The sequence below is a fragment of the Pseudomonas sp. B14(2017) genome (assembly GCF_002113255.1).
Lineage (GTDB): Bacteria > Pseudomonadota > Gammaproteobacteria > Pseudomonadales > Pseudomonadaceae > Aquipseudomonas > Aquipseudomonas putida_Z.
The window spans coordinates 229198-331068 of record NZ_NEJY01000002.1; the positions used below are offsets into that span (position 1 = coordinate 229198).

Below are 101871 nucleotides of genomic sequence, written 5' to 3' on the forward strand. Positions count from 1 at the left end.
ACGCCGCCAAGATCGAAACCGTGGATGTGACGGTCGAGCAAGGCATGCGTGAGCAGGCCGAGCGGTTCCGCCAGGAAGGCAGCCAGCTGTATCACAAAGTCTAAGACCGCTGGGGCCGCTTTGCGGCCCTTTCGCGACGCAAGGCCGCTCCCACAGGGACCGCGCAAGGCTTGAGGCCAGCGCGGTTTTTGTGGGAGCGGCCTTGTGTCGCGATACGAGGACGAAGTCCTCGCCAGGAACACCAACAACATTGCCGGCGAGCGCCAACCATGACATCACCCAGCCAATTCTCCCCCGACCACCCGGTCCCCACCGCCCAGCGCATCTTCGGCGCCCGCGACCTGTTCTCGCTATGGTTCTCCCTCGGCATCGGCCTGATGGTGCTGCAGGTCGGCGCCATGCTGGCCCCTGGCCTGGGCCTTGCCGGCGCGGTGCTGGCTATCGCCCTGGGCACCGGTGTGGGTGTGCTGCTGCTGGGGGCTGCCGGTGTCATCGGCAGCGATACCGGCCTGTCGGCCATGGGCACACTGAAACTGAGCCTGGGCGGCCACGGCGCGCGCTTGCCGGCGCTGCTCAACCTGCTGCAACTGGTGGGCTGGGGCGCGTTCGAGATCATCGTCATGCGCGATGCCGCCAGCCTGCTGGGCGCGCGGGCGTTCGGCGAAGCCAGCGCCTGGAACAGTCCTGTGCTCTGGACCCTGTGCTTCGGCGCGCTGGCCACCCTGCTCGCGGTCGGTGGGCCGCTGGCGTTCGTACGCAAGGTGCTGCGCACCTGGGGCATCTGGCTGCTGCTGGGCGCTTGCCTGTGGCTGACCTGGAACCTGTTCGCCAAGGCCGACCTGGCGGCACTGTGGGACCGTGCCGGTGACGGTTCGATGTCGCTGGCCGTGGGCTTCGACATCGCCATCGCCATGCCGCTGTCGTGGTTGCCGCTGATCGCCGACTACTCGCGTTTTGCCCGTAACGGCAAACATGTATTCGGCGGTACGGTGCTGGGCTACTTCATCGGCAACACCTGGCTGATGAGCCTGGGCGTGGGCTACACCTTGGCCTTCGCCGGCAGTGGCGAAGCCAACGCCCTGCTGCTGGCCCTCGCGGGCGCCGGCATGGGCATCCCACTGCTGCTGATTCTGCTGGACGAGTCGGAAAAGGCTTTTGCCGACATTCACTCGGCGGCCGTTTCCACCGGCGTGCTGGTGCGCCTGAAGGTCGAGCACCTGGCTCTGGCCATTGGCGTGCTGTGCACGCTGATCGCCTTGCTGGCGCCACTGGCACAGTACGAGAACTTCCTGCTGCTGATCGGCTCGGTGTTTGCGCCGCTGTTCGGTGTGGTATTGATGGACCATTACGTGATCCGTCGCCGCCGCTTGCCGGCACAGGTGCATGGCTTGCACTGGCAGGCACTGCTGGCCTGGGGGGTGGGTGTTGCCGCGTACCATCTGATCGCCGCGCAAGCGCCGGACCTGGGTGCGACCCTGCCGGCATTGCTGCTGGCAGGGCTACTGCACGGGCTGCTGAGCTTCAGCCGCGGCCGGGAAACAGTTCGGGCTTGAGCACGCCATTCAGGCGCGGATACGGGATCTTCAATTCCACGTGGCCCATGGAGTAGGGCGCGATGGAATAGACCTCGTACTTGACCACCACCGCGCCGTACGTCAGGGCGACGTGCGGCGACTGCTTGAACGGCCAGGTCTTGATGAACTCGGCGTCCTTGTCCATGCCTACGCTGATCAGCCAGGCGCGGTGCGACTCCTCGACGGTTTTCCAGAAGGTGTCTTCCTGGCCAGGCACCAGCATGTCCTGCAGGGTCAGCACCTTGTCCAGCTTGCGCGAATAGTTGATGAAACCACGCCCGGGCATGCCATGGGCGCCGCCGCTGTCCAGGTAGCTGGACAGTTCGATGATCACCAGTCCGTCATGCTGCTCGCGTACCTTGGCCTGCAGGTAGCTGCTGTTGCGCTTGTCGGCACTGGCCAGGTACTGCTGCTCGTAGGCTTGCAGGGTGGTCGGTGCGTTACCGCGCTGGTTGTCTTCGGTCAGTTGCAGCAGGCGTTTCTCGACGATGCCATCGAGCTTGGGCAAGGCCGGGAAGTGGATCATGTCGATGTTCACCAGCGGGCAGTCGCTTTCGCTGCAGCCGGGTTTGACATGCTCCCAGGCATCACGCTTGACCTCGAGCGGCGCCCGGTAGTTGGGCGTGAACAGGCTTTGGCAGGCACCCAGGGCCAGGGCCAGCACAGCCACGGAAGTCAGTTTGACAAGTGTCATGAGGATCCTTGCAGAACAGGGAAAAGTCGGCCTTTGACCGTCTGCGCGGCCTTCAGTTCGCCACTAAGCTAACAGAGAGAAGGCGCGCTGTCCCGAGTGCGCGAACGGTTGACGGAAAGGGATGAAACCGGCAGGCGTGCAGAGTAGGATGGCGCGATGCGGTATTCGAGGTAATGAGGATTTCCATGTCAGACGCGTTGAACTCAGTGCCCAAGGGCTTCGAAATCATCGAGCGGGCCAACTGCTTCCAGGGCTTTTACAAGCTTGACAAGCTACGCCTGCGCCACGAGTTGTTTGCCGGGGGCATGGGCCGCGAGATCAGTCGCGAACTGTTTGTGCGCCATGATGCGGTGTGCGTGCTGCCGTACGACCCGTTGCGCGATGAAGTGGTGCTGATCGAGCAGTTCCGCGTCGGTGCACTGGACAAGGTCGACAACCCTTGGCTGATCGAGATGGTGGCCGGGCTGATCGACAAAGACGAGCAACCCGAGGAAGTCGCCCACCGCGAAGCCGAAGAAGAAGCCGGCCTGGCCTTCAGCGCCCTGTGGCCGATGACCCGTTACTTCCCGTCGCCCGGCGGCAGTGACGAATACGTTCACCTGTTCCTCGGCCGTTGCAGCAGCGAAGGGGCGGGCGGCCTGCATGGCCTGGAAGAAGAGGGTGAGGACATTCGCGTGCGCGTGTGGTCGTTCGAGGATGCCCTGCAGGCGGTGCGCGACGGGCGCATCTGCAACGCGGCGACCATCATCGGCCTGCAATGGCTGGCGCTGAACCGTGATGAAGTACGAGGTATGTGGAAGTGAACCTGCTGCGCGAGCGTTATCGGGTCGACCTGGTCGGGCTGCAGGCAGCCTGCGAGGCCAACTACGCCCGGCTGATGCGCCTGTTGCCCGACATGCGCACCACCCAGAGCTCGCGCCGCATCGGCATGACCCAGGGCGACCAGATGCTTGGCGTGCTGGTGCTCGACGTGGTGCTGGCCTGCCCGTACACCACCACCCTGCACGTGCGCCAGGAGCACAGCCTGCCGTGGTTGCCGGTGCCGCACCTGGAAGTGCAGGTGTACCACGATGCGCGCATGGCCGAAGTGGTCAGTGCCGAACACACCCGGCGCCTGCGCAGCATCTACCCGTATCCGAACGAGGCCATGCACCAGCCGGACGAAAAGGCCCAGCTCAACCTGTTCCTCGGTGAATGGCTGAGCCACTGCCTGGCTTGTGGTCACGAACTGGCGAGCGTTCGCTGAAGTGTGACGCAGGTCGTTCGTGGGTGTTTGCTCGCACCCGTTGTGCAGCCATAATTCGCGCTGAATCCGTTCGAGGAGACGGCCGTTGCCGCAGCCAGACCAATCGCGCCCCGTGCATGTGGTGCAACTGACCGATGCCCACCTGTTCGCCGACCCAGCCGGCAGCATGCTGGGCCTCAATACCCGTGACAGCCTGCGCCATGTAGTGGCCCAGGTGCGACGGGAGCAACCGCTTGTCGACCTGCTGCTGTGCACTGGCGACCTGTCCCAGGACGCCAGCGTGGCGTCCTATGAAGCATTCCGTGAGCTGACCGCACCGTTTGCCGTGCCCACCCGCTGGTTGCCTGGCAACCATGACGAGGCCCGAGTCATGGCGCAAGTGGCGCCGGAGCTGGTACAGGCGGTGACCGATATCGGTGCGTGGCGCATCGTCATGCTCAACACGGCCGTCCCCGGGGCGACGCATGGGCTGCTGGAGGGTGATCAGCTGGCAGTGCTGGAAACGGCCTTGCGAGAGGCGGGTGAACGGCATTGCCTGGTGTGCTTCCACCATCAGCCGGTGGATATCGGCTGTGCCTGGATTGCGCCGATCGGCTTGCGCAATGCCCAGGCGCTGTTCGATATCGTCGAGGGTTATCCACAGGTGCGGGCGCTGCTGTGGGGGCATGTGCACCAGGAATGGGATGAAGTGCGCGACGGCCGTCGCCTGCTGGCCACTCCGTCGACCTGTATCCAGTTCGCGGCGCGCAGCGAGGATTTCAAGGTGAGCGAGGAGCAGCCTGGATACCGCTGGCTGCGCCTGCACGCCGACGGGCGGTTGGAGACCGGGGTGGAGCGGGCGCTGGACTTCGAAGTGAAGCTCGACTTCGATAGCCCTGGTTATTGAGGATTTTGGGGCCGCTGCGCAGCCCTATCGCGACACAAGGCCGCACAGGGGTACGCGATCTCCTGTGGGAGCGGCCTTGTGTCGCGATAGGGGCGCAAAGCGCCCCCGGCACTCTCAAAGCTGTTGAAGAATTTGTTGCTAAAACCCCTGTGCGGCGCCAAAACCCGGCGAACGCGCTACACTGCGCGTCCCTGCGCCCATATCACCGGGCGCGAAGCCACAGATTCCGGGGGCAGCATGTCGGGTTCCATCCTCTATATCCATGGCTTCAACAGCTCGCCACTTTCGACCAAGGCGCGCCAACTCGAGGCCATGATGCAGCAACTGGGCCTGTCGGCCCAACTGCGGGTGCCCGCCTTGCACCACCACCCACGGCAGGCCATCGCCCAGCTCGAAGCGGCCATCGCCGAGCTGGGCGCGCCACTGCTGGTGGGCAGTTCGCTCGGCGGCTACTATGCCACCTGTCTGGCTGAGCGCCACGGCCTCAAGGCCTTGCTGGTGAACCCGGCGGTAACACCGCACAAGCATTTCGACGGCTACCTGGGCACCCAGCACAATCACTACACCGGTGAAGCCTGGGAGCTGACCCACGATCACGTGCAGGCCCTGGCCGAGCTGGAAGTACCAGCCCCGGTGGACGCCAGCCGCTATCAAGTGTGGCTGCAGACCGCCGATGAAACCCTGGACTATCGCCACGCCGAGCGCTATTACCGTGCTTGTGCCCTGCGCATCCAGGCCGGTGGCGACCACAGCTTCCAGGGCTTCGCCGAGCGCCTGCCGGCACTGCTGGCCTTTGCCGGCATTGCCCCTGGGCAGTACGCAGCGCTCGATTTTTCTGTATTTTGACTTTTTTGCATTCACCAGACTGACGACGAGACCCTATGGCCACTCCCAGCGCTAGCGCCTATAACGCAGACGCCATCGAAGTCCTCTCGGGCCTTGACCCGGTCCGCAAGCGGCCGGGCATGTACACCGATACCAGCCGCCCCAACCACCTGGCCCAGGAAGTCATCGACAACAGTGTCGACGAAGCCCTGGCCGGTCACGCCCGTTCGGTGCAGGTCATCCTCCATGCCGACCACTCGCTGGAAGTCAGCGACGATGGCCGTGGCATGCCGGTGGACATCCACCCGGAAGAGGGCGTGTCCGGGGTCGAGCTGATCCTCACCAAGCTGCACGCCGGCGGCAAGTTCTCCAACAAGAACTACCAGTTCTCCGGTGGCCTTCACGGCGTGGGCATCTCGGTAGTAAACGCCCTGTCGACCCAGGTGCGCGTGCGCGTCAAACGTGACGGCAACGAATACCAGATGACCTTCGCCGATGGCTTCAAGGCCAGCGAGCTGGAAGTGGTCGGCTCGGTCGGCAAGCGCAACACCGGTACCAGCGTGTACTTCAGCCCCGACCCCAAGTACTTCGATTCGCCGAAGTTCTCCATCAGCCGCCTCAAGCACGTGCTCAAGGCCAAGGCCGTGCTGTGCCCGGGCCTGCTGGTCAGCTTCGAGGACAAGGCCAGCGGCGAGAAGGTCGAATGGCACTACGAGGACGGCCTGCGCTCCTACCTGGTCGATTCGGTCAACGAGTTCCAACGCCTGCCCGACGAGCCGTTCTGCGGCAGCCTGGCCGGTAACAAGGAGGCGGTGGACTGGGCCTTGCTGTGGCTGCCAGAAGGCGGCGACAGCATCCAGGAAAGCTACGTCAACCTGATCCCTACCGCCCAGGGCGGCACCCACGTCAATGGCCTGCGCCAGGGCCTGCTGGATGCCATGCGCGAATTCTGCGAGTTCCGCAACCTGCTGCCGCGCGGTGTGAAGCTGGCGCCGGAAGATGTCTGGGAACGCATCACCTTCGTGCTGTCGATGAAGATGCAGGACCCGCAGTTCTCCGGGCAGACCAAGGAGCGCCTGTCGTCCCGCGAGGCGGCGGCCTTCGTTTCCGGCGTGGTCAAGGACGCCTTCAGCCTGTGGCTCAACGCCCACCCCGAGCTGGGCATGCAACTGGCGGAGCTGGCCATCAGCAACGCCGGGCGCCGCCTGAAGGCCAGCAAGAAGGTCGAGCGCAAGCGCATCACCCAGGGCCCGGCACTTCCCGGCAAACTGGCCGATTGCGCCGGCCAGGATCCGATGCGCGCCGAACTGTTCCTGGTCGAGGGTGATTCGGCCGGTGGCTCGGCCAAGCAGGCACGCGACAAGGAATTCCAGGCGATCCTGCCGCTGCGCGGCAAGATCCTCAACACCTGGGAAGTGGACGGTGGCGAAGTCCTGGCCAGCCAGGAAGTACACAACATCGCCGTGGCCATTGGCGTCGACCCGGGGGCCACTGACCTTGCGCAACTGCGCTACGGCAAGATCTGCATCCTCGCCGACGCCGACTCCGACGGCCTGCACATCGCCACGCTGCTGTGCGCGCTGTTCGTCCAGCACTTCCGCGCGCTGGTCGAGGCCGGGCATGTGTACGTGGCCATGCCGCCGCTGTACCGCATCGACCTGGGCAAGGAAATCTACTACGCCCTCGACGAGGCCGAGCGCGACGGTATCCTCGATCGCCTGGTGGCCGAGAAGAAACGCGGCAAGCCACAGGTCACCCGCTTCAAGGGCCTGGGCGAGATGAACCCGCCACAGCTGCGCGAGACCACCATGGACCCGAACACCCGGCGCCTGGTGCAGCTGACCCTGGACGATGTGCAGGCCACCTGCGAGCTGATGGACAAACTGCTGGCCAAGAAGCGCGCGGGTGACCGCAAGAGCTGGCTGGAAACCAAGGGTAACCTGGCCGAGGTCATGGTTTGATTCGGCGGCTTCTGGCTGCCTGTCTGGCGCTGGTTGCCCTGCCGAGCCTGGCGGGCAACTGGCCAGAGTTGAAGCTGAGCGCCGAGCACCCGATCGAAGGCATGCGCGGTGGCAACCTGTCTGGCCTGGTGGAATGCCGGGGCGGGCTGTGGGGCGTGTCCGACCGCGACGACGACCGTATCTACCGCTTCGACCAGCAAAACCCGACCTGGCGCGCGCAGCCGCTCACCTTCGCCCCGCCAGCGGTGCCTGAAAGTGGCCTGCCGTGGGGGCTGAAGTCGCGCAACTGGGCGGCGTCGTATATTCGTGGTGGCGAGCTGGATTTCGAAGGCATCAGCTGTGACCAGGCGGGTAACCTGTACCTGGTCAGCGAGGCGCATGCCGCGGTGCTGCAACTGCCGCTGGAAGGCGAAGCGGACTGGTTGAAGATCGACCCGGCCATGGTTCGTCAGGCCCGTGCCAGCGGCATGCTGCTGAACTTCAACGCCTTGTTCGAAGGCCTGGCGATCAACCCTGCGGGTGACCGCCTATGGCTGGCCGCCGAGCGCGAGCGGCGGGGCCTGGTGGCCATCGAGCGCCAGCAATCGGTGTGGACCTGCGGCCGCAGCTGCGTGCTGCTGAGCGAGGCTGGCGTCGAAATGCAGCCGGCGCAGATGCCCAATGCCCAGGCGCTGTCGCGTGACTTCGCTGACCTTGCCTGGTTCGAAGGCAAGCTGTTCACCCTCGAACGCAACGCCTACCGGGTCTGCCGTCGGGATACCGACAGTGGCAAGGTCGAGCGCTGCTGGTCGTTCGCTGCCGATGCCCTGGTCGAGTCGCGCCGCTATCAACAGCCGTTCGGCCTGGCCGAGGCCTTGGTGATCGATGCCAAGGGCGCCTGGATCGGTGTGGACAACAACAACGGCGCCCGCGCTGATGGCGAGGCACGCCCGATCGTCTGGCGCTTCGATGCGCCGGAAGGCGGATGGAGCGCCAAGCCATGAGTCAGGCGCCGGGCAAGCGGGCTGGCAAGGTATTGATGATCGTCGCCTGGGCGGCGGCGCTGTTCCTTGCCACGCGTTTCTTCGGCCAATGGGAAGACAGCCAGCGCAACCCCAATGCCCAGGTGCAGTCGTCGCATGGCGAAGGCTTTATCGAGGTGCGCCTGCTGGGCAACGGCCAGGGCCACTTCGTGATGGATGGCGCGATCAACGGCCAGGTGGTGCACTTCATGCTCGACACCGGTGCCACCGACGTGGCCATCCCCGAGGCGCTGGGCCGCGAGCTGGGCCTGGAGCGTGGCAGCCCGGTGCAGCTCAGTACCGCCAACGGCCGTACCGAAGGCTACCGCACGCGCCTGGCCAGCCTGCAGCTGGGGGATATCCGCCTGCAGGACGTACGCGCCATCGTGGTGCCGGGCCTGGATGGGCAGACCGTATTGCTGGGCATGAGTGCCCTGAAACAACTTGAATTTACCCAGCGCGGCGGCACCATGCTGCTGCGCCAGAACCTGAAATGACGAGGCCCGCATGAGCGACTCACTGGAACTCAGCCTGGACGGCGTGGAACGCCGCTCGCTGGCTGACTTCACCGAACAGGCCTACCTCAACTACTCCATGTACGTGATCATGGACCGCGCCCTGCCGCACATCGGCGATGGCCTGAAGCCGGTGCAGCGACGCATCGTCTACGCCATGAGCGAGTTGGGGCTCGATGCCGATGCCAAGCACAAGAAGTCGGCGCGTACCGTCGGTGACGTGCTCGGCAAGTTCCACCCCCATGGCGACTCGGCCTGCTACGAGGCCATGGTGCTGATGGCGCAGCCGTTCAGCTACCGCTATACCCTGGTCGACGGCCAGGGCAACTGGGGTGCGCCGGACGATCCGAAGTCGTTCGCCGCCATGCGTTATACCGAAGCGCGTCTTTCGCGCTACGCCGAAGTGCTGCTCAGCGAAGTCGGCCAGGGCACCGTGGACTGGGTGCCCAACTTCGACGGCACCCTGCAGGAGCCGGCCGTGCTGCCGGCGCGCCTGCCCAACATCCTGCTCAACGGCACCACTGGTATCGCCGTGGGCATGGCCACCGACGTGCCGCCGCACAACCTGCGTGAAGTGGCCACGGCCTGCGTGCGCCTGCTCGACGAGCCCAAGGCCACCATCGAGCAGCTGTGCGAGCACATCCAGGGGCCGGACTACCCGACCGAGGCCGAGATCGTCACGCCGCGGGCAGAAATCCTCAAGATGTACGAAAGCGGCCGCGGCTCCATCCGCATGCGCGCCGTGTACCGCGTCGAGGATGGCGACATCGTCGTCACCGCGCTGCCGCACCAGGTCTCCGGGGCCAAGGTGCTGGAGCAGATCGCCGCGCAGATGCAGGCCAAGAAGCTGCCGATGGTCGCCGACCTGCGTGACGAGTCGGACCACGAGAACCCGTGCCGCATCGTCATCATTCCGCGCTCCAACCGCGTGGATGCCGATGAACTGATGCAGCACCTGTTCGCCACCACCGACCTGGAAAGCAGCTACCGGGTCAACGTCAACATCATCGGCCTGGACGGCCGGCCACAGCTGAAGAACCTGCGAGCGCTGCTGCTGGAGTGGCTGGAGTTCCGTACCACTACCGTCCGTCGCCGCCTGCAGCACCGCCTGGACAAGGTGGAGAAGCGCCTGCACCTGTTGGAAGGTTTGCTGACCGCGTTCCTCAACCTGGATGAAGTTATCCACATCATCCGTACCGAGGACCAGCCCAAGCAAGCCCTGATCGCCCGTTTCGACCTGACCGAAATCCAGGCCGACTACATCCTCGAGACCCGCCTGCGGCAGCTGGCGCGCCTGGAAGAGATGAAGATCCGTGGCGAGCAGGATGAATTGCTGAAAGAGCAGGCCAAACTGCTCGCCCTGCTGGGCAGCGATGCCAAGCTGCGCAAACTGGTACGCAGCGAGCTGATCAAGGATGCCGAAACCTATGGCGACGACCGCCGCTCGCCGATCGTCGAGCGTGCCGAGGCCAAGGCGCTGTCGGAAAACGAACTGATGCCGACCGAGCCGGTCACCGTGGTGCTGTCGGAGAAGGGCTGGGTGCGCTGCGCCAAGGGCCACGACATCGATGCTACCGGCCTGTCGTACAAGGCCGGCGATGGCTTCAAGGCCGCCGCCGCCGGGCGCTCCAACCAGTTCGCCGTGCTCATCGACTCCACTGGCCGCAGCTACTCGCTGGCCGCTCACAGCCTGCCGTCGGCGCGTGGTCAGGGCGAACCGCTGACCGGTCGCCTGACGCCACCACCGGGGGCCACCTTCGAGTGCGTGCTGTTGCCGGACGACGATGCGCTGTACGTGGTGGCTTCGGACGCCGGCTATGGCTTCGTGGTCAAGGGTGAAGACCTGCAGGCCAAGAACAAGGCCGGCAAGGGCTTGCTCAGCCTGCCCAACGGTGCCAAGGTCATGACCCCGCGCCCGGTGGCGAACCGCGAGCAGGACTGGCTGGCGGCGGTGACTACCGAAGGCCGTCTGCTGGTGTTCAAGGTCAGCGACCTGCCTCAGCTGGGCAAAGGCAAGGGCAACAAGATCATCGGGGTGCCGGGCGACCGGGTAGCCAGCCGTGAAGAATTTGTTACCGATCTGGCTGTGATTGCCGATGGCGCGACACTTGTATTGCAAGCCGGCAAGCGTACCCTATCTCTGAAAGCGGACGACCTGGAGCATTACAAGGGTGAGCGCGGACGGCGCGGCAGCAAGCTGCCACGCGGGTTCCAGCGGGTCGATGGGTTGCAGGTGGAAGTGCCGGCGTAACCGGTTGAAATGTCTGGAACGGCAATTTCAGCGTCGTTCCGGGCAGAAATGCTGGAGTCGGACGGTTATTTCGCGGATGATATGGCCCTTGCGGTGCCGGCGTGGCCGTGTGCCCGTTTGAATCTATGTGTATCACTGCGGTTGGCCTTTTGGCGACCGCCTGGATGGGATGATGAAATTTCTGCGCCTTCCATTTGCGCTGTTGATGACTGGCCTGCTGGGCCTTGGCGGGTGCACCATGCACCAGCCGGTTGCCCTGTACCAGCTCGACAGTGGTGATCCTGGCCAGCCTTCGCAGAGTGCGGGCATGGCCGTGGTGCTCGGCCCGGTATCGGTTGCCGATTACCTGCAACGTGAAACCTTCCTGCAACGTCAGGCCGATGGCAGTCTGAGTTCGGCGACCGACGGTCGTTGGGCCGGTAGCCTTTCGTCGGATATCGACCAGCTGCTGGTGCGCCAGCTCGCCTGGCGCCTGGACAGCCAGCGCGTGGTGCTGGCCCCGGCGGCGACCGGTTTCAACCCGGATGTACAAGTACTGCTGTCGATCACTCGCCTGGACTCGGGCAAGGACCAGCCGGCCGTCCTGGATGCCCAGTGGCGCTTGTTGGACCGCCGTGGCCATGTGCGTGACAACCGCATCGTTCACCTCGAACAGCCACACGCGGGCAGCGAGGCGTCGCAGGTACAGGCCCAGGGCCAGTTGCTGCAGAAGCTGGCCGAACAGCTGAGCACTGCGGTCAAGCCGCTGGCCAACCAGCCGGCGATTGCCGAAGAGACGCCAAAAAAGCCGGCTGCTCCGGTGCAGGTGAAAAAGACGCCGGAGAAATCCAAGATCCCGATGGCTGCGCCGATTCGTACCGATATGGAAGTCTACCGGTTCTGATCCAACTGCCAGATACGAAAAAGCCCGCAACGATGCGGGCTTTTTCGTATCTGCTGTAAACCATACCCCACTGATTTTGCCGGGGCCTGTGGGAGCAGGCATGCCCTAATGTCGGCCAGTTAAGCAAATTGGGGCCGCTTTGCGGCCCTTCGCGGGCATGCCCGCGAACACCGGCTAGCCGGTGCCATACACCGCGGCGCTTGATTCATGGGCACGCCCGCTCCCACAGGGGCTGTATCAGACCCGGCGTTCGTGCATCCGCGCCAACTGCCGCTCCAGCATCGACGGGTAGGGCTCCATCAGGCGCTCCACGCAGCAGGCGCCCTCGGGGCTGGCAATCGGGCGAATGCGGGCGCGCTGGCGAATCAGCGTGTCATCGCTGATCTGCCGCTCCACCAGCAACAGGTTGCGGCTGTGCTGCGACAGCGCCAGGGCGTCCTGGGCCTTCTCGGCCATCAGCAGGTCTACCAGCTCCAGCCCTTGCAGGTCGTTGCCCAGGGCCAGGCCCAGTTGCAGCTGCAGGGTAATGCCGCTGTCCGCAACTTCGATCTGCAGGGCATGGCCCAGGGCGCGCAACAGCTCGCCGCAGCAGATGGCATTGGTCAGGTAGTCCTCGCCGCAGTCGCGGCTGTGGAACAGCACCAGGGTGCTGCCGTCGTTGAGCGTGTGGGTTTCGCCGTCGTAGAGCGAGGCGGCGTGCTCCAGGCAATCGCGGTAGCGCTCGGTCAGCTCGGTCAGGCGCGTGCGCGGCAGGCGACGCAGCTGCTCCTGCGAACCCAGTTGCACGGCGAGCACGGCGCTGTACTGCGGCTCGTCGGATTCGACCACAGCGGCCTTGGGCGCGCTTTCGTCGTCCAGCAGGCCGGCGAAGGCTTCATCGTCATCCTCGTCCGCCTGGGCGGCAAGCTTGGTGCGCGGCGCAGCCTTGGCTGCCGGGGCGGCGTCGTGCAGGTCGTCGAACTGCTCGTCGTCTTCTTCTTCGGGCTCCGGCTCAGGTGGCGGCGGCGGGGCCAGGCGCGCGTGCAGCTGGCGGGCGATGTCGCCGATCTCGTCCTGGCGGTCGGTGGCCGGGGTATAGGGTTGCGGGTCGCGCAGCCACACCCGCAGCTGCAGCAGCGGCAGGGTGATGAAGCGGCCCTGGCGCAGGCTCAGGGTCAGTGCCAGCACCAGCAGGATGGCGGCAAGGATGCCCATGCTCTGCAGGCTGATCAGCATCGGCTGCTGGAACTGGCTCATGTCCAGGCTGATGCGCAGTTGCCCGGCGGTCACGTCCTGGAAGGTGATCTTGGTCTGGTACAGGCCTTCGGCCTCGCCCAGCAGGCTGTTGCGCGGGCGCTGGCCGGCCTCGGCGAGGATACGGTTGTCCACGCTGTAGATTGCCGCATGGGCCACCAGCGGGTTTTTCACCAGGTTGCCGAGCAGCACGTTGAGGCTGAGGATGTCGTTGGCCACCAGCAGCTCGGTCGCCGAGGTGGCGGTCTGGGTGGTCAGGCTCTGGCCCAGGGCATCGGCCTGCTCGTGCATGGCCTGCTTGAACTGCAGGCCCATCACGCAGGCGTAGATCACCAACGCCAGCGCCACCAGGAAAATGTTGGTGCAGGCGATGCGCAGTGCCAGCGGCACGCGACGTTGACTCAGGGCGCGATAGATCATCAGGAAGAAGTTGTCTGCTTTGACGGGCGTGGGCCGGTTCACTGAGCTCGGCTCTTAATGGCATGAAAGTGTGGGGCAGTATAGCGAGCCGGGTTTTGTCGGCAAAGTATCGTTGGCGCCCGACGGTCACGGAAAATCGGTAGAATGCGCATTTTTCATCGAAGTCGGAGCCAGGTTGTGCGCGAAATCGTCCTGATCAACATCACCGGTGAGGACCGTCCCGGTCTCACTGCGGCTATCACCGGCGTCCTGCTGCAGGGCGGTGTGAGCATCCTCGACATTGGCCTGGCAGTCATGCACGGTACCTTGTCGTTCGGCATCCTGGTCGATATCCCGGACAACGAAGTGGCCACCTCCCTGCTGCAGAGCGTGCAGGCCAAGGCCCACGAACTGAACCTGCAGGCCCGCTACACGCCGATTTCCGAGGCGGACTACCAGCACTGGGCCGATGGCCACGGCGAGGCGCGCCACATCGTCACCTTGCTCAGCCGCAAGATCACCCCCGAGCAGCTGCAGCGGGTGAGTGCGGTGATCAGCCAGTACGGCCTGACCATCGAGCGCATCGAGCGCCTGTCGGCCCGTGTGGCGCTGGATGCCGAGACCGACAAGGGCAAGGCGGCCATCGAGATTTCCGTACGCGGCGTGCCGAGCGATGCCCAGGCCCTGCGTGCCGACTTCTTCGCCTTGGCTGAAGAGCTGAGCATCGACATCGCCTTCCAGAAGGACGACCTGTTCCGCCGCAACCGCCGCCTGGCGGTGTTCGACATGGACTCGACGCTGATCGAAGCCGAAGTCATCGACGAACTGGCCAAGGCCGCTGGCGTGGGTGAGCAGGTAGCCGCGATCACCGAGCGCGCGATGCGTGGCGAGCTGGACTTCCGCGCCAGCTTCAAGGAGCGCATGGCGCTGCTCAAGGGCCTGGATGTGGGCGTGCTGGACGAGATCGGTGCGTCGCTGCGCCTGACCGAGGGTGCCGAGAATCTATTCGCAGAGCTCAAGCGCCTGGGTTACAAGACGGCGATCCTGTCCGGTGGCTTCACTTACTTTGCCCGCCAGGTGCAGGCGCGCCTGGGCATCGACTATGTGTTCGCCAACGAGCTGGAAGTGGTTGATGGCAAGGTTACCGGCGTGGCTGTGGAACCGATCGTCGATGCCCAGCGCAAGGCCGAGCTGCTGCAGAAGCTGGCTAGCGAAGAAGGCTTGCAGCTGGAGCAGACCATTGCCGTGGGTGACGGTGCCAACGACCTGCCGATGCTGTCGCTGGCCGGCCTGGGCGTGGCGTTCCGCGCCAAGCCGCTGGTGCGCCAGTCGGCCAAGCAGGCGATTTCTACCCTGGGGCTGGATGGGGTGTTGTATCTGCTGGGCCTGCGGGACCGCGACGCGCGCGGCTGATCTGCAAATTTGGGGCTGCTTCGCAGCCCTTTCGCGACACAAGGCCGCTCCTACAGGGATCGCATATCTCCTGTAGGAGCGGCCTTGTGTCGCGAAAGGGCCGCAAAGCGGCCCCAGGTTCCATCAGGCAATCAAGCCTGCACAGGCACCGCCAACTGCTGGCCCATGCGCACCGCGGAACCAGCACCCAGGTTCTCCGCCCACTTCACCTGCTCCGGCCCGAACAGCACGATAGCAGTCGACCCCAGCTTGAAGCGGCCCAGTTCGGCACCTTTCTCCAGGTGGATCGGCGCGCGGCTGGCTTCGTCGTAGCGGAAGGTCTTCAGTTCACGCTTGGGTGGCGTCACCAGCCCGGCCCACACGGTTTCGATCGAAGCGACGATCATCGCGCCAACCAGCACCACGGCCATCGGCCCGCGCTCGGTATCGAACAAGCAGACCACGCGCTCGTTGCGGGCGAACAGCTCGGGGACGTTCTCTGCGGTGGTCTGGTTGACCGAGAACAGGCGGCCCGGCACGTAGACCATTTCACGCAGGGTACCGGCCAGCGGCATGTGCACGCGGTGGTAATCCTTGGGCGACAGGTAGATGGTGGCGAACTCGCCGCCCATGAACGGCGCGGCCATGGCCGGGTCACCGCCCAGCAGCTCCTGCGCGCTGAAACCGTGGCCCTTGGCCTGGAAAATGCGGCCGTGCTCGATCGGGCCAAGCTGGCTGACGGCACCGTCGGCCGGGCACAGGATGGCGCCCGGGGTCTCGTCCAGCGGGCGGGCACCCGGCTTCAGGGCGCGGGTGAAGAATGCATTGAAGTGCTCGTAGGCGCTCAGGTCCTCGACCAGCGCTTCGCTCATGTTGACCTGGTAACGCTTGGCGAACCAGGCGGTGAAGGCGTTCTTGAACCAGCGCACGCGGCACTCGGCGATGCAGCCGGCCAGCCGCGACAGCAGGTGGTGCGGCAGCAGGTACTGGCTGATGATGAACAAACGGGATTTCATGCAGGTTCCTTAGACTTCTACAGGCGTGTCCGGGTGGTTGCCCCATTCGCTCCACGAGCCGGCGTAGGCCTTGACGCGCGGGTAGCCGAGGGCCTTGGCCACCAGGTAGGTGAAACCGGAGCGGCGGTGGGTCTGGCAGTGGGTGATCACTTCCTTGTCGGGGGTGATGCCCAGGTTCTGCAGGACTTCGGCGATGTCCTGGCGAATGCGCAGGTGGTCGTTGAGGTCCATGCCGGCGGTCCACTCGAAGTTGATCGCGCCGGGGATGTGGCCGCCCTTGGCTGCCAGCACTTTCTCGCCGCTGAATTCCTGCGGGCCACGGGCGTCCCAGATGACCAGGTCGTCGGCGCCCAGGCGGCTTTGCAGGTACTCGCGGGTGGCGGTGGGCGAACTGTCGATGCGCAGGCGCACCGGCGTGTTGCCGCTGGCGGGCACTTCTGTGAAGAGCTTGTCGGCAGGCCAGGCCTGGATGCCGCCATTGAGGTAGTGGTAACGCTTGTGGCCGATCACGTCGAGCAGCCAGATGAAGCGCCCGGCCCAGCCGCCGCCCTCATCGTCATACACCACATACACGGCATCGTCGCGGTGGCCGAGTTCGCTGAACAGTTTTTCCAGCTCGCCCAGGGCCGGCAGCAGGCCGGGCGCTGGGGGCTGGCCAAGCTGGGTACGCTTGCCTTCGACAAAGCGTGCGCCGGGGATATGCCCGCTGACATAGCGGTTGGCGCTGCTCAGGTCGACCAGGATCAGCTGTGGCGAATCCAGGCGCGGCAGCAGGTCCGCGGCTTCGATCACCAGGGGCAGGCCGGAAAAGTCAGTCATCCACGGTCTCCAGTGTGGAAAGAGGGGCGATTGTAGCGCAAGGCTCAGGCCTTGCGGTTGGCAAACACCGACAGCGCCCGTTCGGTGCACTGTGCGGTCTTGCCGAAGGCTTGCACGCTGATGTCGGCCAGCGGCCGGCAGCCCTGGTCAGCCACCATCAGCATCAGCACCTGGTCCGCCACCGCCAGCGAGCGCAGCAGCACGTGTTCGCTGCGGAACAAGGCACGCAGCGGGGCCGGCAGCAGGGCCGAGAACTGGCTGTGGTTTTCCGGGGTGATACGCAATTGCCCGGCCTTGGCCAGCAGCTTTTGCAGCAGTTTGTTCTGCGCCACCGGCAGTACCAGCGCCCCGGCTTCCTTGGGCAGGCCGGCCATCTGTTGCACGCGCAGCTGGTCGTTGGCCTTGTCCAGGCTCAGCAGCAGGATCCGCTGCATGCCAGAGGCCAGAAGGGCCTCGATAACCTGCGTGGCCAGGTGCACGCTGTTGGTGAACGGGCTGGGCTGGGCCAGAAGGTCCTGGCACAGCTTGCGCCAGCGCGCCAGTTCGTCGCTGGTGGGCGGTGGCGGAGCCAGCATGTCTGGGTGCGGGCGGCGCTGGTGCCAGGGCCAGATCAGCGCTTCGGCCGGGTGGAACAGGGCATGCTGGGCATGGCGGCGGGCGCTGGCCGCAGCCTGCTGGTGCACCTGCTGCTGCACGTCTTCCAGCGAGGTCTGCAGGTACAGTGCGGTCAACAGTTGCCAGCGCAGCAGGTGCGGGTTGTCCCAGCCCACCTGTGCCGCCAGGGCCAGGTTGTTGGCCAGCAGCACGGTGTTGGCCGGCTGGTTGAACCAGCGGCGCAGGCCAGGCTCGGCGTCCAGGCGGTGTTGCTGGCTGAGCAGGTCCGGGTCGCGGGCGATACTGAGCACCTGGGCCAGTTGCTCGCGTTCTTCCAGCAACAGGCGGTAACCCTGGGTCACCCATTGTGGCAGGCGCCAGTACTCCGCCATGGTCTGGCAAAGCTCCATGATGCGCACGCCAAACAGTTCTTCCTCGACATGGGCGGCGTCTTCGCCCTTGTGGATAACCCGCAGCTCCCAGGTATCGAGCAGCTTGGGGTAGGCCAGCGCCAGCGGCCAGAGTGGCGACAGGAACAACAGGCTGCCCCAGTGGATTTCCTGCCACAGCCGTGCCAGGCGGCTGGCGAACAGGCCGCTGGCTTGCTGCGAGGCGTGCTGGCTGATCAGCTGGAACTGGCACAGTACCGGTGGGATTTCTTCGACGGGCACAGCTGGCAGGCGTTTGAGCAGCTGTTCGCTGCGCTCCAGGCCCAGGCGGTTGAGGGCGACTTCCAGGCTTTCGGCGGGCTCTGCCAGGCTGGCATTGGTGGGGTGATTGGCTTCGCGCATCACCGAAAGCACCAGTGCCGGGCTATCCTGCATCAGTTCGGCGATATCGCGCAGCGAGCGGCGGCTATCGTGGATGGCGGCCATGACCCGGTCGTAGCTGTGCTTCGGCACGGGGATGCGAACACTCTCGAGCAGCTTTACCCAGGCCTCTAGCGTACGTGGAGCCTGAGCGGGCACCTTGGTTTCAATTGGCATTTTGACATCAGTCCGAACTGGCTTTTCGCATTGAGTGGCTATAGTCTGGCGCAGTTCTGCCGATAAGTAGAAGAAGAGTTTTAAAGCTCCCGTCTCTTCCCCTGACCACGACAGCAAGTGCTTTGAACCTATGGCTAAAATTATCGGCATCATCGTCGTATTCGCGAGCGTGCTCGGCGGATACGTGCTTTCCCACGGCAAGATCGCGGCGCTGATCCAGCCGTTCGAAGTACTGATCATCGGCGGTGCGGCCTTTGGTGCATTCCTGCAGGCCAACCCTGGCCACATGACCATGCACGTCATCAAGAAGTCGATGAAGATGTTCGGCTCGCGCTTCACTCATGCCTTCTACCTGGAAGTGCTGGGCCTGGTGTACGAGATCCTCAACAAGAGCCGGCGCGAAGGCATGATGGCCATCGAGGCCGACATCGAGGATGCCGCCGCCAGCCCGATCTTCGCCAAGTACCCGACGGTGCTGGCCGATGAGCGCATGACCGCGTTCGTCTGCGACTACCTGCGCATCATGTCCACCGGCAATATGGCCCCGCACGAGCTCGAGGGCCTGTTCGACATGGAACTGCTGAGCATGAAGGAAGAACTGGAGCACCCGTCCCATGCGGTGACCGGCATCGCCGACGGCATGCCCGGCTTCGGTATCGTTGCGGCGGTACTGGGTATCGTGGTGACCATGGCCTCGCTCGGCGACGGTGACCAGGCCTCCATCGGCCTCCATGTGGGTGCGGCACTGGTGGGTACCTTCTTCGGTATTCTGGCGGCCTACGGCTTCTTCGGCCCATTGGCCAAGTGCCTGGAGCACGATGCCAAGGAAGAGCTGAACCTCTACGAATCGATCAAGGCTTCGCTGGTGGCCTCGGCCTCGGGCATGCCGCCTTCGCTGGCGGTCGAGTTCGGGCGCAAGGTGCTGTACCCCAAGCACCGCCCAAGCTTCGCCGAACTGGAACAAGCGGTTCGCGGTCGCTGAGTCATGGAGAACAATCAGCCCATCATCGTCAAGCGCGTCAAGCGCTTTGGCGGCGGCCACCACGGCGGCGCCTGGAAAATCGCCTTCGCCGACTTCGCCACGGCGATGATGGCGTTCTTCCTGGTGCTGTGGCTGTTGTCCACGGCCACACCAGAACAGAAGATCGCCATTGCCGGCTACTTCAAGGACCCGATCGGCTTCTCGGAAAGCGGAACGCCCTACGTCATCGACCTGGGCGGCTCGCCTCAGCTGGCGCCGGAAAAGACCATCAACCCCGAAGCCAAGTCGGAGCCGACGCCTGATACCAGCATCCAGCTGGACAAGGACCAGGTGGAGACCATGGCCGAGCAGGTCGAGCGTGAGCGCCTGGAGTTGCTGCTGCAGGAACTGCAGAACAAGGTGGAAGAGAACCCGCAGCTGCAGAAGTTCAAGGACCAGATCCTGTTCGAGATCACCCAGGACGGTCTGCGCATCCAGATCATGGACGCCGAGAACCGGCCGATGTTCGACATTGGCAGCGCGCGCCTGCAGCCGTACTTCGAGGACATCCTGCTGGCCATGGCCGACACCATCAAGGCGGTGCCGAACAAGATCAGTATCAGTGGCCACACCGACGCCAAGCCTTATGCCGGCAGTGGCGAGTTCGGCAACTGGGAACTGTCGGCCAACCGCGCCAACGCCGCGCGCCGTGCACTCGTGGCCGGCGGCTACCCGGATGACCAGGTGGCGCGGGTGGTGGGTTATGCCTCGTCGTCGCTGTTCGATCGCAAGGACCCGTTCAACCCGGTCAACCGCCGCATCGACATCATCGTGCTGACCAAAAAGGCCCAGCGCAATATCGAAGGCGAACAGGGCGCGCCGGAAGCACCGGCTGCCGAGCCTGCGCCGCCCGCCGCTGCGGCACCGGCGGCGCCAGGGGAGGCCGGGCAGGCCCCCATGCAGCCGCGTGAACTGCGCCAGAAGCTGAACATCTTCGAAGAGGGGACGCTGAAGATGGATGAGGCCAAGGACCAGTAAACCGTTTTTCGTCCGGCGCGGTCCCTTGTGGGAGCGGCCTTGTGTCGCGAAAGGGCCGCAACGCGGCCCCGGCAATATTTGTATTAATGCTGATATCTGGGGCCGCTGCGCGCCCCTTTCGCGACGCAAGGCCGCTCCCACAGGATCGCGCCGTAGCTGAAACCGGCGCAGAACCTGAGGGGGGCAAGCGGTCAGTAAGCGTCTTCCGGCAAACTGGCAATGATCGAGCGGTAGCTGTTCATCCGTTGCTGCTTGATACGCCCCTCGTCCAGCGCCTTGAGCAGCGCGCAGCCCGGTTCGCGATCATGCTTGCAGTCGCGGAAGCGGCAGGTGCCGAACAGGTCGCGGAACTCGATGAAACCATCCTCCACATCACTGCGGCTGACGTGACCCAGGCCGAACTCGCGGATGCCCGGCGAGTCGATCAGGTCGCCACCGTTGGGGAAGTGGTACAACCGCGCGGTGGTGGTGGTGTGGGTGCCCTGGCCAGACCACTCCGACAGGTCGCCGACACGGGTGCCGGCGTCCGGCAGCAAGCTGTTGACCAACGACGACTTGCCCACCCCCGACTGGCCGACGAACACGCTGATGTGGCCGTCGAGCATCTGTTGCAGGCGTTGCATGCCGTCACCGTGGTGGGCCGAGACCTCCAGCAGCGGGTAGCCCAGCTCGCGGTAAACCTCCAGCAGCGCATGCAGGCCCGGGCCGTTCTCGTCGTTGATCAGGTCGGCCTTGTTCAGCAGCAGCAGCGGGCGGATGCCGGCGTGCTCCGCCGCCACCAGATAACGGTCGATGAGGTTGGGGTGCGGTTCGGGCGCGGGGGCGAAGACGATCACGATCAGGTCGACGTTGGCCGCCACCGGCTTCAGCTGGCCGTGGTTGTTCGGCCGGCACAGCTCGGTACTGCGCGGCATCTGCGCGACGATCACGCCAATGCCCTGGTTGCCCGAGCGCCATACCACGCGGTCGCCGGTAACCAGCGCCGGCAGGTTGGCGCGCAAGTGGCAGCGGAACTCCTGGCCTGCGGCTTCGCCGTCCTGGGCTTCCACTTCTACCTGCACACCGAAGTGCGCAATCACCAGGCCCAGCTGCTCCGGCCCCAGGTCGCCACCCTCCAGTTCCTGCAGCACGTGCTGTTCGCGTTTGGCCGCACGCGCGGCGCGCTCGTTCTGGATTTTTTCGATGCGCCAGTTCTGGCGGCGATTGAGCTGGCGTTTGGCCATGAAGATTCCGTGCGTGGGGGCAGGTTGAAAACGGCAGGTAGTTTAGCACGCCAGGCGCCGGACCATTTGGCTTACCTTCGCGCCGTGAATGGGCGTGCCTTGGCCACTACGCTACTATGACGGCCAATACGAGGAGCCCCCGCATGCAAAACCCACAGAACCTGATCTGGATCGACCTGGAAATGACCGGCCTGGATCCGGACAGCGACGTCATCATCGAGATGGCCACCATCGTCACCGACAGCGAACTGAACACCCTGGCCGAAGGGCCGGTGATCGCCATCCACCACAGTGACGAAGTGCTGGCGCGCATGGACGAGTGGAACACCCGCACCCATGGCGCTTCGGGCCTGACCCAGCGCGTACGCGAGAGCAAGGTCGACATGGCCGCAGCCGAGGCGCAGACCATTGCCTTCCTCGAGCAGTGGGTACCGAAAGGCAAGTCGCCGATCTGCGGCAACAGCATCTGCCAGGACCGCCGCTTCCTCTACCGGCACATGCGCAACCTGGAAAACTACTTCCACTACCGCAACCTGGATGTCTCGACCCTGAAGGAGCTGGCTGCACGCTGGGCGCCTGATGTGCGTGACAGCTTCAAGAAGGGCAACACCCACCTGGCGCTGGACGACATCCGCGAATCGATCGCCGAACTGCGCCACTATCGCGAGCACTTCATCAAGGTGTGAGCCGAAAAGGCGCAGATATTGTATCTGCGCCCTCTTTTGGTGCCATGGGCAACTGGTTAGACTGCGCGCCTTTCCCGCACGCCCGCACGGACCCCGCACCATGTTGTTGATGCTCTACCTCATCGCCATCACCGCCGAAGCCATGACCGGCGCGTTGTCTGCCGGCCGTCGCGGCATGGACTGGTTCGGCGTGGTGCTGATTGCCTGCGTCACCGCCCTGGGTGGCGGCTCGGTGCGTGATGTGCTGCTCGGGCATTACCCGCTGACCTGGGTGAAGCACCCGGAGTACCTGGTGCTGACCAGTTGTGCGGCGCTGCTGACCATTTTCATCGCGCCGATGATGCGCCGCCTGCGCTCGCTGTTCCTGGTGCTCGACGCCCTGGGGCTGGTGGCCTTTACCCTGATCGGCTGCATGACCGCACTGGAGATGGGGCAGGGCATGCTGGTGGCGTCGATCAGCGGGGTGATCACCGGGGTATTTGGCGGGATCTTGCGGGATATCTTCTGCAACGACATTCCCCTGGTGTTCCGCCGCGAGCTGTACGCCAGCGTGTCGTTTGCCGCGGCTTGGTTCTACCTGGGCTGCGTGTATTTCAAGGTGCCGGCGGAGCAGGCGATGTTGCTGACCTTGTTTGGCGGGTTCCTGGTGCGGTTGCTGGCGATTCGGTTCCATTGGGAAATGCCCAAGTTCCACTACAACGACCAGCAGTAACGCAGTTCCGGCACAACATGGCCCTTGTGGGAGATTGCCCAGCCCTTGGGGCTGCGCTGTCGCACAGGGAACAATATTCGAGAGTGTGTCACCTTCCTTGTGGGAGCGGGCGTGCCCGCGAAGCGGCCAACGCGGTGTATGGCACCGGCTCCGCCGGTGTTCGCGGGCACGCCCGCTCCTACAAGGATTGCGCAGGCTCTGGGGCTACCGCTATTGAACGCCGTGCTGCGCCAGCGCCCACTCCACATGCTCCCTCACCAGCTCCGAGGCATCCTCGCGCCGCGCCTTCAGCGCTTCGATCACCGGGATCGTCGATGGCGCATTGCCAAGCCCCACCGCCAGGTTGCGCAACCAGCGCTCATACCCGGCCCGGCGCAATGGCCCGCCTTCGGTCTTGCGCAGGAAGGTCCTTTCATCCCACAGGAACATCTCCGCCAGCTCGGCATTCTCCAGCCCGTGCCGTGGCTGGAAGTCCTGTTCCTGGCTATGCCTGGTAAAGCGGTTCCATGGGCAGACGATCTGGCAGTCATCGCAACCGAACACCCGGTTGCCCATCTTCGAGCGCAACTCGACGGGGATCGGCCCCCGCAATTCGATGGTCAGGTAGGAGATGCAGCGCCGTGCATCCAGCACATACGGCCCGACGAAGGCCTGGGTCGGGCAGATGTCCAGGCAGGCCTGGCAGCGCCCGCAGTGTTCGCTGGTGGTGGCTTCGTCCACCGGCAGCGGCAGGTCGACGAACAGCTCGGCGAGGAAGAAGTAGCTGCCCGCCTTGCGGTTGAGCAGCAGAGTGTTCTTGCCGATCCAGCCCAGCCCGGCCTGCTCGGCCAGGGCCTTTTCCAGCACCGGAGCGCTGTCGACGAAGGCGCGGTAGCCGAACGGGCCGATGGCTTCCTGAATGCGATCGGCCAGGAACTGCACGCGCTTGCGCACCAGCTTGTGGTAATCCCGGCCCAGGGCGTAGCGCGATACGTAGGCTTTTTCCGGCTGCGCCAGGCGCTGCGCCATCTGCGTGTCGCCGGGCAGGTAGTCCATGCGCAGCGATACCACGCGTACCGTGCCGGGGATCAGTTGCTCCGGGTGCGCGCGTTTGCTGCCGTGGGCGCCCAGGTAATCCATCTCGCCCTGGTAGCCGGCGTCGAGCCAGCGCTGCAGGTGGTGTTCGTGTTCGCCAAGGTCGACCCCGGCGATGCCGACATGGGCAAAACCGAGTTCTTGGCCCCAAATCTTGATCGATTGGGCCAGTTGGGCGAGGTCAGGCGTACAGGCGGACATGGATGGGCAAGGCAATACGGGCTCAGGTGCGTATAATTCTGCCAGACATTGGAGCCTTTGACCCCATGCCGCAGACCAAACACCCCAGCCATACCCCTCAATTGCTCAGCAGCGTGACTGTCGCGCACCTGCCGGCACGGCATGCGCACGCCCATAAAGGCGACTTCGGCCATGTACTGGTGGTCGGTGGCGACCTCGGTACCGGCGGCGCCGCGCTGCTCAGTGCCGAGGCCGCCCTGCGCTGTGGCGCGGGGCTGGTCAGCGTGGCGACCCGGCCTGAACACGTGACTGCCAGCCTGGCGCGCCTGCCCGAGGTCATGTGCCTGGGCGCCACTTCGGCCAACCAGTTGATGGGCGTGCTGGAGCGCGCTTCGGTGCTGGTGGTCGGCCCAGGCCTGGGCCAGGCAGCCTGGGGCCGCAGCCTGCTGTCGGCGGTGGCCAATGCCGAGCGCCCGCAGGTGTGGGACGCCGATGCCCTGAATTTGCTGGCGCGCACCCCGCTGGCCCTGCCCAGTGGCAGTATCCTTACCCCGCACCCCGGGGAGGCGGCGCGGCTGCTGGGCATTTCCACCGAGGCTGTGCAGGCGGACCGCGCGGGCGCCGCACGCAAGCTGGCGCGCCGTTACAACAGCGTCTGCGTGCTCAAGGGGGCTGGCACTCTGGTGGCCGACCCGGCCGGGCAGCTGCTGCTGTGCGAACGTGGCCACCCGGCCATGGCCGGTGCCGGCCTGGGCGATGTGCTGACCGGTGTATTGGCGGCGCTGCTGGCCCAGGGCCTGGATGCCTGGCATGCCGCGGGGCTGGGGGTATGGCTGCACGCCTGTGCCGGCGAGCGTCTGGGCGTTAAAGGTAGAGGCCTGGCTGCCAGCGATCTGGCGCCGGTCATTCGTGAGTTGTTGGAGGAGCATTCTGCGTGTCTGGCTTAAACCTGTTTCTGGCCGATGAAGCGGCCACGGTCGAATTCGGCGCACAACTGGCCGGGGTGACCGGCGGTCACGGCGTGATTTTTCTGGAAGGTGACCTGGGCGCGGGCAAAACCACGCTGTCGCGTGGCCTGATTCGTGGCCTGGGCCATACTGGTGCAGTGAAAAGCCCGACCTTCACCGTGGTCGAACCTTACGAGATCGGTGAGGTGCGGGCGTTCCATTTCGACCTGTATCGCCTGGTCGATCCGGAAGAGCTGGAGTTCATGGGCATTCGTGACTATTTCGAGGGCGACCCGCTGTGCCTGTTCGAGTGGCCACAAAAGGGTGCGGGCGTTTTGCCAAAGCCCGACCTGACCATTACCATAAGCCCCCAAGCGGGCGGACGCTCGCTGATCCTTTCGCCGCAGGGGGCTCGCGGCGAGGCCTGGTGCGTTGCACTGGCCGAACACTATAAACAGTAAGTGGGGTAGGTATGCGCATACGCGCACTGGTCGCCATCGTTGGGCTGCTGCTGACAACGGTGACCGTTGACGCTCTGGCCGTCACTCAAGTCAAGAGCATGCGCCTGTGGCGCGCGCCGGACAACACGCGGCTGGTCTTCGACCTGTCTGGCCCCGTGCAGCACAGCGTCTTCACCCTGAGCGCACCTGATCGCCTGGTTATCGACATCAATGGCGCGACCTTGGCCGCGCCACTGAATGTGGCTACCTCCAATACGCCGATCAGCAGCGTGCGTTCGGCTCAGCGCACCCCGACCGACCTGCGCGTGGTGGTCGACCTGAAAAAGTCGGTCACCCCAAAAAGCTTCACCCTGGCGCCCAATGCCCAGTACGGCAACCGCCTGGTAGTCGACCTGTACGACCAGGAAGCCGACGCCATCGCGGCCAGCGCGCCGGCTCCGGCCCCGACTCCGGCACCAACGCCTGCAACCACGCCAGCAGTACCGGTGACCCCGGCCCAGCCTGCCATCAAGCTGCCGCCGGTTCCCAACGGCAAGCGTGACATCGTGGTTGCCATCGACGCCGGTCACGGCGGCGAAGACCCGGGTGCGTCCGGCTCGCGTGGCCAGCATGAAAAAGACATCGTGCTGCAGATCGCCAAGGAACTGCAGCGCCAGATCAACAGCGAAAAAGGCTTCCGGGCCGAGCTGACCCGTACCGGCGACTACTTCATCCCACTGCGCAAGCGCACGGAAATCGCCCGCAAGAAGGGCGCCGACCTGTTCATCTCGATCCACGCCGACGCTGCGCCGTCCCGCGCCGCCTTTGGCGCCTCGGTGTTTGCCCTGTCCGACCGCGGCGCTACCTCCGAGACCGCGCGCTGGCTGGCCGACACGGAAAACCGTTCCGACCTGATCGGTGGTGCCGGTAACGTCAGCCTCGACGACAAGGACCGCATGCTGGCCGGCGTGCTGCTCGACCTGTCGATGACCGCCACGCTCAGCTCCAGCCTCAATGTCGGGCAGAAGGTGCTGGGCAACATGGGCCGCATTACCTCGCTGCACAAGCAGCGGGTGGAACAGGCCGGCTTCATGGTGCTGAAGTCGCCGGATATTCCGTCGATCCTCGTTGAAACCGGGTTCATCTCGAACAACAACGAAGCCGCCAAACTGGCCACCGCCAGCCATCAGCAGGCCCTGGCCCGTTCGATCCACACCGGTGTGCGCCAGTACTTCCAGCAGAACCCGCCGCCTGGCACCTACATCGCCTGGCTGCGCGACACCGGCAAGATCGCCGCTGGCCCGCGTGAGCACACGGTACGCCCTGGCGAGACCCTGGCGATGCTTGCCGTGCGCTACCAGGTCAGCGTGACCAGCCTGCGCAGCACCAACAGCCTCAAGACCGATGAACTGAAGGTCGGCCAGCGCCTCGATATCCCCGCTACCACGTTGGCCTCGCAATGAGTGGCGGTTCGCGCATCCAGCTGCTCAGCCCGCGGCTGGCCAACCAGATTGCCGCGGGTGAGGTTGTCGAGCGGCCGGCCTCTGTCGCCAAGGAGTTGCTTGAGAACAGCCTGGACTCCGGCGCCCGGCGTATCGACGTGGAAGTGGAGCAGGGCGGCGTCAAGCTGCTGCGGGTGCGTGACGATGGCAGCGGCATTTCCGCCGACGACCTGCCGCTGGCCCTGGCCCGTCACGCCACCAGCAAGATCCGCGAGCTGGAAGACCTGGAAGGGGTATTGAGCCTGGGCTTCCGTGGTGAGGCCCTGGCCTCGATCAGCTCGGTGGCGCGCCTGACCCTGACCTCGCGTACCGCCAGCGCTACCGAGGCCTGGCAGGTGGAAACCGAAGGCCGCGACATGACCCCGCGGGTGCAACCGGCGGCGCACCCGGTGGGTACTTCGGTGGAAGTGCGCGACCTGTTCTTCAATACCCCGGCCCGGCGCAAGTTCCTCAAGGCCGAGAAAACCGAATTTGATCACCTGCAGGAAGTGATACGGCGCCTGGCGCTGGCGCGCTTCGATGTCGGCTTCCACCTGCGCCACAACGGCAAGAGCATCCTCAGCCTGCACGAGGCCCACGATGAAACCGCCCGTGCGCGGCGGGTGGGCGCCATCTGCGGCCCGGGCTTCATGGAGCAGGCGCTGCCGATCGACGTGGAGCGCAATGGCCTGCGCCTGTGGGGCTGGGTCGGCCTGCCAACTTTCTCGCGCAGCCAGGCAGACCTGCAGTATTTCTTCGTCAACGGCCGTGCGGTGCGCGACAAGCTGGTCGCCCACGCCGTGCGCCAGGCCTACCGCGACGTGCTGTTCAATGGTCGGCACCCGACCTTCGTGCTGTTCCTGGAGCTGGAGCCCAACGGCGTCGACGTCAACGTGCACCCGACCAAGCACGAAGTGCGTTTCCGCGAGGGGCGCTCGGTGCACGACTTCCTGTATGGCACCCTGCATCGCGCCCTGGCCGATGTACGCCCGGAAGACCAGTTGGCGGCGCCTGCTGCCGTGCCCGAAGTGCTCCGCCCCACGGGCCAGCAGGCCGGTGAGTTCGGCCCCCAGGGCGAAATGCGCCTGGCCTCGCCGGTGCTCGAGCAGCCGCGAGCCCCGCAGCAGTCGTTTTCCAGTGGCGGCAGTGGCGCGGGTTACCAGTACCAGTACACCCCGCGCCCCTCGCAGCCGCTGCCAGCCGCCGAGGCACAGGCGGTGTATCGCGAGTTTTACAAGCCGCTGGATGAAGGCGCGGCGCCAACGGCGTTGCCCGAAAGCCAAGGTGACATTCCCCCGCTGGGCTACGCGCTGGCGCAGCTCAAGGGCATCTATATCCTGGCCGAAAACGCCATCGGCCTGGTGCTGGTAGACATGCATGCGGCCCATGAACGCATCATGTACGAGCGCCTGAAGGTAGCCATGGCCAGCGAAGGCCTCAGCGGCCAGCCGCTGCTGGTGCCCGAGACCCTTGCCTTGAGCCAGCGCGAAGCAGACTGCGCCGAAGAGCACGCGCAGTGGTTCCAGCGGCTGGGCTTCGAACTGCAGCGGCTGGGCCCCGAGACCCTGGCCATTCGCCAGATCCCGGCTTTGCTCAAGCAGGCCGAGGCCAACCGACTGGTGCAGGATGTACTCGCCGACCTGATGGAATACGGCACCAGCGACCGTATCCAGGCGCACCTCAACGAGCTGCTCGGCACCATGGCCTGCCACGGCGCCGTGCGCGCCAACCGGCGCCTGGCGATCCCCGAGATGAACGCGCTGCTGCGTGACATGGAAAACACCGAGCGCAGCGGCCAGTGCAACCATGGTCGCCCCACCTGGACCCAAATGGGCCTGGACGACCTGGACAAACTCTTCCTGCGCGGTCGATGAAATGAGCGGCAAGCCCCCTGCAATATTCCTGATGGGCCCGACGGCGGCCGGCAAGACCGACCTGGCCATCGAGTTGACCAAAGTACTGCCGTGCGAGCTGATCAGCGTCGATTCGGCGCTGGTCTACCGCGGCATGGACATCGGTTCGGCCAAGCCGTCGAAAGAAATCCTCGCCGCTCACCCGCACCGGCTGATCGACATTCGCGACCCGGCCGAGAGCTATTCGGCTGCGCAGTTCCGTGCCGATGCCCTGGAGGCCATGGCCGAGATCACCGCGCGCGGCAAGATCCCGCTGCTGGTGGGCGGCACCATGCTCTATTACAAGGCGTTGATCGATGGCCTGGCCGACATGCCGGCGGCCGATGCCGCGGTGCGTGCCGAGCTGGAAGCCCAGGCCGAAGCGCTGGGCCTGGCCGAGTTGCACCGCCAGTTGGCCGAGGTTGACCCTGAGTCGGCGGCGCGTATCCACCCCAACGACCCGCAGCGGTTGATCCGGGCGTTGGAGGTGTACCGGGTGAGCGGCGAGAGCATGACGGCACATCGACAGCGTCAATTCGCGGAAAGTCGCGGCGCAGACGCAGGCGCTGGCGGACATTTGCCCTATACTGTCGCGAGTTTGGCGATTGCTCCTACAGATCGTCACATTTTGCATCAGCGAATTGCGTTACGATTTTCACAGATGCTGGAACAGGGCTTCGTCGACGAGGTCCGATCGCTGCGAGCCAGAAGTGACTTGCACGCCGGGCTGCCGTCTATACGGGCAGTGGGGTATCGGCAGGTCTGGGATTACCTGGACGGCAAGCTGACTGAGAATGAGATGCGTGAACGCGGTATCATTGCCACCAGGCAGCTGGCCAAGCGGCAGTTCACCTGGTTGCGTGGCTGGCCCGAAGTACACTGGCTTGACAGCCTGGCCTGCGACAATCTGTCCCGCACCTTGAAATACCTTGGGGCCATCTCCATATTGAGCTGAGTCCCTGCTGATTGCCGTCTATTCTTGCGAAGGGGCGGCCTAATTTATCGATTTTCTTGATTTTCTATTATTTATCCTTACAGGAGTGCGGCATATGTCAAAAGGGCATTCGCTACAAGACCCTTACTTGAACACCTTGAGAAAAGAAAAGGTCCCGGTATCCATCTACCTGGTCAACGGCATCAAACTGCAGGGTTCGATCGAGTCCTTCGACCAGTTCGTGGTACTGCTGAAGAACACCGTCAGCCAGATGGTCTACAAGCACGCCATCTCGACCGTGGTTCCTGCCCGTCCGGTTCGTCTGCCAAGCCCGTCCGATTCCGAACACGGCGACAGCGAGCCAGGCAACGCCTGATAGGAGCCTGCATTGTTCTTTGAGCGCCACGGTGGTGGTGAGCGGGCGTTGCTCGTTCACTTGGAAGGTCAGAACCCTGAGGCGCGCGAAGACCCGCAGGAGTTCCAGGAGCTGGCATTGTCGGCCGGTGCCGACATCGTCTCGCTGGTCACGGTGGCAAGGCATCAGCCTTCCGCCAAATACCTGATTGGCAGTGGCAAGGTCGAAGAGTTGCACGACCTGGTCCATGCCGAACAGGTAGACCTGGTGATTTTCAATCACACCCTCACGCCCAGTCAGGAGCGCAACCTCGAACGTGTGTTCGAGTGTCGTGTGCTCGACCGTACCGGGCTGATCCTCGATATCTTCGCCCAACGGGCGCGTACCCATGAAGGCAAGCTGCAGGTCGAACTGGCCCAGCTCGAGCACATGAGCACGCGGCTGGTGCGCGGCTGGACCCACCTTGAGCGACAGAAGGGTGGTATCGGCCTGCGTGGCCCGGGTGAAACCCAGCTGGAAACCGACCGCCGCCTGTTGCGGGTGCGCATTCGCCAGATCAAGTCACGCCTGGAGAAGGTGCGCAGCCAGCGCGAGCAGGCGCGGCGCGGGCGCAAGCGTGCGGACATCCCGTCGGTATCGCTGGTGGGTTATACCAACGCCGGCAAGTCCACGCTGTTCAACGCCCTGACCGAATCCGAGGTGTATGCCGCGGACCAGCTGTTCGCCACCCTCGACCCGACCCTGCGCCGGCTCGAGCTGAACGACCTGGGGCCGATCGTGCTGGCCGATACCGTGGGCTTCATTCGCCACCTGCCGCACAAGCTGGTCGAGGCATTTCGGGCTACGCTCGAAGAGTCGAGCAACTCCGACTTGTTGCTGCATGTGATCGACGCCCATGAGCCTGAGCGCATGGAGCAGATCGAGCAGGTATTGGCGGTGTTGGGCGAGATTGGTGCCGAAGGGTTGCCGATCCTCGAGGTGTATAACAAACTCGACCTGCTCGAAGATGTCGAGCCGCAGATCCAGCGCAATGCCGGTGGCAAGCCGGAACGGGTCTGGGTATCGGCACGCGATGGGCGTGGCCTGGAGCTGGTCGGCCAGGCGATTGCCGAGTTGCTGGGGGATGATCTGTTTGTCGGTACCCTGTGTCTGGAGCAGCGTTTTGCCCGCTTGCGCGCGCAATTCTTTGCCCTGGGTGCCGTGCAGAGTGAAGAGCATGATGAAGAAGGGCGCAGCCTGCTGAGCGTGCGACTGCCCATGGTCGAACTGAATCGCCTGGTCAGCCGCGAAGGCATGGAGCCGCAAGTGTTTGTCGAGCAACACACTTTGCAATAAATGCTCGTCGAGGTCGCCGGGCAGCAGTGACAGGCATTCTGTAGCATTGGACGGCGCGCCGTGGGCGCGTCTTTGCTTTATCAGATGGAGAGCGCTATGGCTTGGAACGAGCCGGGTGGCAACTCGAACAATCAGGATCCCTGGGGCGGTCGCCGGAATGGCGGTGGCGGCGGTGGTGACAAGAAAGGTCCACCGGACCTGGACGAGGCCTTCCGCAAATTGCAGGACAGCCTGAACGGCATGTTCGGCAGTGGCAAGAAACGTGGCGGCGGTGACCGCAATGTCGGCAAGGGCGGTGGCCTGGGCCTGCTGGGCATCGGCCTGGCTGTGCTGGCTGCTATCTGGCTGTACAGCGCCGTGTACGTGGTCGACGAGCAGGAGCAGGCCGTGGTGCTGCGCTTCGGCAAGTACTATGAGACGGTCGGTCCCGGCCTGAACATCTACTTCCCGCCGATCGATCGCAAGTACATGGAGAACGTCACGCGCGAGCGTGCCTACACCAAGCAGGGCCAGATGCTGACCGAAGACGAGAACATCGTCGAGGTACCGCTGACCGTCCAGTACAAGATCAGCAACCTGCAGGACTTCGTGCTCAACGTCGACCAGCCTGAGGTCAGCCTGCAGCACGCGACCGACAGTGCCCTGCGCCACGTGGTGGGTTCCACCTCGATGGACCAGGTGCTGACCGAAGGCCGCGAGCAGATGGCCGTGGATATCCGCGAGCGCCTGCAGCGCTTCCTCGACACCTACCGCACCGGTATCAGCGTTACCCAGGTCAACGTGCAGAGCGCGGCAGCCCCGCGTGAAGTGCAGGAAGCCTTCGACGATGTGATCCGTGCCCGCGAAGACGAGCAGCGTGCCCGCAACCAGGCCGAGTCCTACGCCAATGGCGTGGTGCCGGAAGCCCGTGGTCAGGCCCAGCGCATCATCGAGGACGCCAACGGTTACCGCGACGAAGTCATCGCCCGCGCCAAGGGTGAGGCCGACCGCTTCACCAAGCTGGTCGCCGAATACCGCAAGGCACCTGACGTGACCCGTCAGCGTCTGTACCTGGAGACCATGCAAGAGGTCTACAGCAATTCGAGCAAGGTCATGGTGGCGACCAAGGACGGGCAGAACAACCTGCTCTACCTGCCGCTGGACAAGATGGTCGAAGGCAGCCGCAACCCGTCCGCGCCGACCGCCAGTGTGTCGCCATCGGTCAACGATGCGGCCGCGCGTGCGGCGCAGGACCTGCAACAGCAACAGCAGCCGCTGCGCACTAGGGAGAGCCGCTGATGAGCAACAGATCGCTGATCGCCCTGATCGCCGCCGTGGTCCTGGCCATCGTGGCCTGGAACAGCTTCTACATCGTGTCCCAGACCGAACGTGCGGTACTGCTGCGCTTCGGTAAGGTGGTCCAGGCGGATGTCCAGCCGGGCATGCACGTGAAGATTCCGTACGTGAACCAGGTGCGCAAGTTCGACGCCCGCCTGATGACCCTCGACGCCCCGACCCAGCGGTTCCTGACCCTGGAGAAGAAAGCGGTGATGGTCGACGCCTACGCCAAGTGGCGCGTCAAGGACGCCGAACGCTTCTACACCGCCACATCCGGCATGAAGCAGATCGCCGACGAGCGTCTGTCGCGTCGTCTGGAAAGCGGCCTGCGTGACCAGTTCGGTAAACGTACCCTGCACGAAGTGGTTTCCGGTGAACGTGACGCGCTGATGGCTGACATCACTGCTTCGCTGAACCGCATGGCCGCCAAGGAGCTGGGTATCGAGGTGGTCGACGTGCGCGTCAAGGCCATCGACCTGCCGAAGGAAGTCAACCGCAGCGTGTTCGACCGCATGAGCACCGAGCGTGAGCGTGAAGCCCGCGAGCACCGCGCCAAGGGTAACGAGCTGGCTGAAGGTATCCGTGCCGATGCCGACCGTCAGCGCCGCGTATTGCTGGCTGAGGCCTATCGCGAAGCAGAGGAAACCCGCGGTGACGGCGACGCCCAGGCGGCCGCCATCTACGCCAAGGCCTACACCCAGGACGCTGATTTCTATGCGTTCTACCGTAGCCTGCAGGCGTACCGCGAGAGCTTCTCGAGCAAGAGCGACGTGCTGGTCCTGGACCCGAAGAACGAGTTCTTCCGCTTCCTGGACAAGAGCAGGCCGTGATGCTCAGGCCCTGATTTTCATGCAGCGGCGCCCCGCCTGGCAGCTAAAACACCAGGCGGGGTGCATCCTGAATGAAAAGGGGTGTATGATGAGGCAGCCGGGAAATTTCCCGGCTTTTTTGCGTCTGCAAGGTTGATTGGCAAACCGCCAGTTGACGGTTTGGTCAGGTCGCAAGGCAATTCGAGGGTGTCGGGTACGGTGGCTGCGCTGGGATCAGTGCTGCCCGCTGCTGTGCGCGATACCGGCTTTACTGACGGCTAGCCTGCTGGCAAGCCGCCCGGACCAGAGGGGAAATGGCGTAATGGCAACGGTAGACCGCTGGCTGCTGCCAGATGGCATCGAGGAAGTACTGCCACCTGAGGCTGCGCGTATCGAGATCGCGCGCCGCCAGGTGTTGGACCTGTTCCAGAGTTGGGGCTACGAACTGGTCGTCACCCCGCATATCGAGTACCTGGAGTCGCTGCTCACCGGCGCCGGCCAGGACCTGGATCAGCGCACCTTCAAGGTAGTGGACCCGCAGTCCGGCCGCCTGATGGGCTTCCGCGCCGACTTCACCCCGCAGGTGGCGCGTATCGACGCCCACACCCTGCGCCGTGAAGGCCCGAGCCGCCTGTGCTATGCCGGCAGCGTGCTGCACGCCCAGCCGCGTGCCTTGTCCACCTCGCGCAGCCCGATCCAGCTGGGTGCCGAGCTGTACGGCGACGCCAGCCCCACCAGCGATGTCGAAGTCATCAGCCTGATGCTCGCCACGCTGCAGCTGACCGATGTGCCGGATGTGCACATGGACCTCGGCCACGTCGGTATCTACCGCGGCCTGGCCCGTGCTGCCGGCCTGTCCGGTGCGGTCGAGCAGCAGCTGTTCGACGCCCTGCAGCGCAAGGCCGTGGACGAAGTTCAGGTGCTGACCGCCGACCTGCCGAAGGACCTGGGCAACATGCTGCGCGCGCTGGTCGAGCTGTGCGGTGGCCGCGAAGTGCTGGCCGAAGCCCGCGTGCGCCTGGGCCGTGCCCCGGCCAGCGTGCTGGCGGCGCTGGACGACCTGCTGGCGATCGCCGATCGCCTGGCGTCGCGCTTCCCGGACCTGCCGCTGTACTTCGACCTCGGCGAGCTGCGCGGTTACCACTATCACACTGGCGTGGTGTTCGCCGTGTTCGTGCCGGGCGAAGGTCAATCGATCGCCCAGGGCGGGCGCTATGACGACATCGGCGCCGATTTCGGCCGGGCCCGCCCGGCCACCGGTTTCTCCACGGATTTGAAGACCCTGGTCACACTGGGGCGAGCGGAGGTCGTATTGCCAAATGGCGGCATCTGGATGCCGGACAGTGGCGACGCGGCCCTCTGGCAGCAAGTCTGCCAGTTGCGCAACGAGGGCCAGCGTGTGGTCCAGGCCCTGCCTGGCCAGCCGTTGAGTGCTGCTCTCGAGGCGGATTGTGATCGGCAATTGATTCAGCAAGACGGGCGCTGGCAGGTTCTGCCGCTGGCCCAGTGAGTTTCTGCGCCGGCAGTAGGCCGGCAACCAAGTTTGCGTGAATGAGGACCAATGTAATGGGTAAGAATGTCGTCGTCCTGGGCACCCAGTGGGGTGATGAGGGCAAAGGCAAGATCGTCGATCTGCTGACCGAACATGCTGCCGCCGTAGTGCGCTACCAGGGTGGCCACAACGCGGGTCACACCCTGGTGATCAACGGTGAAAAGACCGTTCTGCACCTGATTCCGTCCGGTATCCTGCGTGAAGGCGTACAGTGCCTGATCGGCAACGGCGTGGTCGTTGCCCCGGATGCCCTGATGCGTGAAATCACCAAGCTGGAAGAGAAGGGCGTGCCAGTGCGCGAGCGCCTGCGCATCAGTCCGGCTGCGCCGCTGATCCTGTCGTACCACGTTGCCCTGGACCAGGCCCGCGAAAAAGCCCGTGGCGAAGCCAAGATCGGCACCACCGGCCGTGGTATCGGCCCAGCCTACGAAGACAAGGTCGCACGCCGCGGCCTGCGCGTGGGCGACCTGTTCCACCGCGAGCGTTTCGCCGCCAAGCTGGGTGAGCTGCTGGACTACCACAACTTCCAGCTGGTGAACTACTACAAAGAGCCAGCCATCGACTTCCAGCAGACCCTGGACGAATGCATGGCCTACGCCGAACAGCTCAAGCCGATGATGCTCGACGTCACCGCCGAGCTGCACAACCTGCGTCGCGCCGGCAAGGACATCATGTTCGAAGGTGCCCAGGGCTCGTTGCTGGACATCGACCACGGTACCTACCCGTACGTCACCAGCTCCAACACCACCGCTGGCGGTATCTCCACCGGTTCTGGCGTTGGCCCGATGTACCTGGACTACATCCTGGGTATCACCAAGGCCTACACCACTCGCGTAGGTTCCGGTCCGTTCCCGACCGAACTGTTCGACGAGACTGGCGCTACCCTGGCCAAGCGTGGCCATGAGTTCGGCTCCACCACCGGCCGTGCGCGCCGTTGCGGCTGGTTCGATGCCGTGATCCTGCGCCGCGCCATCGACGTCAACAGCATCTCGGGCATCTGCCTGACCAAGCTGGACGTACTGGATGGCCTGGAAACCATCAACATCTGCGTTGGCTACAAGAACGAGAACGGTGCCGTCATCGACGCGCCTTCCGATGCCGACAGCTACATCGGCCTGGAGCCGGTGTACGAAGAGATGCCAGGCTGGAGCGAGTCGACCCTGGGCGTGAAAACCCTGGAAGATCTGCCAGCCAACGCTCGCGCCTACATCAAGCGCATCGAAGAGCTGATCGGCGCGCCGATCGACATCATCTCCACCGGCCCGGACCGCAACGAGACCATCGTTCTGCGTCATCCGTTCGCCTGATCTGCCTTCCAGGCTGATCTGACGCCGTGGCCCTGAAAGGGGCTGCGGCGTTTTCATTTGTGGGGTATGCCTGTCCCGGCCCTATCGCCGGCAAGCCAGCTCCCACAGGTACACCACAGGCCTCAAGACATGTGGAGTACCTGTGGGAGCGGGCAAGCCCGCGAAGAGGCCAGTACAGGAAAACCCATTGCTGAACCTTGGCACTTATCCCTGCTGCCCCCGGCACAACCCTTGCTGTAAGAAGTTTCTGAAGATGCCATCAAAATAGTGGCGCCAGAAAACACGAGGGTTACACCGTGTCTGCCATCCTCTCACTGTTACGAAGCCGCCTTTTGCGGCCTGTGTTTGTTGCCCTTGGTATCGCTCTTTTGGTGCAGGTGCTGGTCGCCGTTGCGCTTACCCGAAGCACGGTCACCGCCTTGGAAGCCGACCTGGGCGAACGCCTGGGCAATGACAGCCGCCAGCTCGCCAGTGAGCTGGAGCAAGCCGGGCAAGACGTGCGCTCAGGCCTCGACAGCCTCTCCAGCAGCACCCGCCAGCGCTTGAGCGCAGGTTTGTCGGCGCGCCTGCAAAGCGAGCAGCAGCAGCTGCGCAGCACGTTGGAAAAGAACCTCAAGGACTCCGCCAACGATATGGCCGAGCTGCTGGCGTCGGTCGCACCGCGGGCGATATGGGACAACGACGTGCCGGTGCTCTCCGACTTCGCCCGGCGTGCCCAGCGCAACCCTAACGTGCTGTTCGTGGTCTACGACGACGCCCAGGGCCAGCACCTGACTCGCTACCTGAACCGGCAAAACCCGATCAACCAGGCATTGATGGACAAAGGCCAGGGCGAGCGTGCGCTGGACAAGGTGATCGACGCGGCCCGGCGCGACCCGGCGGTGTACTTCGTCGAGGCCTCGATCAACCCCAATGGTGCAGAAATCGGCAAGGTGGTGATGGGCGTTTCCACCGCCGGCATCGACCAGGAGCTCAAGGCCCTCGACCAGCGCTTCGCCGCACTGATCGCCAGCGGCGAGCAACTGGTCGGCGACAGCCTGGTCGGTGCTGCAGCCGACAGTGGCAAGACCTTGCGCGAGCGCCTTGAAAAGGCGCAGGGCAGCGCAGCCGCGATGCAGGCCAATACCGCACAGACCGTGCGTGATGCTGCCGCCGAACTGCGCTGGCGTATCGGCCTGGGCCTGATGCTGGTCGGCCTGGGTGTGCTGGTGGTGGTGGCTGTGGTACTTGGTCGCCGAGTGCTGAGCAAGCTGCGCCTGCTGATTGCCGCCCTCGATGACCTGGCGGCTGGCGAAGGCGACCTGACCAAGCGTGTGCCCCTCGACAGCCGCGACGAAATTGGCGATATGGCTTCGGCGGTGAACCGCTTTGTCGACAAGCTGCAACCCATCGTGCGCGAGGCGGGCGAGGTGGCGCAGCGCACCGGCGTTGAGATTGGCGCGATGGCCCAGCGCAATGCCGGCGCCGATGCTGCCGCTGCGCTGCAACGCGATGAAGTGGCAGCCAGCCTGCGCGACCTGTCGAGCATGGCCGACGAGGCCCAGGCTGAAAGCCACGCGATGCAGGCAGCCCTGCAGCAGGTGGTGGATATCCGCCAGGCAACTGACGAAAACAGCCGCACATCGACCCAGCTAGCTGGTTTGATCGAAAACCTGGCCGGGCAGGTGGAGGCCGGCTCCCAGGTGATCGAGCGCCTGGCCAAGCAGAGCGAGCAGATCGAAGTGGTGCTGACGGTTATCCACGGCATTGCCGAACAGACCAACCTGCTGGCCTTGAACGCGGCCATCGAAGCCGCCCGTGCTGGCGAAACCGGGCGCGGGTTTGCCGTCGTGGCCGATGAGGTGCGGGCGCTGGCGAGCAAGACGCAAAGTTCCACGGGAGATATCCAGGCGCATATCGCCGCGCTGCAGAAGGGGGCCAAGGAGGCCGTGGCCACCATCAGCCAGGCCGGGCTCAAGGCCAGCGAAGGGCTGCTGGTGCTGCGTGACAACGAGCGCCGCCAGCAGTCGGTGCAGGCAGCGGTGGAGCAGGTGCACGCGGCCATCGGCCTGGCCACCCGGGCGGCCGAACAGCAGGCGAGCGGGGCGCAGGCAGTGCGTGGACGGGTGGAAACCATACACGCCCAGGCCGAACGCTCGGCCGAGGTGGTGATGCAGACCACCGCCAGCAGCAAGGTGCTGGATGACCTGGCGGCACAGCTGCGTGCCAGCCTGGGACAATTCAGGGCATAGAAATTCGCAAGTGAATCGCAATCCCTGTGGGAGCGGGTTCACCCGCGAAGAAGACGGCGCGGTGTATGGCACCGGCTCCGCCGGTGTTCGCGGGTTAACCCGCTCCCACAGGGCAAGTGCAAGCTTCTGCACTTGTGCAAGGCCATCGAGTTTTGGCGGTGCAGTGTTGCTATGATGGCAACGACACATGGCAAACGGAGTTGTTCATGTCAGCTCAACTGGTCGCCGCCCCGGCCGCCCTGGATTTCCTCCATTGCGACAGCGTGCATGTCAGCGCGCCAATGACCGCTCTCCAGGCCTACTGCGCCATGACTTCGGACGTCCCAGGCTGGCTGGCCAAAGCCTTTCGCCTGCGCGATTTCATCTCGCGCCGCTTCAATGTCACTGCTATCCACGGTTTCTCATCGCGCAGCCCCGAACGTTTGCCGGCAGTGGGTGAGCATCTGGACTTTTTCCTGGTCGAGGCAATCAGCGACCAGCAATTGGTCCCGACCTCGCGTGACACGCACCTGGCGGTGATGGTGAGCATGGATCTGGATGAGCAGAAGGATGGCCAGCAGCGTTTGAGCGTGACCACCTCGGTACAGTGTTTCAACCGCTTCGGCCGCCTCTACATGCTGCCTGTCGGCAAGGCGCATGGGCCAATCGTCCGCCGGATGCTGCGTAACATCTGATGGCCTCATCGCCGGCAAGCCAGCTCCCACAGGTACTGCACAGGCCTAAGGGCGGCGCGGTACCTGTGGGAGCTGGCTTGCCGGCGATGAAGGCGACGCGGATCAAGCCTTGTTCAGATACATCCGCGTAGTCAGCAGATACACCGGCAACCCCGACACTACGATCAACAACGCCGCATAAGGCGCTGCCGCCGCGAACTCGACGTTGGCCGTGTGCGCCCACACCTCGGTGGCCAGGGTGGTCATGCCGGTCGGGCTGAGCAGCAAGGTAGCTGTCAGTTCCTTCATGGCATCCAGGAACACCAGGGCAAAGGCTGCCGCCATGGCCGGGAAGATGATCGGCAGGGTCACCCGGCAGAACGCGGCAAAGCTGCTCGCGCCCAAGGTCCGTGCCGCTTCCTCCAGGGTAGGTGAAGCCTTGTTCAGTGCGGTGCGCACCGGCGACTGCGCCAGCGGCAGGAACAGCAGCGCATAGGCCAGCAGCAACAGTGCCGTGGTCTGGTACAGCGCCGGCACGTAATGCAGGGCGAAGAACACCAGGGTCAGGGCAATCACCAGGCCGGGCAGGGCGTGCAACAGGTATGGCAGGCGCTCGGCCCAAATTGCCAGGCGGCCCTTGTAGCGCACCACCAGGAAGCTGATTGGCAGGGCTAGCAACACGCAGAAACCGGCACCCCCCAGCGACACCGACAATGAGGTGAACAGCGCCTTGGAAATGGCTGCCACAGGGAATGCCGCCGATGAACCCACGCTCAACCAGTAGCCGAGCATGGCCAGCGGAATACCGCTGCCCAACACTGCCAGGCCCACGCAGAACAGTTGCGCCAGCACTGCCCAGCCACGCAGCCGCACCGGCTGTGCTCGCCGCGCCACACCCTGGCCGATGCGCACATGACGGGCTTTGCCGCGTACCCGCAGTTCAAGCCACAGCATCACCAGGCACATCGCCAACAGTACGGCGGACAGCATGGCCGCGTTGGCATTGCTGAACTCCAGTTCGAACTGCTGGTAAATCGCCGTGGTGAAGGTTTGCAGGCCGAGGATCGACAAGGCACCGAACTCTACCAGCATGTGCAGGGCGATCAGCAGCGCGCCGCCCAGCATCGATGGCCATAGCAGCGGCAGGGTGACCTTGATGAATACGCCCCAGCGGCTGCAGCCCAGCGTACGTGCCGATTCCTCCAGCGAGGTATCGAGATTGCGCAGGGTCGCGGCCACCGGCAGGAACACCAGTGGGTACTTGGACAGGGCCATGACCATGATCGCCCCGCCCAGCCCTTCGAAGTCCGAGCTCAGCGACACCCAGGTGAAGCTGCTGACGAACGACGGCACGGCGAACGGCAGGCACAGCACCACGCCCCACAGCCGACGGCCGGCCAGGTTGCTGCGCTCAAGCAGCCAGGCCAGGGCCAGGCCGACCACCATGCAGGTCAGCGTCACCCCGACCATCAGCATCAGGGTGTTGCGCATCAGCCCCCAGACAAACGGCCGCCACAGCAGGTGCAAGGCTTCGCGCCAGCCGGCCTCCCAGGCTTTCATGGCAACGTACAGCAAAGGCAGCAAGCTCATCGCCACCAGGAACAGCACAGGCAGCACCACCCAGACAGAGGGGCGCTTGCGGCGCGGTACGAAGCGTACCGGCACCGGCTCGGACAGGGCGGCAGTCATCAGAGCAGGCCGACCTCGCGCTCAAGCTCGATCGCTTCCTCGGCATTGCCCAGGTCGGCTGGTGAGATCTTCGGTGGGCGCAGGTCTTCGAACGGCTTCAGGCCACGGTCGGAGACCATGCCTTTGTGCAGCGGGTACTCGGCGGTAGTCTGGGTGATCACGCGCTGGCCTTCTTCGCTGGCCATCCAGTTGAGCAGGGCCTGGGCTTCTTTCGGGTGTTTGCTGGCCTTGACCACGGCTGCACCGGAAATGGTGACCAGGTTGCCGGCATCGCCATCGGCCAGGTAGTAGAGCTTGGTGTCCAGCTTGCCGCGCTCGCGCTCCAGCGCATACCAGTAGTAGTTGTTCACCAGTACCGCAGCCACTTCGCCTTTTTCCACGGCTTTGAGGGCGACCATGTTGTTGGTGTAGGTCTTGCCGAATGCCTTCAGGCCGGTCAGCCATTCTTCGGTGGCTTCTCGCCCGTGCATCTTCAGGATGGCCACAGCCTGTTCCTGGAAGGCGCCGCTGGTGGGCACATAGCCGACACGGCCTTCCCACTCAGGGTTGGCAAAGTCCATCACTGTGGTCGGCAGGTCTTTCTCGTCGACCTTCTTCGGGTTGAACACGACGATGCGCGTACGGGCGGTGATGCCCATCCAGGTGCCGTTGGCACCAACGTACTCCTTGGGCATCATGTTCGCGGTGGCGTCGTCGATCTTCGCCAGCAGGCCCAGTTCGCCCAAGTTGTTCAGGGGAGGGGACTCTTCGGTATAGATGATGTCGGCCGGCGAGCGTTCGCCTTCCTCGATGATCTGGCTGGCCAGCTGGTTGCTGCTGCCCTTGCGGATATCGATGTGGATGCCGGTCTTGGCCTCGTAGGCCTTGGCGATGGCCTCGCCGATTTCCTTGTGCTGACCGTTGTACATGGTCAGGGTGACCGGTGCGTCTGCCATGGCGGCCGGGGCGCCGATGGCCAGGCTCAGCACGGCGGCGGCCAAGGTACGCATCAGCGGTTGCGGGCGGATCGTCATGCGGGTACTTCCTCGCTTACGGCTACATATTTGGAAACAATGGTAAACGAAATCGTTTCTCAAGTGGCCGGGTGACGAGAAATTCATGGTCAGACCATGGTGCAAGAGGCTGAAGGTGTGTTGGCTGTGCTGGCCTCTTCGCGGGTAAACCCGCTCCCACAGGGGCATCACAGGTCTTGAGGGGGGTGAAATACCTGTGGGAGCGGCTTTAGCCGCGAAGAGGCTGGCACAGGTTTGCACCTATGACCGAAAGAGGGGGGATACAAAAATCGCAGGCAAGAAAAAACCCACTAGCAAGCTAGTGGGTTTTTGTATGGTGCCCAGGAGAAGACTCGAACTTCCACGACCGTTAAGTCACTGATACCTGAAACCAGCGCGTCTACCAATTCCGCCACCTGGGCAAAGCTTTACATCATCTGGAGAAGGCGACTATCGTTCGCTTTCACACAGTAGTAACAGATCCTTGGTCATCTGTTACTTGAAAATATTTGGTGCCCAGGAGAAGACTCGAACTTCCACGGCCGTTAAGCCACTGATACCTGAAACCAGCGCGTCTACCAATTCCGCCACCTGGGCACACATTCGAGATTACTTGATGCTTTACAGCGCCGCTCATCTCTACTACAACTTCGGGGTTGTCCGTCGTTGTGGTGCGCACTATACGGACGGTCCGGGGGGCTGTAAACCCCCCAAGCGAAAAAAATTTCAAAAAATTCAACTTGTTGATTCCGCAGGCCTATTCCTGCTCGCCGGAGGCGCCGGTGGGGCTGTCCAAGGCTGACATTTCCGGTTTCAATACGCCTATGCCAGAATTCCTATCTATATACCCCAAGGTGAACCCCTTCTGATGGCCGATTGGCAATCCCTCGATCCCGAGGCCGCTCGCGAAGCGGAAAAATACGACAACCCCATTCCCAGCCGTGAGCTGATCCTGCAGCGCCTCGCCGACCGTGGCGAACCGGCCGCACGCGAGGAGCTGGCGGCCGAGTTCGGTCTTTACGACGAAGACCAGATCGAAGCCCTGCGCCGCCGACTGCGTGCAATGGAGCGCGATGGCCAGCTTATCTATACCCGGCGCGGCACTTATGCCCCGGTAGACAAGCTGGACCTGATCTGCGGTCGCGTCTCCGGTCACCGCGATGGCTTCGGCTTCCTTATTCCGGACGACGGCAGCGAAGATCTGTTCCTCAGCCCGTCGCAGATGCGCCTGGTGTTCGACGGTGACCGCGGCCTGGCCCGCGTATCCGGCGTCGACCGCCGTGGCCGCCGTGAAGGCGTGCTGGTCGAAATCATCTCCCGTGCCCACGAAAGCGTGGTCGGCCGTTACTTCGAAGAAGGCGGTATCGGCTACGTGACCCCGGACAACCCGAAGATCCAGCAGGAAGTGCTGGTCACCGCCGGGCGCAACGGCGGTGCCAAGATCGGCCAGTTCGTCGAGATCAAGATCACCCACTGGCCGACTCCGCGCTTCCAGCCGCAAGGCGATGTGGTCGAGGTCATCGGCAACTACATGGCGCCGGGCATGGAAATCGACGTTGCCCTGCGCAGCTACGATATCCCGCACGTCTGGCCCAAGGACGTGATCAAGGAAGCGCGCAAGTTCCGCTCCGAAGTCGAAGAGAAGGACAAGGAGAAGCGCGTCGACCTGCGCCACCTGCCGTTCGTCACCATCGACGGCGAGGACGCCCGTGACTTCGACGACGCCGTCTATTGCGAACCGCTGGGCAAGCTGCGCCTGTTCTCCGGTGGCTGGCGCCTGTATGTGGCCATTGCCGACGTGTCCAGCTACGTGCGCCTGGGCTCGGCCCTGGACGTCGAGGCCCAGCAGCGCGGCAACTCGGTGTACTTCCCCGAGCGCGTGGTACCGATGCTCCCCGAAGAGCTGTCCAACGGCCTGTGCTCGCTGAACCCGCATGTCGATCGCCTGGCCATGGTCTGCGAAATGACCATGAACAAAGCCGGCCAGATGGTCGACTACCAGTTCTACGAAGGCGTCATCCACTCCCACGCCCGCCTGACCTACAACAAGGTCAGCAGCATGCTCGAGCACTCCCGCACCCGTGAGGGCAAGGCGCTGCGCGAGGAGTACAAGGCAGTCGTGCCGGACCTGAAGAACCTGTACAACCTGTACAAGGTGCTGGTGGAGGCCCGTCACACCCGTGGCGCGATCGACTTCGAGACCCAGGAAACCCGCATCATCTTCGGTGACGAGCGCAAGATCGCGGAAATCCGCCCGACCGTGCGCAACGACGCCCACAAGCTGATCGAGGAATGCATGCTGGCGGCCAACGTGGCCACCGCCGAGTTCCTGCAGAAGCATGGCGTGCCGGCCCTGTACCGCGTGCACGACGGCCCGCCGCCAGAGCGTCTGGAAAAGCTGCGCGCCTTCCTGGGCGAACTGGGCCTGACCCTGCACAAGGGCAAGGACCCGTCGCCGAAGGATTACCAGGCACTGCTGGCGAGCATCGCCGGGCGCCCGGACTTCCACCTGATCCAGACCGTGATGCTGCGTTCGTTGAGCCAGGCGGTGTACAGCACCGACAACAACGGCCACTTCGGCCTGAACTACGAGGCGTACACCCACTTCACCTCGCCGATCCGTCGCTACCCGGACCTGCTGGTGCACCGCGCCATCCGCAGCATCATCCGTTCCAGGGTCGAAACCCCGCACGTCAAGCGTGCCGGCGCCATGAGCATCCCCAAGGCGCGCATCTACCCGTACGACGAGAACACCCTCGAGCAGCTTGGCGAGCAGTGCTCGATGACCGAGCGCCGGGCCGATGAAGCCACCCGTGACGTGGTCAACTGGCTCAAGTGCGAGTTCATGAAGGACCGCGTGGGCGAGACTTTCCCGGGTGTGATCACCGCGGTGACCGGTTTCGGCCTGTTCGTCGAGCTGACCGATATCTATGTGGAAGGCCTGGTGCACGTCAGTGCGCTGCCGGGCGACTACTACCACTTCGACCCGGTGCACCACCGCCTGTCTGGCGAGCGTACCGGGCGCAGCTTCCGCCTGGGTGACACGATCGAGGTCAAGGTCATGCGCGTCGACCTCGACGAGCGCAAGATCGACTTCGAAGTGTCGGAAAAGACCCTCGCCGCCCCGATCGGCCGCAAGCAACGTGGTGCCGCACCGGCTGCCGGCCAGGCCGAGCAGGCCCCGGTCGAGGCCAAGGCCACACCGAAGCCGCGCAGCCGCAAGAGCGAGACCGCCGAGGCGTACTTCCCGAAAGACGCTGTGCAGCGTAACGCCGAAGTACGCAAGAGCCGCGAAATGAAGAAGGCGCTGATGAGCGAGGCGCGCAGTGGCGGCCATGCCAGCAGCAAGTCGGACAAGGGTGGCAAGGCCTCCGGCAAGCCGACCAAGCACCGTAAAGGCCCGTCGAAGTCCGGCGCGCCACGCAAGAGCAAGAGCAAGTCATGAGTCAGCTGGAAAAGATCTACGGCGTGCACGCCGTGCAGGCATTGCTGCAGCACCATCCGAAGCGGGTCAAGCAGATCTGGCTGTCGGAAGGGCGCAGCGAGCCGCGCCTGCAGGCGCTGCTGGCGCTGGCCGCGGAAAATCGCGTGGCGGTCGGCCAGGCCGAGCGCCGTGAGATGGATGCCTGGGTAGAGGGCGTGCATCAGGGTGTGGTCGCCGAGGTGAGCCCGAGCCAGGTCTGGGGCGAGTTGATGCTCGAGGAATTGCTCGAACGCACCGAAACACCCCCGCTGATCCTGGTGCTGGATGGCGTGACCGACCCGCACAACCTTGGCGCCTGCCTGCGTACCGCCGATGCCGCCGGTGCCACGGCAGTGGTGGTGCCCAAGGACAAGTCCGCAACCCTGACGCCGGTCGTGCGCAAGGTGGCCTGTGGCGCTGCGGAGGTGATCCCGCTGGTGGCCGTGACCAACCTGGCGCGCACCTTGGAAAAACTGCAGCAGCGTGGCCTGTGGGTGGTAGGTACCGCCGGCGAGGCCGAACAGGAAATCTACCAGCAGGACCTGACCGGGCCGCTGGTGATGATCATGGGCGCGGAAGGCAAGGGCATGCGCCGGCTGACCCGCGAGCATTGCGATTTCCTGGTGAAGTTGCCGATGGGCGGTAGTGTCAGCAGCCTGAACGTGTCGGTGGCGACAGGCGTGTGCCTGTTCGAGGCTGTGCGTCAGCGTCAGGCCAAGCGCTGATCTTCGGCCTGTACCGGCCCTATCGCCGGCAAGCCGGCTCCCACAGGTGCACCACAAGGTTCAGCACCTGTGGCGATCCTGTGGGAGCTGGCTTGCCAGCGATAGGGTCAGTGCAGGAATAATGTGTTTTGGCTGTTCAAATATTCACCAATCACCTTGCTTGTACGCCTCGCCTTCTCTACAATTGCGCCCCTTGCCGAGCTGGCAGGCGCACATGTGCCTCCCCTCCGTGCAAGACATACAGTGTCATTCACTCCTTGTCTGACCAGATTCGCTGGCAGACTACTAACCCGTAAGGAGCATTCATGCGTCATTACGAAATCATCTTCCTGGTTCACCCGGACCAGAGCGAGCAAGTCGGCGGCATGGTTGAGCGTTACACCAAGCTGATCGAAGAAGATGGTGGCAAGATCCACCGCCTGGAAGACTGGGGCCGTCGTCAACTGGCCTACGCAATCAACAATGTTCACAAGGCTCACTACGTGATGCTGAACGTTGAGTGCACCGGCAAGGCCCTGGCCGAGCTGGAAGACAACTTCCGCTACAACGATGCCGTTATCCGTAACCTGGTCATCCGTCGCGACGAAGCCGTTACCGGCCAGTCCGAGATGCTGAAGGCTGAAGAAAACCGCAGCGAGCGCCGTGAGCGTCGTGAGCGTCCTGAGCATGCTGAATCCGCCGACGGCGACGACAGCAATGACAGCGACTCCAGCGATAACGCTGACGAGTAATCCACGGACCTTTAGAGGAGCCTATTAAATGGCACGTTTCTTCCGTCGTCGTAAATTCTGCCGCTTCACTGCTGAAGACGTGAAAGAGATCGACTTCAAAGATCTCAACACCCTGAAAGCTTACGTATCCGAAACCGGCAAGATCGTTCCAAGCCGTATCACCGGTACCAAAGCTCGTTATCAGCGTCAGCTGGCTACCGCTATCAAGCGCGCCCGCTTCCTGGCCCTGCTGCCCTACACCGACAGCCACGGCCGCTGAGACCGGGTCGTCGACAAGCAGTAAGGGATTAGCATGCGAGCGTTAGCAAGTTTCATCATGCGCGGTCGTGTGCAGGCCACCCTGGTGGTGGTCATCAGCGCGGTACTGCCGCTGCTGTTCTGGTTGAGTGCCGCTGCCGGCAGCCTTGTGCTGCTGCGGCGTGGGTTCAAGGATGCTACAACGGTCATCGCCGGCGGCCTGCTGGCCGGGCTGGCCGTGTGGGTCATGGGCGATCCCATCACCTTTCTGGTGATCGCGGGTGCCCTGGGCCTGGCTGCGCTGTTGCGCGCCGAGCATCCCTGGAGCCGGGTGTTGCTGGTCAGTGCCGTGTTCGCCGTGGCTTTCAGCCTCGTGCTCGATCTGGCGCTGGCGCAAACCTTCGATGTGCTGGCCAAGGCGTTTGCCGAAGCCATGCCGAAAATCGAGGGGCAACCGGTGCTCTCCGGTGAGCTGATCCGCCCTGTGCTGGTCGCTTCCACAGCAGTGACGGTGCAATTGTTCAGTGTGCTGGCCCTGGTGCTGGCGCGCTACTGGCAGGCAGCGTTGTACAACCCTGGAGGCTTCGGTCGCGAGTTTCGCGCCCTGAAGTTGCCGAAACAGACCATGGCGGTCTTGGTGGCAGTGATGGTGGTGGCCCCGTTCATCGGGCCGCAGTTCATCGTCCTGGCATCGGCCTCGAGCCTGGTACTGGTGCTGGCCGGCATCGCCTTGATGCACGGGCTGGTGGCGCAGGGGCGACTGGCCGGTTTCTGGCTGGTGGGCATGTACGTGACGTTGCCGCTGATCATGCAGCTGATTTATCCGTTGCTGGTGGTTTTGGCCATTGTCGACAGCCTGATTGATTTTCGCGGTCGCAAGTCCCCCAAGGGGAATGACTCCGCGAACGGTGAAGGTTAAAAGTTAAGAGGTTTTACCAAATGGAACTGATCCTGCTGGAAAAAGTCGCTAACCTGGGCAACCTGGGCGACAAAGTAAAAGTTAAGGCTGGTTACGGCCGTAACTTCCTGCTGCCATTCGGCAAGGCCACCGTTGCCAACGCCGCCAACCTGGCTGCGTTCGAAGAGCGTCGCGCCGAGCTGGAAAAAGCAGCTGCTGACAAGAAAGCTTCGGCTGAAAGCCGCGCTGCCCAACTGGCCGAGCTGGAAGTGACCATCACTGCCACCGCTGGCGACGAAGGCAAGCTGTTCGGTTCGATCGGCACCCACGACATCGCTGACGCCCTGACCGCCTCCGGCGTTGAAGTGGCCAAGGCTGAAGTTCGTCTGCCGAACGGCACCATCCGTCAGGTTGGCGAATACGACGTAGCCGTGCACCTGCACAGCGACGTTGAAGCCACCGTACGCGTGGTCGTTGTAGCTGCCTAAGCTGCGCTGACTGGCTGGCTCCTTGTGGGTCAGGCGGTTAACATCGGGCACGGTCCTGTTTTCGACAGGCCGTGCCCTTTGTCTTTTTCATCCTCCAGAATTCTTTCGTGGCCATGAACGAGATCACCACCTCCGAACAGCTAGACCTGCAAACCGCAGCCCTGAAGGTACCGCCGCATTCCATCGAGGCCGAACAGGCCGTGCTCGGTGGCCTGATGCTGGACAACAATGCCTGGGAGCGGGTGCTGGACCAGGTATCGGATGGCGACTTCTACCGGCATGACCACCGCCTGATCTTCCGTGCCGTGCACAAGTTGGCCGACGCCAACCAGCCATTCGACGTGGTGACCCTGCACGAGCAGTTGGACAAGGAAGGCCTTTCTTCGCAAGTCGGTGGGTTGGCGTACCTGGCCGAGCTGGCCAAGAACACCCCGTCGGTGGCCAACATCAAGGCCTACGCCGCGATCATTCGCGAGCGCGCCACCCTGCGCCAGCTGATCAGCATCAGTACCGACATCGCCGACAACGCGTTCAACCCGCAAGGGCGCAACGCCGAAGAGATTCTCGACGACGCCGAGCGGCAGATCTTCCAGATCGCCGAGGCCCGCCCGAAAACCGGCGGCCCGGTGGGGGTCAACGAACTGTTGACCATGGCCATCGACCGTATCGACACGCTGTTCAACTCCGACAGTGACATCACCGGCGTGTCCACCGGCTTTACTGACCTCGACGAGAAGACCAGCGGCCTGCAGCCAGCCGACCTGATCATCGTCGCCGGCCGACCGTCGATGGGTAAGACCACTTTCGCCATGAACCTGGTGGAAAACGCCGTGCTGCGTACCGACAAGGCGGTACTGGTGTTCTCCCTCGAGATGCCAGGTGAATCGCTGATCATGCGTATGCTCTCGTCCCTTGGCCGTATCGACCAGACCAAGGTGCGTTCCGGCCAGCTGGACGACGATGACTGGCCGCGCCTGACCTCGGCGGTGAACCTGCTCAACGACCGCAAGCTGTTCATCGACGATACCGCCGGCATCAGCCCCTCGGAAATGCGCGCCCGTACCCGCCGCCTGGCCCGCGAGCATGGCGAAATCGCCATGATCATGGTGGACTACCTGCAGCTGATGCAGATCCCGGGTTCGGCCGGCGACAACCGGACCAACGAAATTTCCGAGATCTCCCGCTCGCTCAAGGCCCTGGCCAAGGAGTTCAACTGCCCGGTCATCGCCCTGTCGCAGCTGAACCGCTCCCTGGAACAGCGCCCGAACAAACGCCCGGTGAACTCCGACTTGCGTGAATCCGGTGCGATCGAGCAGGACGCCGACGTGATCATGTTCGTGTACCGCGACGAGGTGTACCACCCCGAGACCGAGCACAAGGGCGTGGCGGAAATCATCATCGGTAAACAGCGTAACGGCCCCATCGGCTTCGTGCGCCTGGCGTTCATCGGCAAGTACACCCGCTTCGAGAACCTGGCGCCGGGCATGTACAACTTCGACGATGACGAATAAGCCACCGGCCTCATCGCCGGCAAGCCAGCTCCCACAGGGGCTCCACCGACCTTAAGGCAGTGATCTCCTGTGGGAGCTGGCTTGCCGGCGATGAGGCCGGTACAGGCAACCCATGAATCCGACAACCATCGTCGGATTTGGTCAAAATTTGTGCTATATTCCGCGCCCGCGATTTCCCAGCACACCAGAACCGGTCACTGACATGCAAGCAGCCAAACCACTCTACGACTATCCCAAGTACTGGGCCGAATGCTTCGGGCCAGCACCTTTCCTGCCGATGAGCAGGGAGGAGATGGATCTGCTCGGCTGGGATTCCTGCGACATCATCATCGTGACCGGTGATGCTTACGTCGACCACCCGTCGTTCGGCATGGCCATCATCGGCCGCCTGCTGGAGGCCCAGGGCTTCCGCGTGGGCATCATCGCCCAGCCGAACTGGCAGTCGAAAGACGACTTCATGAAGCTCGGCGAGCCGAACCTGTTCTTCGGCGTGGCCGCGGGCAACATGGACTCGATGATCAACCGCTACACCGCGGACAAGAAGATCCGTTCCGACGACGCCTACACCCCTGGTGGCCTGGCCGGCAGCCGACCGGACCGCGCCAGCCTGGTGTACAGCCAGCGCTGCAAGGAAGCCTACAAGCATGTGCCGATCGTGCTTGGCGGCATCGAGGCCTCGCTGCGCCGCATCGCCCACTACGACTACTGGCAGGACAAGGTCCGCCACTCGATCCTGATCGACGCCAGCGCCGACATCCTGCTGTTCGGCAACGCCGAGCGCGCGGTGGTCGAGGTGGCCCAGCGCCTGTCCAACGGCGAGAAGATCGAGACCATCACCGATGTGCGCGGCACTGCTTTCGTGCGTCGTGACACGCCTCAGGGCTGGTACGAGATCGATTCGACCCGTATCGACCGCCCGGGCCGCGTCGACAAGATCATCAACCCGTACGTGAATACCCAGGACACCCAGGCCTGTGCCATCGAGCAGGCCAAGGGCGACCAGGAGGACCCGAACGAAGCCAAGGTCGTGCAGATTCTCGACAGCCCGAGCATGACCCGGGAAAAGTCGGTGATCCGCCTGCCGTCGTTCGAGAAGGTGCGTAACGACCCGGTACTCTATGCCCATGCCAACCGGGTGCTGCACCTGGAGACCAACCCGGGCAACGCCCGCGCCCTGGTGCAGAAGCATGGCGAAGTGGATGTGTGGTTCAACCCGCCACCCATCCCCATGAGCACCGAGGAAATGGACTACGTGTTCGGCATGCCCTATGCCCGTGTGCCGCACCCGGCCTACGGCAAGGAGCGCATCCCGGCCTACGAGATGATCCGTTTCTCGGTGAACATCATGCGTGGCTGCTTCGGTGGCTGCACCTTCTGCTCGATCACCGAGCACGAAGGCCGCATCATCCAGAACCGCTCGCACGAGTCGATCCTGCACGAAATCGAAGAGATGCGTGACAAGGTGCCGGGCTTCACCGGCGTGGTCTCCGACCTTGGCGGCCCGACTGCCAACATGTACCGCATCGCCTGCAAGAGCCATGACATCGAGAAGCACTGCCGCAAGCCGTCGTGCGTGTTCCCGGGCATCTGCGAAAACCTCAACACCGACCACAGCTCGCTCATCGAGCTGTACCGCAAGGCTCGTGCCTTGCCGGGTGTGAAGAAGATCCTGATTGCCTCTGGCCTGCGTTATGACCTGGCGGTGGAGTCGCCGGAGTACGTCAAGGAACTGGTCACCCACCATGTCGGCGGTTACCTGAAGATTGCCCCGGAGCACACCGAGCGTGGCCCGCTGGACAAGATGATGAAGCCGGGCATCGGCACCTATGACCGCTTCAAGCGCATGTTCGAGAAGTTCTCGAAAGAGGCGGGCAAGGAGCAGTACCTGATCCCGTACTTCATCGCCGCGCACCCGGGCACCACCGACGAAGACATGATGAACCTCGCCCTGTGGCTGAAGGGCAACGGCTTCCGTGCCGACCAGGTGCAGGCGTTCTACCCGTCGCCGATGGCCTCGGCCACGGCCATGTACCACTCGGGCAAGAACCCGCTGCGCAAGGTGACCTACAAAAGCGAAGGTGTGGATATCGTCAAGAGCGAGGAGCAGCGCCGCCTGCACAAGGCGTTCTTGCGTTACCACGACCCGAAGGGCTGGCCGATGCTGCGTGAGGCGTTGCAGCGCATGGGCCGCGCCGACCTGATCGGGCCGGGCAAGCACCAACTGATCCCGCTGCACCAGCCGCAGACCGATACCTACCAGAGTGCACGCCGCAAGAACTCGACCCCTGCGGGTAGCCACAAGGTGGGCAAGGAGCAGAAGGTTCTTACCCAGCACACCGGCCTGCCGCCGCGTGGCAGTGATGGCAGCAAGCCGTGGGACAAGCGTGAAAAGGCCAAGGCCGAAGCGTTTGCGCGTAACCAGCAGGCGGCCAAGGAGCGCAAGGAAGCGGCCAAGGGTGGCAAGGGCAACAAGAAGCCGCGTCAGCCAGTGATCCCGCGCTGATTTCAGGGGCCGCTTTGCGGCCCAATCGCCGGCAAGCCAGCTCCCACAGGAATTGCACAAAGCCCAAGGCTTGCGCTGTACTTGTGGGAGCTGGCTTGCCGGCGATTGGGCTGCAAAGCAGCCCCTGTTACAGGTTTAGTCAGGCTTCTTGTCGACCCACTTCGGCGCCACCGGCGCAACAAAGCTGTCCATCCCGTCCAGCAGCTCATCAGGCTGCTGCCCCAGCAGCAACATCGCCCGATGCTGCGGCCGCACGAAGCCTTCTTCGACGATATGGTCGAGGAACCCGCCCAGCTTCTCGTAGAAGCCGTTCACATCCAGCAGCCCCAGCGGCTTGGCGTGATAGCCCAATTGGCCCCAGGTCCATACCTCGAACAACTCCTCCAGCGTACCCAGCCCACCGGGCAGGGCGATGAAGGCATCGCTCAGCTCGGCCATGCGTGCCTTGCGCGCGTGCATGCCGTCGACCACTTCCAGGCGGCTGAGGCCCTTGTGGCCGATTTCGGCATTCATCAGGCTCTGGGGGATGATCCCGATCACTTCGCCACCGGCCGCCATGGCCGCGTCGGCTACGGTGCCCATCAGGCCGACCGCGCCACCGCCATAGACCAGGGTCAGGCCGCGACGGGCAATCGCCTGGCCCAGCGCGATGGCCGCTTCACGGTAGGCAGGGTTGGCACCAATGCTGGCGCCGCAGAACACACAAACGGAACGTACGGGCATTGCTCATCTCCAGTCACTCAGGCTGACAGGGTAAGGCCCATGTCCTACAGTTCCAAGGCTGCTTTCACTCCGGTCGGGAGAATTCGCAGATGGCGCCGGTCGCTCCATGGGCGTAGGCCGCCAGCAGGCTTTTCATCAGGCTTCCAAGGGTCATTTCGTATTGCTCCTAAATGAGAGGTTGTCCCATCGTCCAATAAAAGGGCATGATGTGCCCTTGAATTGGTTGTATACAATCCATTGAACAATTCTACTGGCTGGCCTCTTGACAGCCCCTTGACCCATATCAGCAAGGGGCTGAACGGTTTCAGGCAGTCTCGCAATTGATAAAACCCTGCCAAGGAGATTCATGATGTTTGCGAAAGCTGTAGCGGTATCCCTGCTGACCCTCGCCAGCGCCTCTGTCTTCGCAGCCGAGTGCTCGGTGACTGTCGACTCCACCGACCAGATGTCCTACAACACCAAGGAAATCACCGTCGACAAGAGCTGCAAGGAATTCACCGTCAAACTGACCCACTCCGGCAACCTGCCGAAGAACGTCATGGGCCATAACCTGGTGATCAGCAAGACTGCCGACATGCAGGGCATTGCCACCGAAGGCATGAGCCAGGGTCTGGAAAAGGACTACATCAAAGCTGACAACGCCGCGATCATCGCCCACACCAAGATGATTGGTGCTCCTGAGAAGGAGACCGAGGTGAAGTTCGACGCTACCAAGCTGGAAGCCGGTGGCGACTACAGCTTCTTCTGCACCTTCCCGGGCCACATCTCGATGATGAAGGGCAAGGTCGTCGTCAAGTAATCAAAGGCTGACGGTGAATCCTGTGGGAGCGGGTTCGGCGCCCCGATGAACCCGCTCCCACAGGTCTTTCTACAGCCTGATCAAGGGGCGAACGGCAGTTCGCGCTTGTGCTGGGTCTTGCGGTAGGTGGCGACGATAATGTCGAACGCTTCCTGGTCAACCGGCTGCCCATGCAGGAAGGCATCGATCTGCTGGTAGGTCACGCCATGGGAGGCTTCGTCCGGCTTGCCCGGCGCCAGGTCTTCCAGGTCCGCAGTCGGGACCTTTTCCACCAGTGACTCCGGCGCACCGAAGCTGCGCGCAATCGCCCGCACCTGGTTCTTCACCAGCCCGCTCAGCGGCGCCAGGTCGCAGGCACCATCACCGAACTTGGTAAAGAAGCCCATTACCGCCTCGGCGGCGTGGTCGGTGCCGATCACCAGGCCCGCGCGTGCACCGGCGATGGTGTACTGGGCGACCATGCGGGTACGCGCCTTGACGTTGCCGACCACGAAGTCCACAAGCGTCGGCGAGCCGTTCTTCAACTCCACCACTTCAGCCGCCAGCGCCCGTACTGCCGGGGCGATATCCACGGTGTGCACTTCGTCGGCCTTGATCACTTCCAGGCACGCCTGGGCGTCATGCTCGTCATGCTGGACCTGGTAAGGCAGGCGCACGGCGATGAAGGTGTAGGCCTTGTCGCCGGTTTCGGCGCGCAGCTCGTTGATGGCGCGTTGGGCGAGCAGGGCGGCGGTCAGCGAGTCGACGCCGCCGCTGATGCCCAGCACCAGGGTCTTGAGCCGGGCGTTGGCCAGGCAATCCTTGATGAACGCCACGCGCCGGGCGACTTCGGCCTCGAGCGCGGCGGCGTCGGCGAATGGCGGCTGTACCTTCAGCGCCTGGGCAATCTCTTGCTGAACCGCTTGCATGGGTTACTCCTTGCTGGGGACTTTGAATACATGGCGCATGTAGGCGACGAAGTTCTCGTCGCGGCATTGGGTCTTGGCGGCTTCGTCCGAGATCTTCGCCACCGGCGCGCCGTTGCAGTCGGTCATTTTAAGCACGATGCTCATCGGGGCCACGCCCGGGATATCACAGGTCAGGTTGGTGCCGATGCCAAAGCTGACGTTGATGCGACCGCGCAGGGCACGGAAGATTTCCAGCGAGCGGGTCAGGTTGAGACCGTCGGAAAACACCAGGGTCTTGGTCATCGGGTCGATACCCAGTTTCTGGTAATGGGCAATGGCCTTTTCCGCCCAGGCCACCGGTTCACCCGAGTCGTGGCGCAGGCCGTCGAACAGCTTGGCGAAGTACAGGTCGAAATCGCCGAGGAAGGCATCCATGGTGATGCAATCGGTCAGGGCGATGCCGAGCAGGCCGCGGTACTCGCGCACCCAGCAGTCCAGCGCGGCGATCTGGCTGTCGATCAGTCGCGGGCCGAGTTGCTGGTGGGCCATGATCCATTCATGGGCCATGGTGCCCAGCGGCTTGATATCCAGTTTCCATGCCAGGTCGACGTTGCTGGTGCCGACGAAGCGGCCCGGGAAATCGTCGCGCAGCACACGCACCACTTCTTCCTGCACACGGCTGGAAAAGCGCCGACGGGTGCCGAAGTCGGCCACCTGCAGTTCGGCCAGTTCATCGTCGCTGGCATGTGCGCGCAGCCAGTCGAACTTGCGGTACAGCTGGTCGCGGGCCTCGGCCAGGCGCATGCGCGGGTGCAGGTGGCGGTTGCGCACTTCGCTGATGATCGCCAGCAGCGGCACTTCGAACAGGATCACATGCAGCCACGGGCCTTTCAGGCGCAGAAACAGCTGGTCGTTTTCTATCCCCAGGCGTACGTAGCGCAGGTTGAAGCGGAACAGGCGCAGAAAGCGCAGGAAGTCAGGCTTGAGGAAGCTGATACGTTCGAGGAAGGCCAGCTGGCCGTCATCCAGGGTGAGGTCGCTGAGCAGTTCGAGCTGGTTGCGGATCTCGCCGAGGTAGGGGCGCAGGTCCTCGCCGTTGCGGCAGCGGAATTCCCACTCGACGTCGGCGTCCGGGTAGTTGTGCAGCACGCCCTGCATCATGGTGAGTTTGTAGAAGTCGGTGTCGAGCAGGTTGTGCACGATGCGCTCGGCGAATGCGCTCTCGCTCATCAATGGGGCTCCGGAAGCGGCGAATGGCGGACATTGTGCCAGCCTTTTCGGCCTTGTTGTGCCTGTTGCGGCCCTATCGCCGGCAAGCCAGCTCCCACAAGTAACCCACACGGCCGAAATTTGCAGTGTTCCTGTGGGAGCTGGCTTGCCGGCGATAGGGCCGGAACTGCCAAAACAGAGGTGTTTTTTCGTGCACCAGCTAGCCTTGAAACGGTGCCGCCTGTAGCAGTCGCGCACCAGCTGTGTGCAGTTCGGTGACGTCCGCTGTTACAGGGCGGTTGCACGTAAACACTTGCCAGGGTTGCAATGATGGCACTCGATGGTTGCTCCTTGTCTGTACGTGTGGTGGCGCCTGCCGCGTGGCAGACGGTTGCACGCTCAATAAAGAAAAGGCCGTCGGTCGCCTGCCGGCAACCTGCACAGTGTGTTTTCCCGGAAGACAAAACCTATGGCACGGCCCTTGCTCGGAGCACAGGGCTGAGAAGTTGTAGTGCCAACCAAAAAAAACTCTAGGAGCACCACCTCATGTCGCAGACGTTTTACAAGAAAGGTTTCCTGGCTCTGGCCGTAGCTACGGCACTGGGTGTTTCTTCGTATGTTCAGGCCGACGTCAAGATCGGTGTAGCGGGCCCGATGACCGGGGCTAACGCAGCGTTTGGCGAGCAGTACATGAAAGGTGCGCAGGCAGCGGCCGACAAGATCAACGCCGCCGGTGGCGTGAACGGCGAGAAAATCGTGCTGGTCAAGGGCGATGACGCCTGCGAGCCGAAGCAGGCCGTGGCCGTGGCCAACCGCCTGGTCGACCAGGACAAGGTGATCGGCGTGGTCGGCCACTTCTGTTCCTCCAACACCATCCCGGCCTCCGAGGTGTATGACGAGGCTGGCGTCATCGCCATCACCCCGGGCTCCACCAACCCACAAGTCACCGAGCGCGGCCTGGGCGCCATGTTCCGCATGTGCGGCCGTGACGACCAGCAGGGCATCGTCGCCGGCGATTACATCGTCGACGTGCTCAAGGGCAAGAAAGTCGCGGTGCTGCACGACAAGGACACCTACGGCCAGGGCCTGGCCGACGCGACCAAGGCACAGCTGGAGAAACGCGGCGTCAAGCCGGTGCTGTACGAAGGCCTGACCCGCGGCGAGAAGGACTTCAGCGCCGTCGTCACCAAGATCCGTTCCACCGGTGCCGACGTGGTCTACTTCGGCGGCCTGCACCCGGAAGCCGGCCCGCTGGTACGCCAGCTGCGCGAGCAGGGCCTGAAGGACGTCAAGTTCATGTCCGATGACGGCATCGTCACCGACGAACTGGTGTCCACCGCCGGCGGCGCGCAGTACGTCGATGGTGTGTACATGACCTTCGGCGCCGACCCGCGCCTGCTGCCGGACAGCAAGGCGGTGGTGGAGGAGTTCCGCAAGGCCGGTACCGAACCTGAAGGCTACACCCTGTACGCCTACGCCTCGCTGCAGGCCTTGGCTGCCGCGTTCAACGGCGCCAAGTCGAACAAGGGCGAAGCGGCTGCCGAGTGGCTCAAGGCCAACCCGGTGCAGACCGTCATGGGCGAGAAAAAGTGGGACAAGAAGGGTGACCTGACCGTGTCCGACTATGTGGTCTACCAGTGGGATGCCCAAGGCAAGTACCACCAGCTGGAAAAACAAAAATAACAACGGCCCACGGCCCGGGCGCGTCAGCCCCCGGGCCAAAGCCCCGCGGTACCTGTCTTTATCCGTAGATCTGCACAGTACTGCGCTGCGAGGGCCGCCTTGTCCCAGGCCCGCCGTGGTCGGCGCTCGTGCAATCTCAATCAGGTGAGATTGCGTTATGGATGGTATTTTCCTGCAGCAACTGGTCAACGGCCTGACCCTCGGGTCGGTCTATGGCCTGATCGCCATCGGCTACACAATGGTCTATGGCATCATCGGCATGATCAACTTCGCGCACGGCGAGGTGTATATGATTTCCGCGTACCTCGCGGCGATCAGCCTGGCATTGCTGGCTTATTTCGGTATCGAGTCGTTCCCCCTGTTGATGCTGGGCACCCTGTTGTTCACCATCGTCGTCACCGGCGTGTACGGCTTCACCATCGAACGCATCGCCTACAAACCCCTGCGCAACTCCACCCGCCTGGCACCGCTGATCAGTGCCATCGGCATCTCGCTGATCCTGCAGAACTACGCGCAGATCAGCCAGGGCGCCCGCCAGCAAGGCGTGCCAACCCTGCTGGAAGGTGCCTGGCGTGTCGAAGTGGGCACCGGCTTCGTGCAACTGACCTACACCAAGATCTTCATCCTGGTGGCAGCCTTCGTTGGCATGGGCCTGCTCACCTACGTGATCAAGTACACCAAGCTCGGCCGCATGTGCCGTGCCACCCAGCAAGACCGCAAGATGGCCTCGATCCTGGGCATCAACACCGACCGGGTGATCTCCTACGTGTTCGTCATCGGTGCGGTGATGGCCGCCCTGGCCGGCGTGCTGATCACCATGAACTACGGCACCTTCGACTTCTACGCCGGCTTCATCATCGGCATCAAGGCGTTCACCGCCGCGGTGCTCGGCGGTATCGGCTCGCTGCCTGGCGCCATGCTCGGCGGGATCATCCTGGGTATTTCCGAGTCGCTGTTCTCTGGCCTGATCAACTCCGACTACAAGGACGTGTTCAGCTTCTCGCTGCTGGTGATGATCCTTATCTTCCGCCCACAAGGCCTGCTGGGTCGCCCGCTCGTGGCTAAGGTGTGAACATGTCCATTGCCAAAACTGCCTCCGTTACTGAAACCAGAAGTTTCGACATCAAACGCAGCCTGCTGGAGACCATCGTCGCCGGCCTGCTGGCACTCATCGTGTTTGGCCCTGTGGTCGGCGTGGTGCTAGACGGCTACACCTTCAATGCCGAGCCGCGGCGTGTGGCCTGGCTGGTCGGCGGGGTGATGCTGGGGCGCTTCCTGCTCAGCCTGTACCTGCAGACGGCCGCCGGCTCGCGCATGCTCCAAGGCTTCGAAAGCGGTGGTTCGGGCGTGCATGTGCGCGCGCCGGACTACGTATCGCGGCTGCGCTATATCATCCCTGCGCTGGTGGTGATCGCCATCGTCTTCCCGATCTTCGCCAACAAGTACCTGCTGACCGTGGTCATCCTCGGCCTGATCTACGTGCTGCTGGGCCTGGGGCTGAACATCGTGGTCGGCCTGGCCGGTCTGCTCGACCTGGGCTACGTGGCGTTCTATGCCATCGGTGCGTACGGCCTGGCGCTGGGTTACCAGTACCTTGGCCTGGGCTTCTGGAGCGTGCTGCCACTGGCGGCCATAGCTGCGGCGCTGGCGGGGTGCATACTCGGTTTCCCGGTGTTGCGGATGCACGGCGACTACCTGGCGATCGTGACCCTGGGCTTCGGCGAGATTATCCGCCTGGTGCTGAACAACTGGTTGTCGTTCACCGGCGGCCCGAACGGCATGCCGGCACCGGCGCCGACCTTCTTCGGCCTGGAGTTCGGCCGTAGGGCCAAGGACGGTGGGGTACCGATCCACGAGTTCTTCGGCTTCGATTACAACGCCAACCTCAAGTTCGTGTTCATCTACGCAGTGCTGTTCATCGTCGTGCTGGCCGTGCTGTACATCAAGCATCGCCTGACCCGCATGCCGGTCGGCCGTGCCTGGGAAGCGCTACGCGAAGACGAGATCGCCTGCCGCTCGATGGGCCTGAACCACGTGCTGGTCAAGCTCTCGGCGTTCACCCTGGGCGCTTCCACCGCTGGCCTGGCCGGGGTGTTCTTTGCCACCTACCAGGGCTTCGTCAACCCGTCGTCGTTCACCTTCTTCGAGTCGGCGCTGATCCTCGCCATCGTCGTGCTCGGTGGCATGGGCTCGACCGTAGGTGTGGTGATCGCGGCCTTCGTGCTGACCGTGGCGCCCGAGCTGCTGCGCAGCTTCTCCGAATACCGCGTGCTGCTGTTCGGTGTGCTGATGGTGCTGATGATGATCTGGCGACCGCGTGGGCTGATCCGCATCAGCCGTACCGGTGTGACCCCGCGTAAAGGAGTGGCGCCATGAGCGACGATATCATTCTCTCGGTCGACAACCTGATGATGCAGTTCGGTGGCATCAAGGCGCTCAGCGATGTCAGCCTGAAGGTCCGGCGCAACCAGATCTTCGCCCTGATCGGCCCCAACGGTGCGGGCAAGACTACTGTGTTCAACTGCCTGACCGGGTTCTACAAGGCCAGTGGCGGGCGCATCGAGCTGAACGTGCGCGGCAGCCACACCAATGTCATCCAGCTGCTCGGCGAGCGCTTCCAGGTGGCGGACTTCGTCTCGCCGGCGCGCTTTGCCAACCGCATGTACTACAAGATGTTCGGCGGTACTCACCTGGTCAACCGCGCCGGCCTGGCACGCACCTTCCAGAACATTCGCCTGTTCAAGGAAATGTCGGTGGTGGAGAACCTGCTGGTGGCCCAGCACATGTGGGTCAACCGCAACCTGCTGGCCGGGGTGCTCAACACCAAGGCCTACCGCAAGGCCGAGAGTGACGCACTGGACCACGCGTTCTACTGGCTGGAGGTGGTCGACCTGGTCGATTGCGCCAACCGCCTGGCTGGCGAGTTGTCGTACGGCCAGCAGCGCCGCCTGGAAATCGCCCGGGCCATGTGCACGCGGCCGAAGATCATCTGCCTGGACGAACCGGCGGCTGGCCTGAACCCACAGGAAACCGAGGCTCTCAGCCGCATGATCCGCGTGCTGCGCGACGAGCACGACATCACCGTGGTGCTGATCGAACACGACATGGGCATGGTCATGAGCATTTCCGACCATATCGTGGTGCTCGACCACGGCAACGTGATTGCCGAAGGCGCGCCGCAGGATATCCGCCACAACCCGACGGTGATCGCTGCCTACCTGGGTGCCGATGAAGAGGAACTGGTATGAGTGCACCCATTCTCGAACTGAAGGACCTGGACGTGTTCTACGGCCCGATCCAGGCGCTGAAAAAGGTCTCGATGCACATCAACGAGGGCGAGACGGTCAGCCTGATCGGCGCCAACGGTGCTGGCAAGTCGACCCTGCTGATGTCGATCTTCGGCCAGCCGCGGGCGGCGTCGGGGCATATCGTGTACCGCGGCACCGACATCACTCGCAAGTCGTCGCACTACATCGCTTCCAACGGCATCGCCCAGTCGCCGGAAGGGCGCCGGGTGTTCCCCGACATGACCGTCGAGGAGAACCTGATGATGGGTACCATCCCCATCGGTGACAAGCATGCCGATGAAGACATGCAGCGCATGTACGAGTTGTTCCCGCGCCTGAAAGAGCGGCGTAACCAGAGGGCCATGACCATGTCCGGTGGCGAGCAGCAGATGCTGGCTATTGCCCGCGCGCTGATGAGCCGGCCAAAGTTGTTGCTGCTGGATGAGCCATCGCTGGGGCTGGCGCCGATCGTGGTCAAGCAGATCTTCTCGACCTTGCGTGAATTGGCCAAGACCGGGATGACCATCTTCCTGGTGGAGCAGAACGCCAACCATGCGCTGAAACTGTCGGACCGGGCTTATGTGATGGTCAACGGGCAGATTCGCATGAGCGGGACGGGGCAGGAGCTGTTGGTCAACGAGGAAGTGCGTAACGCCTATCTCGGCGGGCATTGAGTTGCATTCGGGGGCCGCTTTGCGGCCTGTGGGAGCGGCCTTGCGTCGCGATGGGCCGCAAAGCGGCCCCCGAAGCCAATGTGGACAACCTTTTGAACACCTCTCCCCAATTACTCCACAACCCCTCTACAAACCCTTGTTTCCACAGGACCATTTTTTTCCACGGATAATGTGGAACCGCCTGTGGAAAACATGGTGGCATCTCGCTCAAGCCCTTTGATACCAAGCCCTGCAGCTTCATGATCATTTTTTGATCACAGGCACCTTGTGGATGATCTTCCCAGGTTTTTCAAAGCCCTGCATTCATTCCAAGGCTCGCGCAAAGCCTGTGGGTAACCCTGTGAAAAAACCTTGGACAGACCGCTGCAGGCGGCATGCTTGAAAGCCTTGCGCCATCACCGAAAAGATATCCACCGACCACAAGTCGCTGAAAGGGTTCCGCACCATGGACAAGTTGCCCCCAATCCGTGGGGAAAGCCTTGTGGATAACGTGCGCATAGCTGGTGCCGAGCCCTCTGCTGCAAGGGTTTGCCGCATATGATCAAAAAATGAACAGTGCCCCGGGCGGGTTGCTGCAAGCGCCCGGCGCGGGCATGCTGCAAGACTGCCGATGACAATCCACCGTGAGGAACAGAGCATGACGTCCACCGTATTCATCACTGGCGCGACTTCCGGTTTCGGCGAGGCCACTGCCCGCCGCTTCGCCGAAGCCGGCTGGAAGCTGGTGCTCACTGGCCGCCGCAAGGAGCGCCTGGACGCCCTGTGCGCCGAACTGTCGGCAAAGACCGAAGTACACGGCCTGGTGCTCGACGTGCGTGACCGCAAGGCCATGGAGCAGGCCATCGCCAGCCTGCCGGCCGGCTTCGACAAGCTGCGCGGCCTGGTCAACAACGCAGGCCTGGCGCTGGGTGTGGACGCGGCGCAGAACTGCAGCCTGGACGACTGGGAAACCATGGTCGACACCAACATCAAGGGCCTGATGTACACCACCCGCCTGCTGCTGCCACGGTTGATCGCCCATGGCCGTGGGGCGTCGATCCTCAACGTAGGTTCGGTGGCGGGCAACTACCCGTACCCGGGCAGCAACGTGTACGGCGGCACCAAGGCCTTCGTCGGCCAGTTCTCGTTGAGCCTGCGCTGCGACCTGCGGGGTACGGGCGTGCGCGTGAGCAACATCGAGCCGGGCCTGTGCGAGAGCGAGTTCTCGCTGGTGCGCTTCGGCGGTGACCAGGCCAAATACGACGCCACCTACGCCGGTGCCGAGCCGATCCAGCCGCAGGACATTGCCGAAACCATCTTCTGGATCCTCAACCAGCCGGCGCATATCAACATCAACAGCCTGGAGCTGATGCCGGTGAGCCAGGATTGGGCAGGGTTCTCGATCGACCGATCGGTCAAGGGCTGATCAGAAAAGCGGGGCCGCTATGCGGCCCATCGCCGGCAAGCCAGCTCCCACAGGATGGCGCATTTCTCAAGGCCGCACTGTACCTGTGGGAGCTGGCTTGCCGGCGATGGCGTCAGCTCAGGCGCTGCAGCCCTTCCAGGCAAGTCGCCAAATGATAGGGCGTAGTAGAAGGCATATCATGCCGGCTGACACTACCTTGCCCATCCCGGCACTCATACCAGCCCGCCTCACGCAGGAACCGCGCTTCCAGCGCCTGCAACTGCCCGGCCAGCTTCGCCTCGCCCCCTGCCCGCAACACCAGCGCCCGCAGGTATTCCGCCTGCGCCCAGATCCGCTGGGTGGCATCGAGCACCTGGCCATCCACATCCAGCATCGCCAGTACCGCGGTGTCCTTCACCCCGTACTGCTCGGCGTAGCCGAAAGCCCGGTCGATGGACGCATGCAGCGGCGTATCTCGCAGCAGTGGCGAGGTATGCAGCAGGTAGAACCACTCGAACTGGTGCCCCGGCTCGAACCAGTTATCCACAGTGCCGCGTGGCTTTTCCAGCATCAGGCCGTGGGCGGGGTCGATGAAGTGTTCCTGCAGCGCCGCGCACAGGTGCAGCAACGACTGCTGGGCATGCTCGTCGTCACGCACCGCCAGCACCTGCAGGAAGGCTTCGGCCAGGTGCATCTGCGGGTTTTGCAGCGGGCCGCTGCCACGGTCTGCCCAGTCTTCAGCGAGGCTGGCTTCGTACAGGCCGTCGTCGCGGGCAAACTGCTGGTCGATGATGTCCAGCGCGGCGTTCAGCGTGGACTCCACCAGATTTTCACCCACCTTGCCCCAGTAATGTGCACAGGCGAAGACGATGAAGGCGTGGGTGTAGAGGTCCTTGCGCCGGTCCAGCGGTTTGCCCTGGGCGTCGATGCTGTAGAACCAGCCGCCGTGTTCGGCGTCGTGGAAGTGCTTCTGCAGCGAGCGGAACAAGGCGGCCGCACGCTCGGCTGCGCCCGGTTGCCCGATGCGGCTGCTGAACAGGTACAGCTGACGCGCGCAGGCCATGGCCCGGTAGCGCTGCACCGGCAATGGCTGGTGCTGGGCGTCCAGTGCCTCGTAGGGCAGGGCCATGTCGGCGTTCCAGCCCGGGCCTTGCCACAACGGCACGATGCGTTCGGCGAAGTGCTGGTTGAAGCGGGCCAGTTCGGGCAGGGTGGGGCGGGGGTCGGACATTTCGGCGCTCGTCGCTGTCGGGCAGGGCGCCATGGTAGCAGAACTGGGTTGTGGGTAGCCTGTGCCGGCCCTATCGCCGGCAAGCCAGCTCCCACAGGTACTTCACATTGCGCGGGCCTGTGGTGATCCTGTGGGAGCCGGCTTGCCGGCGATAGGGCCAGTACAGGCTACCGATCAGCCCGGGTTGCCCAACCCCTGCCAATGCCGCGCCCCCACGAAGATGAAGCGCAACTGCTGGGTGATCTTTTCCTGCGGCGTCAACGCCTGTGGATAACCCGCTTCGGGGCTGTCGATAAGCTCTGGCAGGGTGGCGAACACGGTTTTCACCACCAGGTCGGCCATCACCGCCAGCGCGGCGCCGTCCAGGTGCTGCCAGCGCTTCATCCGCGCCAGGTCGGTGGCCAGGTCGTCGCTGATGTCCTGGCGCAGGCGGGCAATGGCCTGGCGTACGGCCTGCGAACCGCCGTACTGCTCACGGGCGAGGAACAGGAACTGCGCACGGTGGGCGGCGACCACGTCGAGGAAGATGCGCACCGAGGCGTCGGTGATGCCGCCCAGTTCGAATTCGTTCTGGCGCACCAGGCGGATGGTCTGGCGGAAGGTAGTGTCGACCTCGGCAACCAGGGCCAGGCCCAGGGCGTCCATGTCGGAAAAATGCCGGTAGAAGCCGGTGGGTACGATGCCGGCCGTCTTCGCCACTTCGCGCAGGCTGATACTGCCGAAACCACGGCCACTCTCCATGAGCTGGCAGGCGGCATCGAGCAGGGCCTGGCGGGTCTGTAGCTTCTGTTCGGCGCGCGGCAGCATGGTGCGGGCTTCTGTGGCGGTAAGGCTGGGCACTCTAGTTAAAAAAACAAAGCCCGGTCAATGGACCGGGCCTGGAGGGGAGCAAGCGTTGTGACAGAGGTTGTTCTTTTCGGCCATGGTGATCAGCTCACACGGCTGAGTTCAACCAGGCGATCGGAGCCACCTTCGGCAACGCGGCCACTACGTTCGATCAGGCGATCCGAGCCGCCTTCGGCAACACGGCCACTACGTTCGATCAGGCGATCCGAGCCACCTTCGGCAACACGGCCACTACGTTCGATCAGGCGATCGGAACCACCTTCGGCAACACGGCCACTACGTTCGATCAGGCGATCCGAGCCACCTTCGGCAACGCGGCCACTACGTTCGATCAGGCGATCGGAGCCGCCTTCGGCAACACGACCACTACGTTCGATCAGGCGATCCGAGCCGCCTTCGGCAACACGACCACTACGTTCGATCAGGCGATCAGCACCACCTTCGGCAACGGTTTTCAGCGGCTGGGCGATTTCGGCAGCGCTGGAGCGCGATTCGGCGGTCAGGTGTTGCTCGTCGGCTGGCAGGGCAAAAGCGTTGGCGGCCAGGATGGACAGGGTCAGGGTCAGCAGATGGCGTTTCATGATTTCGGTGCTCCTCTCGGGGGCTGGAAAGTGGGTACGGAGCCAATGCTACGCCGGGTAACGCCAGAGAGAAGTTCATACGGGTAATGGTAACAATCGACCGTATTGATAGAGGTTGCAAGCTGCTCTAGACAGCACTTTCCAGGCCGGAAGGTGGCAATTTGATGGCGATGTTTGCGGGTAACACGTATGGCCTGTCGCGACGAATTGCTGAGCAAAAGGCCAGGAAAAACTTCGCTATCATGGCGCCATCGATAAAACCCCACGGGTTTTCATCAGTCCGAGATATTGAGTGCCACCGCTGCACCTGTTCTGTGCCATACCGCAAGGAGAATCACGCAATGACGCGTCCCGCCAGAATCCTCGTCTGGACCTTCACCAGCCTGCTGACCCTGCTGGCGATCCTGGTGGTGGTGATCGCCACCTTCGACTGGAACCGCGTCAAGCCCCTGCTTAACGAGAAAGTCTCCGAGGCCCTGCAGCGGCCCTTCGCGATCAATGGCAACCTTGCCGTGGACTGGCGCACCGAACCAGAAGAGGGGGGCTGGCGCGCCTGGGTGCCCTGGCCGCACTTCATTGCCGAAGACCTGACCCTGGGCAACCCCGAGTGGCTCAAGGAACCGAAGATGGTCGGCCTGGAGCGCGTGGCGTTCCGCCTGGCGCCGCTGCCGCTGCTGTTCCAGCAGATCAGCATCCCGCGCATCGACCTGACCAAGCCCACAGCCAGCCTCACCCGCCTGGCCGATGGCCGCGCCAACTGGGCCTTCGACTTCGGCCCCAAGGATGAAAACGCAGAGCCTTCCAAATGGCAGCTGGACATTGGCGCCATCGGCTTCGACCAGGGCAATGTCAGCTTCGATGACCAAACCCTGAAAACCAGCATGAAGGTGCAGATCGACCCGCTGGGCAAGCCTGTCCCGTTCAGCGACATCGTTGGCAAGGCCAGCGCCGAGAAGGCCGCTGCCGCGCAGGACTACGCCTTCGGGCTCAAGGCCCAGGGCCGCTACAAAGGCCAGCCGGTGTCCGGTAGCGGCAAGATCGGCGGCCTGCTGGCCCTGCAGGACGCCAGCCAGCCGTTCCCGCTGCAGGCTGACGTGCGCATCGCCGACACCCATGTGGTGCTCGCTGGCACCCTGACCGACCCGCGCAACCTCGGCGCCCTCGACCTGCGCCTGCGCCTGTCCGGGGCCAGCCTGGGCAACCTCTACCCGCTGACCGGCGTAACCTTGCCCGACACCCCGGCCTATTCCACCGACGGCCACCTCAGCGCCAACCTGCACGCGGCGCAAGGGGCGACCTTCAACTACCAGGGCTTCAACGGCAAGATCGGTGACAGCGATATCCACGGCGACCTGGCCTTCGTTGCCAGCCAGCCACGGCCCAAGCTGTCCGGCAACCTGGTGTCCAACCAGTTGCTGTTCAAGGACCTGGCGCCGCTGATCGGCGCCGACTCCAACGCCGAGCAGAAGGCCCGTGGGGGTGCCAGCAAACAGCCGGCGGGCAAGGTGCTGCCGGTGGAAGAGTTCCGCACCGAGCGCTGGCGCACGATGGACGCCGACGTCACCTTCGCCGGCAAGCGCATCGTGCACAGCGCGCAACTGCCGTTCAACGACCTGTCGGCCCACGTGATACTGGAGGACGGCCTGCTGCGCCTGGAGCCCCTGCGTTTTGGCGTGGCTGGCGGCAACCTCGCTTCCAGGATCCGCCTGGATGGCCGCAACGTACCGTTGCAGGGGCGTGCCCGGCTGACGGCGCGGGGCTTCAAGCTCAAGCAGTTGTTCCCATCCTTTGCGCCGATGCAGACCAGCTTCGGTGAGTTGAATGGCGATGCCGATATCACCGGCCGGGGCAACTCGGTAGCCGCCTTGCTGGGCACGGCCAATGGCGACCTGCGCATGTTGATCAACGATGGCGCCATCAGCCGCAGCCTGATGGAGATTGCCGGGTTGAACGTGGGCAACTATGTGGTCGGCAAGCTGTTTGGTGATGAGGATGTGAAGATCAACTGTGCAGCGGCTGACGTGGGCATCAAGGATGGCCTGGCGACCACGCGCCTGTTCATCTTCGATACCGAGAACGCGATCATCTACATCAACGGCACGGCCAATTTCGCCACGGAGCAGCTGGACCTGAAAATTACCCCTGAATCGAAAGGGCTGCGGCTGTTCTCGCTGCGCTCGCCGCTGTATGTGCGCGGGCCGTTCGCCAAGCCCAGTGCCGGGGTGCAGGCGGTGCCGCTGGCGTTGCGCGGGGCGGGGATGGTGGCGTTGGGTGTGGTTGCCGGGCCGGCGGCGGGGTTGCTGGCGCTGATTGCGCCTAGCAGCGGGGATGATCCCAACCAGTGCACGCCGCTGTTGCAGCAGATGAAGGCGGGCAAGGCGCCGGCGGTGGTGAAAGAGCGGAAATAGCAGGGGGCCGCTTCGCGGCCCATCGCGACACAAGGCCGCTCCCACAGGTATTTCACAGCCCTAAAGACTTGTGAAATACCTGTGGGAGCGGCCTTGTGTCGCGAAAGGGGCGCAAAGCGCCCCCAAGAATCACAAGCCTTGCAACAGGTCGGACATATCGTCCGCGTGCTCTTCTTCCTGCGCAAGGATGTCTTCAAAAATCCGCCGCGTAGTCGGATCTTTATCCCCTATGTACCGAATGATCTCGCGATAGCTATCGATGGCGATCCGCTCCGCCACCAGGTCTTCCAGCACCATCTCCTTCAATGAAGTGCCCGCCACATATTGGGCATGAGACCGCTTGCTCAGGTTGTCCGGGTTGAAATCCGGCTCTCCACCTAACTGCACGATCCGTTCGGCAAGCTTGTCGGCGTGCTCGGCTTCCTGGTTGGCATGCTCGAGGAATTCATCGGCAGCCACGCTGGCCTTGATGCCGCTGGCCATGAAGTAGTGACGCTTGTAGCGCAGCACGCAGACCAGTTCGGTGGCCAGTGAATCATTGAGCAGGCGCAGGATCTGTTGGCGATCAGCATCGTAACCCTCGGTCACCGCACCTTGCTCGACATGCTGGCGGGCACGTTCGCGCAGGGTTTGCACATCGGTCAGTTCAGTCGCATTCATGTTCATCTCCTGGAACATCAGGGTGGTCATGGATATGGCCTGGAAGGCTCAGGCGCCGTGGACGGCGTCGCTGTCTTCTTCGCGTTGTTTGCAAGTCTTGAAGCCCTTGGCGTCGACATGGCCGGTGGCGTCGAAGCGCACGTAGTAGGGCTGCTGGTGGCCATCGTGGTTGAGGATGTAGTCGTTGCAGGTGCCGCCATGGGGGAGGTCGATCACGTTGGACGGGCTGCCGCCGATGGCGATGACTTTCTGCATGGTCATGCCTTTTTCCACCTGCTTGACCAGCGGCTCGTCGCGGTAGGTGACGTAGTCCACGGGGTTTTCCGGGCGGCTGCCGCAGGCGGCGAGGGTGGCGCTTGCCAGAAGGATTGCCAGGGTCTGCTTGTACATGGTCCCGCTCCTTGCAAAGGGTATGTGTGGTTTGGAACCGCAGCGCGCGCCGGGAGTTCGATTGCGATGGTCATCAAGGCCGCTGTAGTGTTGGCCGGTCGTCCACGGAAAGGGGCTGGGGCAATGCAGCAGGAATTGGCCACGCGATACCCGTTGGTGCTGGTGCCGGGCATGCTCGGTTTTGTCCGGGTAGTGCTCTACCCCTACTGGTTCGGCATCGTGCCGGCCCTGCGCAAGGGCGGGGCGCAGGTGTTCCCGGTGCAGGTTTCGCCACTGCATTCCAGCGAGGTGCGCGGCGAGCAGTTGCTGGCCATCATCGAAGACATCTGCCTGCGCACCGGAGCTGAAAAGGTCAACCTCATCGGCCACAGCCAGGGTGCCCTGAGCGCGCGCTACGCGGCCGCCAGGCGGCCCGGGCGGGTGGCTTCGGTCACTTCGGTGGCGGGGCCCAACCATGGCTCGGAACTGGCCGACTACCTGGAGCGTACGGCACCGGGCGATTCCCCGCAGGGGCGCATCCTGAAGGCTGTGCTGCATGGCTTGGCCGTGCTGCTGGTGTGGCTGGAAACCGGCTGGCGCCGCGACCCGCTGCCGGTGGATGTACACGCCTCGCACCAGTCGTTGACCAGCGCCGGGGTGGCGCTGTTCAACCAGGCTTATCCACAGGGGTTGCCAGGCACCTGGGGCGGGGAAGGGGACTATGAGGTCGATGGCGTGCGCTATTACTCCTGGTCCGGCACCCTGCAGCCCGGCCTGACCGACCAGCGGCGCAACCGTTTCGACGGCAGCAGCCACTTCTGCCGCCTGTTCGCGCGCAGTTTCGTCAAGGAAAAGGGCCATTGCGACGGTATGGTCGGGCGCTTCAGTTCGCACCTGGGGCAGGTGATCGGCGACGATTACCCGCTCGACCACCTGGATATCGTCAACCAGTCGCTTGGTGCGGTGGGCAAGGGTGCCGAACCGGTGCGGCTGTTCACCGAACATGCCGCCCGGCTCAAGGCGGCAGGGCTCTAACGACGGATCGGTGTGGTCCAGCGCTCGGCCAGCACCACGCCCGCCAGGGTCAGCAGGCCGCCGACCAGGTGATAGCGGGCCAGCTGCTCGTCGAGCACCACGGCGGCGATCAGTGCCGTGACCAGCGGCAGCAGGTTGAAGAACAGCGTGGTGCGGCTGGGCCCCAGGCGGTGCACGGCCTGCATCCACACCAGGGGCGCGATCATCGAGGCCAGCACGCAGGCGTACAGCACCAGGCCGATGTTGCGGCTGTTCAGGCCAGTCTTGTCCGACAGCAGGAACAGCGGCAGCAGCACGACGATGGCTACCAGCACCTGCAGGTACAGCAGCTGCATCGGCGGCAGGCGCAGCTGCCATTTCTTCAGCAGGAAGCTGTACAGCGCGTAGGCCAGCGTGGCCACCAGCATCAGCAGGTCGCCGCTGTTCAGGCCTTGTTGCAACAGGCTGGCGGGGTGGCCGGCGCTGACCACTTCAAGCACGCCGAAAAATGACACCAGCGCGCCCAGCAGGGCGCCGTAGCTCAGGCGTTGGCCCAGCCAGGCGATGGACAGTGCCAGTGACATCAGTGGCATCAGCGAAAGGATGATGCCCATGTTGGTGGCGCTGGTGATGCCGGCGGCGAAGTAGGCCAGGCTCTGATACAGCGCCATGCCCAGCACGCCCAGCACGAAAACCTTGCCCAGGTGCGGGCGAATGGCCGTGCGATTGCGCCACACGGCGGGCAGCAGGAACGGGGTGAACAACAGCGCGGCCAGCAGCCAGCGGTAGAAGCCGATCTCGGCGGGGTGGATGGCGCCGGCGGACATCTTGGTGACCACGGTGTTGCCGGCCCATATCAGGATGGCGGTCAGGGGGAACAGGTAGTTCATGTAGCAGGTTACTCGTTGGGGCTTGGATTGGGGCTGCTTTGCAGCCCTTCGCGGGCTTGCCCGCTCCCACAGGATCTGCGCCAGCTTTCAGGCCTGTGATATCCCTGTGGGAGCGGGCAAGCCCGCGAAGGCCTGCGCAGCAGGCCCCGATGGCAGCCATTATCAACTGTCTGTCAACAAGCCTATACTCCTATCCAGACAACCCACCCCGCAAAGCAGACAGCATGCCGCGCAAATACCTCGACATTCCCCAGTTCACCCGGCTCCCGGCCCCGGTGTACTTCCGTCACGACGAGTTCGGTGCCGACACCCGCAGCGCCCTGCATCGCCACGCCTGGGGCCAGCTCAACTACACCGCCCACGGCGTGATGCACCTGGAGGTCGCCGGCCAGCACTTCCTGTCGCCGCCGCAATACGCCGTGTGGGTGCCGCCCGACACCGAGCATGGCTGCTACAACCCGCAGGCCATCGTCTACCGTTCGGTCTACCTGGACCGCAGCCTGTGCGCCGCACTGCCGCAGCAACCGTGCAGCCTGATGATCAGCGACATCCTCAAGGCCATTCTTGCCGACTTCGCCCGGCGCGACCTGCGGGTGGCCGAGGGCGAGCGCGACCAGCGCCTGGTGCAAGTGCTGCTCGACCAGTTGCTGCTGGCGCCCACCCAGGCCTGCTACCTGCCGTTTGCCCACAGCGAAGGCTTGCGCCAGGTGCTCGATGCCCTTGGTGCCCAGCCGGGCGACAACCGCCCGCTGGGCGAATGGGCCGCCCAGATTCATGTCAGCGAACGTACTTTGGCCCGGCAGTTCCTGCGCGAGCTGGGCATCAGTTTTGGTGAATGGCGGCTGCGCCTGCGCTTTTTGCGCGCCATCGAAGCGCTGGAGGCCGGCCAGCCGATCCAGGCCATCGCCTTCGACCTGGGCTACAGCAGCGCCTCGGCGTTCATCGCCATGTTCCAGCGCCAGGCCCAGTGCACGCCCGAGCAATACCGCCGCCAGGCACGGGCAGGGCGTTGAAATTCTTGGCTACACTCAGCTCGACCCCCGTGCATCGGGCGCGGAGCCAAGGAGACTACTCCATGAAAGTGCTGCAAATCCCCTTACTGGTGTTGGCGGTGTTGTTCAGCGCCCAAGGCTTCGCCGCCAATACCGCGCAGCAGGAAAAAATGAAAACCTGCAACGCCGACGCCACCGCCAAGGCCCTCAAGGGCGATGAGCGCAAAGCCTTCATGAGCACCTGCCTGAAGAAGGATGTGCCGCAAACCCAGCAAGAGAAGATGAAAACCTGCAACGCCGACGCCACCACCAAGGCCCTGAAGGGTGATGAGCGCAAAGCGTTCATGAGCGACTGCCTGAAGAAGAAATGACCTGCGCCTATGCCTGCAGACGTAAGGCTGGCAGACTGCGGGTCTTTCCCGTTGTCTGCCGTTGAGGCTGTATGACCTTCACCCCCCGCCAGGTCACCCTGGCCAGCTGGATCATCGTGTTTGCCGGCCTGTTGCTGGCGTTGCCCCTGAAATTGCTGCCGAGCCTGCTGGCCGGCCTGCTGGTGTTCGAGCTGGTCAACATGCTCACGCCGCGGTTGCAGCCGCTGATTGCCGGGCAGCGTGCCCGCTGGCTGGCTGTAGCGCTGCTCGGCACGCTGGTGGTCAGCACACTGACCCTGCTGTTTGCCGGTGCTTTCAGCTTTTTGCTGCACGAGGCGGAAAACCCCGGGGCTTCGCTGGACAAGTTCATGGCCCTGGTGGAGCGCGCCCGCGGGCAGCTGCCGCCGTTCATAGAAGGCTACCTGCCGGCCAGTGCGGCGGAGTTCAAGGTGGCCATCGGTGACTGGATCAAGAGCCACCTGAGCGACCTGCAGCTGGTGGGCAAGGGCATGGCGCACATGTTCGTCACCCTGTTGATCGGCATGATCCTTGGCGCCATCGTCGCCTTGCAGCGCATCCCCGACATCTCCCGGCGCAAGCCGCTGGCGGCGGCGCTGTTCGAGCGCCTGAGCCTGCTGGTGCAGGCGTTTCGCAACATCGTCTTCGCGCAGATCAAGATTTCGCTGCTTAACACTACCTTCACCGGCATCTTCCTGGCCGTGGTGCTGCCGATGTTCGACGTGCACCTGCCGCTGACCAAGACGCTGATCGTGCTGACCTTCCTGCTGGGCCTGCTGCCGGTGATCGGCAACCTGATGTCGAATACCCTGATCACCATCGTCGGCCTGTCGCTGTCGATCTGGGTGGCGGCGGCGGCGCTGGGTTACCTGATCGTCATCCACAAGGTCGAGTACTTCCTCAACGCACGGATCGTGGGCGGGCAGATCAGTGCCAAGTCGTGGGAACTGCTGCTGGCGATGCTGGTGTTCGAGGCGGCATTCGGGCTGCCGGGGGTGGTGGCGGGGCCGATCTACTATGCCTACCTGAAGAGTGAGCTGAAGCGGGCCGAACTGGTCTGATTCTTTGTTGACCAGTACCGGCCTCTTCGCGGGTAAACCCGCTCCCACAGGTACGCCACTTCTCTCAAGACTTGCGGGGACCCTGTGGGAGCGGGTTTACCCGCGAAGAGGCCGGCACAGGTGAAAGGGATGGCTCAGGCTACGCCGTAACGCTTGCGCGCCTCGATGGCCAGCCCGCTACCAATGCTGCCAAAGATGTTGCCTTCCACATGCCGCGCATTCGGCAGCATCGCCGACACGCTGTTGCGCAGCGCCGGAATCCCGCTGGAACCGCCGGTGAAGAACACCGTATCGACCTGTGTTTCGCTCACTCCAGCCTTGGCCAGCAGTTCGCTCACGCTACCACGCACCCGCTCCAGCAACCCTTCGATAGCCCCCTCGAACAGCGCCCGTGACAGGTCCACGCCCAGCTCGCGTTCGATGCGGCCGAGGTCGACGTGGCGGCTCTGCTGCTCGGTCAGCTCGATTTTGCTGGCCTCCACTTCCATCGCCAGCCAGTGCCCGGCACGCTCTTCGATCAGCTTGAACAGGCGGTCGATGCCCAGCGTGTCCTCGATGTCATAGCGCATGCTGCCCAGCGCCAGCTGCGACTTCTGCGAGTACAGGGCGTTGATGGTGTGCCAGGTGGCGAGGTTGAGGTGATAGCTGGTCGGCATCAGCGCGCCGCTCTTCATGCGGCTGCCGTAGCCGAACAGCGGCATCACACCCTGCAGGCTCAGCTGCTTGTCGAAGTCGGTACCGCCAATGTGCACGCCGCCGGTGGCGAGGATGTCGCTCTGGCGCTCGGCCACCAGGTGGCGCTCGGGCGACAGGCGGATCAGGGTGAAGTCCGAGGTACCACCGCCAATGTCGACGATCAGCACCAGCTCTTCGCGGCTGATGCTCGACTCGTAGTCGAAGGCCGCGGCAATCGGCTCGTACTGGAACGACACATCCTTGAAGCCGATCTTGCGCGCCACTTCGGCCAGGGTGTCCTCGGCCTCCTGGTCGGCGGCCGGGTCTTCGTCGACGAAGAACACCGGGCGGCCCAGCACCACCTGCTCGAACTCACGCCCGGCAGCGGCCTCGGCGCGTTTTTTCAGCTCGCCGATGAACATGCCCAGCAGGTCCTTGAACGGCAGGGCGCTGCCCAGCACGCTGGTGTCGTGCTTGATCAGCTTGGAGCCCAGCAGGCTTTTCAGCGAACGCATCAGGCGGCCTTCGTAGCCTTCCAGGTACTCGTGCAGTGCCAGGCGGCCATATACCGGGCGACGCTCCTCGATGTTGAAGAACACCACCGAGGGCAAGGTGATCTTGCCGTCTTCCAGGGCAATCAGCGACTCGACGCCGGGGCGGTGCCAGCCGACCGTGGAGTTGGAGGTGCCAAAGTCGATGCCCAGGGCGCGGGCCGGGGATACGTCAGACATGGGGAATGAGCTTCCGGAGGCAAAACGGCCGCGCAGTGTATGCCAGTTGGCTACAGAATCAAGACCGGTCGTCTGCCATGGAGCAAACCCAAGGCGGTCTTGAAAGGCTATGCTTGACCCCTATCTTCTTTTGCAACACGCACATTCACATTGGTGATCCATAGATGGACTTCAAAGACTATTACAAGATACTCGGCGTAGAGCCCACGGCGGACGACAAGGCGATCAAGGCCGCGTACCGCAAGCTGGCGCGCAAGTATCACCCCGATGTCAGCAAGGAGCGCGACGCCGAGGAAAAATTCAAGGAGGCCAACGAGGCCTACGAAGTGCTGGGCGACGCGCAGAAACGTGCCGAATTCGACGAAATCCGCAAGTACGGCGGCCAGCATGGCCGGCCGTTCCAGGCACCACCGGGCTGGGAAAGCCGCGGCGGTGGCGGTGGTTTCGAAGGCGGTGATTTTTCCGACTTTTTCAGCTCGATCTTTGGTGGCCGGGGCGGCAACCCGTTCGGTGGTGCCTGGCAGCAGCAACGCAGCGCCGGCAGGCGGGGGCAGGACGTGGAGCTAGAACTGGCGGTATTCCTTGAAGAGACCCTGAGCAAGGAGTCCAAGCAGATCAGCTTCCAGGTGCCGCAGACCAATGCCATGGGCCAGCGCACCGGCTTCACTACCAAGACCCTGAACGTGAAGATCCCGGCAGGGGTGACCGACGGCGAGCGCATCCGCCTCAAGGGCCAGGGCGCGCCGGGCAGTGGTGGCGGGGCCAATGGCGACCTGTTCCTGACCATTCGCATGGCACCGCACCCGCTGTTCGATGTCGAAGGTCATGACCTGATCATCACCGTGCCGCTGGCACCGTGGGAGGCAGCACTGGGCGCCAAGGTGGCCGTGCCGACCCTGGACGGCAAGATCAACCTCACCATCCGCCCCGACAGCCAGAGCGGCCAGCGCCTGCGCGTACCGGGCAAGGGCCTGGCCAACAAGAGTGGCGAGCGCGGCAACCTTTACGCGCAGCTGAAAGTGGTCATGCCGCCAGCATCCGACGAGTCTGCCCGCGAATTGTGGACCAAGCTTTCCGAGAAGGCTGCGTTCAACCCGAGGACACAATGGAGTAAGTGATCATGAGCAGCACCCTGATCGTTCAACTGGACATGCGTACCTTGTGTCAGGAGGCCGATATCACGGCTGACTGCGTGATCGAAATCGTCGAGCACGGCATTGTCGAACCTTCCGGCCGAACGCCGGAGGACTGGTTGTTCGACGATCAGGCGCCGTTGTTGGCCAAACGTGCGGCGAAGCTGCATCAGGAGCTGGAACTGGAGTGGGAAGGGGTGGCGCTGGCGCTGGAGCTGCTGCAGGAAGTGCAGCAGTTGCGCAGCGAGAACAACATGCTGAGGCAGCGGTTGGGCAGGTTTACCCAGATGTGAGGTTTGCAGGCCCGGCCTCTTCGCGGGTGAACCCGCTCCCACAGGGATCGCACGATTCCTGAGATGTGTGCAGTACCTGTGGGAGCGGGTTTACCCGCGAAGAGGCCAGTACAGGCAAAATCAAATTCAGCTTGGTTCTGCCCCTGGGTTCAGCACCAGCTGCATGAAGGTCAAGTCCAGCCACCGGCCAAACTTCACCCCCACCTGCGGCATCTGCCCGGTCACCACGAAGCCCAGCCGCTCGTGCAGGCGCACCGACGCTGCATTGCCGCTCTCGATGGCCGCCACCATCACATGCTTGCCACACTCGCGCGCACGCTCGACCAGCGCTGCCATCAGCACCGGCCCCAGCCCCTTGCCACGCTGGTCGCCGCGGATATACACCGAATGCTCAACGGTAAGGCGAAAGCCCTCGAACGGCCGCCAGTCGCCGAACGACGCATAGCCCAGCACACCGCTCTCATCCACCGCCACCAGGATCGGGTAACCCTGCTGCGCACGTGCGGCAAACCAGGCCAGGCGGTTGGCCAGGTCCACCGGGTTTTCGTTCCAGATCGCCGTGGTGTTGCGCACCGCGTCGTTGTAGATGTCGAGGATGCCCGGCACGTCGGTAGGCAGGGCGTCGCGGATTTCATGACTCATGACAGCGTCTCGCAGGGTAGTTGCTTGCAGATTAAATGGTTACCAGCCCGCGCACACCTTCGGCCTGCATGTTTTCGCCGCGGCCCCGCTGGATGATCTCGCCACGGGCCATCACCAGGTACTGGTCGGCCAGCTCCTCGGCGAAGTCGTAGAACTGCTCCACCAGCAGGATTGCCATGTCGCCACGCTCGGCGAGGCGGCGGATGACTGCGCCGATCTCCTTGATCACCGAAGGCTGGATGCCCTCGGTGGGCTCGTCGAGGATCAACAGGCGCGGGCGGCTGGCCAGGGCGCGGCCGATGGCCAGCTGTTGCTGCTGGCCGCCGGACAGGTCACCGCCACGGCGTTGTTTCATCTGTTCCAGCACGGGGAACAGTTCGTAGATGAAGGGCGGTACCTCCCGAGCTTCACGGGCGGGGAAGCGCGAAAGACCCATCAGCAGGTTTTCTTCGACAGTGAGACGCGGGAAGATCTCGCGGCCCTGGGGCACGTAGGCGATGCCGGCGTGGACCCGTTGCTGGGGCTTGAGGCTGGTGATCGGCTTGCCTTCCCATTCGATGTTGCCGTCGCGGGCCGGGACCAGGCCCATCAGGCAGCGCAGCAGGGTGGTCTTGCCAACGCCGTTGCGGCCCAGCAGGCAGGTGACTTCGCCGACCTTGGCCTCGAAGGACAGGCCCCGGAGGATATGGCTGCCGCCGTAGTACTGGTGCAGGGTGTCGATCTTGAGCATGTGTGTATTCCTGAAATTGTTGCTGTGCCTGTGCCGGCCCTTTCGCGGGCTTGCCCGCTCCCACAGGTACTACACAGGGCTCGAAAACTGTGGGTTTCCTGTGGGAGCGGGCAAGCCCGCGAAGAGGCCGGTACAGGCTTCAAAAATTCAAATGCCGGTCACCGGCCCAAGTAGACCTCGACCACCCGCTCATCCGCCTGCACCTGCTCCAGCGACCCTTCCGCCAGCACGCTGCCCTGGTGCAGCACGGTCACATGGTCGGCAATGCTGCCGACAAACCCCATGTCATGCTCCACCACCATCAGCGAATGCTTGCCTGCCAACCCCTTGAACAGCTCGGCAGTGAACTCGGTTTCGGCATCGGTCATGCCCGCCACCGGCTCGTCCAGCAACAGCAGTTGCGGCTCCTGCACCAGCAACATGCCGATCTCCAGGAACTGCTTCTGCCCATGCGACAGCAAGCCCGCCTGGCGCTGGGCCAGCGGCAGCAGGCGCAAAGTGCCCAGCACCTCCTCGATGCGCTGGCGCTGCTCACCACCCAGGCGCGCTGCCAGGCTGGCCCATACCGACTTGTCGGTCTTCAGCGCCAGCTCCAGGTTTTCGAACACCGTCAACGCCTCGAACACCGTGGGCTTCTGGAACTTGCGGCCTATGCCGCCCTGGGCGATCTGGTATTCGCTCATGCGGGTCAGGTCGAGGGTGTCACCGAAATAGGCCGTACCGTTGTCGGGCCGGGTCTTGCCGGTGATCACATCCATCATCGTGGTCTTGCCGGCCCCGTTGGGGCCGATGATGCAGCGCAGCTCGCCCACGCCGATGTACAGGTTCAGCGCGTTCAGCGCCTTGAAGCCATCGAAGCTGACGCTGATGTCTTCCAGGCTCAGCACCGTGCCATGGCGGGTATCGAGGCCGGCCTTGCGGCTGTGGCCCAGGCCGATGGCGTCGCGGCCGGCGCCGAGGTTGTCGAACACCGGTTCGAGCATGAATTCCGGGTGGACCGGGGGCACGCCTCTCATGGCTGGCTCCTTTTCTTCAACAGGCCGACCACGCCCTTGGGCAGGTACAGGGTGACGAGGATGAACAACGCGCCGAGGAAGAACAGCCAGAACTCCGGGAAGGCCACGGTGAACCAGCTTTTCATGCCATTGACCAGGCCGGCGCCGAGCAGCGGGCCGATCAAGGTGCCGCGCCCGCCCAGGGCCACCCATACGGCGGCTTCGATGGAGTTGGTCGGCGACATCTCGCTGGGGTTGATGATGCCCACCTGCGGTACGTACAGCGCACCGGCCAGGCCGCACAGTACGGCGCTTAGCACCCACACCAGCAGCTTGAAACCGCGTGGGTCGTAGCCACAGAACATCAGGCGGTTTTCGGCGTCGCGCACGGCGGTGAGCAGGCGGCCGAACTTGCTGCGGGTGAGGCGCCAGCACAGGTACAGGCTGGCCAGCAGCAGGCCGACGGTGAGCAGGAACAGCACCGCGCGGGTGCCTTGGGCGGCAATGTCGAAGCCAAGGATGGTGCGGAAGCTGGTAAAGCCGTTGTTGCCGCCAAAGCCGGTTTCGTTGCGGAAGAACAGCAACATGCCGGCAAAGGTCAGCGCCTGGGTCATGATCGAGAAGTACACGCCCTTGATCCGCGAGCGGAAGGCGAACCAGCCGAATACCAGTGCCAGCAGCCCGGGCGCCAGCACTACCAGGCACAGGGCCCAGGCGAAATGCTGGGTACCGGCCCAGTACCATGGCAGCTCGCTCCACGACAGGAAGGTCATGAACCCCGGCAGGCCGTCACCGGCGGCCTGGCGCATCAGGTACATGCCCATGGCGTAGCCACCGAGGGCGAAGAACAGCCCGTGGCCCAGCGACAGCAGCCCGGCATAGCCCCAGACCAGGTCCAGGGCCAGCGCGACGATGGCGTAGCAGAGGATCTTGCCGACCAGGGTCAGGGTGTAGGCCGACACTTGCAGGGCATGGTCCGCCGGCAGCAGCGACAGCAGCGGCAGGGCCACCAGCAGCAGGACGACGACGGCGCCGATGGCCAGGGTCAGGCGTGGCCCGGCCTTTTGCGTAGCGGTGACAAGCAGTGGCTGGTTCATCAGTCGATTACCCGTCCCTTGAGGGCGAACAGGCCTTGCGGGCGCTTCTGGATGAACAGAATGATCAACGCAAGGATGAGGATCTTGCCGAGCACGGCGCCGATCTGCGGCTCCAGCAGCTTGTTGGCGATGCCAAGGCCGAAGGCTGCCCACAGGCTGCCGGCCAACTGGCCGACGCCGCCGAGCACCACCACCAGGAACGAGTCGATGATGTAGCTCTGGCCCAGGTCCGGGCCGACGTTGCCGACCTGGCTAAGGGCCACGCCGCCGAGCCCGGCGATGCCCGAGCCGAGGCCGAAGGCGAGCATGTCTACGCGCCCGGTGGACACGCCGCAGCAGGCGGCCATGTTGCGGTTCTGGGTGACCGCGCGCACGTTCAGGCCCAGCCGTGTGCGGTTGAGTAGCAGCCAGGTGAGCAGTACCACGGCCAGGGCGAAGCCGATGATCACCAGGCGGTTGTATGGCAGCACCAGGTTGGGCAGCAGCTGGATGCCCCCCGACAGCCAGGCCGGGTTGCTGACTTCGACGTTCTGCGCGCCGAACAGCAGGCGGATGGCCTGGATCAGGATCAGGCTGATGCCCCAGGTCGCCAGCAGGGTTTCCAGTGGTCGGCCATACAGGTGGCGGATTACCGTGCGCTCCAACGCCATGCCGACCCCGGCACTGATGGCGAACGCCACCGGCAGGGCGATCAGCGGGTAGAACTCGATGGCGCCGGGGGCGTAGCGCTGCAGCAGTACCTGGACCATGTAGGTGCTGTAGGCGCCGAGCATCAGCATTTCGCCGTGGGCCATGTTGATCACCCCGAGCAGGCCGAAGGTGATGGCCAGGCCAAGGGCTGCCAGCAGCAGGATCGAGCCCAGCGACAGGCCGCTGAAGGCCTGGCCGAGCAGTTCGCCCACCAGCAGCTTGCGCTGCACCTGGGCCAGGCTGGTTTCGGCGGCGGTGCGCACGCCCGGGTCGGTTTCCGCATTGGGTTGCAGCAAGGCTTCGAGGCGGGTGCGGGCCAGCGGGTCACCGGTTTCGCCGAGCAGGCGAACGGCGGCCAGGCGTACTGCCGGTTCGCTGGCGCCCAGTTGCAGGTTGGCCAGGGCCAGGCCGAGGGCGGCGTGCACGGCGGCATCCGGTTCGCTGGCGAAGCGCCGGTCGAGGAAGGCCATTTGCGCCGGTTGCGCGCTTTTCTGTAGTTGTTGGGCAGCGGCCAGGCGGATGTCGCTGTTGTCGCTGAGCAACTGGTGGCTGGCCAGGGCGTTATCGATCAGGCCGCGCAGGCGGTTGTTCAGGCGCACCTTGCGCGTGTCGTCGGCGGCGATGCGGCCTTGGCGCAGGTTGTCCAGCAGCGGCAGGCGGGCGGCATCGGGTTGCGCGGCCCAGCCTTCGAGCAGGCGGGCTTGCTCGGCGGGCTTGGCAGCGAGGAAGAATTCGCCCTCGCTGGCCTGGGTTGCCAAGGGCATCAGCAGGAGCAGGGTGAGCAGCAGTCTGAGCATGCGGGTAATCCTGGAAATCGGCTGTGGATTCTTCGCGGGCATGCCCGCTCCCACAGGTTCCGAACCTGGCACCGAACCTGTGGGAGCGGGCGTGCCCGCGAATGGGCTGCAAAGCAGCCCCAGTGCACTCAGTTACCTTTCACGGCGTAATCAGGGCGCTTGTCGTTACCGGGAATGAACGGGCTCCATGGCTGCGCCCGCAGCGGTTGCTCGGTTTCCCAAACCACGCTGAACTGCCCGTCATCCTGGATCTCGCCGATCATCACCGGCTTGTGCAGGTGGTGGTTGGTCTTGTCCATGGTCAGGGTGAAACCGGACGGCGCCTCGAAGCTTTGCCCGGCCAGTGCCTCGCGCACCTTGTCGACATCGGTGGACTTGGCTTTCTCCACCGCCTGCGCCCACATGTGGATGCCCACGTAGGTGGCCTCCATCGGGTCGTTGGTCACCGCCTTGTCGGCGCCTGGCAGGCCCTTGGCCTTGGCGTAGGCCTTCCAGTCGGCGACGAATTTCTGGTTGACCGGGTTATCCACCGACTCGAAGTAGTTCCATGCCGCCAGATGGCCCACCAGCGGCTTGGTGTCGATGCCGCGCAGTTCTTCTTCGCCCACCGAGAACGCCACCACCGGTACGTCGGTGGCCTTCAGGCCCTGGTTGGCCAGCTCCTTGTAGAACGGCACGTTGGAGTCGCCGTTGACCGTGGAGATGACGGCGGTCTTGCCACCGGCGGAGAACTTCTTGATGTTGGCGACGATGGTCTGATAATCGCTGTGGCCGAACGGCGTGTACACCTCTTCGATGTCCTTGTCGGCCACGCCCTTGCTGTGCAGGAAGGCACGCAGGATCTTGTTGGTGGTGCGCGGGTAGACGTAGTCGGTGCCCAGCAGGAAGAAGCGCTTGGCGCTGCCGCCGTCCTCGCTCATCAGGTACTCCACGGCCGGGATTGCCTGCTGGTTGGGCGCGGCGCCGGTGTAGAACACGTTTGGCGACATCTCTTCACCTTCGTACTGCACCGGGTAGAACAGCAGGCCGTTCAGTTCCTCGAACACTGGCAATACCGACTTGCGCGATACCGAGGTCCAGCAGCCGAACACCACTGCCACCTTGTCCTGGGTCAGCAGCTGTCGGCTCTTTTCGGCGAACAGCGGCCAGTTGGAGGCCGGGTCGACCACCACCGGTTCGAGCAGCTTGCCGTTCACGCCGCCCTTGGCGTTGATCTGCTCGATGGTCATCAGCGCCATGTCCTTGAGCGAAGTCTCGGAAATGGCCATGGTCCCCGACAGCGAATGCAGGATGCCGACCTTGATGGTTTCGGCGGCCTGGATGCTCCAGCTCAGGCCCATTGCGGCAATCGATGCGCTAAGGGTGAAGGCCTTGATCAGACTGCGTCGCTTCATGTGCTCTCTCCGCTGAGTTTTTATGTGTTGGGCAAGCGGGGAGGGGTGTTGCAAGGGGTGTGCCTAACGGCGGAAGGTGCGCAATAGAGGGGTTGTGCGAGGTGTTGGGGCGTTGGTTGGATCCAGGTTGGTGCCTGATGGATTTGTGTGCACAGGATTGGGGCCGCTGTGCGGCCCATCGCCGGCAAGCCAGCTCCCACCTCGACCGCATCGGCCTCGAGCCATGCGCTGTCCCTGGGGGAGCTGGCTTGCCGGCGATGAGGCCAGTACAGGCAACACAAGACAGTTGATAACGCATGACTTGAGGTCGATGCGGTCGAGGTGGGAGCCTGGCTTGCCGGCGAAAGGGCTGCAGAGCAGCCCCCAGGGTCATCAGCCGTTACGCACTGCCGTGCGTGGATGGCGCTTGCTGCGCACACCCTGATAGGTCACCGCCAGCAGCACGAACCAGATCGGCGTCACCAGCAACGCCGCGCGGGTATCGTCTTCCAGGCTCAGCAACACCAGGATGAAGGCAAAGAACACCAGGCACACGTAGCACATGAAGCGCCCGCCCGGCATCTTGTACTTCGAGGCCTGGTGCAGCCCTGCGCGGTGCTTGCGGTACTTCAGGTACGACAGCAGGATCAGTGTCCAGACGAACATGAACAGCACCGCCGAAACGGTGGTGACCAGAGTGAATGCCTCGACCACGTTCGGCACCAGGTAGATCAGCACTGCGCCCAGCAGCAGGCAGGTGCAGGAGAAGTACAGGCCGTTGGCTGGTACCGAGCGGCTCGACAGTTTCTCGAACGCCTTGGGTGCGTCACCCTCCTGGCTCAGGCCGTAGAGCATGCGGCTGGTGGAGAACACGCCGCTGTTGGCCGACGAGGCCGCCGAGGTCAGCACCACGAAGTTGATGATGCTCGCCGCCGCCGGCAGGCCGGCCAGCACGAACAGCTCCACGAACGGGCTCTTGCCCGGCACCACGTCGCGCCATGGGGTCACGGCCATGATCGCGATCAGCGCCAGCACGTAGAACACGATGATCCGTACCGGGATCGAGTTGATCGCCCGTGGCAGGGTGCGCTCCGGGTTCTTCGCTTCGGCGGCGGTGGTGCCTACCAGCTCGATGCCGACGAAGGCGAACACGGCGATCTGGAAGCCGGCGAAGAAGCCCATCAGGCCATTGGGGAACATGCCGCCGTCATTCCACAGGTTGGCCAGTTGCGCGGTGCGCCCGCTGGGCGAGGTGAAGCCGGTGATGACCATGTACAGGCCGGTGACGACCAGGCCGATGATGGCGACGATCTTGATCAGGGCGAACCAGAACTCCATTTCACCGAACATCTTCACTGTCACCAGGTTCAGCGACAGCAGCAGCCCTACGCAGGTCAGCGCCGGTATCCACTGCGGCAGTTCGGGGAACCAGAACTGCGTATAGGCCGCGATCGCGACCACGTCGGCGATGCCAGTGACTACCCAGCAGAACCAGTAGGTCCAGCCGGTGAAGTAGCCCGCCCAGGGGCCGAGCAGGTCGGCGGAGAAATCGATGAACGACTTGTAGTTGAGGTTCGACAGCAGCAGTTCGCCCATGGCGCGCATGACGAAGAACAGCATGAAGCCGATGATCATGTAGACGAAGATGATCGACGGCCCGGCCAGGCTGATGGTCTTGCCCGAGCCCATGAACAGGCCGGTACCGATCGCGCCACCGATGGCGATCAGCTGGATGTGGCGGTTGGTCAGGTTGCGCTGCAGATGCTGTTCATCTGGCGCTGTGGGTGAGGTTTGCGTCATAGGCTGCATTCCGTTGGACAGTCGGTCGTCTTGTCAGAGGTAGCCGGCTAGGCTAACACGCGCGTTCCAGTTCGGGGCGCGACAGATCGACTCGACTTTTGGGGAGCAGTGTTGTGCCTGTGCCGGCCTCTTCGCGGGTGAACCCGCTCCCACAGGGACCGCGCTGCCCTCAGGCTTGGCGCAGAAACTGTAGGAGCGGGTTTACCCGCGAAAGGGCCGGCACAGACGAAGCAAGGCTCAGGCGCTGGCCAGCACCCGACCGCGCCTCACCAGCAAGCTATCCACCAGCCACATCACCACCATCGACACCCCCACCAGCGGGAACATCAACCCCAGCACCAGCATCACCCCTACCGCTACCTTCCAGCGCGGCAGGTCATGGCGCAGCGGCGGCACACCCAGCCCGCCGGCCGGCCTGCGCTTCCACCACATCACCAGCCCGCTCACCGAGCCCAGCAAGATCATCAGGCACACCAGCAGTATGATGATCTGGTTGAACGCCCCGAACATCTTGCCTTCATGCAGCATCACACCCAGCTCGGTGGCACGGGCGACCGGGCTGTAGTCCTGCCAGCGCACATCGGCCAGCACCTTGCCGGTGTACTGGTCGACATGCAGGGTGGCGTCGTTGCGCGGGTCATCGGCGAATACGGCGATGGTGAACACGCCATCGGCCGTGGTCGGCGCGGTGATGCTGTAACCCGGTTCGACCTGGCGCGCGGTAGCGATGTCTTCGACCTGCTGCAGGCTTATCTGTGGCGCTGCCGGCGCGCTCGACATCATGTGATGCCCGGCATGTTCGGCGTGTGCACCGGACTGCGGCATCGGCGTGTTTTCCATCGCCCAGGGCACAGTCTGGCGGTGCGCGCTGTTGAGTTCACCCGCCTGCTGGTCCGACTTGGGCACGTCATTCCACATGGCCGCCGGAAAGCGGTTCCACAAGTCGGCGTACTGCTTGCCCCACAGGCCGGTCCAGGTCATGCCGCTGACCAGCATCAGCAGCAACAAGGCCGAGCCCCAGAAACCGGTTACCGCGTGCAGGTCGCGCCAGAACAGTCGGCCGCGTGCCGACAGCCGTGGCCACAGCACGCCAGCGCCATTGCGCCCGCGTGGCCACCACAAGTACAGGCCCGACACCACCAGCACGATGCCCCAGCCCGCGGCCAGTTCCACCAAACGGTCACCGACCGTGCCGACCATCAGTTCGCCATGCAGGGCGCGGGCGATGGCCTGCAGGTTCTGCTTGCCATCCTGTTCGCCGAGGACTTTGCCGCTATAGGGGTCGACGAACACGTTCAGTTCGCGCCCGGCATCCTGCACCACGAATTGTGCGCTGCGTTCGGCGTCCAGCGGCGGCAGGTACTGGCCAACGTGGCCCTTGGGGTAGGCCTTGCGCACCTCGGCCAGCATCGTGTCCGCGCCCTGTCGGTGGTGGCCGGCTTCGACCACCATCAGCTCGCGGTACAGCAGCGGATCGAGCTGCGGCTTGAACAGGTAGATGATCCCGGTGATTGCCAGCAGGATCATGAACGGGGCCACGAACAGCCCCGCATAGAAGTGCCAACGCCAGGCCAGGTTGTAGAAGTTGATGCGTGTTCCTCTCATGGGAACCTCCTGTTTGACCAGCAGATGGGCGCGACCTGCGCCGCGCCCGTTGTTGTTGTCAGAAGCTGAAGTCGACCTTGGTCCAGAAGGTCCTGCCTGGCTCGTTGACCGGCTGTGGATCGGTAACCGGGTAGCCGAACCCGGCGTTCCCGGCCAGGTTCAAGTGCTCGGCGTAGGTCTTGTCGAACAGGTTGTCGACCCCTGCGCTGAGCTTGAGGTGGTTGCTTACCTTGTAGGCGCCATTGAGCGAGAACACGCCGAAGCCGGCGCTCTTGTCGTAGTCCTTGCCGACCACGTTGCCCTGGTTCTCGGCGATACGGTTCTGCGCCGCCACCAGCCGCCACAGTGCGCCGACGCTCCAGACATCGCGGCTGTAGGTCAGGCCCAGGCGGCTTTCCAGGGGCGGCATTTGCGGTAGTGCTGTGCCGTCACTGCTGTTCTTGCCCCAGGCGTAGGCCAGCGTGGCATCGGCCTTCCAGTTTTCCGTCAGCTGGTAGGCCGCGCCCAGTTCGCCGCCCATGATGCGGGCGTCGATATTGCGGGCCCGGGAGCTCATCCCCTGGTAGTCGAACAGGATGTAGTCGCGGATCTGCCCCACGTAGCCGGAAGCCCAGGCTTCCATGCGCTCGTCGCGGTACTGGACACCGAAGTCGAGCTGGGTGGTTTTCTCCGGCTTGATGCTGTCGAAGGCATTGACCGAGCCGGTGGGGCCGCCCGCCGAGAACAGCTCCCAGTAGTCGGGGAAGCGTTGCGCATGGCCGAGGCCGATGTAGGTGGTGGCTGGCAGCGCCGCCAGGTCGTGCTCGTAGCGTACGAAGCCGCTGGGCAGGGTGTCGGCGCGGGTGTTGCCGTTGGTGGCGCTGGTCGCGCGGAAGTCGCGGGCCGAGGCGCGGTCCAGGCGGGCACCGCTGATCAACCGGTCCTCGCCGCTGACGTACCAGGTCAGCTCGCCGAAGGCACCGTAGTTGTGAAAGTCGGCGTCCTTGGTCCAGGCCTTGCCCTTGTGCGCGTCCACACCCATGCCACCGCGCTTGCGATGTTCGTTGGTCTGCGCGTCGATGCCGCCGATCAGTTGCACGTCGGCCCAGCGCCAGGTGGCCTTGATGCGTGCGCCCATGGTGCGGCGGTCGACGTTGCTGACCATCGGCATGCCCATCATGCCGCTGCCCGAAGGCGTGCGCAGGCTGTAGTTGTCCATCACGTGGTCGGCGTAGTTGTAGTAGACCTGCGCCTCGACCTTGTCGAGCACCTCGCCGAGGTTGGACTTTTCGAAACGCAGGCCCAGGCTTTCGCGCTTGAACTGCGAGCCGTCCATGCCACGCCCGGCATAGCGGGCCTCACCATCGCCCTTGCCGGCGGTGAGTTCCAGCAGGGTGTCCTGGTCGGGGGTCCAGCCGAGGGCGACATCGCCATTCCACTTGTCCCAGCGTGACGGCACGGTGTTGTCATCGCCGTCATGGTAGTCGTCCGAGCGCGACTGGTTGCCGACGAAGCGGGCGTAGGCCTGGTCGTTGCCGGCGGCGGTGTCCAGCACCTTGTCGAAGCGGCCGTTGGAGCCGGCCAGCAGGCTGGCATTGACCCGGCTGCCGAGGGTGCCGAACTTCTCCGGCTCGCGCTCGAAGAGGATGGTGCCCGCCGAGCCGCCCGGGCCCCAGATCACGCTTTGCGGGCCTTTTATGACGGTCAGGCGGTCGTAGGTTTCCGGCGAAATGTACGACGTGGGGGCGTCCATGCGGTTGGGACAGGCGCCCAGCATCAGGCCGCCATTGGTGAGGATGTTCAGGCGCGAGCCGAACATGCCGCGCAGTACCGGGTCGCCGTTGGTGCCGCCGGCGCGGATGGCCGAGAAGCCGGGGATGGTCTTCAGGTAGTCGGCGCCATCGCTGGCCGGCACCGGCTGGCGCGGGTCTTTCGGGTTGGTGACCACGGTCAGCGGCGAGCTCGGGGCCACGGCAGTGATCACCGTCGGGCTCAGCTCGGGGGCGTCGTGTGCATGGCCTTCATGGCCTGGGTCGGCGGCCAGGGCCACGGGCGCGAGCAGCGAGCCGCACACGGCGGCGATGGTCCCACGCAGGGACAAGGCAAAAACAGGGGTGCAGCCGGACATAATGATTCCAGTCGATCAGTCATGAGTCAGCGCGAAGCCTCCTGGCTCCGTGCGCAAAAAATGTGGGTTCAGACGTTGATCGAGGAAGGTGGGGCGCGGCTGCGCGCGCCGGGGAATACAGCCTGCCGGGCATGGCCCTGGCGCGTGGGTGCGAACAGGTGGGTGGTGGGTACGACGCTGCCGGCACTGAGCGGGCTGAGGGCCTGGGGCAGGGCTGGGCAGTTGAACAACAGGCTGCAGTAACCGCACTTTTCCCACATCACATGCAGCTGGCCATCGCCAGCCTGGCCGTGATGGGTGTCGCCGCCATGCTGATGGGCGGTGGCCATCGGCATGTCCATCGGCATGCTCATGCCGGCGTGGTGGTCCATCGGCATCGACTGGGAAATCAGCGGGCCGATGAAGATCATCCACATGGCGAACAGGCTCAGCCATCCGCCACCGGCGCGCCTGCGGTCAGGGCGGGTGGTACGGCTGATGCTGTTGCGCGGCAGGCTCATGGCGAGTGCCTTTCAGCGGGTGATCAGTGCGCGTGTTCGTGGGCTTGCGGCTGGTCCGTCGGCGCCTGCTTCTGCACGGCCACATCGACGGTGATATCGCCGGCCTTTTCGAAGTGCAGGGTCAACGGGAAGCGCTTGCCGTCGCTGAGCAGGCTGCGGTCCTTGGGCTGCATCAGCATCACATGGTAGGCGCTGGGGGCGAAGGTCAGGTCCTTGCCAGCGGGCACCACCACGCTGGGCACCTGCTGCATCTTCATGGCACCGCTGGCGCTCATGGCATGCTCGTGCAGTTGTGCGTCATCGCTGATGGGGCTGTCGACACCGAGCAGGCGGTCGTCGGCCTGGCCATTGTTGTGCACCACGAAATACGCCGCGACGTTGGGGGCGTTGGGGGGCAGCTGCAGTGACCAGGGGTGGGCGATGTGCAGGTCACCCACGCTGTATTCGTGGGCATTGGCAAAGGCGCCGGGCAGCAGCAGGGCGGCCATGACGAGGGCGTGCTTGAGCATGGTGAATCTCCGTTTCTGTTCAGGTTCAGGCAGACAGCGTGAAGAACTCAGGCCAGCGGAGAGGCACGGGGATTGAGCGCCGGCCAGAGTTGGCGCGGCGTGGCGTGGTAGTCGGCGGGTGGCGGCAGCAGGCCGGCGAGCAGTATCGGCGGGTTGTGCAGCTGCGGCGGGTAGCCGGGCAGGGCCAGCAGTGGCGCGGCACCGGAGCAGCACCAGCAATTCATCATGCTGGCGCTGTCGTCGCTTTGCGGGCCGAGGTCGATCTTGGCCAGGGCCTGGACGTCGACCTTGGCCTTGTTGGCCATGCTGGAACAGAAGGCCCCCCACAGCAGCTGCTCGGCCGGGCCCTTGGGCGCGGCGGAAGACAGCGGCATGGCCAGCAGGTTGAACAGCACTGCAAGGCAGGCTATCCAGGCGATGTGCCGACGTGGGGGCATGGAGAGATCCGGTCAGGAATCGTGGTGGGTATTGTAAGGCGGAGTATAGGTAAAAATGGCGGGGTGCGGTGAAGTGACGCAGGCCGGGCCCTTCGAGGGGCTGCTTTGCAGCCCAATCGCCGGCAAGCCAGCTCCCACAGGTTTACCACAGGCCTTTAAATTTGTGCGGTCCCTGTGGGAGCTGGCTTGCCGGCGATGAAGGCAAAGGTACCCTCAAGCCTTGCCACGCCCCATCAGCCCACGCACGGTCTCCTGCAGGTCCGCCGGCAGCACCACCACTTTGGCATTGCTGCTGCCCGCCAGGTTCTCCATCGCCCCCACATAGCGCTCGCCCAGCAGGTACATCGCCGGCACGGTCTCGTTGCCGACCGCGTCCTTGACCAGCGTAATCGCCCGCGCCGAGGCCTCGGCCAGGCTGATCTGCGCTTCGGCATCCAGCCTGGCAGCCTGCAAGCGTGCTTCTGCTTCCAGGATCGCCGCCTGCTTGGCCCCTTCGGCACGGGTCACATCGGCCTTGCGCTCACGCTCTGCTGCCGCCTGGCGCTCCATGGCCAGTTGCATGTTCTCCGAGGGCTTGATGTCCTGGATTTCCACCGAGCGTACGGTCACGCCCCAGTCTTCGGTCTGCTCGGACATCGCCTCGCGCAGGCGTGCCTTGATCTGCTCGCGGCTGGACAGCGCTTCGTCCAGGTCCATGGCGCCGACGATGGCGCGCAGCGAGGTCATGGTCAGGCTGGTGACGGCGAACGAGAAATCCTGCACGCCATAGGAGGCCTTCTGCGGGTCGACCACCTTGGCGAAGCACAGGGCGTTGGCGACGATCACCGCGTTGTCCCGGGTGATGATTTCCTGCTGCTGCACATCGAGGATGATGTCCTTGGTCGGCAGGCGGTAGGCGACCACGTCCATGTACGGGATGACGATGTTCAGGCCGGGCTTTAGGGTGCTTTGGTAGCGGCCCAGGCGCTCGACGACCCATTCCTCGCCCTGGGGCACGATGCGCACCCCCTTGAACACGGTGATCAGGACGAACAGGGCGATGGCGACGACGACGATGAGGCTGGTCATGATGCGAAATTCCTTTTAGTGCGGATTCAGGCCCGGATGACCCGGGCGGTGTTCCCTTCGATGGCGGTCAGGCGTACCCGCTCGCCGGCCGCGATCTCGCTGTTGGCGACGCAGGTCCATTCCTCGTTGCCTAGGATAGGCTTCTGGAAGCGCACTCGGCCTTTCTGGAACTCCGATACACCAGCAGTCAGCAGCCCCACTTCACCGATCACGCTTTCGGCGGTCCAGCGCACGTCTGGTTGCTTGCGCCGGAACAGCTTGAACCACAGTGCCGTGGTGACTGACGACATCAGCACCCACAGCAGCACCTGCATGTCCAGTTGCAGGCTGGGGACGGCCAGCGAAATGAGCGACACCAGCACGGCGCCGATGCCGAACCAGAGGATGAAGAACGTCGGCAGGACCAGTTCGAGCAGGATCAGCGCGATGCCGAAGACCAGCCAGATCCACCATTGCATTTCCATATGGGTAGCGCCTTCCGGGAGGGAGTGCCGAGTTTAAGGTAGCAGTGCGGCACATGGCCACTTCATGGTTTGAGAGAAAAGTCTGAACTTACTGTAGGCCACCCCTGTGGGAGCGGGCGTGCCCGCGAAAAATACGACTCGGTGCATGGCACCGGCTTCGCCGGTGTTCGCGGGCGCGCCCGCTCCCACAGGGGGGCTGCAGTGTGCTTGCGACATTTGTTATTGCAGGTCGAGTGCCGTAGCCAGGTCGGCTGGCGAGTCGAATGCCCGGTCCACATCCGGCAAAGCCGGTCGCTTCAGGATCAGCACAGGTATCCCCAGCTCCCGCGCCACTTCCAGCTTCGGTTCGGTCGCCACGCTGCCGCTGTTCTTGCTGATCAGTACATCGATCTTGCGGCGCTGGAACAACGCCCGCTCATCCTCGATATGGAACGGCCCGCGCGCGCCAATCACTTCGCAGCGATCATTGCCAGGGCACGTCTCCAGCGCACGCAAGGTCCAGAACTGCTCCGGCGGTATCTCGTCCAGATGTTGCAGCGGCTCGCGCCCCAGCGTGAACAATGGCCTGCGAAACGGCTTGAGTGCCTCGATCAACCCCGCCCAGTCCTCGACCTCGCGCCAGTCGTCCCCCGTTTGCGCCTGCCAGGCCGGGCGGCGCAAGGCCCAGCACGGGATACCGGCCATGCGTGCGGCGTTGGCCGCATTGCGGCTGATCTGTGCGGCATAGGGATGGGTAGCATCGATCAGCAACGTGATGCCTGCCTCGTGCAGGTAGCTGGCCAGCCCTTCGGCGCCGCCAAAGCCGCCGACCCGAACCTGGCATTGCAGGTCCTGCGGCACCCGGCCGATGCCCGCCAGGCTGTAGACGTGCTGCGGCCCCAGGCGGCGAGCGATGGCCAGGGCTTCAGTGACGCCGCCCAGCAGCAGGATGCGCCCGTTCATTGCACACCCGCCCGGCCGACGATGCCACCCTGGCGGTCGATGGCGAACATCTCCACCTGCACCTGCGCTGGTACCACGCTGCGGGCGAAGGCCAAGGCGTGGCCGCACACCGCGTCACCCAAGGGGATGCCGGCTGCATGGGCCAGTGCCAGGGCCTGCTGGCTGGTGTTGGCAGTAATGATCGATGCCTGCAGCGCCTCGTCGGCGCCGATGTCCGCTGCCCAGCCGGCCAGTTGCGGCAGGTCGATGCTGGAGTGGCGGCTATGCAGGTCCATGTGCCCGGCAGCCAGTTTGCTGATCTTGCCGAAACCGCCGCACAGGGTCAGGCGTGGCACCGGTACTTTGCGCAGGTGCTTGAGCACCGCACCGACGAAGTCGCCCATTTCGATCAGGGCTATTTCCGGCAGGCCATAGACGCGGCGCATGGTGTCCTCGCTGGCGTTGCCGGTGCATGCGGCGATATGCGTGTAGCCGTTGGTGTGGGCGACGTCGATGCCCTGGTGGATCGAGGCAATGTAGGCCGCGCAGGAAAACGGCCGCACGATGCCGCTGGTGCCGAGGATCGACAGACCGCCGAGAATGCCCAGGCGCGGGTTCATGGTCTTCAGGGCCAGTTGCTCGCCGCCCTGCACATTGACCGTGACCTCGAAGCCGCCGGGGTAGCTGCATTCGTCCGCCAGGCGTTGCAGGTGTTCGCTGATCATGCGCCGTGGCACCGGGTTGATGGCCGGCTCACCCACCGCCAGCACCAGCCCCGGGCGGGTCACGGTGCCGACGCCGGTGCCGGCGACAAAACGGATGCCCGGTTCGGCCAGCAGGCGCACCTGGCTATAGAGCAGGGCGCCATGGGTCACGTCCGGGTCGTCGCCGGCGTCCTTGAGCGTGCCCGCTTCGGCACCTTGGCTGGTGAGGCGGCAGAACTCCAGGCGCATTTGCACCACCTTGCCCTTGGGCAGGGTGATGCTGACGGCGTCGTTGCTCTCGCCTCCCAGCAGCAAGCGCGCTGCCGCCAGGCTGGTGGCAGTGGCGCAGCTGCCGGTGGTCAGGCCGCTGCGCAGGGGGGCGGGCTGTTCGCGGGTTTCTTCACGCATCGGCGGGTTTCACCACGTCCAGCAAGGTGATCGGCAGTGCCTGGCGCCAAGTGTCGAACGCGCCCAATGGCTGGGCATGGGCGACATGGATGCGGGTCAGCTCGCCGCCATGGCGTTCACGGAAATGCGCCAGGGCCAGTTCGCTTTGCAGGGTCACCGCATTGGCTACCAGCCGGCCGCCGGGGCGCAGGTTTGCCCAGCACAGGTCGAGCACACCTTCGCGGGTGACGCCGCCACCGATGAAGATCGCATCCGGTTGCTCCAGGCCCTCCAGCGCTGCCGGTGCCTTGCCGCAGACCAGTTGCAGGCCGGGGACACCCAACGCATCGCGGTTGTGTTCGATGAAGCCCTGGCGGCCTTCGTCGGCCTCGATGGCCAAGGCGCGGCAGGCCGGGTGGGCGCGCATCCATTCGATGCCGATCGAGCCGCAGCCGGCACCCACGTCCCACAGCAACTCGCCGGGCTGTGGTGCCAGGCGGGCCAGGGTGATGGCGCGGACATCGCGTTTGGTCAGCTGGCCGTCATGCCGGAAGGCGCTGTCCGGCAACCCGGCCAGCCGGTGCAGGCGCGGCGCCTCGGGCGTGGCCAGGCACTCGATGGCTACCAGGTTCAGCGCGGCGACGTCGCTGTGCGGCCAGTCCTGGGCGGTGCCGGCCAACTCGCGTTCGTCCACGCCACCCAAGTGTTCGAAGACCCGCAGGCGGCTTGGCCCGAAGCCCCGCTCGCGCAGCTGCGTGGCAATTGCTGCCGGGCTGTCGCCGTCGTTGCTCAGCACCAGCAGGCGCACGCCGCTGTGCAGGTGGGCATTGAGCGCTGCCAGGGGCCGAGCGACCAGCGATACCACTTGCACGTCCTGCAGCGGCCAGCCCAGGCGGGCGGCGGCCAGGGCGCAGGAGGAGGGCATCGACAGCACGCGTATTTCAGCGGCGGGCAGTTGGCGCGCCAGGCTGGCGCCGACGCCGTAGAACATCGGGTCGCCGCTGGCCAGCACGCATACCGGCTGGCCGCGCAGGGCCAGTACCGAGGCCAGCGAGAACGGGCTTGGCCAGACCAGCCGTTCGCCGGCCACGCAGCGTGGCAGCAAGGCCAGCTGGCGCGGGCTGCCGAAGATCCGCGCAGCGCCCAGCAGCGCGCGCCGGGCCTGCTTGCCCAGGCCGCTGAAGCCGTCTTCGCCGATACCTACTACTGTCAGCCAGGGTGCCATGTATTTCATTCCGCCATTTTTTGGGGCCGCTGCGCGCCCCTTCGCGGGCTCGCCCGCTCCTACAGGTACAGCGCAGCCGTTGAGGGCAGCGGTGATCCTGTGGGAGCGGGCGGGCCCGCGAAGAAGGCGACGCGGTCCTGAATTTCTACTCGATCGTCGATGATGCTCGACCACCGGCTTTTCATGCCGCCGGACAAAGCAGGCATAATACCGCGCCTTCTACACTCAAGCGCATTTTCACAGATTGCCGGACGCCCCTTTGACCCAGGCCCATGCCTCCCATGTATCGCCCCGTCCCTCGGCCTGCCCGGGGTTGTGGCGCATCGTCAGTGCCCGTGATGGCGGCATCTGCCGCATCAAGCTGCCGGGCGGCCTGCTGCTGGCCGACCAGGCCGACGCAGTGGCGGCGGCTGCCGAGCGTTTCGCCGGTGGCGTGATCGAGGCCACCAACCGCGGCAACCTGCAGATTCGCGGCATCGGCAGCGAGCATCGCGGCCTGGTCGAGACACTGCTCGCTGCCGGCCTGGGCCCACGTGATGCCGCCGGTGACGATGTGCGCAACCTGATGCTCAGCCCGCTGGCCGGGCATGACCCGGCGATGCTGCTGGACGCTCGGCCGCTGGCCGGGCAGATCCTCGACCTGCTGGAAGGCACCCCGCGTTTTCACCAGTTGTCGGCCAAGTTCGCCGTGCAGCTGGATGCCGGCGAAAACCTGGCCATGCTCGAACACCCCCATGACCTGTGGCTGTCGGCCCTGCGCCTGGAGCAGCAGAACTGGCTGGCGTTCGGCCTGGCGGGTTGCCCGGCAGACGGCCAGGTGCTCAGCGCGGTGCCGGCGGAACAAGGCCTGGCACTGGTGCGTGCGGTGCTGGAGCGCTTCCTCGACCTGGCCACCCCGGCACAGTCGCGCATGCGCCAGTTGCTCGAGGTGTGTTCGGCAACCGATTTCATCGACGGGCTCGGCCTGGCCCTCCGCCGCGATGCCGCCGTGCTCGCATGGCGGCGTGCACCCCGCAACGTCTCGTGGCTGGGCGTTCTGCCCCAGGCGCAGGGCGTCGCCTTGGGCGTTGCCCCCCCGCAGGGGCGCCTGACCCCGGCCATGCTGCGTGGCGCTGCGCGCGTTGCCCGTGAACATGGCGATGGCAGCCTGCGCCTGAGCCCCTGGCAAAGCCTGGTGCTGACCAACCTGCAAGCCCAACACATCGATCACGCCCAGGCCGGGTTGTCCGCACTGGGCCTGCTATGCCACGACCATGAGCCACTGGCCCGCATAAGCGCCTGTACCGGCGCCAGTGGCTGTGCCAAGGCCCTGGGCGAGACCAAGGCCGACGCCGTCACCCTGGCCGCACTGCTCGGCCCTGGCGTGCCCGGCAGCGTGCACTTGTCCGGTTGCCCCCGATCCTGCGCCGTGGCCCATGTTGCCCCGGCCACCCTGCTGGCCCGCGCGCCGGGCCGTTACGACCTGTACCTGCGTGATGCGCGCCTGCCGGGCTTCGGCGCCCTGCGCGCCACCGACCTTACCTTGAATGAAGCAGGCGCCATGCTCGACCTGCCGACGGAGCACCTTGATGATTGACTACATCCGCGATGGTCAGGAGATCTATCGCAATTCCTTCCGGATCATCCGCGAGGAAGCCCGACTCGAGCGGATCCCCGCAGACCTCGAAAAGCTCGCCGTGCGCGTGATCCACGCCTGTGGCATGGTCGACGCCATCGATGGTCTGCAGTTCTCCGAAGGCGCCGGCCGGGCAGGGCGCGAGGCGTTGCTGAACGGCGCGCCGATCCTGTGCGATGCGCACATGGTCGCCGAAGGCATTACCCGCGCCCGCCTGCCCGCCGACAACAAGGTCATCTGCACCCTGCGCGACCCGAGCGTACCGGGCCTGGCGAAAGACGCCGGCAACACCCGTTCCGCCGTGGCCCTGGAACTGTGGCGACCGCACCTGGAAGGCAGTGTGGTGGTGATCGGCAACGCGCCCACCGCACTGTTCTACCTGCTGGAAATGCTCGACGCCGGCGCCCCGAAACCAGCACTGATCCTCGGCTTCCCGGTCGGCTTCGTCGGTGCCGCCGAGTCCAAGGCGATGCTCGCCGCCGACAGCCGTGGCGTGCCGTTCGTGATCATGCAGGGCCGCCTGGGCGGCAGCGCGATGGCCGCCGCCGCGGTCAACGCCCTCGCCACGGAGGTGGAATGATGGCGCCGCGTGGACGTCTGCTGGGCCTGGGCGTGGGCCCTGGCGACCCTGAACTGATTACCCTCAAGGCCCTGCGCCTGCTGCGTGAAGCGCCCGTGGTCGGCTACTTCGTGGCCAAGGGCAAGCGCGGCAACGCCTTCGGCATCATCGAGGCGCACCTGCAGCCCGAGCAGACCTTGCTGCCGCTGGTCTACCCGGTAACCACCGAAGCGCTGCCAGCGCCGCTGTCCTATGAACAGGTGATCAGCGACTTCTACGACGAGGCCAGCGTGCAGGTGGCCGAGCACCTGGATGCCGGCCGCGACGTGGCGGTGATCTGTGAAGGCGACCCGTTCTTCTATGGTTCCTACATGTACCTGCACGACCGCCTGGCGCAGCGCTACGAGGCCGAAGTGATCCCCGGCGTCTGCTCGATGCTCGGTGGCGCCTCGGTACTGGGCGCGCCGCTGGTGTACCGCAACCAGAGCCTGTCGGTGCTGTCTGGCGTGTTGCCGGCCGAAGAGCTCAAGCGTCGCCTGGCCGACGCCGACGCGGCGGTGATCATGAAGCTTGGCCGCAACTTCCCCAAGGTGCGCGAAGTGCTGGCCGAACTGGGCCTGGACGGGCGCGCGCTGTATGTTGAGCGGGCGACCATGGCCAACCAGAAGATCGTGCCGCTGGACCAGGTCGACCCACAGTCGTCGCCGTACTTCTCGCTGATCATCGTGCCGGGTGAAAAATGGCAGGGCTGAACATGCACCAGGCACCGGCGATCGTCATCCTTGGCCAGGGCAGCCTGGCCACGGCGCAGCGTATCCAGCAGTGTTATCCACAAGCATCGATCCATGGCCTGGAAGGCCGGGTCGAGGGTGCCGACCTTTGCTACACCGCGTTCGGCGATACCCTGCGTGGGCTGTACCAGCAGAACACACCGATCATCGCCCTGTGCGCCGCGGGTATCGTCATCCGCAGCCTGGCCAGCCTGCTCAGCGAGAAAGGTGTCGAGCCACCGGTACTGGCCGTGGCCGAAGACGGCAGTGCCGTAGTGCCGTTGCTCGGGGGCCTTGGCGGTGTGAACGTGATGGCGCGTGAAATCGCTGAAGCACTGGGCGTTGCTGCGGCCATCACCACCAGCGGCGAGCTGCGTTTCGGCACCTGTCTGCTGAACCCGCCACAGGGCTATGCGCTGGCGGATATCGAGCAAGGCAAGCGCTTTGTCTCCGACCTGCTGGCTGGCGAGGCGGTGCGCATCGAAGGTGACGCGCCATGGCTGCAACAGGCGCAGTTGCCTGCCAGCGAGGCGGCTCGGCGTACCATCCATGTGGGGCACCAGGCCCGCCCGGCCAGCCGCGACGAGCTGCTGATCCACCCGCGCTCGGTGGTAGTGGGTGTTGCTGGCGGTAGCCTGGCCAGTATCCGGGCGGCATTGCAGCAGGCCGGCATCGCCGAGCCTGCAGTGGCCTGCCTGCTCGCCGACGAGCAAGCCATGGCCGACAACGCCCTGCACGAGGCCGCGCAGGCCCTGGGGGTTGCCTTGCGCTTTGCTGCCAGGGCGCATGATCTGGCCGGGATGGTTGCTGCGGCATTGCCTGCTGCGCAGCTGATCGACGTGGCAGATGTGGTCATCGCGGTGTCGCCTGCCCCGGTCGAGGTGGCGCAGATCGGTCGTCGTCGGGGTCGCCTGGCGGTCATCGGCCTGGGGCCGGGTGCAGCCGAGCTGATGGTGCCGGCGGTCAAGGCCGAGCTGGCGCGGGCCGAGGATGTGCTCGGTTACGAAACCTACGTGCGCATGGCCGGCCCGTTCCGTGACGACCAGGTGCTGCACTGCACCGACAACCGTGAAGAGATGCAGCGTGCCCGGCATGCCTTCGAACTGGCAGCCCAGGGCCGTTCGGTTGTGGTGGTGTCGTCGGGCGACCCGGGTGTGTTCGCCATGGCAGCTGCGGTACTTGAAGCGCTGCACGAGTCCACTGAGCCGGCCTGGCACCGGGTGGATCTCGAGATCCTGCCGGGGGTGTCAGCCTCGCTCGCGACCGCCGCCCAGGCGGGCGCGCCGCTGGGGCATGACTTCTGCGTGATGTCGCTGTCGGACAACCTCAAGCCGTGGTCGATCATTGAAAAGCGCCTGGACCTGGCGGCCCAGGCCGACCTGGTGCTGGCGTTCTACAACCCGATTTCCAAGGCAAGGCCGCACCAGCTCGGGGTAGCGCTGGAGGTCGTGCGTCGGCACCGCGAGGGGAACACGCCTGTAGTCCTTGGCCGTGACATCGGTAGGCCGGGGCAGACGCTGAAGGTCGTCACATTGGCCGAGCTGCTGCCGGAAATGGTCGACATGCGCACCATGGTGCTGGTGGGTTCATCTACAACCTGCGTGTTTCCTCGCCTCTCGGGTGGGGTGTGGGCCTACACGCCGCGTTGGTACCCGTCGGCCGACTAGTTGCACCGGAAACCCTTCAGCGCGCTGCATCCTGGGCGCGCTGGCTAAGGTGGTCGCCCCTGACTCGGGGCGCAACCATCTAGGAGTTTCCACATGTCCACAGAAACACAAGTCACTGCAACCGACACAGCCATCCTGGTCGAAGGCAACCTGCTGGCCTGCGGCGCAGGCATGTCTTCGCAAAGCCGTCATGACGTAAAGAACGCCTTCCACTTTGCCACCTTGGTGGCTGACAAGTCCTTCGATGCCGAAAAACAGAGCAGGGAGTGGTACGACCGGTTCATCGATGTCATGCGTGATCTTGGTTTTACCATCCCTCGTCGCACCTTCGAGCTGGAAACCTCTGCCGAGCTGTCTGTCACCGTAGGCGCTGTCGCTGTACGGGCGATTGGTGCGGTCGGTAATGCGGTGCTGGGTGGTACCAAGTTGGGTGTGCTGGCCAAGGCGGCCTTCGACAAACTCACCACCGTCGAAAATGACCTCAAGGTGGTCGATCACAAGCGCAAGAACAAGGTCAGGGGCATGGTCGGGATGGCCGCCTGCGTCGAAACCGAAAACAACGATGTGGTCATGGTGGTGAGCTGCATCCAGGCCTCTGCCCCACAACTGGATGATGACATCCTGGGTATCCAGTGGAAGCTGGAAAAGACCGAGTACTACGCCGGCATGGCTGTGCTCACCCTCAACACTTTCGTCTACGACAAGGTCCGCGAAACCGTGGAAAACAAACTCGGCGTGCGCAGCGTCAAGAACGTTCTCCAGTACGACTTCTGATTGCAGGGCGGCGTTGTTGCAACGCCGCCCTGTTCGGCACTTTGTGACGAGGCAACGCAATGGACAGAACAGCTGAACAACTGATGTTGATTGGCGGGACGGCATTACTGTATCGCGCGGACGCTGGCCAGATTCAACGCCAGGCTGCCTTCGACTCCATCCTTTACGCCCAGTTGGTGGCCAACAGGAATGCGGGGTCACGCTTTGACAACTATGAAGCCTGGTATGACGCCTATCGCGAGGCATACCGGCAACTGGGCTGGATCAAGCTGGCCAGTACGCATGACCTGAAACAGTTAGGGCAACCCGCGCGCAGCGCGCAGATACAGCCACTCGAGGCGTGGCTGAAGATGCGCTCGATCCGTCATGAGGCCGTGCTGGCTGCAGTAAGAAACGGCCTGGGCCGATCGATCGAAGGTTTTCGCCACCAGCTGAAGTTCTGCACGCTGGGTTCGCAGCTGGTGATTGAGCTTGGCTTGCTCAGGCCGGGCCCGGCCCTCGACCTTTGCAGTATTACCCTGCAATTCGACAAGCCGATCGCCGGCATTTCTCAGGACATGCTGCTGGTCGAAAAGGCGCTGGAGGGCGAAGCCGGGTTCAATGGCGTTTCCTTGCAGCTGGATAACGGGCGTTTCCAACACCAGCGAGATGAACTGCAGGCATTGATGAAAACCAAGGATGCACAGGGGGAGTATCGGTTCGACCTCAATTCGGCGATGGTCAGGGCGCCAGGTAGCCTTTGATACCGGTAAAGATGATTTGTGCAGCCAGGGCGCAGACGAACAGCCCCATCAGCCGGCTGACGATCTGCAGGCCCTGGTCGCCGAGGATGCGCTCGATACGGTGTGACAGGTACAGCACCAGGCCGACGGTAAAGCTGGCCAGGGCGATGCTGATGATGGCCAACAGCTTGTCGTCCCAGTGCGGGTGGCCGACGCCCATTACCAGCAGTGCACCGATGGTGCCGGGGCCGACGGTCAGCGGGATGGTCAGCGGCACGATGGTGACATCCTGCTGCACGTTGTCGGCCTGTACCGCGGACTTGCCTTGGGCCATGCCCAGTGCCGAGATGAACAGCACGCTGCCGGCGCCGATGCGGAAGGCGTCGGCGGTGATGCCGAAGATGCCGAAAATCGCCCGCCCGAACAGGTACAGCAAAACACTGGCGATCAGCGCGGCGATGGCCACCTTCCAGGCCAGCTGCTTGCGCTCCTTGCTGGAGTGGCCGCGGGTCAGGCTGATGAAGCACGACAGCACGAAGAACGGGCTGTAGAGCACGAGCATTTTCAGGTAGACGCTGAACAACTCATGGAGCATGGGGAAGCCCCTGGCAGGAAAGGTGAGGGGAAGTGTATCAGTAGGATCGTGGTTGTCTTCACTGGCCTAATCGCCGGCAAGCCAGCTCCCACAGGTACTGTGCATATCTTGAGATCGGTGCGGTCGGTGTGGGAGCCGGCTTGCCGGCGATTAGGCCAGCACAGGCAGTACAGATCAGGAAGCAGGCGCCGGATCCATCTTGGCTCCCACAGGTACTGTGCATATCTTGAGATCGGTGCGGTCGGTGTGGGAGCTGGCTCGCCGGCGATGAGGCCAGCACAGGCAGTACAGATCTGGAAGCAGGCGCCGGATCCACCTTGGCTCCCACAGGTACTTTGCATATCTTGAGATCGGTGCGGTCGGTGTGGGAGCCGGCTTGTTCTGGTCAAGTTTTTCCGGACACCGGTTACGGTGATCAAGCCGCCTGCTGCTCCATAGCTATTGGTGACAGGTAGTCGTTGTGGCTGTGGAGCCTGATTCGGTTGTATCGCATGAAGAAGCTGGTCATATCCTGCTTGGCTTCTTCAATTTCCTTGTAGCCCTTGGGCGGCACCCATTCT

General features: G+C 64.1%; 94 protein-coding genes, 2 tRNA genes and 1 pseudogene (1 of these 97 only partly in view). 58 read left to right on the plus strand and 39 right to left on the minus strand.

What is annotated here, in order from left to right:
• Together thiC and cytX are read left to right on the plus strand one after the other, a co-directional pair.
• Positions 1-104, plus strand: partial view of a phosphomethylpyrimidine synthase ThiC gene (thiC, locus tag CAG34_RS02935; protein ID WP_025340847.1) — the end only. 1777 nt of this gene lie to the left of the window's left edge; 104 of the gene's 1881 nt are visible here — the last part of the coding sequence; its start codon lies off the left edge, out of view; the stop codon is at positions 102-104.
• Positions 105-269: 165 nt separating this feature from the next.
• Positions 270-1553 carry a putative hydroxymethylpyrimidine transporter CytX gene (cytX, locus tag CAG34_RS02940; protein ID WP_085587889.1) on the plus strand — a complete coding sequence of 428 codons (1284 nt, stop codon included), beginning with the start codon at positions 270-272 and terminating at the stop codon, positions 1551-1553.
• Here the strand turns inward: cytX and CAG34_RS02945 are convergent.
• Positions 1522-2268 carry an RsiV family protein gene (locus CAG34_RS02945; RefSeq protein WP_003258132.1) on the minus strand — a complete coding sequence of 249 codons (747 nt, stop codon included), beginning with the start codon at positions 2266-2268 and terminating at the stop codon, positions 1522-1524. The two genes, cytX and CAG34_RS02945, sit on opposite strands and share 32 nt — an antisense overlap.
• A gap of 185 nt (positions 2269-2453) precedes the next feature.
• On the opposite strand from CAG34_RS02945, the gene CAG34_RS02950 reads away from it, so the two are divergent.
• From CAG34_RS02950 to CAG34_RS02990, 9 genes are all read left to right on the plus strand, one after another.
• Positions 2454-3071, plus strand: a complete 618-nt coding sequence (locus tag CAG34_RS02950) for an NUDIX domain-containing protein (RefSeq protein ID WP_085587891.1) — start codon at positions 2454-2456, stop codon at positions 3069-3071.
• Positions 3062-3514 carry a DUF1249 domain-containing protein gene (locus CAG34_RS02955; RefSeq protein WP_016501905.1) on the plus strand — a complete coding sequence of 151 codons (453 nt, stop codon included), beginning with the start codon at positions 3062-3064 and terminating at the stop codon, positions 3512-3514. The genes CAG34_RS02950 and CAG34_RS02955 overlap by 10 nt, the downstream gene beginning before the upstream one ends.
• 85 nt (positions 3515-3599) lie before the next feature.
• Entirely contained in the window at positions 3600-4400 is an 801-nt protein-coding gene (gene cpdA / locus CAG34_RS02960; RefSeq protein ID WP_085587893.1) for a 3',5'-cyclic-AMP phosphodiesterase, read from the plus strand.
• A gap of 237 nt (positions 4401-4637) precedes the next feature.
• A complete protein-coding gene (locus CAG34_RS02965) occupies positions 4638-5246 on the plus strand; it encodes a YqiA/YcfP family alpha/beta fold hydrolase (RefSeq protein WP_085587895.1) in 609 nt (202 codons plus the stop codon).
• A 35-nt stretch (positions 5247-5281) separates the two neighbouring features.
• Positions 5282-7186, plus strand: coding sequence for a DNA topoisomerase IV subunit B (parE, locus tag CAG34_RS02970; protein WP_015272020.1), 1905 nt, complete (start codon positions 5282-5284; stop codon positions 7184-7186).
• Positions 7183-8169: an esterase-like activity of phytase family protein gene (locus tag CAG34_RS02975; protein ID WP_085587897.1), complete on the plus strand. Its 987-nt coding sequence runs from the start codon at positions 7183-7185 to the stop codon at positions 8167-8169. Before parE ends, CAG34_RS02975 begins: the two co-directional genes overlap by 4 nt.
• On the plus strand, positions 8166-8684 hold the full coding sequence (locus CAG34_RS02980; RefSeq protein ID WP_025340840.1) for a TIGR02281 family clan AA aspartic protease: 519 nt from the start codon (positions 8166-8168) through the stop codon (positions 8682-8684). Before CAG34_RS02975 ends, CAG34_RS02980 begins: the two co-directional genes overlap by 4 nt.
• 10 nt (positions 8685-8694) lie before the next feature.
• Complete coding sequence (parC, locus tag CAG34_RS02985; RefSeq protein WP_075046538.1) at positions 8695-10953, plus strand: DNA topoisomerase IV subunit A; 2259 nt, start codon at positions 8695-8697, stop codon at positions 10951-10953.
• Between the two features lie 172 nt (positions 10954-11125).
• Positions 11126-11836, plus strand: coding sequence for a membrane integrity-associated transporter subunit PqiC (locus CAG34_RS02990; RefSeq protein WP_085587899.1), 711 nt, complete (start codon positions 11126-11128; stop codon positions 11834-11836).
• A 237-nt stretch (positions 11837-12073) separates the two neighbouring features.
• Here CAG34_RS02990 and CAG34_RS02995 read toward each other — a convergent pair whose 3' ends face one another.
• Positions 12074-13531 carry an AhpA/YtjB family protein gene (locus tag CAG34_RS02995; protein WP_085587901.1) on the minus strand — a complete coding sequence of 486 codons (1458 nt, stop codon included), beginning with the start codon at positions 13529-13531 and terminating at the stop codon, positions 12074-12076.
• Between the two features lie 135 nt (positions 13532-13666).
• Between CAG34_RS02995 and serB the strand changes: the two genes are divergently transcribed.
• A complete protein-coding gene (serB, locus tag CAG34_RS03000; protein ID WP_025340836.1) occupies positions 13667-14881 on the plus strand; it encodes a phosphoserine phosphatase SerB in 1215 nt (404 codons plus the stop codon).
• 131 nt (positions 14882-15012) lie between these two features.
• Here the strand turns inward: serB and asd are convergent, their stop codons facing one another.
• From asd to CAG34_RS03015, 3 genes are read right to left on the minus strand one after another with little or no spacing between them, the layout of a single operon-like run.
• Entirely contained in the window at positions 15013-15876 is an 864-nt protein-coding gene (gene asd / locus CAG34_RS29105) for an archaetidylserine decarboxylase (protein ID WP_085587903.1), read from the minus strand.
• A 9-nt stretch (positions 15877-15885) separates the two neighbouring features.
• Complete coding sequence (locus CAG34_RS29110; protein ID WP_085587905.1) at positions 15886-16695, minus strand: rhodanese-like domain-containing protein; 810 nt, start codon at positions 16693-16695, stop codon at positions 15886-15888.
• Positions 16696-16739: 44 nt separating this feature from the next.
• A complete protein-coding gene (locus tag CAG34_RS03015; protein WP_085587908.1) occupies positions 16740-18275 on the minus strand; it encodes an HDOD domain-containing protein in 1536 nt (511 codons plus the stop codon).
• Between the two features lie 130 nt (positions 18276-18405).
• Between CAG34_RS03015 and motA the strand changes: the two genes are divergently transcribed.
• Positions 18406-19257, plus strand: coding sequence for a flagellar motor stator protein MotA (gene motA, locus CAG34_RS03020; protein ID WP_015272014.1), 852 nt, complete (start codon positions 18406-18408; stop codon positions 19255-19257).
• A gap of 3 nt (positions 19258-19260) precedes the next feature.
• Entirely contained in the window at positions 19261-20274 is a 1014-nt protein-coding gene (gene motB, locus CAG34_RS03025; RefSeq protein ID WP_085587910.1) for a flagellar motor protein MotB, read from the plus strand.
• A 191-nt stretch (positions 20275-20465) separates the two neighbouring features.
• Here the strand turns inward: motB and rsgA are convergent, their stop codons facing one another.
• Entirely contained in the window at positions 20466-21497 is a 1032-nt protein-coding gene (gene rsgA, locus CAG34_RS03030; protein ID WP_085587912.1) for a small ribosomal subunit biogenesis GTPase RsgA, read from the minus strand.
• Positions 21498-21640: 143 nt separating this feature from the next.
• On the opposite strand from rsgA, the gene orn reads away from it, so the two are divergent.
• Together orn and CAG34_RS03040 are read left to right on the plus strand one after the other, a co-directional pair.
• Positions 21641-22183: an oligoribonuclease gene (gene orn, locus CAG34_RS03035; protein ID WP_025340831.1), complete on the plus strand. Its 543-nt coding sequence runs from the start codon at positions 21641-21643 to the stop codon at positions 22181-22183.
• Between the two features lie 100 nt (positions 22184-22283).
• Complete coding sequence (locus tag CAG34_RS03040) at positions 22284-22895, plus strand: trimeric intracellular cation channel family protein (RefSeq protein ID WP_013974442.1); 612 nt, start codon at positions 22284-22286, stop codon at positions 22893-22895.
• Positions 22896-23105: 210 nt separating this feature from the next.
• On the opposite strand, the gene queG is transcribed toward CAG34_RS03040, so the two are convergent.
• The gene (gene queG, locus CAG34_RS03045; RefSeq protein WP_085587914.1) at positions 23106-24170 is read right to left on the minus strand and encodes a tRNA epoxyqueuosine(34) reductase QueG; all 1065 of its coding nucleotides are present in this window, start codon (positions 24168-24170) and stop codon (positions 23106-23108) included.
• A 65-nt stretch (positions 24171-24235) separates the two neighbouring features.
• Between queG and CAG34_RS03050 the strand changes: the two genes are divergently transcribed.
• The 14 genes and pseudogenes from CAG34_RS03050 to CAG34_RS03120 all read left to right on the plus strand — a co-directional run bounded on the left by CAG34_RS03050 (position 24236) and on the right by CAG34_RS03120 (position 39423).
• Positions 24236-25096 carry an NAD(P)H-hydrate dehydratase gene (locus tag CAG34_RS03050; RefSeq protein ID WP_085587916.1) on the plus strand — a complete coding sequence of 287 codons (861 nt, stop codon included), beginning with the start codon at positions 24236-24238 and terminating at the stop codon, positions 25094-25096.
• The gene (gene tsaE / locus CAG34_RS03055; RefSeq protein ID WP_025340827.1) at positions 25084-25557 is read left to right on the plus strand and encodes a tRNA (adenosine(37)-N6)-threonylcarbamoyltransferase complex ATPase subunit type 1 TsaE; all 474 of its coding nucleotides are present in this window, start codon (positions 25084-25086) and stop codon (positions 25555-25557) included. Before CAG34_RS03050 ends, tsaE begins: the two co-directional genes overlap by 13 nt.
• 11 nt (positions 25558-25568) lie before the next feature.
• Positions 25569-26999, plus strand: coding sequence for an N-acetylmuramoyl-L-alanine amidase (locus tag CAG34_RS03060; protein ID WP_075046528.1), 1431 nt, complete (start codon positions 25569-25571; stop codon positions 26997-26999).
• Positions 26996-28891, plus strand: a complete 1896-nt coding sequence (gene mutL, locus CAG34_RS03065; protein WP_085587918.1) for a DNA mismatch repair endonuclease MutL — start codon at positions 26996-26998, stop codon at positions 28889-28891. Before CAG34_RS03060 ends, mutL begins: the two co-directional genes overlap by 4 nt.
• A gap of 1 nt (position 28892) precedes the next feature.
• Entirely contained in the window at positions 28893-29864 is a 972-nt protein-coding gene (gene miaA / locus CAG34_RS03070; protein WP_013974436.1) for a tRNA (adenosine(37)-N6)-dimethylallyltransferase MiaA, read from the plus strand.
• A 94-nt stretch (positions 29865-29958) separates the two neighbouring features.
• Positions 29959-30219 carry an RNA chaperone Hfq gene (gene hfq, locus CAG34_RS03075; protein ID WP_003258160.1) on the plus strand — a complete coding sequence of 87 codons (261 nt, stop codon included), beginning with the start codon at positions 29959-29961 and terminating at the stop codon, positions 30217-30219.
• A 12-nt stretch (positions 30220-30231) separates the two neighbouring features.
• The gene (gene hflX / locus CAG34_RS03080; RefSeq protein ID WP_085587920.1) at positions 30232-31533 is read left to right on the plus strand and encodes a ribosome rescue GTPase HflX; all 1302 of its coding nucleotides are present in this window, start codon (positions 30232-30234) and stop codon (positions 31531-31533) included.
• A 96-nt stretch (positions 31534-31629) separates the two neighbouring features.
• On the plus strand, positions 31630-32811 hold the full coding sequence (gene hflK / locus CAG34_RS03085; protein ID WP_025340824.1) for an FtsH protease activity modulator HflK: 1182 nt from the start codon (positions 31630-31632) through the stop codon (positions 32809-32811).
• Positions 32811-33680, plus strand: a complete 870-nt coding sequence (hflC, locus tag CAG34_RS03090; RefSeq protein WP_013974432.1) for a protease modulator HflC — start codon at positions 32811-32813, stop codon at positions 33678-33680. The genes hflK and hflC overlap by 1 nt, the downstream gene beginning before the upstream one ends.
• 301 nt (positions 33681-33981) lie before the next feature.
• On the plus strand, positions 33982-35169 hold the full coding sequence (locus CAG34_RS03095) for an ATP phosphoribosyltransferase regulatory subunit (RefSeq protein WP_085587922.1): 1188 nt from the start codon (positions 33982-33984) through the stop codon (positions 35167-35169).
• A gap of 56 nt (positions 35170-35225) precedes the next feature.
• Complete coding sequence (locus CAG34_RS03100) at positions 35226-36518, plus strand: adenylosuccinate synthase (RefSeq protein ID WP_085587924.1); 1293 nt, start codon at positions 35226-35228, stop codon at positions 36516-36518.
• Positions 36519-37702: 1184 nt separating this feature from the next.
• Positions 37703-37843, plus strand: a pseudogene (locus CAG34_RS29360) (hypothetical protein); the annotation flags it as partial.
• A gap of 201 nt (positions 37844-38044) precedes the next feature.
• Entirely contained in the window at positions 38045-38749 is a 705-nt protein-coding gene (locus CAG34_RS29365; protein ID WP_371053067.1) for a methyl-accepting chemotaxis protein, read from the plus strand.
• Positions 38750-38955: 206 nt separating this feature from the next.
• A complete protein-coding gene (locus tag CAG34_RS03120; protein ID WP_085587930.1) occupies positions 38956-39423 on the plus strand; it encodes a DUF2867 domain-containing protein in 468 nt (155 codons plus the stop codon).
• Between the two features lie 102 nt (positions 39424-39525).
• Here CAG34_RS03120 and CAG34_RS03125 read toward each other — a convergent pair whose 3' ends face one another.
• The 4 genes from CAG34_RS03125 to CAG34_RS03140 form a co-directional block, all read right to left on the minus strand.
• Positions 39526-41091 carry an iron ABC transporter permease gene (locus tag CAG34_RS03125; RefSeq protein ID WP_013974423.1) on the minus strand — a complete coding sequence of 522 codons (1566 nt, stop codon included), beginning with the start codon at positions 41089-41091 and terminating at the stop codon, positions 39526-39528.
• The gene (locus CAG34_RS03130) at positions 41091-42104 is read right to left on the minus strand and encodes an extracellular solute-binding protein (protein WP_013974422.1); all 1014 of its coding nucleotides are present in this window, start codon (positions 42102-42104) and stop codon (positions 41091-41093) included. Before CAG34_RS03130 ends, CAG34_RS03125 begins: the two co-directional genes overlap by 1 nt.
• A 314-nt stretch (positions 42105-42418) precedes the next feature.
• A tRNA-Leu gene (locus CAG34_RS03135) sits at positions 42419-42505 on the minus strand.
• Positions 42506-42593: 88 nt separating this feature from the next.
• Positions 42594-42680 (minus strand) — tRNA-Leu (locus CAG34_RS03140).
• A 271-nt stretch (positions 42681-42951) separates the two neighbouring features.
• On the opposite strand from CAG34_RS03140, the gene rnr reads away from it, so the two are divergent.
• The 8 genes from rnr to CAG34_RS03180 all read left to right on the plus strand — a co-directional run bounded on the left by rnr (position 42952) and on the right by CAG34_RS03180 (position 52639).
• Positions 42952-45528, plus strand: coding sequence for a ribonuclease R (rnr, locus tag CAG34_RS03145; RefSeq protein ID WP_025340822.1), 2577 nt, complete (start codon positions 42952-42954; stop codon positions 45526-45528).
• Positions 45525-46271 (plus strand): 23S rRNA (guanosine(2251)-2'-O)-methyltransferase RlmB, encoded by a 747-nt coding sequence (gene rlmB, locus CAG34_RS03150; protein WP_003259007.1) that lies wholly within the window; start codon positions 45525-45527, stop codon positions 46269-46271. Before rnr ends, rlmB begins: the two co-directional genes overlap by 4 nt.
• Before the next feature lie 305 nt (positions 46272-46576).
• The gene (gene rpsF, locus CAG34_RS03155) at positions 46577-47002 is read left to right on the plus strand and encodes a 30S ribosomal protein S6 (protein ID WP_013974420.1); all 426 of its coding nucleotides are present in this window, start codon (positions 46577-46579) and stop codon (positions 47000-47002) included.
• A gap of 28 nt (positions 47003-47030) precedes the next feature.
• Entirely contained in the window at positions 47031-47261 is a 231-nt protein-coding gene (rpsR, locus tag CAG34_RS03160) for a 30S ribosomal protein S18 (protein WP_003249563.1), read from the plus strand.
• 33 nt (positions 47262-47294) lie between these two features.
• The gene (locus tag CAG34_RS03165; RefSeq protein ID WP_003259010.1) at positions 47295-48158 is read left to right on the plus strand and encodes a hypothetical protein; all 864 of its coding nucleotides are present in this window, start codon (positions 47295-47297) and stop codon (positions 48156-48158) included.
• Positions 48159-48178: 20 nt separating this feature from the next.
• Positions 48179-48625 (plus strand): 50S ribosomal protein L9, encoded by a 447-nt coding sequence (gene rplI / locus CAG34_RS03170; RefSeq protein ID WP_003249568.1) that lies wholly within the window; start codon positions 48179-48181, stop codon positions 48623-48625.
• Positions 48626-48738: 113 nt separating this feature from the next.
• Entirely contained in the window at positions 48739-50136 is a 1398-nt protein-coding gene (gene dnaB / locus CAG34_RS03175) for a replicative DNA helicase (RefSeq protein ID WP_015271992.1), read from the plus strand.
• 202 nt (positions 50137-50338) lie between these two features.
• Positions 50339-52639, plus strand: a complete 2301-nt coding sequence (locus CAG34_RS03180) for a YgiQ family radical SAM protein (RefSeq protein WP_025340820.1) — start codon at positions 50339-50341, stop codon at positions 52637-52639.
• A 135-nt stretch (positions 52640-52774) separates the two neighbouring features.
• Here CAG34_RS03180 and CAG34_RS03185 read toward each other — a convergent pair whose 3' ends face one another.
• The gene (locus CAG34_RS03185; RefSeq protein ID WP_025340819.1) at positions 52775-53362 is read right to left on the minus strand and encodes a TIGR00730 family Rossman fold protein; all 588 of its coding nucleotides are present in this window, start codon (positions 53360-53362) and stop codon (positions 52775-52777) included.
• 349 nt (positions 53363-53711) lie between these two features.
• On the opposite strand from CAG34_RS03185, the gene azu reads away from it, so the two are divergent.
• Complete coding sequence (gene azu, locus CAG34_RS03190) at positions 53712-54161, plus strand: azurin (RefSeq protein ID WP_015271990.1); 450 nt, start codon at positions 53712-53714, stop codon at positions 54159-54161.
• Positions 54162-54241: 80 nt separating this feature from the next.
• Here the strand turns inward: azu and nadE are convergent, their stop codons facing one another.
• Positions 54242-55069, minus strand: a complete 828-nt coding sequence (gene nadE, locus CAG34_RS03195; RefSeq protein WP_013974414.1) for an ammonia-dependent NAD(+) synthetase — start codon at positions 55067-55069, stop codon at positions 54242-54244.
• A 3-nt stretch (positions 55070-55072) separates the two neighbouring features.
• Positions 55073-56278, minus strand: coding sequence for a nicotinate phosphoribosyltransferase (gene pncB / locus CAG34_RS03200; protein ID WP_025340817.1), 1206 nt, complete (start codon positions 56276-56278; stop codon positions 55073-55075).
• A gap of 525 nt (positions 56279-56803) precedes the next feature.
• Between pncB and CAG34_RS03205 the strand changes: the two genes are divergently transcribed.
• From CAG34_RS03205 to CAG34_RS03230, 6 genes are all read left to right on the plus strand, one after another.
• Complete coding sequence (locus CAG34_RS03205; RefSeq protein ID WP_075046518.1) at positions 56804-57940, plus strand: branched-chain amino acid ABC transporter substrate-binding protein; 1137 nt, start codon at positions 56804-56806, stop codon at positions 57938-57940.
• Positions 57941-58097: 157 nt separating this feature from the next.
• Positions 58098-59012, plus strand: coding sequence for a branched-chain amino acid ABC transporter permease (locus CAG34_RS03210; protein ID WP_013974411.1), 915 nt, complete (start codon positions 58098-58100; stop codon positions 59010-59012).
• Positions 59013-59014: 2 nt separating this feature from the next.
• Positions 59015-60316 (plus strand): high-affinity branched-chain amino acid ABC transporter permease LivM, encoded by a 1302-nt coding sequence (livM, locus tag CAG34_RS03215; RefSeq protein ID WP_025340816.1) that lies wholly within the window; start codon positions 59015-59017, stop codon positions 60314-60316.
• The gene (locus CAG34_RS03220; RefSeq protein WP_025340815.1) at positions 60313-61188 is read left to right on the plus strand and encodes an ATP-binding cassette domain-containing protein; all 876 of its coding nucleotides are present in this window, start codon (positions 60313-60315) and stop codon (positions 61186-61188) included. The genes livM and CAG34_RS03220 overlap by 4 nt, the downstream gene beginning before the upstream one ends.
• Positions 61185-61901, plus strand: coding sequence for an ABC transporter ATP-binding protein (locus tag CAG34_RS03225; RefSeq protein WP_015271986.1), 717 nt, complete (start codon positions 61185-61187; stop codon positions 61899-61901). The genes CAG34_RS03220 and CAG34_RS03225 overlap by 4 nt, the downstream gene beginning before the upstream one ends.
• 637 nt (positions 61902-62538) lie before the next feature.
• A complete protein-coding gene (locus CAG34_RS03230; protein WP_075046516.1) occupies positions 62539-63306 on the plus strand; it encodes an SDR family oxidoreductase in 768 nt (255 codons plus the stop codon).
• Positions 63307-63418: 112 nt separating this feature from the next.
• Here the strand turns inward: CAG34_RS03230 and CAG34_RS03235 are convergent, their stop codons facing one another.
• The 3 genes from CAG34_RS03235 to CAG34_RS03245 all read right to left on the minus strand — a co-directional run bounded on the left by CAG34_RS03235 (position 63419) and on the right by CAG34_RS03245 (position 65943).
• Positions 63419-64516: an AGE family epimerase/isomerase gene (locus CAG34_RS03235; RefSeq protein WP_085587932.1), complete on the minus strand. Its 1098-nt coding sequence runs from the start codon at positions 64514-64516 to the stop codon at positions 63419-63421.
• 174 nt (positions 64517-64690) lie between these two features.
• Positions 64691-65323 carry a TetR family transcriptional regulator gene (locus tag CAG34_RS03240; protein ID WP_085587934.1) on the minus strand — a complete coding sequence of 211 codons (633 nt, stop codon included), beginning with the start codon at positions 65321-65323 and terminating at the stop codon, positions 64691-64693.
• Positions 65324-65445: 122 nt separating this feature from the next.
• Entirely contained in the window at positions 65446-65943 is a 498-nt protein-coding gene (locus CAG34_RS03245) for a phage infection protein (protein WP_085587936.1), read from the minus strand.
• Between the two features lie 341 nt (positions 65944-66284).
• On the opposite strand from CAG34_RS03245, the gene CAG34_RS03250 reads away from it, so the two are divergent.
• Entirely contained in the window at positions 66285-68351 is a 2067-nt protein-coding gene (locus CAG34_RS03250; protein WP_085587938.1) for an AsmA family protein, read from the plus strand.
• 129 nt (positions 68352-68480) lie between these two features.
• Here CAG34_RS03250 and CAG34_RS03255 read toward each other — a convergent pair whose 3' ends face one another.
• Both CAG34_RS03255 and osmE read right to left on the minus strand, forming a co-directional pair.
• Positions 68481-69011 carry a bacterioferritin gene (locus tag CAG34_RS03255; protein WP_025340810.1) on the minus strand — a complete coding sequence of 177 codons (531 nt, stop codon included), beginning with the start codon at positions 69009-69011 and terminating at the stop codon, positions 68481-68483.
• A gap of 48 nt (positions 69012-69059) precedes the next feature.
• Entirely contained in the window at positions 69060-69401 is a 342-nt protein-coding gene (gene osmE, locus CAG34_RS03260) for an osmotically-inducible lipoprotein OsmE (RefSeq protein ID WP_015271980.1), read from the minus strand.
• Between the two features lie 123 nt (positions 69402-69524).
• Between osmE and CAG34_RS03265 the strand changes: the two genes are divergently transcribed.
• The gene (locus tag CAG34_RS03265; RefSeq protein ID WP_085587940.1) at positions 69525-70415 is read left to right on the plus strand and encodes a triacylglycerol lipase; all 891 of its coding nucleotides are present in this window, start codon (positions 69525-69527) and stop codon (positions 70413-70415) included.
• Here the strand turns inward: CAG34_RS03265 and CAG34_RS03270 are convergent.
• Complete coding sequence (locus CAG34_RS03270) at positions 70412-71284, minus strand: DMT family transporter (protein WP_085587942.1); 873 nt, start codon at positions 71282-71284, stop codon at positions 70412-70414. The two genes, CAG34_RS03265 and CAG34_RS03270, sit on opposite strands and share 4 nt — an antisense overlap.
• A gap of 224 nt (positions 71285-71508) precedes the next feature.
• Here CAG34_RS03270 and CAG34_RS03275 point away from each other — a divergent pair, with 224 nt between their 5' ends.
• From CAG34_RS03275 to CAG34_RS03285, 3 genes are all read left to right on the plus strand, one after another.
• Positions 71509-72297 (plus strand): helix-turn-helix transcriptional regulator, encoded by a 789-nt coding sequence (locus tag CAG34_RS03275; protein WP_085587944.1) that lies wholly within the window; start codon positions 71509-71511, stop codon positions 72295-72297.
• 62 nt (positions 72298-72359) lie between these two features.
• Entirely contained in the window at positions 72360-72647 is a 288-nt protein-coding gene (locus CAG34_RS03280; RefSeq protein WP_003258250.1) for a PsiF family protein, read from the plus strand.
• A gap of 71 nt (positions 72648-72718) precedes the next feature.
• Positions 72719-73726, plus strand: a complete 1008-nt coding sequence (locus CAG34_RS03285) for an AI-2E family transporter (RefSeq protein WP_025340806.1) — start codon at positions 72719-72721, stop codon at positions 73724-73726.
• Positions 73727-73860: 134 nt separating this feature from the next.
• On the opposite strand, the gene CAG34_RS03290 is transcribed toward CAG34_RS03285, so the two are convergent.
• A complete protein-coding gene (locus tag CAG34_RS03290; RefSeq protein WP_085587946.1) occupies positions 73861-75132 on the minus strand; it encodes an Hsp70 family protein in 1272 nt (423 codons plus the stop codon).
• Between the two features lie 164 nt (positions 75133-75296).
• Here CAG34_RS03290 and cbpA point away from each other — a divergent pair, with 164 nt between their 5' ends.
• Positions 75297-76250 carry a curved DNA-binding protein gene (gene cbpA / locus CAG34_RS03295; RefSeq protein ID WP_085587948.1) on the plus strand — a complete coding sequence of 318 codons (954 nt, stop codon included), beginning with the start codon at positions 75297-75299 and terminating at the stop codon, positions 76248-76250.
• Positions 76251-76252: 2 nt separating this feature from the next.
• The gene (locus CAG34_RS03300) at positions 76253-76558 is read left to right on the plus strand and encodes a chaperone modulator CbpM (protein ID WP_025340803.1); all 306 of its coding nucleotides are present in this window, start codon (positions 76253-76255) and stop codon (positions 76556-76558) included.
• A gap of 126 nt (positions 76559-76684) precedes the next feature.
• Here CAG34_RS03300 and CAG34_RS03305 read toward each other — a convergent pair whose 3' ends face one another.
• The 17 genes from CAG34_RS03305 to cbiE all read right to left on the minus strand — a co-directional run bounded on the left by CAG34_RS03305 (position 76685) and on the right by cbiE (position 94609).
• Positions 76685-77200, minus strand: coding sequence for a GNAT family N-acetyltransferase (locus tag CAG34_RS03305; protein ID WP_085587950.1), 516 nt, complete (start codon positions 77198-77200; stop codon positions 76685-76687).
• Positions 77201-77231: 31 nt separating this feature from the next.
• A complete protein-coding gene (gene urtE / locus CAG34_RS03310; RefSeq protein WP_085587952.1) occupies positions 77232-77930 on the minus strand; it encodes an urea ABC transporter ATP-binding subunit UrtE in 699 nt (232 codons plus the stop codon).
• Positions 77931-78088: 158 nt separating this feature from the next.
• Entirely contained in the window at positions 78089-78946 is an 858-nt protein-coding gene (gene urtD, locus CAG34_RS03315) for an urea ABC transporter ATP-binding protein UrtD (protein WP_143516387.1), read from the minus strand.
• The gene (gene urtC, locus CAG34_RS03320) at positions 78943-80022 is read right to left on the minus strand and encodes an urea ABC transporter permease subunit UrtC (protein ID WP_025340800.1); all 1080 of its coding nucleotides are present in this window, start codon (positions 80020-80022) and stop codon (positions 78943-78945) included. Before urtC ends, urtD begins: the two co-directional genes overlap by 4 nt.
• Positions 80022-81551 (minus strand): urea ABC transporter permease subunit UrtB, encoded by a 1530-nt coding sequence (urtB, locus tag CAG34_RS03325; protein ID WP_371858029.1) that lies wholly within the window; start codon positions 81549-81551, stop codon positions 80022-80024. The genes urtC and urtB overlap by 1 nt, the downstream gene beginning before the upstream one ends.
• An 86-nt stretch (positions 81552-81637) precedes the next feature.
• A complete protein-coding gene (gene urtA / locus CAG34_RS03330; protein ID WP_013974390.1) occupies positions 81638-82903 on the minus strand; it encodes an urea ABC transporter substrate-binding protein in 1266 nt (421 codons plus the stop codon).
• Positions 82904-83275: 372 nt separating this feature from the next.
• Positions 83276-84682 carry a D-serine/D-alanine/glycine transporter gene (cycA, locus tag CAG34_RS03335; RefSeq protein ID WP_085587956.1) on the minus strand — a complete coding sequence of 469 codons (1407 nt, stop codon included), beginning with the start codon at positions 84680-84682 and terminating at the stop codon, positions 83276-83278.
• A gap of 237 nt (positions 84683-84919) precedes the next feature.
• Positions 84920-86287 carry a PepSY domain-containing protein gene (locus CAG34_RS03340; protein WP_085587958.1) on the minus strand — a complete coding sequence of 456 codons (1368 nt, stop codon included), beginning with the start codon at positions 86285-86287 and terminating at the stop codon, positions 84920-84922.
• A 58-nt stretch (positions 86288-86345) separates the two neighbouring features.
• Positions 86346-88394, minus strand: coding sequence for a TonB-dependent copper receptor (locus tag CAG34_RS03345; RefSeq protein WP_085587960.1), 2049 nt, complete (start codon positions 88392-88394; stop codon positions 86346-86348).
• A gap of 68 nt (positions 88395-88462) precedes the next feature.
• The gene (locus CAG34_RS03350) at positions 88463-88894 is read right to left on the minus strand and encodes a DUF2946 domain-containing protein (RefSeq protein WP_025340795.1); all 432 of its coding nucleotides are present in this window, start codon (positions 88892-88894) and stop codon (positions 88463-88465) included.
• Positions 88895-88917: 23 nt separating this feature from the next.
• Entirely contained in the window at positions 88918-89403 is a 486-nt protein-coding gene (locus CAG34_RS03355; protein ID WP_003257539.1) for a copper chaperone PCu(A)C, read from the minus strand.
• 47 nt (positions 89404-89450) lie between these two features.
• Positions 89451-89840 carry a DUF2946 domain-containing protein gene (locus CAG34_RS03360; protein WP_024087799.1) on the minus strand — a complete coding sequence of 130 codons (390 nt, stop codon included), beginning with the start codon at positions 89838-89840 and terminating at the stop codon, positions 89451-89453.
• 213 nt (positions 89841-90053) lie between these two features.
• Positions 90054-90908, minus strand: a complete 855-nt coding sequence (locus tag CAG34_RS03365) for an SPFH domain-containing protein (RefSeq protein WP_075046500.1) — start codon at positions 90906-90908, stop codon at positions 90054-90056.
• Between the two features lie 26 nt (positions 90909-90934).
• Entirely contained in the window at positions 90935-91372 is a 438-nt protein-coding gene (locus CAG34_RS03370; protein WP_085587962.1) for an NfeD family protein, read from the minus strand.
• A 219-nt stretch (positions 91373-91591) separates the two neighbouring features.
• A complete protein-coding gene (locus CAG34_RS03380; RefSeq protein ID WP_085587966.1) occupies positions 91592-92314 on the minus strand; it encodes a cobalt-precorrin-6A reductase in 723 nt (240 codons plus the stop codon).
• Positions 92311-93405, minus strand: a complete 1095-nt coding sequence (locus CAG34_RS03385) for a cobalt-precorrin-5B (C(1))-methyltransferase (protein ID WP_085587969.1) — start codon at positions 93403-93405, stop codon at positions 92311-92313. Before CAG34_RS03385 ends, CAG34_RS03380 begins: the two co-directional genes overlap by 4 nt.
• Positions 93398-94609: a precorrin-6y C5,15-methyltransferase (decarboxylating) subunit CbiE gene (gene cbiE, locus CAG34_RS03390; protein WP_085587971.1), complete on the minus strand. Its 1212-nt coding sequence runs from the start codon at positions 94607-94609 to the stop codon at positions 93398-93400. Before cbiE ends, CAG34_RS03385 begins: the two co-directional genes overlap by 8 nt.
• A 244-nt stretch (positions 94610-94853) precedes the next feature.
• On the opposite strand from cbiE, the gene cobG reads away from it, so the two are divergent.
• The 6 genes from cobG (at position 94854) to CAG34_RS03420 (ending at position 100737) form a co-directional block, all read left to right on the plus strand.
• Complete coding sequence (gene cobG / locus CAG34_RS03395; RefSeq protein WP_178080858.1) at positions 94854-96185, plus strand: precorrin-3B synthase; 1332 nt, start codon at positions 94854-94856, stop codon at positions 96183-96185.
• Positions 96178-96804 carry a precorrin-8X methylmutase gene (locus CAG34_RS03400; RefSeq protein WP_003257545.1) on the plus strand — a complete coding sequence of 209 codons (627 nt, stop codon included), beginning with the start codon at positions 96178-96180 and terminating at the stop codon, positions 96802-96804. Before cobG ends, CAG34_RS03400 begins: the two co-directional genes overlap by 8 nt.
• Positions 96801-97535 (plus strand): precorrin-2 C(20)-methyltransferase, encoded by a 735-nt coding sequence (locus CAG34_RS03405; RefSeq protein ID WP_016712210.1) that lies wholly within the window; start codon positions 96801-96803, stop codon positions 97533-97535. The genes CAG34_RS03400 and CAG34_RS03405 overlap by 4 nt, the downstream gene beginning before the upstream one ends.
• Positions 97523-99220, plus strand: a complete 1698-nt coding sequence (gene cobJ, locus CAG34_RS03410) for a precorrin-3B C(17)-methyltransferase (protein ID WP_085587975.1) — start codon at positions 97523-97525, stop codon at positions 99218-99220. The genes CAG34_RS03405 and cobJ overlap by 13 nt, the downstream gene beginning before the upstream one ends.
• A gap of 93 nt (positions 99221-99313) precedes the next feature.
• Positions 99314-99994, plus strand: a complete 681-nt coding sequence (locus CAG34_RS03415) for a hypothetical protein (RefSeq protein ID WP_085587977.1) — start codon at positions 99314-99316, stop codon at positions 99992-99994.
• 59 nt (positions 99995-100053) lie between these two features.
• Entirely contained in the window at positions 100054-100737 is a 684-nt protein-coding gene (locus CAG34_RS03420; protein ID WP_256573509.1) for a hypothetical protein, read from the plus strand.
• Here the strand turns inward: CAG34_RS03420 and CAG34_RS03425 are convergent.
• Positions 100715-101311, minus strand: coding sequence for a MarC family protein (locus CAG34_RS03425; RefSeq protein WP_013974374.1), 597 nt, complete (start codon positions 101309-101311; stop codon positions 100715-100717). The genes CAG34_RS03420 and CAG34_RS03425 overlap by 23 nt on opposite strands.
• Between the last annotated feature and the right edge of the window lie 560 nt (positions 101312-101871).

Excerpts from the sequence above, each read along its gene's own strand:
- motA (WP_015272014.1), top strand. The coding sequence starts at position 18,406 with ATGGCTAAAATTATCGGCATCATCGTCGTATTCGCGAGCGTGCTCGGC.
- miaA (WP_013974436.1), top strand. The coding sequence starts at position 28,893 with ATGAGCGGCAAGCCCCCTGCAATATTCCTGATGGGCCCGACGGCGGCC.
- urtC (WP_025340800.1), bottom strand. The coding sequence starts at position 80,022 with ATGAACCAGCCACTGCTTGTCACCGCTACGCAAAAGGCCGGGCCACGC.
- CAG34_RS03420 (WP_256573509.1), top strand. The coding sequence starts at position 100,054 with ATGGACAGAACAGCTGAACAACTGATGTTGATTGGCGGGACGGCATTA.
- dnaB (WP_015271992.1), top strand. The coding sequence starts at position 48,739 with ATGAACGAGATCACCACCTCCGAACAGCTAGACCTGCAAACCGCAGCC.
- CAG34_RS03305 (WP_085587950.1), bottom strand. The coding sequence starts at position 77,200 with ATGAGTCATGAAATCCGCGACGCCCTGCCTACCGACGTGCCGGGCATC.
- hflK (WP_025340824.1), top strand. The coding sequence starts at position 31,630 with ATGGCTTGGAACGAGCCGGGTGGCAACTCGAACAATCAGGATCCCTGG.
- CAG34_RS03425 (WP_013974374.1), bottom strand. The coding sequence starts at position 101,311 with ATGCTCCATGAGTTGTTCAGCGTCTACCTGAAAATGCTCGTGCTCTAC.
- queG (WP_085587914.1), bottom strand. The coding sequence starts at position 24,170 with ATGTCCGCCTGTACGCCTGACCTCGCCCAACTGGCCCAATCGATCAAG.
- cytX (WP_085587889.1), top strand. The coding sequence starts at position 270 with ATGACATCACCCAGCCAATTCTCCCCCGACCACCCGGTCCCCACCGCC.
- CAG34_RS03015 (WP_085587908.1), bottom strand. The coding sequence starts at position 18,275 with ATGCCAATTGAAACCAAGGTGCCCGCTCAGGCTCCACGTACGCTAGAG.
- rpsF (WP_013974420.1), top strand. The coding sequence starts at position 46,577 with ATGCGTCATTACGAAATCATCTTCCTGGTTCACCCGGACCAGAGCGAG.
- CAG34_RS03280 (WP_003258250.1), top strand. The coding sequence starts at position 72,360 with ATGAAAGTGCTGCAAATCCCCTTACTGGTGTTGGCGGTGTTGTTCAGC.
- urtD (WP_143516387.1), bottom strand. The coding sequence starts at position 78,946 with ATGAGAGGCGTGCCCCCGGTCCACCCGGAATTCATGCTCGAACCGGTG.
- CAG34_RS03380 (WP_085587966.1), bottom strand. The coding sequence starts at position 92,314 with ATGAACGGGCGCATCCTGCTGCTGGGCGGCGTCACTGAAGCCCTGGCC.
- CAG34_RS03130 (WP_013974422.1), bottom strand. The coding sequence starts at position 42,104 with ATGACGATCCGCCCGCAACCGCTGATGCGTACCTTGGCCGCCGCCGTG.
- CAG34_RS29365 (WP_371053067.1), top strand. The coding sequence starts at position 38,045 with ATGGCCGACGAGGCCCAGGCTGAAAGCCACGCGATGCAGGCAGCCCTG.
- parC (WP_075046538.1), top strand. The coding sequence starts at position 8,695 with ATGAGCGACTCACTGGAACTCAGCCTGGACGGCGTGGAACGCCGCTCG.
- CAG34_RS03060 (WP_075046528.1), top strand. The coding sequence starts at position 25,569 with ATGCGCATACGCGCACTGGTCGCCATCGTTGGGCTGCTGCTGACAACG.
- rpsR (WP_003249563.1), top strand. The coding sequence starts at position 47,031 with ATGGCACGTTTCTTCCGTCGTCGTAAATTCTGCCGCTTCACTGCTGAA.
- CAG34_RS03250 (WP_085587938.1), top strand. The coding sequence starts at position 66,285 with ATGACGCGTCCCGCCAGAATCCTCGTCTGGACCTTCACCAGCCTGCTG.
- hflC (WP_013974432.1), top strand. The coding sequence starts at position 32,811 with ATGAGCAACAGATCGCTGATCGCCCTGATCGCCGCCGTGGTCCTGGCC.
- motB (WP_085587910.1), top strand. The coding sequence starts at position 19,261 with ATGGAGAACAATCAGCCCATCATCGTCAAGCGCGTCAAGCGCTTTGGC.
- CAG34_RS03255 (WP_025340810.1), bottom strand. The coding sequence starts at position 69,011 with ATGAATGCGACTGAACTGACCGATGTGCAAACCCTGCGCGAACGTGCC.
- rnr (WP_025340822.1), top strand. The coding sequence starts at position 42,952 with ATGGCCGATTGGCAATCCCTCGATCCCGAGGCCGCTCGCGAAGCGGAA.
- CAG34_RS03285 (WP_025340806.1), top strand. The coding sequence starts at position 72,719 with ATGACCTTCACCCCCCGCCAGGTCACCCTGGCCAGCTGGATCATCGTG.
- urtB (WP_371858029.1), bottom strand. The coding sequence starts at position 81,551 with ATGCCCGCGAAGAATCCACAGCCGATTTCCAGGATTACCCGCATGCTC.
- CAG34_RS03365 (WP_075046500.1), bottom strand. The coding sequence starts at position 90,908 with ATGACCAGCCTCATCGTCGTCGTCGCCATCGCCCTGTTCGTCCTGATC.
- cobJ (WP_085587975.1), top strand. The coding sequence starts at position 97,523 with ATGGCAGGGCTGAACATGCACCAGGCACCGGCGATCGTCATCCTTGGC.
- CAG34_RS03220 (WP_025340815.1), top strand. The coding sequence starts at position 60,313 with ATGAGCGACGATATCATTCTCTCGGTCGACAACCTGATGATGCAGTTC.
- CAG34_RS03120 (WP_085587930.1), top strand. The coding sequence starts at position 38,956 with ATGTCAGCTCAACTGGTCGCCGCCCCGGCCGCCCTGGATTTCCTCCAT.
- CAG34_RS03100 (WP_085587924.1), top strand. The coding sequence starts at position 35,226 with ATGGGTAAGAATGTCGTCGTCCTGGGCACCCAGTGGGGTGATGAGGGC.
- pncB (WP_025340817.1), bottom strand. The coding sequence starts at position 56,278 with ATGAGCGAGAGCGCATTCGCCGAGCGCATCGTGCACAACCTGCTCGAC.
- rlmB (WP_003259007.1), top strand. The coding sequence starts at position 45,525 with ATGAGTCAGCTGGAAAAGATCTACGGCGTGCACGCCGTGCAGGCATTG.
- mutL (WP_085587918.1), top strand. The coding sequence starts at position 26,996 with ATGAGTGGCGGTTCGCGCATCCAGCTGCTCAGCCCGCGGCTGGCCAAC.
- CAG34_RS03265 (WP_085587940.1), top strand. The coding sequence starts at position 69,525 with ATGCAGCAGGAATTGGCCACGCGATACCCGTTGGTGCTGGTGCCGGGC.
- CAG34_RS02965 (WP_085587895.1), top strand. The coding sequence starts at position 4,638 with ATGTCGGGTTCCATCCTCTATATCCATGGCTTCAACAGCTCGCCACTT.
- CAG34_RS03370 (WP_085587962.1), bottom strand. The coding sequence starts at position 91,372 with ATGGAAATGCAATGGTGGATCTGGCTGGTCTTCGGCATCGCGCTGATC.
- orn (WP_025340831.1), top strand. The coding sequence starts at position 21,641 with ATGCAAAACCCACAGAACCTGATCTGGATCGACCTGGAAATGACCGGC.
- CAG34_RS03180 (WP_025340820.1), top strand. The coding sequence starts at position 50,339 with ATGCAAGCAGCCAAACCACTCTACGACTATCCCAAGTACTGGGCCGAA.
- CAG34_RS03095 (WP_085587922.1), top strand. The coding sequence starts at position 33,982 with ATGGCAACGGTAGACCGCTGGCTGCTGCCAGATGGCATCGAGGAAGTA.
- cbpA (WP_085587948.1), top strand. The coding sequence starts at position 75,297 with ATGGACTTCAAAGACTATTACAAGATACTCGGCGTAGAGCCCACGGCG.
- CAG34_RS03040 (WP_013974442.1), top strand. The coding sequence starts at position 22,284 with ATGTTGTTGATGCTCTACCTCATCGCCATCACCGCCGAAGCCATGACC.
- CAG34_RS03345 (WP_085587960.1), bottom strand. The coding sequence starts at position 88,394 with ATGTCCGGCTGCACCCCTGTTTTTGCCTTGTCCCTGCGTGGGACCATC.
- livM (WP_025340816.1), top strand. The coding sequence starts at position 59,015 with ATGTCCATTGCCAAAACTGCCTCCGTTACTGAAACCAGAAGTTTCGAC.
- CAG34_RS03245 (WP_085587936.1), bottom strand. The coding sequence starts at position 65,943 with ATGAAACGCCATCTGCTGACCCTGACCCTGTCCATCCTGGCCGCCAAC.
- CAG34_RS03235 (WP_085587932.1), bottom strand. The coding sequence starts at position 64,516 with ATGTCCGACCCCCGCCCCACCCTGCCCGAACTGGCCCGCTTCAACCAG.
- rsgA (WP_085587912.1), bottom strand. The coding sequence starts at position 21,497 with ATGGCCAAACGCCAGCTCAATCGCCGCCAGAACTGGCGCATCGAAAAA.
- CAG34_RS03210 (WP_013974411.1), top strand. The coding sequence starts at position 58,098 with ATGGATGGTATTTTCCTGCAGCAACTGGTCAACGGCCTGACCCTCGGG.
- CAG34_RS03405 (WP_016712210.1), top strand. The coding sequence starts at position 96,801 with ATGATGGCGCCGCGTGGACGTCTGCTGGGCCTGGGCGTGGGCCCTGGC.
- asd (WP_085587903.1), bottom strand. The coding sequence starts at position 15,876 with ATGAAATCCCGTTTGTTCATCATCAGCCAGTACCTGCTGCCGCACCAC.
- CAG34_RS03415 (WP_085587977.1), top strand. The coding sequence starts at position 99,314 with ATGTCCACAGAAACACAAGTCACTGCAACCGACACAGCCATCCTGGTC.
- CAG34_RS03275 (WP_085587944.1), top strand. The coding sequence starts at position 71,509 with ATGCCGCGCAAATACCTCGACATTCCCCAGTTCACCCGGCTCCCGGCC.
- CAG34_RS03185 (WP_025340819.1), bottom strand. The coding sequence starts at position 53,362 with ATGCCCGTACGTTCCGTTTGTGTGTTCTGCGGCGCCAGCATTGGTGCC.
- CAG34_RS03050 (WP_085587916.1), top strand. The coding sequence starts at position 24,236 with ATGCCGCAGACCAAACACCCCAGCCATACCCCTCAATTGCTCAGCAGC.
- CAG34_RS03125 (WP_013974423.1), bottom strand. The coding sequence starts at position 41,091 with ATGACTGCCGCCCTGTCCGAGCCGGTGCCGGTACGCTTCGTACCGCGC.
- CAG34_RS02945 (WP_003258132.1), bottom strand. The coding sequence starts at position 2,268 with ATGACACTTGTCAAACTGACTTCCGTGGCTGTGCTGGCCCTGGCCCTG.
- CAG34_RS29110 (WP_085587905.1), bottom strand. The coding sequence starts at position 16,695 with ATGACTGACTTTTCCGGCCTGCCCCTGGTGATCGAAGCCGCGGACCTG.
- CAG34_RS03270 (WP_085587942.1), bottom strand. The coding sequence starts at position 71,284 with ATGAACTACCTGTTCCCCCTGACCGCCATCCTGATATGGGCCGGCAAC.
- nadE (WP_013974414.1), bottom strand. The coding sequence starts at position 55,069 with ATGCAAGCGGTTCAGCAAGAGATTGCCCAGGCGCTGAAGGTACAGCCG.
- rplI (WP_003249568.1), top strand. The coding sequence starts at position 48,179 with ATGGAACTGATCCTGCTGGAAAAAGTCGCTAACCTGGGCAACCTGGGC.
- CAG34_RS03385 (WP_085587969.1), bottom strand. The coding sequence starts at position 93,405 with ATGCGTGAAGAAACCCGCGAACAGCCCGCCCCCCTGCGCAGCGGCCTG.
- CAG34_RS03165 (WP_003259010.1), top strand. The coding sequence starts at position 47,295 with ATGCGAGCGTTAGCAAGTTTCATCATGCGCGGTCGTGTGCAGGCCACC.
- CAG34_RS03300 (WP_025340803.1), top strand. The coding sequence starts at position 76,253 with ATGAGCAGCACCCTGATCGTTCAACTGGACATGCGTACCTTGTGTCAG.
- cbiE (WP_085587971.1), bottom strand. The coding sequence starts at position 94,609 with ATGGCACCCTGGCTGACAGTAGTAGGTATCGGCGAAGACGGCTTCAGC.
- hfq (WP_003258160.1), top strand. The coding sequence starts at position 29,959 with ATGTCAAAAGGGCATTCGCTACAAGACCCTTACTTGAACACCTTGAGA.
- CAG34_RS03340 (WP_085587958.1), bottom strand. The coding sequence starts at position 86,287 with ATGAGAGGAACACGCATCAACTTCTACAACCTGGCCTGGCGTTGGCAC.
- urtE (WP_085587952.1), bottom strand. The coding sequence starts at position 77,930 with ATGCTCAAGATCGACACCCTGCACCAGTACTACGGCGGCAGCCATATC.
- CAG34_RS03230 (WP_075046516.1), top strand. The coding sequence starts at position 62,539 with ATGACGTCCACCGTATTCATCACTGGCGCGACTTCCGGTTTCGGCGAG.
- cycA (WP_085587956.1), bottom strand. The coding sequence starts at position 84,682 with ATGACGCAAACCTCACCCACAGCGCCAGATGAACAGCATCTGCAGCGC.
- CAG34_RS02990 (WP_085587899.1), top strand. The coding sequence starts at position 11,126 with ATGAAATTTCTGCGCCTTCCATTTGCGCTGTTGATGACTGGCCTGCTG.
- CAG34_RS03290 (WP_085587946.1), bottom strand. The coding sequence starts at position 75,132 with ATGTCTGACGTATCCCCGGCCCGCGCCCTGGGCATCGACTTTGGCACC.
- CAG34_RS03225 (WP_015271986.1), top strand. The coding sequence starts at position 61,185 with ATGAGTGCACCCATTCTCGAACTGAAGGACCTGGACGTGTTCTACGGC.
- CAG34_RS03400 (WP_003257545.1), top strand. The coding sequence starts at position 96,178 with ATGATTGACTACATCCGCGATGGTCAGGAGATCTATCGCAATTCCTTC.
- CAG34_RS03355 (WP_003257539.1), bottom strand. The coding sequence starts at position 89,403 with ATGCTCAAGCACGCCCTCGTCATGGCCGCCCTGCTGCTGCCCGGCGCC.
- CAG34_RS03360 (WP_024087799.1), bottom strand. The coding sequence starts at position 89,840 with ATGCCCCCACGTCGGCACATCGCCTGGATAGCCTGCCTTGCAGTGCTG.
- CAG34_RS03240 (WP_085587934.1), bottom strand. The coding sequence starts at position 65,323 with ATGCTGCCGCGCGCCGAACAGAAGCTACAGACCCGCCAGGCCCTGCTC.
- CAG34_RS03350 (WP_025340795.1), bottom strand. The coding sequence starts at position 88,894 with ATGAGCCTGCCGCGCAACAGCATCAGCCGTACCACCCGCCCTGACCGC.
- urtA (WP_013974390.1), bottom strand. The coding sequence starts at position 82,903 with ATGAAGCGACGCAGTCTGATCAAGGCCTTCACCCTTAGCGCATCGATT.
- osmE (WP_015271980.1), bottom strand. The coding sequence starts at position 69,401 with ATGTACAAGCAGACCCTGGCAATCCTTCTGGCAAGCGCCACCCTCGCC.
- CAG34_RS03205 (WP_075046518.1), top strand. The coding sequence starts at position 56,804 with ATGTCGCAGACGTTTTACAAGAAAGGTTTCCTGGCTCTGGCCGTAGCT.
- azu (WP_015271990.1), top strand. The coding sequence starts at position 53,712 with ATGTTTGCGAAAGCTGTAGCGGTATCCCTGCTGACCCTCGCCAGCGCC.
- CAG34_RS02980 (WP_025340840.1), top strand. The coding sequence starts at position 8,166 with ATGAGTCAGGCGCCGGGCAAGCGGGCTGGCAAGGTATTGATGATCGTC.
- parE (WP_015272020.1), top strand. The coding sequence starts at position 5,282 with ATGGCCACTCCCAGCGCTAGCGCCTATAACGCAGACGCCATCGAAGTC.
- CAG34_RS02950 (WP_085587891.1), top strand. The coding sequence starts at position 2,454 with ATGTCAGACGCGTTGAACTCAGTGCCCAAGGGCTTCGAAATCATCGAG.